Source organism: Variovorax sp. YR750, from assembly GCF_900109805.1.
GTDB classification, from domain to species: domain Bacteria; phylum Pseudomonadota; class Gammaproteobacteria; order Burkholderiales; family Burkholderiaceae_C; genus Variovorax; species Variovorax gossypii.
In genome coordinates, this window is the sequence record NZ_FOBJ01000001.1 from 285891 (window position 1) to 398887 (window position 112997).

Sequence of the window (112997 nt, forward strand, 5' to 3'; positions counted from 1 at the left end):
TGAGCGCCTCGCCGCGCAGCACGCCGACTTTCACCACGCGGTCCTGCAGCGCCTTGATCTCGCCGAACGAGCCGTTCGGCACCGAGCCGCTGGGCCAGTCGACCGTGGTGAGCATCTGCGCGTTGACGCGGCTGCCCAGTTCGATGTCGACCGCCGCCACCACGACCTTGTTGGACGCGATGCCGCCTTGCCTGGAGATCCAGCCGGCCGCGTAGACGGCTGCCGCCAGGCCCGTAAGCAGGGCCAGAAGGATCAGCCCGATCGCCTTGATGTTCTTCATGTGAACCTCCGTCGCAGGTAAGAGATGAGAGGGCTAGACGTAGCCCAGCTGGTGCGCGAGCACTTCGATCGCGGTGCCCACTGCGATGCAGATGCCGTAGGGCAGCTTCCCCACGGACTGGCTGGCATCGATGCGCCCCGAGGGGCGAATTCCGGCGATGCTGGAGAACATCACGCCCTGTGCGGCGTCCTTGACGTTGGCCAGCATGTGTCCGACGCGGCGGCGGTGGATGGCGAAGCCCATGGCCGCCACGCCGCCCGCAATGAATGTGAAGAGCACGGCCATCAGCGTCTGCTCGGGCCCGATGAAGGCGCCCGACATCGCCATCAGCTTGACGTCGCCTGCCCCCATGACCCCGATGACGTAGAACGGCACCATCGCCGCGAAGCCGACGCCCAGTCCGCCGAAGGCGCTCGCCGCCCCGGCCATGGGCGTGCGCGCGGCCAGCGTGCCGTAGACCAGTGCGAAGAGCGCGCCGCCGAAGGTCAGCCAGTTGGGAATACGGTAGAAGCGCCAGTCGCTGACCGCGGCCACGGCGAGCAGCGCGAGCAGAGCGACGGTGCGAACGTCGGTGACCAGCATCGCCAGCAGTTCGAGAACGGCGTCGAGTTCCTGCATGATGGGCTCCACGGGTTCAGGCGCTGCGCCGGATGGCGAGCAGCAGCAGGAAGCACACGACCATCACCAGCGCTCCGATCAGCGCGAACTCCATGAACGACATTCCTGCGTCTTCGCGCAGAAGGTTCATGAAGGTCGTCGGCAGCAGTGCGAGCGGTTCCATGCAAATCCCCCAGTTGTCGTTGCCGGCCTGGAGCACCTGTTGCCCGGCATGGGCAGAGGCGTTGGGCCTTGGGGATGACTGTAGGAATCGCGGCGTTTCCGCACATGAGCGGAGCGCCCCTTTTTGAGGGAGTCAAATCCCCCGTGGGCGCGGGCTTGCGGGCATGACAAAGCACCCGGAACGCGGCGTGACAAGCGGCCGATGGCCGAATGGCCTATCGCCGCCCGCCGCGCCGCAGGAGGGAATTCAGGGAATGCTGCGCGCGACCACGCCGAGATCGCGCCATGCCTCGGGGTGGCAGCTGAAGACCAGTATCTGGTGGCGGGCCGCCGCGTCGTACAGCACCCGCTTCATCTGCCGCAGGCGCTCCTCGTCGGTGTTCACCAGTGCGTCGTCGAGGATGAGCAGGGTCGGCTTGCGCGCTTCTCTCAGCAGGTCCGCGTAGGCCAGCCGGGCGACGACGCCCATCTGCTCGCGAGCGCCCACGCTGAGCTCTTCGAAGGCGCCGCTTTGGGCGCCGCGCAGCCCTTGCCGCGTGATGCGGCCCGGCGAGAGATCGTCGCCGACCTCCACCTGCGCGCCGGGGAAAAGAATCTGCAGGTAGTGGTCGAGATGCTTCTGCAGCGGCGCGCGCAGGCGCTGCGCCAGCGCCGAGCGCTTCTCGCGCAACAGCTTCAGCAGACGGTCGAGCGCCCTCGCCCGCCGTTCGAGTTCCGCGCAGCGCCGCGTGGCGTGCTCGAGCTCGCGCTGCGTCTCCGAGGCTGCCTCCTCGTGGCCCAGTGCGCCCAGAGTCACCAGTTCGACCTCCAGCTTGGTGATCTCGGTGGCGCGCTGGTTGTGCGCGGCTTCGGCCTGCCTGACGCTGCGGTCCAGCCGTTCAACGTCCTGCGCGAGCACCGGCAGGTTGATGGTCCGCAGCCGTTGGGCCAGCTCGGCCACTTTGTCCTGAATGGCCGACTGCTGCGCCAGCGCATCGGTCAGCGCGCCGCCGGCTTCCGTCTTCCTGCCGGCCCGTGCGGGGTCGTCCAGCGTGGCCTTGACCGCCGCGAGTTCGTCCTCGGCGGCCTTGACCTGTTCGCGTGCGTTCCCGGCCGCCACCTTCGCGTCGTTGAGCGCGGCGGAGGCCGTTTCCAGCGCGGCGCGCGCGGCGACCTCCTGCGACTCGGCCTGAGCGCTCGAGAGCGGCACCGCATCGTTCGCGGGTGCGGGCGGCATGTCCTGCAGCACCTTCCTGGCTTCCGCGAGCCGGGCCTCGCGCGTCGCCATGTCCGCGGCGAGCGCGCCCAGCCCCTTGGGCGCCAGCGCAGCCAGCACGGCTTCGGCCGCGGCGGCTTCGCTCTTGCGCAGAGCCTGCTGCCGCACGCGCTCCTCGACAGCGGCGACGCTTTCGGCGCGCAGGCCCTGGAGCAGCGCAGCGAGTTCGTCGCGTGCCTGGTCACGTTCGATGGCGAGGCTTTCGAGATCCGCGCCGCCCGGCAACACGGTGATGCGGCCTACGCCTTCGATCTCGATGTCGGTTCGCGCGATGACGGTCCGCCGCGTCGAGCCGGACAGCTCCTCGCCGGCCACGCGCACTCCGGCCGAAGGCTGAAGTTCGAACTCCAGGGCCGTAGCCACTGCGTCCAACCTGGCCTGCGCCGTGCGGAGCGCGTCCGCGCAATGCCGCAAACGCCTGAGTTCGCCTTCCGGCACTGCGAGCGCCTGCGCCTCGGCCTGCAGGCGCGTGACCTTCTCCTGCTCGGCCTTCGCCTTCTCGTGGCTCTGCGAGAGAACGGCGAACTGCTCGGCCAGGCTCTCGACGGTTTTCTCCTGCGCAACGCGTGACGCGGCCTGCCGCGCAAGGCGAAGGGCTTCACGCGCCGCGGCATCGGCCTTCGCCGCCGCCGCATGACGGGGTTCCCAAGCCTGGAGTTCGCCGATCGCCCTGGCGAGACCTTCCTGCGTCGCCTGCAGGTTCTTCTCCCGCTGGCCGAGCGTCGCTTCCTCGCGCTCCATCGCCTGGAGCTGGGTGCGCCATGAGCTCACCTGTGCGCCGATCTGCTTCAGCGCGGCCTCCTGCGCGGTCTTCTTCTGGTCCAGTCCCTTGGCCTCGTCCAGCCGCTGCTGCGCGACGACCAGCTGCTCGCGCAATGCCGTCCATGGCTTGGCCGCCTCGTCGCGCTGATGGTCGCGGCGCAGGCCGGAAAGGCGGTCCACGCCGGAGCGGTAGGCCTCGACGTCGGCAAGCAGTTCTTCCAGCCTCTCTTCGAGTTCCCCCCGCAGCTTGTTGGCGTCCGCGTAGGCACCGCGCGGCGTGCCGGTGGAGGGTGTGAGCAACTCGTTGCGCTCGGCCTCCACTGCCTTCAGCACCGCGTCGCCGTTGCTGGCGGCCAGTTCGCCCAGCGACTCGCCGAGCGCGTTGCGCAGGTGGTCGCTGGCGAAGCCCACCGCGCTGGCGATGTCGTGTGAAGTGCCCTGCCTGATCCATAGCAGGCCCGGAATGCCCATGTGCTCGGGCGTGCTGGCGCCCTTGCCCGGAAAGCGGAAGCCCAGCAGCGCCGCCAGGTGGTCTTCGGCCACCGCGCCGTCCATCGGCCTGCCGTCGATCACCAGCTCGCAGCGCTTCTTGCCGAGGAAGGCCTTGGTGAGCCGGCAGGGCTTGCCGTCGAGTTCGAAATCGACTTCCACCATGGGCGTGGCCGAGCTCTCGCCCCATGGCCGCATGTGCTCGACGGCGCTCGACCGGTGCCGCTCGAAGAAGGCGGCGCGTATCGCCTCGGCGACGGTGGACTTGCCCGATTCGTTGGGGGCCGCGAAGAGGTTCAGCCCGTCCGTGAGGCCGTCGATCTCGAACGGCGCGCGAAACAGCTTGAAGTTCTCGATGCGAAGCCGCTGCAGCTTCATGCTCATGCGCCGGCTCCCGCGTGCGAGGAGCCCTGCTGCGCGCCGAGGATGCGCGCCAGCGTGAGCAGCGCGTCGCGGGCCAGTTCCGCGTCTGCGTCGCCCTGTTGCTCGCGCAGTGCCTGCAGCGCCTCGCCCACGAAGCCGTCGGCGTGCAGCGCCTGGATGTCCTCCTCGGTCGGTTCCAGCCGCAGCGCCTCGCCTTCCCACACCAGCGCCCGGGCCCGGGCGCGGGCCGCATCGAGCGCGACGCCCAGCCGGTTATGGCCGGCGAGGTCGCATGTGCCCTGGGCGCGCAGCTGCAGCACGTCGGCGCTGCCGATCTGCTCGAGCTTTCGCACCAGTTCGTCGATGTCGGAGGGCACGGCGAGCCGCGGTTCCCATTGCTGCCAGTCGAACTGGCCGACACGCACGGGCTCGACCGCCGGCACCGCGCCTGCGCCGTCGATGGCGACGAGCAGCGCCTGGCCCGAATCGTTGGCGCGGAAGCGATCGGTCTCGGGCGTGCCCGCGTACCAGGTGCGATCGTCGATCTGCCGCGTGCCGTGCCAGTCGCCGAGCGCGAGGTAGTCGAGCCGGGCCTGTGCCGCGCGTCCGGCGGCGATGGGGTTGGCCGAGTCGATGTCTTCCGACAGGATGCCCTGCACGCAGCCATGCGCCAGTCCGATGCGGGGCAGGCCCTCCTCGTCCGGTTCGGCGGCGAACCAGTCGGTGAGGTCGCCATAGGTGTGGCGCTGCGTGAGGGGCGCGGGCAACAGCGTGAACTTGCCCGCCACCTTGTGGGGCCTGGGCTCCAGGCAGCAGACGATGTTCGGCGCGACGGCGCCCAGCCGCTGCGCGCGGCTCCAGACGGATTCGCTCAGCGCCGAGTCGTGATTGCCCGGGATCAGCAGCCAGGGCCCCTCGAAGCCCTGCATGGCGTTGAACATGCGCCGGATGGTCTTGTCCGACACGGTCTGCAGGTCGAACACGTCGCCCGCGACCAGCACTGCGTCGACCTTGCGCTCGGCCGCGATGGCGGCCAGCCGCTCCACCGCCTTGAAGCGCGCCTCGAACAGCGCAGCGGCGTCGTCGGGTTCGAACTGGGAGAAAACGCGGCCGATCTGCCAGTCCGCGGTGTGGAGCAAAGAAATCATGCGTCGTGGCCCCCTTTGCCTACCGCGTCTGCATACGTCATTCCAGAAGAGTGCGCATCTTAGATGGCGCGCGCTCCGGTCCGACGTCGACCGCCGCCCCGTGCGGGGCGCGGACGGCTAGGCGGTCGAGTCGGCCGTGGCGGCGCACTCTTCGAGCAGCGCGGCCGCCTGCGTGACCTGCACGACGATCTGCGCGCGCAGCGGTCGCCAGTCCAGGCTGAACGGGGCGATCAGGAACCACTGCGTGGTCAGAGCCAGCGCGCTGCCGAGAATGAGGAACACCCAATGCACGACTTCCATCTACGCCCCCTTGTACAGAATCAGGAGCGGAAGTCTGCGTACTTCGCAGGCGTTGCGGTATCGCCAATTCGGGGGATGTCGTTCGCCAGAGAGAAAGAACAGAACGCGCGGGGACGCGTCCTGCCCCGGCCGTGGCCTTGCCTACCGTGCCGGCAGGTACTGGCGTGGATCGACGGCATTGCCGCGGTAGCGGATCTCGAAGTGCAGCTTGGCGCGTCCGCCGTCCGGGCTGCCGATCTCGGCGAGCTTCTGCCCCTGCTTCACCTGCTGGCCCTGCTTGACCTGCACCGAGCGCAGGTTGGTGTAGACCGACATGTAGGAGCCGCCGTGGTCGACCATCACCACGCTGCCGTAGCCGCGCAGCGTTTCCGTCACCGCCACCTTGCCCGCGCCGATGGAGGCCACCGCATCGCCGGTGTTGCCGCCGATGTCGACGCCCTTGCTGCTGGTGCCGTTGAAGCCCGCGATCACCTGGCCCGGCGCAGGCCAGGCCCAGTCGCTGCGCCTCGACGCGGGCGGCGCGGCCGGCTCCGGCGCCGCGGACCTGGGCGGCCTCGCGCGCTCCGGGCGTTCGGGACGCTCCGCGCCGGGGCTCCTGCCCGGGGACGGCTCGGGCGATGCGCCGGAAGAAGCGCCGCCGCCCGGCGGCACCACGCGCAGCACCTGTCCTGCTTCCAGCTTGTCCGGATCCTGCAGGTTGTTCCAGCGTGCGATGTCGCCCGGCGAACGGCCGGCCTTCGACGCGATGCGGTAGAGCGTGTCGCCCGGCTGGACGACGTATTCGCCCGGCCCCGCCACCGGTGCCTTGGGAGAGGTGGAGCACGCCGCCACCATCAATGCCGCGGCCAGCACCATGCCGGCACGCCAGTTCCTTCCTGTCACAACAACCACTACCGGATTCCTTCCTGGATGACCTGAATCTCGCGCGCCCCGGTTTCCGGGACCGCGCTCGAAGAATCCGGGAGGCTACCAGCAGTGGCCGGGCGTTCAGCCGACCGCGGGGTTTTTCGCGCCCGTTCGCCTCGCGATGCACATCAGAGAAAGCGCACTCGAGGGCGCGCCGGGGTCGCGGCCCGACAGCAGGCTGCCCATGCGGTACTTCCATTGCATGGGGCCGGCTTCCCCGCGGAGGACGCGGGCTCCTGCCTGGTGGTTGTGCGGATGCACGCGGACCTCGAAGCCCAGCGGCATCAGCGTGGATTCGAAGAGTTCCCTCGTCACGCCGTCGCCGGGCCGGTGATGTATTTCGGTCCGCAGCCCCCACGACTGCTGGCTGCCGGTCTTGTGGAAGCCGCGCCCCATCACGCGGTAGACCCACAGACGCGTGTTCCACAGCATGCGGGCCAGTCCCCGGTAGTCCCACGCCGTCAGCTGCGGATCGTGGTCGGTGATCAGCAGGCCGTCGGGCTTCACCAGGCGGGCGCCCTCCTCCAGCACCGCCTTCATGTCGTCGCAGTGGTGCAGCGTGGCATTGATGGCCACGATGTCCGCCACCTGCGAGCGGAACGGCGTGTGCGCGGCGTCCGCCAGCACCGCGATGTAGCCCTCGATCGCGGCCAGCTCCAGGGAGCCCGCGGCCACGTCGACGCCGACGAGCAATTTCGGCCTGCCGCCCAGCGTTGCAAATACATTGCCCGGCCCGCAACCCAGGTCGATGACGACCTTGTCCGTCCAGTCACCGCCGGCGGCCAGCCAGCGGTCTCGGAAGTGCCCGTCGCGGTGGCAGGAAGCCAGATATTCCCTCGCCCAGGCCTCATTGCCGAAGTAGATCGCGTTGGCGGTCAATGCATCTGAATTACCGGGAAGAATTGATTCCAGATAGTTGCCGCGGCGCTCCAGAACTACATCGGGTAATAGGATGTCGCTGAGCATTTACGGGTTCCGGTGAATTGGATTTTGCGCAATCGGCGCGCTCTCACCAGTTTTTTCGATTTCTTGATTTTGTACAGATATTTCTTATACGGTTACAGGCATCGGCAATTCATAACAGTCGGCTCCGGGAGGATGTTTCATTTTTCGACACACTTCCTCGTGCACTTTCCGCATGGCCCACAGGCGAAGCGAGGCCCGCACCCGAAGCAGTGGTGCGGTGACCGGTCGATGCGGTTTCCCCCTTGTTCCCCCTGAGTTCTCCCCAGGAGTACCCCTCCTCGAACGGGCCTTTCGGCCATCCGGAGCGGGCCGCCGGGCCGCTTTTCCTCCTCCGATCGCTCATCAGTTACCTCGTACTGGACGATTCGGGTAGTACGTTTCAGAAATAACCTTATCCAGTTGTAACCGGGGCCTAAAGTACACACATCGGCTGCGGGAAACACCCTAGGATGAAGACACGAAAAAACAGCTTTCTGCTTCTTCATTCTTAATTGAGCGAATGGATTTTCCATTCGCCCAATTACTTTTGGCGTATTTCTTTTGGGATACTTACGTGGAAATTCAAACTGTTTCGCAGGCAGGCCAAGGCGATCCGGAGCTCTCTCTGGAAGACCTGTTCGTGTCGCGATCCAATTCGAAAGGATCGGCCAGCCGCCACGTCGCCTCCACCACGCTCTCGCCCCATTTCGCCCGCAAGCTGGCCGGCTCGCCGGCCGTCGGCGGCCAGTTGCCCGACACCCTCTTCGCCGGCGCATGGCTGCTTCTGCAGGCTCGCTGGCTCGGAAGCCTCTGGCCCGTGCTGGATGAAGCAGGCACCGGGCAGGAGCCGCCTGCGTGCTTCTCGACCACCGTCGCGTTCGACACCACCATGGCCGCGGGCCCCTGGCTCGCGGAGCTGGACCTCGGCCGCCGCGGCGCGCCGAAGACCGCGCATGCCGCCCCGTCGCCCGCCTCGCTCTGGCTGCGCGGGGAAGCAGGCATCGAAAGCGCCGACGCCCCGCTGCGGCTGCGCTTCGACGCCGCCTCTGCATCGCTGCACGCCGACGCGGCGCCCGGCCTGATGGACCCCGCCGCAGTCGACGCGCTGCTCGCAACGCTCGCCGACACCGCCGAAGACCTGCTCGACCGCCCCGATGCAGCACTCGGCGACATCCGCACGCTGCCTCGAGCCGACAGCGCCGACCAGCTCGGTGCCTGGAACATCGCCCTCTCCCCGATCGACTCCGCCCTCACGGTGCCGGCCGTGTTCGCCCTGCAGGCCGCTGCAACGCCCGACGCCATCGCCCTCGCCCAAGGCGAGGCGCAGATGAGCTACAGCGACCTCGACCAGCGATCCGACGATCTCGCACGGCGCCTCCAGACCCTGGGCGTCCACGCTGGCGACGGCGTCGGCATGCTGCTCGACCGCTCGATGGCGGCCATCGTCGCCCAGCTCGGCATCCTCAAGGCCGGCGCCGCCTATGTGCCCGTGCCCACGGACTACCCGCCCGAACGTATCGCCTACATGCTCGACGAGGCCGGCGCGCACCACGTGCTGACCGCGCAGGAGCACCGCCACCTCATCCCCCCCCATCACGGCGTTTTTCTGGTCGACGAGCACCAAGACAACGAAAACCGTGGTTCATGGAATTTCCCGGCCATCGACGCGGAATCGGTGGCATACGTCATGTACACCTCGGGCTCGACGGGCACGCCCAAGGGCATCGAGATCTGCCATCGCTCGATCCTGCGGCTCGTCGTGGGCGTGGACTACGTTTCGCTCGCCCCCGGCCTGGCCATGCTGCATGCGGCCCCGCTGGGCTTCGACGCGGCCACGCTGGAAATCTGGGGCCCGCTGCTCAACGGCGGCCGCTGCGTGATCCATGACGAGCGCGTGCCCACCGGTGCCGGGCTCGCCCGCACCATCGCGCGCCACGGCGTGCACACGGCCTGGCTCACGGCCGCGCTCTTCAACGCCGTCGTCGACGACGACCCGGCCCATCTTTCGGGTTTGCTGCATCTCTTCACCGGCGGCGAGGCGCTCTCCGTGCCGCACGTGCGCCGCGCGCTGGCCGCACTGCCCGGCCTCGCGCTGAGCAACGGCTACGGCCCGACCGAATGCACCACCTTCGCGGCCACGCACCGCATCGCGTCGCCGCTCCCGGAAGACCTGCGCTCGGTTCCGCTCGGCCGCCCGATCAAGGACACCGTGCTGCGCGTGCTCAGCCCCTCGATGGCGTTGCTGCCGACCGGCTTCGTCGGCGAGCTCTGCATCGGCGGCCACGGGCTGGCCCGCGGCTATCTGCGGCAGCCCGCGCTCAGCGCCGAGCGCTTCGTGGCCGACCCCTTCGGCGGCCCCGGCGACCGGCTCTACCGCACCGGCGACCTCGCGCGCTGGCTGCCGGACGGCACCATCGAATTCATCGGCCGTCGCGACGGCCAGGTGAAGATCCACGGCCACCGCATCGAGACCGGCGAGGTGGAGGCGGCGATCCTCGCGCATCCCGGCGTGCAGTCGTGCGCGGTGGTAGCCCGGCCCGACGGCAGCGGGCAGCTGCGCCTCGTGGCCTATCTGGTTTCGCACTCTGGAGAAGAGAAGCTCTCCTGGGAGGCCCTGCGCGCTCATCTCGGCGAGCGCCTGCCCGCGGCCATGGTGCCGGCCGCCCAGGTGTGGCTCGAACGGCTTCCCGTCACGCCCAACGGCAAGCTCGACCGCAAGGCGCTGCCCGAGCCGGCCGGCGAGCGCCCCGAGCTCGCGCAGCCTTTCGAGGAAGCGCGCGGCGCCATCGAGCAGCAGGTGTGCGACGCCTTCGCGCGCGCGCTGCGCATCTCGAAGGTCGGCCGCAACGACAACTTCTTCGACCTCGGCGGCGATTCGCTGCTGGTGCTCCAGGTGCTGGCCGATCTCCGGCGCGGCAGCGGCACGCCGCTGTCGACCAATCTTTTCTTCCGCAATCCCACGCCAAAAGCAATGGGTGCGCGGATGCAGCCGGCGGGTGATCAGCCCGCCACGGCCGCTGCGGCCGATTTCAAGGATCGATCGACCGCAGCGGCCACCCTTCCCCACGACGCGCTTCATGACGCCGTCGCCCTGATCGGCACCGCCGGCCGCTTCCCCGGCGCGGCCGACGTCGAGCAGTTCTGGGACAACCTCGTCGCGGGCCGCGACACCATCAGCTTCTTCGACGACGCCACGCTGGACGCCGGAATCGGCGAAGCCCTGCGCAACGATCCGGCCTACGTGCGCGCACGCGGCGTGATCGACGGCATCGAGAACTTCGACGCCGCCTTCTTCGGCATCGGCCCGAAGGAAGCGCAGCTCATGGATCCGCAGCAGCGCGTGTTCCTCGAGATCTGCTGGGAATGCCTGGAGCGCGCCGGCTACGTGCCGGACGCCGCGCCGGGCCCGGTGGGCGTGTACGCCGGCATGTACAACGCCACCTACCACCAGCGCCACGTGAGCACCCGGCCCGACCTGGTGGAGCCGGTGGGCGAGTTCCAGGTGATGCTGGCCAACGAGAAGGACTACATCACCACGCGGGTGGCGAACCGGCTCAACCTCACGGGCCCGGCCGTCAGCGTGCACACCGCCTGCTCGACCTCGCTGGTGGCCGTGGCCCACGCCTTCCATGCGCTGCGCACCGACCAGTGCTACATGGCGCTGGCGGGCGGCGCTTCCGTCACCTGCCCGCCGCGCAGCGGCTATCTCTACAACGAGGGCTCGATGCTCTCGCCCGACGGCCACACGCGCAGCTTCGACGCGCAGGCCCGGGGCACCGTCTTCAGCGACGGCGCGGCCGTGGTGCTGCTCAAGCGGCTGGCCGACGCGCAGGCCGACGGCGACACCATCTACGCCGTGCTGCGCAGCGCCTGCGTCAACAACGACGGCGGCGCCAAGGCCAGCTTCACCGCGCCCAGCGTCGACGGACAAGCCGCGGTGATCCGCGCCGCGCTGGCGGCGGCCGACGTGGACGCGCGCAGCATCTCCTACGTCGAGGCGCACGGCACCGCCACGCCGATGGGCGACCCGATCGAGGTCGAGGCGCTGGCCGTCGCCTATGCCGAGCACACCGACGCGCTCGGCTACTGCACGCTGGGCTCGGTCAAGAGCAACGTAGGCCACATGGTCACGGCGGCGGGCGCGGCCGGGCTCATCAAGACGGCACTGGCGCTGCACCACGAGCAGATTCCGCCGACCGTGCATTTCAGCGCGCCGAACCCGTCGATCGACTTCGCGCGCACGCCTTTCCACGTGACCTCGAGCCTGCAGCAGTGGCCCCGCGCCGCCCAGCCGCGCCGCGCGGGCGTCAGCTCCTTCGGCGTCGGCGGCACCAATGCGCACGTCATCGTCGAGGAGGCGCCGCCCCGGCCGGCCTCGCCGCCCGCCACGGGCGAGCAGGTGCTGCTGCTTTCGGCGCGCTCCGAGACCGCGCTCGCCGCGGCCGCCGGGCAGCTCGCATCGCACCTCGAAGGCCATCCGGAGCTTCCGCTCGCCGACGTGGCCCACACCCTCGCGGTCGGCCGCAAGGCACACGCCTTCCGCCGCGCGGTTGTGGCCGGCAGCACGGCCGATGCCGTGGCCTCCCTGCGCGACACCGGTTCGACCGGCACCGTCAGCGGCCGCGCGGCCTCGAGCGAACCCCAGCTCGTGCTCATGTTCCCCGGACAGGGCGCGCAGTACGCCGGCATGGGCCGCAACCTGCGTGCGAACGACCCGGTGTTCGCCGCCGCCTTCGACGACTGCATGGCCGCCCTCGAGGGCGTGACGGATTTCGACCTGCGCGAGCGCATGTTCTCGGACGACCCGCAGGCGCTGTCGCCCACCGCCGCCACGCAGCCAGCGATCTTCGCGCTCGAATACGCGCTCGCCCGGCGGCTGCTGGCGCTGGGCGCGCGGCCGCATGCGCTGATCGGCCACAGCGTCGGCGAATTCGTCGCGGCGGTGATCGCGGGCGTGATGCGCCTCGAAGACGCCGCCCGGCTCGTGGCTCGCCGCGGTGCCCTCATGCAGGCGCAGCCGGCCGGCGCAATGCTGTCGGTGCGCCTTGGCGCGGCCCAGCTCATCGAGAGGCTGGGCCCGCAGCTTTCGCTGGCCTCCGAGAACGGCCCCACGGCCTGTGTCGCGGCCGGCCCCTTCGATGCCATCGCGGCGCTGCAGTCCGCGCTGGAAGCGGACGGCATTCCGAGCCGCCCGCTGCAGACCTCGCACGCCTTCCACTCGGCCATGATGGACGCGGCCGTCGCGCCCTTCGAAGCCCTGGTGGCCAAGGTGGCGCTGAGCGCGCCGCAGACCCGGATCTATTCCACGCTCACCGGCAAGCCGCTCGGGGATGCCGAGGCCACGAGCCCGTCCTACTGGGCCAGGCACCTGCGCGGCACCGTGCGCTTCTCGCCGGCCGTGCGCTGCGCGATGGCGCAGACGGCGAACCCGCTGTTCGTCGAGGCCGGTCCGCGCAACACGCTTTCCACGCTGGTGCGCCAGCACGGCGCGAGCAACGCATTCGCACTGCTGCACGTGGAGCCCGGCGGCATGGCCGACGAGGCCCGCACCCTGCGCCTGGCCCTCGGCCGTCTCTGGACCTGCGGCGCGGAAATCGAACTCTCGCGCCTGACGGCCCGCGCCGGCGCCCAGCGCGTACGCCTGCCCACCACGCCCTTCGAACGCAAGCGCTGCTGGGTCGACATCGCTGCTGCCGTTACCTCTTCCCCCGACGTTTCCGTCGCCGCCGCGCCCGCCGCCGCGGCGACGCCATCGCCCTTCGTCCCACCCGTTTCCCTGGAGCCGATCGTGACCGCTGCAACGCCCTCGCCTCTTCCTCCTCCCTCCGCCGGTTCGTCCGTCGACACGCGCCTGCGTGCGCTGTTCGAGGACATCTCGGGCCTCGACATGGCGCAGGCCGAGGGCCAGGCGCCCTTCGGCGAGCTCGGCCTTGACTCCCTCACGCTGACGCAGGCGGCCACGCAGATCAAGAAGCACTTCAAGGTGAACGTCAGCTTCCGCCAGCTGATGGAGAACTATCGCGGCTTCGACGCGCTCTCGGCCTTCCTGCGGGAAAGCCTGCCGCCTGAAGCTGCTCCGGCGCCGGTCGCCGCACCGACGACCTCGATGACTGCTGCGATGACCGCTGCAACGGCAGCTCCGGTGGAAAGCGCAGTCGCCATGCCGCTGCGCATGCCGCAGGCGCTGCCCGTGTACATGCCCGCACAAGGCGTCGTCGCGGGCGAAGGACAGCTGTCTCAGCTGATTTCGCAGCAGATGGAATTGATGCGCCAGCAACTCGCATTGCTGTCCGGCGCGGTTCCCGCGGCGCCGCTCGCGACGCTGCAGGCCGTGCCGGTGCAGGCGGTCCCGGCAGTGGCCGCGACCCCGGTTGCAGCCACCGCGCCCATGTCCAAGTCCGCCGAAGAGCCCGCGCAGCCCGTGCGCTACGACGTGAGCAAGGCCTTCGGCGCCATCGCCCGCATCCACACGCAGCGCACCGCCGAGCCCAGCGGCCGGCAGAAGGCGCGGCTCGCGGCCTTCGTCCGCCGCTACGTGGAGCGCACGCGCAAGAGCAAGGAATTCACCGAGGCCAACCGTCCGCACATGGCCGACCCGCGCGTGGTCAACGGCTTCAGGCCGATCACGAAGGAGATCACCTACCAGATCGTCATCGAGCGCTCCAAGGGCTCGCGGATGTGGGACCTCGACGGCAACGAATACGTCGACGCGCTCAACGGCTTCGGCATGAACATGTTCGGCTGGCAGCCCGACTTCGTGCTCGAAGCGGTGCGCCGGCAGCTCGACGCCGGCTACGAGATCGGCCCGCAGCACCCGCTGGCGGCCGAGGTCACGGCACTGGTCTGCGAGCTCACCGGCAACGACCGCGCGGGCCTTTGCAACACCGGCTCCGAGGCCGTGATGGCCGCGCTGCGCATCGCGCGCACCGTCACCGGCCGCAGCACGGTGGTGGTGTTCACCGGCTCGTATCACGGCACCTTCGACGAGGTGCTGGTGCGCGCCGGCAAGGGCGGCAAGGGTCTTTCGGCCGCGCCGGGCGTGATGAGCGGCATGTTCGGCGACATCCGCGTGCTCGACTACGGCACGCCCGAGGCGCTGGACTTCATCCGCGACAACGCGGGCGACCTCGCCGCCGTGCTGGCAGAGCCGGTGCAGAGCCGCCGCCCCGACTTCCAGCCGCGCGAGTTCCTGCACGAGCTGCGCGAGATCACCGAGAAGAACGGCTGCTGCCTGATCTTCGACGAGGTCATCACCGGCTTTCGCACCGCCCTGGGCGGCGCGCAGGAGCTGTTCGGCGTGCGCGCCGACCTCGCCACCTACGGCAAGGTGATCGGCGGCGGCTTCCCGGTTGGCGTGATCGCCGGCAAGCGCGAGTTCATGGATGCGCTCGACGGCGGCGCCTGGCAATACGGCGACGACTCGATCCCCGGCGTGGGCGTGACCTACTTCGCGGGCACCTTCGTGCGCCACCCGCTCGCGCTCGCGGCGGCGAAGGCCTCGCTCATGCACCTGAAGGAAGCCGGGCCGGCGCTGCAGGCCGGGCTCAACGCCAGCACCACGGCCATGGCCGCGGAACTCTCGGGCTGGTGCAGGGAAGTCGGCGCGCCCATCGAGGTCCGCCACTTCGCCTCGCTGTGGCGCGTGAGCTGGCTCGAAGACCACCCGCTGCAGGACCTGCTCTTCGCCATGATGCGCAGCCGCGGGGTCCACATCCTGGACAACTTCCCGTGCTTCCTCACCAGCGCGCACAGCGCCGAGGACATCGCCTTCATCCAGCGCGCTTTCAAGGAATCGGTCGCGGAGATGCAGGAGTCCGGCTTCCTGCCGCGCCGCGCGATTCCCGTCACCGGCTTCGACATCCACAAGCCAGCCGAGGAAGGCTCCGTGCTGGCCCGCGACATCGACGGCCAGCCCTTCTGGTACGTGCCCGACGCGGCACCCGCCAGTCACTCCCTCGTCAATGGAAAGGCCGCAGCATGAACGCCGTTCTCAAGCCCACCGCGAGCGGTGGGGTCGTCGAATCCATCATTGCGACCACGGAATCGCAACGCGAAGTCTGGCTCGGCGCCACGCTGGGCACCGAGGCCTCGATGGCCTACAACGAATCGGTGGTGCTGCGCCTGCGCGGGGAACTCGACCAGACGGCCCTCTCGCGCGCCATGGACCGGCTGCTCGCGCGCCACCAGGCACTGCGCTCCACCATCTCGCCCGACGGCACCTGCATGCTGGTGAGCCAGCCTCGCGCGAACGTCATGGTCGGGCACGACCTGGCCGCGCTGGAGCCCGAAGCCCGTGTCCAGGCGCTGCGCGACGCGCACGAGGACGCGGTCTGCACGCCCTTCTCGCTGGAGCACGGCCCGCTGTTCAGGGCGGTGCTCTACCGGCTCGGCAGGGCCGAGCACGAACTGGTGATGTCCGCGCACCACGTGGTGTGCGACGGCTGGTCGTGGGCGGTCATCACCGAACAGCTGGGCCACCTGTATGCCGAGGAAACCGGCACCGGGCTGAAGCTCAAGGCGGCGCCGCTCTTCGCCGACTTCGCCGCCGAGGAAGCCGCCGCCGCGGCGCACCCTGACATGCAGGCGCACGTCGACTACTGGCTGGGCCGCTTCCCCGGCAGCACGCTGCCGGTGCTCGACCTCCCGCTGGACCGCCCGCGCCCGGCCGCGCGCACCTTCAATTCGCTTCGCGCCGAGCGTCTGCTCGACAAGCGCCTGGTCGGCGCGGTGCGCACGACGAGCACCAAGGCCGGCGTCAGCCTCTTCACCGGCCTGCTCAGCGGCTTCGTCGCCACGCTGCACCGCCTCACGGGGCAGGAAGACATCGTGGTCGGCATTCCCGCCTCGGGCCAGCTCGCGCACGACATGCCCGGCCTGGTCGGCCACTGCGTGAACCTGCTGCCGCTGCGCCTGGCCGCGCGCGCCGGCATGCGCTTCGATGCGCTGATGGACGAATGCAGCACCGCCGTGCTCGACGCCTTCGACCACCAGGCGCTCACCTACGGCGCGCTGCTGGGCCAGCTCTCCCTGGAGCGCGACCCGAGCCGTCTGCCGCTGGTGAGCGTGGCCTTCAACGTCGACCCCGACGTGGCCAGCAGCGCGCAGGCCTTCACCACGCTCGACGTGGTGCAGGACACCATCGCCCGCCGCTACGAGAACTTCGAGCTGTTCGTGAACCTGCGCCCGCTCGACGGCGGCCTGATGGTGGAGGCGCAGTACAACACCGACCTCTTCGACGAGGTCAGCGTGCAACGCTGGCTCGACATGTTCGCGTGCGTGCTGCAGTCGGCATCGCACGAGCCCGACGAAACGGTCGGCAGGCTAGAAGTGCTGTCGGCCGACGCCGTGCATGCGCTGCTCGCCTTGCAGCCCGCGCGGGTGCCGCTGGTCGGCGCGCCGCTGGCGCATGCCGGCTTCGTCGCGCGCGCGCCGCTGCAGCCCGACCGCCCCGCGGTGCGCGACGGCGCCCGCAGCTGCAGCTACGGCGAGCTCGAGTCGCTCTCCAACCGCCTCGCCCGTGCGCTGCGTGCGCGCGGCGTGGGCCGCGGCCAGCGCGTGGGGCTGTGCCTGGAGCGCAGCCTCGAGATGGTCGTCGCCATGCTCGGCGTGCTGAAGGCCGGCGCGTCCTACGTGCCGCTCGACACCGCCTTCCCGCAGGCGCGGCTGGACCACTACGCCAGCGACGCGAAGCTCGCGCTGATGCTGACCTCGTCGGACATCGCGGTCGCGCCCCGCGACTGGCGCGGCGACGCGAGCCAGCGCATCTTCGAGATCGACCGCGACACCGAATGGCGGCGGCTCTCCGGCGAGGCCCTGCCTCCCAGCGCCGACGACCCGCAGTCGGAAGACGCCGCCTACGTGATCTACACCTCCGGCTCGACCGGTCTGCCCAAGGGCGTGATCGCGCATCACCGCGGCGTGGCGCACCTGCTGCAGTGGATGCAGCGCGAGTCGGGCATCGGCCCGGCCGACCGTATCGCCGCCGTGACGACGCTGTCCTTCGACATGGCCGTGCCCGACCTGCTGCTGCCGCTGGCCGCCGGCGCCGAGCTGGTCATGGTGAAGCGCGAGGTCGCGATGGACGGCAACCGCCTGTCGCGTGCGCTCGACGAGGAACAGATCACCCTTCTGCAGGCCACCCCCGGCATGTGGCAGCTGCTGCTCGACGCCCAGTGGGCCGGCGGCGCCCCGGGCTTCCGCGGCTGGACCGGCGGCGAAGCGCTGCGCCCGAGCATGGCGCTGGCGCTGTGCGAGCGCATGGAAGGCCTGTGGAACGGTTATGGACCGACCGAGACCACCGTGTACTCCACGGCCTGGCACGTGCGCCCGAACGAGATCGCCTCGCGCGGTGTGTCCATCGGCAGGCCCGTGGACAACACCGAGATCTGGATCCTCGATGCCGACCTGCAGCCCTGCCCCATCGGCGTGCCCGGCGAGATCTGCATCGCGGGCGAAGGCGTCTCGCTGGGTTACCTCGACCGGCCCGAGCTGACCGCCGAGCGCTTCGTCACGGTGCGCATCTTCGGCACGCCGAAGAAGATGTACCGCTCCGGCGACCGCGGCCGCTGGCGCAACGACGGGCTCCTCGACCACCTCGGGCGGCTCGACTTCCAGGTGAAGGTGCGCGGCTACCGCATCGAGCCCGGCGAGATCGAGGTGCGCTGCTGCGAGGTGGAGGGCGTCTCGCGTGCGGTGGTGATCGCCCGGGAGGACAACCCCGGCGACGTGCGCCTGGTCGCGTACCTCGCGCTCAAGCACGACACCGGCTTCGACCTCGAGACCCTGATGGTGCACCTGCGCAAGCACCTGCCCGCCTTCATGCTGCCGCAGCACGTGGTGACGCTCGACATGCTGCCCAAGCTGGCCAACGGCAAGATCGACCGCGTCGCGCTCCCGCCCCCGCAGGCGGTGGCACGCGACGAGATGCGCCGCGGCGCGGGCCCGCGCAACGAGCACGAGCGCAAGGTGCTCGCGCTCATGGAGAAGGTGCTGAGCCTGCCCGGCCTCGACATGCACGACGACTTCTTCACCATGGGAGGCCATTCGCTGCTGGCGGCGCGCCTCACCACGCTGCTGAGCCGGGAGTTCCAGGTCACGCTGCCGCTGCGCTCGCTGTTCGAGTCGCCCACCGCCGAAAAGCTGGCCGCGGCCATCCAGGCCCTGCAGGGCGCGGGCGTCGGGCTGCAGGCGCCGATCGGGCGCAGCGCCGGGCGCACCACCGCACCGCTGACGATGGCGCAGGAGCGCATCCGCTTCATGGAGCAGCTGCATCCGGGCCGCTCGGTCTACAACGCGCCCTCGGCGCAGCGGCTCACGGGGCAGCTCGACGCGGCGCGCTTCGAGGAAGCGCTGCGCCAGATCATCCGCCGCCAGCCCTCGCTGCGCACCCGCATCGACATCGACGCCGACAGCGGAAAGCCGATGCAGGCGATAGCGGAGTCTGCGGAATTCACGCTGCCGCTGGTCGACCTGTGCGACCTGCCCGCCGACCAGCGCGAGGCCGAGCTGGCAGAGCGCATGCAGGAGCTGGCTGACCGGCCCATCGACATCCACGCCGCGCCGATGATGCACGCGACGCTTTTCCGGCTGGACGACAACGAGCACGTGTTCCAGTTCGTGCCGCACCACCTGATCTGGGACGGCTGGTCCTTCGACCTGATGCAGCGCGAACTGGCCGCGTTCTACGACGCAGCCGAACGCGGCCGCCCGCACAACCTGCCCGCGCTCATGACCACCCAGGGCGACTACGCCCAGTGGCTGGAGAAGTGGCTGACCGAGCCCGCCTGCGAGGAGCAGCTCGCCTTCTGGCGCGGCCGCCTCGAAGGCGCCAGGGCCGTGCGGCCGCCGGTGACCGACATGCCCCGGCGCGCCGGCAAGAGCGGCCAGGGCGGCGCGCACTGGATCCACATCGACCTGCAGAGCACGCAGCGGCTGCGCGAGATCGCCCGCGACATGGACGTGACGCTGAGCATGCTCACCTTCGGCGTCTACGCGCTGACCATGGCCCAGGTGACCGGCAACGAGGCGATCGTCATCGCCAACCCGGTGCGCGGACGCCAGCAGGCCGAGACCGAGGACGTGATGGGCTTCTTCAACAACGTGCTGCCGGTCTCGCTCACGGTCGACCGCTCGCTGGCGCTGCCCGCCTTCATGCGCTACGTGAAGCAGGAACTGCTGTCGATGATGAACAACCAGCAGGTGCCGTTCGAGCGCCTGATGGCCGAGCCGGGCTACGCGGGGCAGATCAAGACCTCGGGCCCCTACCAGTCGATGTTCTCGTTCCAGGACGCGCGCGAACGCACGCGCTCCATCGGCAGCCTGCAGACCCGGCAGATACACGTGATGCAGCACGGCGCCACCGACGACATCGGCGTGTGGCTGATGGACAAGCCGCACGGCCTGGAAGGCGCGCTCATCTACAACGCCGACGTGTACCTGCGCGAGACCGGCGCCCAGCTGCGCGAGCGGTACCTGGAGGTGCTGCGCCGCGTGGCCGAGGAACCCGGCGCCACGCTCGAGCGGATCGCCGACGCCGAGGGCTCGACCAGCGCGGCCTACCTGCGCAAGCTGGCCGCGAGCGACACGGGCAGGAGTGCCGCGGCCGGCGCCGCCAACGGCGAAGCGCCCAAGGCGAAGCAGAGCCAGCTCGAGCCCGAGCAGGCGCAGCTCGCACTCATCTGGGCCGGCGTGATCGGCATCGACGTCAACGAGATCCGCGCCAGCGACAACTTCTTCGACCTCGGCGGCGATTCGCTGCTGGTGCTGCGCGCGGTGCAGCAGGCCGCCCAGACGCTGGGGCACCGCGTGGAGCCGCGCCGCTACCTGTTCGAGAACCTCGGGCAGATCGCCTCGTCGCCGCGCGACGCCGGCGAAGGCGTGCCTTCGGATCTCGCCGAGCTGGCCGCCGGCTCCGCTGCGCATGCGCCGCGCGGCGGACTGCTCGGCGCCCTCGGCGGCTGGCTGCGCAAGGGGTGACCAGCATGACCGCCAGCTCCCTCTACGCGCTTTCCATCGACGCACCGGTCTGCCGGTACGTCGACCTGGACAGCTTCACCGACCTCCCGTCCGAAGACCTTCTCTCGGAGGAGGAACGCGCCCGCGCCGACGGCTTCCGCTTCGAGCTGGACCGGCAGCGCTACGTGGCCTCGCATGTCGCGCTGCGGCAGGCCCTGAGCGAGTACACCGGCCTGCATCACGCCGAGCTGCACCTGTCCAAGGGCTCCTTCGGCAAGCCGTCGCTCACGGGCCATGCGCGTACGCAGTTCTCGCTGAGCCACAGCCAGGGACTGGCGTTGATCGCCATCGGCGGACGCGGCCCGCTGGGTGCCGACATCGAGCTGCTGCGCCCGGTGCCGGACGCGGCGATCCTCGCGGCCGAGCATTTCACGCGGCGCGAGCAGGAAGCGCTGGCCGCCCTGCCCGCGCAGGAGCGCGACCGCGCCTTCCTGACCTGCTGGACCCGCAAGGAGGCCTGCCTGAAGGCCATCGGCGTGGGGCTGCTGGTGTCGTCGCAGAGCTTCGAGGTGGGGCTGGAAGCCGACTGCCGCAGCGTCGAACTCTCGGTGGCCGGCCGCATCCTGTGGCTGGTGCTCGGGCCCGCGCCCGCGCGGCTGGACTGCGTGGGCGCGATCGCCGAGTGGCGCCAGACGGAGGCGCGGGCGAACCGGCTCGGCGCGGCCGGTTCGGGCGACGCGGGCGATACGGGCGGGTATGCGAACGGCCAGTCTCTCCCGCCTAAAGCGGGCGCCCCGGCGCGCAGCATGGAGATCGCCCCATGACCCGCTTCGAGCCGATCATGTTCGGGCCGGCCTCGCGGCAGGTCTTCGGCGTGTTCCATCCGGCCGAGGAAGACCGCGGCGGGAACGACACCGCCGTGCTGCTGTGCCCGCCCTTCGGCCAGGAAGGGCTGCGCACGCACCGCTTCTTCAAGGTGCTGGCCGAACGGCTCTCGCGCTCGGGCATCGCCACGCTGCGCTTCGACTTCTACGGCTCGGGCGATTCGCCCGGCGAGGAGGTCGAGGGCGAACTCGACGGCTGGCGCCGCGACCTGTGTTCGGCGCACGAGGAGCTGCGGCGGCGTGTGCCCGCAGCCTCCATCGTGTGGATCGGCGCGCGGCTCGGCGCCACCGTGGCCGTGCTGGCCGCGCGCGGCGGCCGCTGCGATCCGGTGCGGCTGGTGCTGTGGGAGCCGGTGATCGACGGGCGCCGCTATGCGCGGCTGCTGCGCGAGCAGCACGTGGCGGCGATCGACACCACCTTCTGCATCCCCGACCTGGCCTGGCGCCGCGACCTCGTGCAGGAGCCCGAGGCCATCCCCCATGAAGCCCTGGGCACCCTGCTCTCGCCCGCGCTGCGCGCGCAGCTGGCGGCGCTGGTGCCCGAGTCGCTGCCGCTCACTGCGCTGCACGACACGCTGGTGCTGGCCGGTCCCGACGACGAGCGCACCGCCCAGTGGGCCGCCGACCAGCAGTCGCGCCACATGCCGGTGCGCCTCGCGTACTTCAGCCACCAGCTCGACTGGACCTCCGACCCCTATCCCAACAGCGCAATGGTCCCAGCCGACGCGCTCAACCGCCTCCAGGGGGCGCTTCATGAATGACGCGAAATACGACGTGAAGGCGGCCGCGAAGCAGACGCCGCTGCTGTTCGGCCCGGGCGATGCGCTGATGGGCATGCTCACGGCGCCCGCGCGGCCGGCGCCGGGCGGCGTTGCCTGCCTGATGTTCAACATGGGCGCCAACCACCGCGTGGGGCCGCGCCGCATCAACGTGAAGCTGGCGCACCTGCTGGCCGAACGCGGCGTGGGCAGCCTGCGCTTCGATCTCGGCGGCATCGGCGACAGCGACGCGCTGGACACGTCGCCCGACCTGCAGATCCGCGCCGTGCACAGCCTGAAGGCGGCCATGGACGCCGCAGAGCGCATGCTGGGCGCACGCCAGTTCGTGATCGTAGGCATGTGCTCGGGCGTGCAGCACGCGATGTCGGCGGCCCTGGCCGACAAGCGCGTGGTGGCGGTGTCTCTGTTCGACGGCTTCGCCTTCCCAGAGCTGCGCGCGCGCCTGGAGCGCAACCTGCGCCGCGCGATGGCCGCGCCCGCGCATCCCTCGTTTCCGGGCAAGGCCCGGCGCTGGCTGCAGCGCCGCTTCCTGCGCAGCCACTCGACGGTGCCGCTGCCGGGCTTCTTCGCCGAAAGGCGCGCACCCGAGGCGAACGCGATCTGGTTCGGCGCGGCGCTGGAGCGGCTCGTCGAACGCAACGTGGCGGTGCAGCTGCTGTATTCGGGCTCGCTGCATGTCTGCGACCGCGGCCGTGACCAGCTCGGCGCCTTCGCCCGCAAGCCCTTCGCGCAGGGAGTTCAGTACGAGTTCATCGGCGAGGTCGACCACACCGTCTGCACCGAGAAGGGACAGCAGCTGTTCCTGCGCTCGGTGGGCGACTGGGTCACCGAGCGCTGTTTCGGCGCCAGCACGGAACGGCGCAGCCAGGGCAGCCGGGCGCCGTCCGGCGCGGAGCAGTCCATGCCCACCACCTGGGCCGCGCCCTGAGGCGAGGCCTTCACCCATTGCAACCACTGTCGACAAGCCAACAACCAGCCCATCACCAGCCAACGACCAACCGTCAAGGAGCCCACCATGCAACGCCACGATCCAGCGACGCAATCACGCGGAACGCGCACTCTCGCAGTCCTGTCCCGGACGGAGGCCGAGTCCCGCCTGCGATGGCTCGGCCTGGCCCTGCTGCTGTCGCTCGGGCTGGTGGCGCTGTCGGGCTGCGCGCCGGGTTTCGGCTCGGTGGGACCGCTCGGCTACGGCAAGACCAACGGCGACAGCACGGCCTCGGCGGACAGCGGAAAGATCATCCCGATCACGCCCGACCTGATCCGCACGCAGCTCGCGCAGAAGCCCAAGGGCCCGCCGGAGAACATCAAGCGCCTCTTCGCGACGGCGCCGGTCTACACCATCGGGCCGGGGGACGTGGTCGGCATCATCGTGTACGACCATCCGGAGCTGCTGCCGAATGCCGGCGCGGTGATCGCGCAGCAGTCCGATCCGACCGGCGTGACGGTGGCGCCCGGCTTCATCGTCGACGCCAAGGGCGAGATCTTCTTTCCCTACATCGGGCGCACCAAGGTGCAGGGCCTGACCGAGAGCGGCGCCTCGGAGCTGATCGCGCGGCGCATCAAGGCCTTCATCAAGGACCCGCAGGTGACGGTGCGCATCCAGTCGTTCCGCAGCCAGCGTGCCTACGTGCAGGGCGAGGTGCGCACGCCGGGCCTGCAGATCTTCACCGACGTGCCGATGACGCTGTCGGAGGCCATCAGCCGCGCCGGCAGCTTCACCCAGGCCGGTGACCGCGCGCGCATCACGCTGACGCGCGGCGGCGTCTCCACGGAGATCAACCTGCCGATGCTGCAGTCGCTGGGCGTGGACGGCAACGGCATCCCGCTGCGCAACGGCGACGTGGTGAACGTCGGCACCCGCGAGGACAGCCGGGTCTACGTGATGGGCGAAGTGCGGGCACCTTCCGCGCTGCAGATGCGCAACAACGGCCGGCTGAGCCTGAACGAGGCGCTGGGCGACGCGGGCGGCCCCGACCTGGCGACCTCCGACCCCGGCCAGATCTACGTGGTGCGCAACGCGCCCGACAACCTCGACGTGCAGCAGGTCTTCGCCCTCAACGCGAAGAACCCGGTGGCGCTCGCGCTGGCCGACCGCTTCGAGCTGCAGCCGCGCGACGTGGTCTACGTGGACCGCGTGCCGCTGGTGAGCTGGAGCCGCGTGTTCAGCCTGATCCTGCCGGCCGCCCAGGTCGTCAACCTCGCCCGCGACACCGCCCGCCGCTAGGCGCCCGCGTATCCGGACCAGGAAAGCAACAGCAAAAGGTGACACACATGAACGCGCGCTGGCAACCTACGCTTCCCGCCCCCGCGGCGGCTCCCGTGACGGTGCTCGAAACCACCGCCTGGACCCGGGAATCCCGGTTCCACGAGTACCTCGACATCCTGATCGACAGCCGCTGGCTGATTGCCGGCATCGCCGCGCTGGCGCTGCTGGCCGGCGTGGGCTATGCGCTGTTCGGCACCCGCGTGTACGAGGCCAACATCCTGATCCAGGTCGAGGACCCGGACCGCTCGGGCGGCAACTTTCCCGGCGACGCTAACGGAGGCGGCGGCATCAACGTGAAGACGCCGACCGCCGGCGAGACAGAGATCCTGCGCTCGCGCATGGTGCTGGGCCAGGCGATGGAGAACACCCTGCTCTACATCGACGCGAAGCCGCGCTACATCCCAGTGGTGGGCGAGTTCCTCTCGCGGCATTCGAGCCAGCTTTCCTCTCCCGGCATCTTCGGCTACGGCAACTACGTCTCGGGCACCGAGAGCATCGCCGTCGCACGGATGGACGTGCCCCAGGCGCTCGAGGGCAAGAAGTTCACGCTGGTCGCCGGCGCCGACGGCAACTACGCGCTGACCAACCCGGCCATCGAGTCCCCGCTGCACGGCAAGGTCGGCGTGCCGCTGGACGCCACCGTGCCCGGCGGCTCGCTGCACCTGCTGGTGGGCTCGATCGACGCCCGCCCCGGCGGCGCCTTCGAGCTGGTGCGCCATTCGAAGCAGCTCACGCTGCTGGGCCTGCAGAAGGACCTGCGCGTGGTCGAGAGAGGCAAGCAGTCGGGCGTGATGGACGTCAGCCTCCAGTCGGGCAACCGCAACCAGCTCGCGGCCGTGCTCAACGAGATCGCGGGCCTGTACGTGCGGCAGAACATCGACCAGAAGACGGTGCAGGCCGAGCGCGGCCTGGCCTTCCTGGGCACCGAGCTGCCGAAGTTCAAGCAGCAGCTGGAGCAGTCCGAGGACGCCTACAACCAGTACCGCAACCAGAACGGCACCGTCAACCTGGACGACGAGGCCCGCAATGCGCTGTCGCAGAACGTGGACCTGCAGGCCAAGCTGTTCGACGCGAAGCAGAAGCGGCTGGACCTGGTGGGCCGCTTCACCTCCGAGCACCCGATGGTGAAGACGCTGGACGCGCAGATCGCCTCGCTCAAGAGGGAGCTGGGCACGGTCGACGGCCGCATCCGCCGCATGCCGATGCTGCAGCAGAACGCCCTGCGCATGCAGCGCGACATCAAGGTCAACACCGAGCTCTACGCGACGCTGCTGAACAGCTCGCTGCAGATGCGGCTGGCCAAGGAAGGCAAGGTGGCCAACGTGCGCGTGCTCGACCAGGCGCTGGTGGCCGAGAAGCCGGTACGGCCAAAGGCGCTGATCGTGGTCGCGCTGGCGCTGGCCGGCGGCCTGTTCGCCGGCGGCGCGGCGGCGATGGCGCGCAAGAACCTGAAGCGCTCCATCGGCAACCCCGAATCCATCGAGGCCGTCATCGGGCTGAACGTGTACACCACCATTCCGCTGAGCACGCAGCAGCGCGTGCTCGACCGCGCCGTGCGCGACGGCAAGCCCGGCATCAAGGTGCTGGCGGCGCTGCACGTGGAAGACCCGGCGCTCGAGGGCCTGCGGCGGCTGCGCACCGCGCTGAAGTTCGTGATGATGGGCGCGCCCAACAATCGCGTGCTGATCTCCAGCGCCACGGCCGGCGCTGGCAAGACCTTCGTGTCGTCGAACTTCGCGACGCTGCTGGCGGCATCGGGCAAGCGCGTGCTGCTGATCGACGCCGACCTGCGCCGCGGCAGCCTGAGCGAGGAGTTCGGGCTGCAGCGCAAGGACGGGCTGTCCGACGCCATCGCCGGCGGCGTGCCGCTGGAGCAGGCCATCCACCACCACGTGCTGCCCTACCTGGACGTGATGTCCGCGGGCACCCTGCACCCGGACCCGGCCGGCCTGATGACCAACGACGCCTTCGCGCATGCGCTGTCGACGCTGTCGACGCGCTACGACGTGGTGGTGGTCGACGCGCCTCCCACGCTGCTGGCCTCCGAGACCGCCGCGATGGCGCCGAGCATGGGCACCCTGCTGCTGGTGGCCCGTGCCGACAACAGCGAGATGGGCGAGCTGCTGGAAAGCACCAAGCGCCTGGCCCACGTGGGCGCGGCCTTCCACGGCGTGGTGTTCAACGCGGTCGACACCTCCCGCCGGCGCAACCGCAGCTACGGCTACGGCTACTACGGCTACGCCCCGGTGGCGCGCCGCGATCCTCCATTCGCGCTGGACACGGCCGACACCGTCATGCCCAAGCGAATCCTGCCGGAGCACGCCGAATCATGAACACGCTGCGATCCACCTCTTCCACGGGAACGGGGCGGGGCCCCGGCAACTCGGGCATCGGCGCCGCCGCCAACACGGCCCCGTACATGCCGATGGGCGGCGCGCCCTGGCTGCGCCGCGCCAAGCGCGCGGCCGACATCCTGATGGCCGGCTCGTTCTTCGTCTTCTTCGGTTGGGCCTACCTGCTGATCTGGCTGGGCGTGCTCTACACCTCGGGCGGCCCGGCCATCTACATGCAGCCGCGCTACGGCCGCAACGGCCGCGTCTTCAAGTTCTACAAGTTCCGCTCGATGGTGGCCGATGCCGACGCCGTGCTGGCGCGCCACCTGCGCCAGAACGAGGCCGCGCGGCGCGAGTGGGCCGTCTACCAGAAGCTGGAGCACGACCCGCGCATCACCCGCTTCGGCGCCTTCCTGCGCAAGTACAGCATCGACGAGTTCCCGCAGTTCTGGAACGTGCTCAAGGGCGACATGAGCATGGTCGGCCCGCGCCCCTGCATGTTCGCGCAGAAGGAGCTGTACGGCGACTACTGGGGCCACTACTGCGCCGTGCGCCCGGGCATCACCGGCTTGTGGCAGATCAGCGGCCGCAACGAGATCAGCTACCGCCGCCGCGCCGCGATGGACGCGGAGTACGTGGCCCACCTGTCGCTGTGGCGGGACTTCGTGATCCTGCTGAAGACCTTCGGGGTGGTGACCGGGGCGCGCGGGTCGCGCTAGCCGGGGCCCCGATACCTGCTCCCCTCTTTTCCGACGACTCAACCACATCAACCACTTCACCGAAAGCTCATATGCGAATCTTTGTTGCAGGTCATCGCGGCATGGTGGGTCAGGCGACGGCACGGCGCCTGCGCGAACTGGGTCACGACGTGGTGACGCGAACCCATGCCGAACTCGATCTTCTCGACCAGGCGGCCGTGGCCCGCTTCTTCGCGACGGAGCAGATCGACCAGGTCTACCTGGCGGCGGCCAGGGTCGGCGGCATCCACGCCAACATGACCTATCCGGCGCAGTTCATCTACGAGAACCTGGCCATCGCCACCAACGTGACGCACCAGGCCTTCGTCTCGGGCGTGAAGCGGTTGCTGTTCCTCGGTTCCAGCTGCATCTACCCGCGCATGGCCGAGCAGCCGATCCGCGAGGAATACCTTCTCAACGGCAAGCTAGAGCCCACCAACGAGCCCTATGCCATCGCCAAGATCGCCGGGCTCAAGCTGTGCGAGAGCTACAACCGCCAGTACGGCGCCACGCACGGCATCGACTACCGCAGCGTGATGCCGACCAACCTGTACGGCCCGGGCGACAACTATCACATCGAGAACAGCCATGTGGTGCCAGCGCTGATCCAGCGCTTCCACCTGGCCAAGATCAGCAATTCCCCGAGCGTGCTGATCTGGGGCAGCGGCCGCGCGCGGCGCGAGTTCCTGTATGTCGACGACATGGTCGAAGGCTGCCTCGCGGTAATGAACCTGTCGCGCGCCGAGTACGACCGCCAGACCGATGCGATGCGCGGCCACATCAACCTCGGCACCGGCGAGGACGTGTCCATCGCCGAGCTCACCGAGCTGATCCGCGACGTGGTGGGCTACACCGGCACCATCCGCTACGACCTCGCCCAGCCCGACGGTGCTCCCCGGAAGCTGCTGGACGTCTCGCGCGCCAACAGCCTCGGCTGGCATGCGACTGTGCCGCTGGCCGAAGGGCTGCGCCGCACCTACGCCGACTACCAGGAGGCGATCCGCCCGGTAGAGGAAACCGAGCCGGTCCAGGCACACGCCCACGCCTGAAACAGCCACTCACGGCAGACCCGCCATGCGCCCCCTCTCCTTCTGGTCCGGCATCGTCTGCGCCATGCTCTGCGGCCTGGTCGATCCGGCCTGGGGCTACGCGGCGGTGGCGGTGCTGTCGCTGGTCCAGCTGGCGATGCTGGGCGGCTCCGGCGGCAGCGTGTTCCTGCTGATCCACTACACGGCGATCCTCACCTACTTCTCGATCGCGCCGGCGATGCAGATCTCGCACGACCTGGAGTTCTGGGACGCGGGCGTCATGCGCACGGAGTCGCACACGCTGGCGCTGACGCTGCTGGTGCTGTACATGGCGGGCGTGGAGGCGGCGCGGCTGGGCGTTCCCGACGGGCCCGTTCACCAACCGGGGCGCCACGACAGGCAGCTGGTCGGCGTGGCCCACCCGCTGCTCCTGCTGCTGAGTTGCTCGCTCGCGGCCTTCGCCTCGCTGTTCATCAAGCCCGAGCTCAACTTCGTGGCGCGCGGCATCGTGGGCGTGGGCGGCGAGGACAACGTGCCGATCGACTTCATCTTCTATTCCACGCTGCCCAAGCTGGTGGTTCTGCTGTGCTTCGTGGCGCTGGCCATCCATGCGATGCGCCGCAGGACGCTGTGGTCCTGGTGCGCGGCGGGCATGGCTTTCGCGCTGGCGCTGGCGGCAGCCAACCCGGTGAACACGGCGCGGCAGGTTTTGCTGATCGGACTGCTGCCGCTGCTCATCCATGCACTGGGGCGCGGCCGGCGCTGGCTGCTCGCGGGCACGATCTTCGGCGCCATCGCGGGCCTTGGGCCGATGCTGAACCTGATCTCGCGCGGCAGCATGTGGGGCGAGGAGCTGCGGACCTTTCCCTTCAGCCAGGACTTCGACGCCATGTTCGTGGTGGCCGGCATCCTGGAGCGCGCGCCCATTCCGGACCTCGGCTGGGGCCGCTACCTGCTGTCGGCGTTCTCGTTCTTCCTGCCGCGCGACCTGAAGATGTTTCCCGATTTCGACCCGCTCGGCTGGTCGGCCATCCTCGGCAACTTCTCGCAGAGCAACCTGTCGCTGCCGCCCTTCACTACCGCCTACTTCGACTTCGGACTGGCCGGGCCCGCGCTCTTCGGCTTCGCGATCTCGGCCGCGTTCCGGGCGATCGACCGCGCCGTCGATCCGAACCGCCCGGTGTCGAGCACCTACCTGGCGGCGCTGGTGCTGCTGGCGGCTTATGTGCCGTTCATGCGCGGGCCGATCCTGGGCTGGGGGCCTTTCATGGTCTCGGGCCTGATCGCCGCCGCCATCGCAGGCGCACTCAGCTCCCGCGCGCGCCGCATGCCCGCGCGCACCCTGCGGCACGGCCTGCCGGGCGCCTGAAGGGCCCGCAAGGAAAGAAAAGAACATGGCCACGTTCCTCTACTACGACACCATCCGCTTCAACAAGGCGGCCGGCGGCGTGCTCAACGTGTCGGAGGTGCTTCTGCGCCACATGCGCCTGTCGCCGGAGGACCGGGTCGAGCCGGTGAGCGAGCGACATCCGCGCCTCTTCGCGCTGGCGCAGCGCCTGAAGATCAGCCGCTTCGTGCTCGACACGCTGCTCTACAACTTCCATCGCCTGCGCGTGCTGCTCACGGGCGAGCAGCTGTTCTCGGTCTTCCCCAACTACTACCTGCCGCTCACGCCGCTGGGCCGGCACCGCGACTCGATCGTCGTCGTCCACGACCTGCAGTACAAGGCCTATCCCCAGTACTTCGGGCGCGGCAAGCGCCTGTTCCTGGACTGGAACCTGTGGCGCGCCGCGCGCAGTGCCGCGGACGTGGTCTTCATCAGCCGCAGCAGCCAGCGGGACTTCGAGCGCCACTTCGGCCGCTGCGGACACTCGACGGTGATCTTCAATCCGGTCGATGCGCCCCGGCCCGCTGCGGCCCCGGCCGCCACGGCAGCCGGCGAGCGCTACCTCATCGCGGCCTACCACTACTACCCGCACAAGAACTTCGACGGCATCCTCGCTCTCTTCGAGCGCATGAAGACCGCCGGCCTGGTCGACTACCTCGACATCACGGGCAACGGCGCTGACGCGGTCGGACGTATGGTGTCCGTGCTCGCGCCGGAGGTGCGCTGCTGCGTGCGGCACCGGGGACTGGTGTCGCGCGACGAGCTGCTGCGGCTGTACCAGGGCGCGACCGCGTTCATCTCGCTGTCCACCTTCGAGGGTTTCAATCTCTCGGCGGCCGAGGCGGCGACGCTGGGCGTGCCGCTGCTGCTGTCGGACATCCCGGTGCATCGCGAGCTCTTCACCGACTACGCCTTCTTCGTGGGCGCCGACGACGGCGATCCGCAGCCGTTCGCCCGGTATCTCGCGCACCACGAGCACACGCGCCCGGCGTGGGTGCATGCCGCCACCTGCGCGCCCGCCAACGTCGCGGGACGCTATCTCATGCTCAAGCGCGGCGCGCTGTCGCTCGCGGGGGCCATGTCATGACGGGGCGCCTGCTTTCCGCCGTGCGCCTTCTCGCGGCGCTGCCATTGCTGGCGGCGCTGCCGCTGGCAGGCCACGCGCAGCCCTCGGCCCTTCCGGTGCCGGGCTTCGGCGTGATGGTGCACTACCTGCCCGACAAGCAGTCGATCGGCGAGATCAGGCGCTTCGACGTGGAGGCCTTCGCGTCTTCGCTGGCGGAAATGCGCGCCTCGCACCTGATCCTGACGCTCGGGCAGAACAACGGCCAGTACATCGCGCCCAATGCCGCGCTCGAAGTGCTCTGCCCGTCCAGCGCCGCCAACCGCCCGCCGCGCGATCTTCCGCTGGAGATCGGCCGGGCACTGCGCAGCCGGGGCATCACGCTGATCCTGTACCTGCCGTTCCGCGCGCCGCAGGGCGACCGCGCGCTGATGGATTGCCTGGGCGACGTGTCGGAGCAGGAGCCGCCGCCCGCCCGCTTCATCGCCGCGTGGTCGAGCGTGATCCGCGACTGGTCGGAACGCTACGGCGTGCTCGCCAGCGGCTGGTGGTTCGACGGCACCTACAACACCAGGGGCATCACGCCCGCCGGCTGGGAAATGCTCTGCGGCGCGGCGCGCACCGGGGCGGCCAGCCGGCTGCTGGCCTTCAACGCGGGCGAAGGCGCGGAGCGCTTCAGCGCCAAGTCGGCACCCTGCCAGAACCTGATGGCCGGCGAATACATGCAGCCGCCCGCGCACCTGACCAGCCCGCCGTCGGAGCTGACCTTCCACGTGCTGACGCCGCTCGGCGCCTCGTGGGGCCGCGAATCGCCGGCGCGCTTCACCGCCGCGCAGCTGCGCGACTGGATCTCGGAAGCCGCCGCCGCGAACGGTCTGTTCACACTGGACATGCCCATCGACGCCACGGGCCGTTTTCTTCCCGCGCACGTGGCGCTCATGAAGAGCGTCACGGCGCGCAGCAAGCCCTGAAGTCCGCATCAACGAATCGCTGTCACATCCCGTCAACCCTTCATCAAGCGCCATGAAATCTTCCTTGCCCTTCATCGTCGTCGAAGACCGCCAGAACAAGACCCTCGCGCTGTGCCGCGAGTCGGCCGAGCTGGCCGGCGAGTCGCTCTTCGTGCTGTCGGACACCGACGCGGGCCCGGCCTACGAGCGCTTCTGCCGCTCGTACGTGCACCTGTCGAGCAATCCTCCGGAGTTCGAGAAGATCTGTTTCCGCCGCTACTTTCTCCTAGCGCGGTTTCTGGAATCCCACCCGGAAGTGCAAGATTTCGTGCTGGTCGACAGCGACGTGCTGCTCTTCCAGGGCGCAGGGGCCCACATCAGGCGCCTCGCGGGCAAGGCCGATTTCTCGGGCTCGCGCATGCAGTCGGCCGACGGCTGGAACCCCTGCCAGATCTCGCCGCACGTGAGCTACTGGACCTCGAACGGCCTGCGCCGCTTCGTGGCCTACGTGCTCGACAGCTACTCCACGCCCTCGGGCCGCAGGAAGCTGCGCGAGATCGCGGCGCGCTTCGCCGCGCGGGGCGTGCGCGGCGGCGTGTCCGACATGACGCTGCTGTACCTCTGGGCACACGCCACGGGCAACGACGACCCGATCAACCGGGTGCTCGACGGCACGGTCGTCGACCACAACATCAACGGCATGCACAACCTGCACCGCGGGGAGTTCAAGGTGCTGGGCGGCGCCAAGCGCATCGCCTGGCGCGAAGGCAAGGCCTGGCTGACGAGCACCACCGGCGACATGACGCGCGTGGTGGCACTGCACTTCCAGGGCAGCGCCAAGATGGCCATGCCCTATGCGCTGCGCGGCCACATGCTCACCGTGGCGGCCGTCACCTACGCGCTGCAGATGGCGCGCCGCGCGAAGAACAACGCCTTCCGCGCCGGTGCGTTCGCGCGCCGGGTGATCGACACGCGCCGCGTGCACCGCGTGCCGGCCGGCAAATAGCCGAACGAGAAGCGAGCCCGCGCCATGAAGCACTTCAGCCTGCCACTCACGCCGCCCGGCGCGCGCATGGCCTGGCTGTCCGGGCTGGGCGCGCTCGCCTCGCGGCTCTATGTGTACCTGTCGGGCTTCCTGGCCATCTTCCTGATGGCGGCGAGCATCCCGCCTGCGCGCTTCGGCGAGTACTCGATCTACCAGTCGGTCATGGAGGTGGCGCTGGTGGTCGGCACGCTGGGCAGTTCGCTGCTCTTCTCGCGCCACGCGGCCACGGTGCCGCCGGGCGTGACGCGCGGCGACGTGGTGCGCACGCTGGCCATCGGCCTGCCGCTGGCCACGGTGCTGGTGACGGTGATCCTCACGGTGCAGCGCATGCCCGTGGGCGACGCGCCCTTCGCCATCCTGGTGGCGACGCTGGCCGTGTTCGCCTTCAACAGCCTGCGCCTTTCCTTCAGCCGCGGCCTCGGGCACGCGGGGCTGCTCAACCTGGAGGCCGGCATCCGAGCGACCGTCCTGGTCGCGGGCGTGAGCCTGTGCGTGGCGGTGCGCTTCGATCTCGGCGTGGCGCACCTGCTGCTCATCAACCTGATCGCCGTCGTGATGGTGTGCCTGGCGGTGGGACTGCCGGCCAACGGTGCCGCGCCGCCCATCGGCCGTGCCGCGCTGCAACTGGGCTCGCAGGCCAGCGCGACGGTGTATTCGCTGCTCATGTTCCTGCTGCGCAAGTCGGACCTGCTCATCGTGGCGTACTTCATGCCGCTGAGCTACGTGGGCGCCTTCAAGCTCGCCTTCCTGCTGGCGGAGGCGCCGTCGCAGTTCGTGCAGTCCTTCCTCTTCACGAAGACGCCGGCCATGCTGGAGACCGAGGCCGGCAACTTCACGGCGGCGAAGCTGCGCCTGGCGAAGCACTCCTTCCTGCTGGGCTGCGCGCTCTTCGTCGGGCTGGCGGCCCTCATCACGGCCGCGGCGCCGCTGCTCAAGCTGGGCAACGAGGCACGCTCCATCTTCCTGTGCATCGCGCCGTACTTCCTGCTGCGCACCTACACGATCCACCACGAGATGGTGCTGTCGCTGAAGACCTCGATGGGCTCGCTCGGCCGGTGGGCGCTGCTCGAAGTGGCGCTGCGGCTGGCGTCCTACGGCGCGGTGGCGGTGCTCTTTCCGGGCAAGCCGCACTACGTCTTCTTCATTGCCTGCGTGACCGACTTCGTGCTGTGCGAGACGCGCATGCGCCTGCACTTCGGCTTCTTCCCCATCTTGCGCCTGCTGGCGCGGGGACGGTCGTCATGAAGATCCTCGTCTATTCGATGAACTTCGCGCCCGAGCTGGCCGGCATCGGCAAGTACTCGGGCGAGATGGCCGAATGGCTGCAGGCGCGCGGGCACGAGGTGCGGGTGATCGCGTCGCCGCCCTTCTTTCCGCAATGGGCCGTGTCCGAGGGCTACTCGGCATGGGCCTACCGCAAGGACGACTGGAACGGCGTCAAGGTCTGGCGCGCGCCCACCTGGGTGCCGCGGAAGCCGCGCGCACTGGGGCGGATCGGGCACCTGCTGTCCTTCACGCTGTCGAGCATTCCGCTGCTGCTGGCGCAGCTGCGCTGGCGGCCGGACGTGGTGTTCGTGGTGGAGCCGCCCGTCTCCTGCGCGCCGGCCGCGCTGTGCCTGGCGAAGCTGCTGCGCGCCAGTTCGTGGCTGCACATCCAGGACTACGAGGTGGACGCTGCCTTCGGCCTGGGCTGGGTGCGCGGCGAACGGGTGCGCCGCTTCGCGCTGGCGGCCGAGCGCTGGCTGATGCGCAAGTTCGACCGCGTCTCGACCATTTCGTCCACGATGCTCGCCAAGGCCAGGGAGAAAGGCGTGGACGAGTCCAGGCTGGTGCTGTTCCCGAACTGGGTCGACGTGGAAGCCATCCGCCCCGTCGAGCGCCCCGCGCTGGCCACGGGCGCATTCGCGCAGGGCTATCGGGCCGAGCTGGGCATCCCGGCCGAGGCGGTGGTGGTGCTCTATGCCGGCAGCCTGGGCAGCAAGCAGGGCATCGAGCTGCTGGCCGATGCGGCGCGGCTGCTGGTGTGCTCGCACGACATCCATTTCGTGTTCTGCGGCAACGGCCCGAGTCGCGCCTCGCTGATGGATGCCTGCGTGCGGCTGGGCAATGCGCACTTTCTCGACCTGCAGCCGGCAGAGCGGCTCAACGAGCTGCTGGGCATGGCCGACATCCACGTGCTGCCGCAGCGCGCCGACGCAGCCGACCTGGTCATGCCATCGAAGCTGGGCGGCATGCTCGCCAGCGGCCGCGCCGTGATCGTGACCGCGCACGCCGGCACCGCGCTCAGCGAAGCCGTGTGGGGCCGCGGCGTGGTGGTCGAGCCCGGCGACCCCGCCGCGCTGGCCGATGCCATCGAACAGCTCTCGATGTCGCCCGCCACGCGCGAGCTGATGGGCGCGATCGGCCGGCGCTTCGCCGAAGCCGAGCTGGACCGCAACGTGATCCTGCAGCGCCTCGAAGAGGAACTGCAGCGCAGCATCGCCGCGTGAGGCGAAACCGTCGCGAGGACAAGCCACCATGCCAGCCCCCGGAATCCTCGTCACAGGCGGCGCCGGCTTCATCGGCAGCCACACCTGCGTGGCGCTGATCGCGGCGGGCTACCGGCCGGTGGTGCTCGACACGCTGGTCAACAGCGACGCGCGCTCGCTGAAGCGGGTGGCGTGCATCACCGGCATCGAGCCCGTGCTCGTGCGCGCCGACGTGCGCGACGCGGCGGCGCTCGACCGCGCGTTCGCGGCGCACCCGGTGCGGGCGGTGGTGCACCTGGCGGGGCTGAAGGCGGTCGGCGAGTCGGTGGCCGATCCGCTGGGCTACTACGACGTCAACCTGGCCGGCACGCTCTCGCTGGTGCAGGCCATGGGCCGCGCCGGGGTGCGCACGCTGGTGTTTTCCTCGTCGGCCACGGTGTACGGCGACTCGCATCCCTCGCCCATACCGGAGTCCGCGGCCTGCAACGCGGTCAATCCCTACGGCCGCACCAAGGCCATGGTGGAGAGCGTGCTGGCCGACCTCTCGCGCTCCGACGGGCGCTGGGGCATCGCCTGCCTGCGCTACTTCAACCCGGTGGGCGCGCACGAGAGCGGCCTGCTCGGCGAGCTGCCGCACGGTCCGCCCAACAACCTCATGCCCTACGTCGCGCAGGTCGCGGCCGGCGAGCGCGACTGCCTGGTGGTGCATGGAGCCGACTACGATACCGCCGACGGCACGGGCGTTCGCGACTACGTGCACGTGATGGACGTGGCCGAGGGCCATGTGGCGGCGCTGCGTCATGCGGCGTGCCGGCCGGGCGTTCTGATGACCAACCTCGGCACCGGACACGGCGCCTCGGTGCTTGACGTGGTGTCGGCCTTCGAGCGCGCGAGCGGCCGCCGCATCGCGCTGCGCATCGGGCCGCGCCGACCCGGCGATGCCCCCGCCTACTGGGCCGATGCGCGCGGCGCATTCCTCGCCCTCGGCTGGCGCGCGCGCCGCGACCTCGACCAGATGTGCGCCGACAGCTGGCGCTGGCAAGCCGCCAACCCGCACGGCTTCGACGACCCGGCACCGGCCTTCGCCGCGAATCTTCCGCGCTTCCAGGACAACAGCGGTGCCGACACCGACGCCAATATCAACTCCAACGTGGGACATAGCCATGCCTGACAACGCTTCTCCCCCGCCCGGCGAGCAGGGCACCGGCCGACCGGGATATCCACCACCGGGCGTCTGCGCGCCCGCCGCGCCCCTGTGGCCCGGCTTCCTGACCGGGCAGGAAGACTCGCCCGTGCGCGTGCTGCTCGTCGAGGACGACGAGTTCATGCGCCGCGTGATCGCCCAGGAGCTGCTGTCGGACCTGCGCATACAGCTCGAAGGCCAGGCCGGCAGCCTGCGCGACGGCCGGCGGCTGCTGGCCACGCACGAGTTCGACGTGCTGATGGTCGACCTGCGGCTGGGCGACGGCACCGGCTTCGACCTGATCCAGGAAGCGCGCGAGCACCATCGCGCCGGCGAGATCATCGTGATCTCCGCGCTGGAAGACGAATCGCACGTGCTGCGCGCCTTCGAACTCGGGGCCACCGGTTACCTGCTGAAGGACGCATGGCTGCAGAGCTTTGCGCAGGCCGTGCTGCAGGTGGTGAACGGTGGCGCGGCCATCACGCCACGGCTGGCGCGCAGGCTGCTTTCGAGGCTGAGCTACCGGCCTCCCGGCGCGCTGCCGCCCGCGGAGCCGCTGCAGCGCGAGGCGACGCTGACGGCGCGCGAGTGCGAGATCCTGCGCTTCGTGGCGCGCGGCCATGTCACCGAAGAGATCGGCAACAAGCTGGGCATCTCGGGGCAGACCGTCAACGCGCACATCAAGAACATCTACAAGAAGCTGCACGTGCATTCGCGTGCGCAGGCCGTGAGCTACGCGGCCTATACGGGGCTGATCTGAGCACCCCGATCCACCCGGTTTCAACACACCCGACGCTGGCGATCATGAACACCCTCCTTCCCATCCATCCCGTGGTTCTTTGCGGCGGCAGCGGCACCAGGCTGTGGCCGCTGTCGCGCAAGGCGCTGCCCAAGCAGTTCGCGCCATTGGTCGGCGGCAAGAGCCTGCTGCACCTCACGCTCGAACGGCTGGCGCTGCTGAACTCCGCGATCACCTGCGTCACGTCGGAAGACCACCGCTTCCTGGTGAAGGAGACCATGGACAACGCCTGCGCCACGGGCCGGCAGATCCTGGAGCCGGTGGCGCGCAACACGGCGGCCGCCATGGCTTCGGCCGCGCTGGTGGCCGAAGCCGACGACCTGCTGCTGTTCGCGCCTTCCGACCATCACATTCCCGATGCCCCGCTGTTCGCCCGCACGGTGCGCTCCGGCATCGAGGCCGCGCTGTCCGGAAAGATCGTCACCTTCGGCGTGGCGCCGAGCTTTCCGAGCACGGCCTACGGCTACATCGAGGCCGGGGCGCCGCTTCCGGACGGGCACAGCCAGGCGGTAGCGCGCTTCGTGGAAAAGCCGACGGCGCCCGTGGCCGAAATGCTGATCCTGCAGGGCGGCTACAGCTGGAACGCCGGCATCTTCCTCGTGCAGGCTCGCACGCTGATCGCCGCGCTGCGCGAGCACGCCCCCGAAATCCTGCAGGCCTGCGAGCGGGCCACCGCCGGCGCGACGCGCGACGGCAGCTTCATGCGGCTGGAAAGCGCGGCCTTCTCCGAATGCCGCGCCGAGAGCATCGACTACGCCGTGCTCGAGAAGCACCGGCACATCGCGGTCGTGAAGTTCGAGGGCATGTGGAGCGACGTCGGCAGCTGGAACGCGGTGGCCAGCCTGCACCCGGCGGACGACGCCGGCAACCGGCTCAGCGGCAAGGCCAGCGCGCTGAATTCGCGCAACACCTTCATCCACGCACCGCACCGGCCGGTGGTGGCGCTGGGCACCGAGAACCTCATCATCGTGGACACGCCCGACGCTGTGCTGGTGGCCGGCGTGGGTTGCGCCGAGCAGGTGGCCGACGTGGTGCGCAAGCTGTCGCAGGAGGGCTGCGCCGAGGCCACCGAGCACCGCCGCGTGGTGCGGCCATGGGGCGCCTACGACAGCATCGACCTCGGCGAGCGCTTCCAGGTGAAGCGACTGACCGTGAAACCCGGCGCCAAGCTGTCGCTGCAGATGCATCATCACCGCGCCGAGCACTGGGTGGTGGTGAAAGGCACGGCGCGCGCCACCTGCAACGGCGAGGTCACGCTGGTGCACGAGAACGAATCGATCTACCTGCCCTCGGGCGCCATCCACCGCCTGGAGAACCCCGGCCGGACGGTGCTCGAAGTGATCGAGGTGCAGACCGGCGGCTACCTGGGCGAGGACGACATCGTGCGCTTCGACGACACCTACGGCCGATGCGCGCCGGTCGAGCAACAGGTCATTGCGGCAGATACGGCTTGATGTTCTTCAGCGCGTTGGCCACGTAGGCCTCCTTCTCGCCCACCGGCGCCACGTAGTGCAGCGCCGCCTCCGCGGCCTCGATGCCCTCGGTGCGCGCGATGATCCAGCCGGCGAGGTACGGCGAGGCGAAGCAGCCGCCCGCCGTGGCGACGTTGCCGCGCGCGAAGAAGGGCTGGTTCAGCACCTCGACGCCGGCCTCCTGCACCCAGGGCTTGGTGGTGAGGTCGGTGCAGGCCGGAACGCCTTCGACGAGGCCGAGCTTTGCCAGCACCAGCGTGCCGGAGCATTGCGCCGCGATCAGCTGCCGTGCCGGGTCGAGCGACAGACGCCCCATCAGCTCCGGGCTGGCGACCACCTCCCGCGTCTTCACTCCGCTGCCGACGACCACCGCGTCGGCGGAGCGCGCCTCTTCCAGCAGCGACTGCGCGCGAATGGTCACGCCGTTCATCGACGTGACTTCCGGCGTCGGGCAGCAGATGCTCACGCGCCAGTCAGGCTTCTTGATGCGGTTGAGCACGCCCAGCGCGATGAGCGAGTCGAGTTCGTTGAAGCCGTCGAAGGTGAGGATGGCGATGTGCATGGTGTCGGTTCGTGGGGATGCGAAAGGGACGCGGGAGGGATGCACCCATCGTAGTGACGACGATCAATACAATCAAAAAATTGTCATGGATACATCCGACGCACGATGGCCGAAGCCCGATACAAGCAACTGGTGGATGAACTCGCCACCCAGATCCGCACCGGGCAGCTGAAGCCCGGCACCCGCCTGCCGACGCACCGCCGGCTGGCCGAGCGCCACGGGCTGGCCCTGGTCACGGCCTCGCGCGTCTACGCGGAGCTGGAGGCCATGGGCCTGGTCAGCGGCGAAGTCGGCCGCGGCACCTTCGTACGCGAGACCGCCATGCCCGGCGGCACCGAAGCCGACCAGCGAGCGCTGCCCGCCGACATGCTCGACCTGAACTTCAACTACCCGGCCCTGCCCGGACAGGCCGAACTGCTGCGCGGCGCGCTGCGCCAGCTCGCCACCGGCGGCGAGCTGGAGGCGATGCTGCGCTACGCGCCGCATGGCGGGCGCATGCACGAACGCGCCTGCTTCGCCCGGCACCTCCTCGAGTCGCGAGGGCTGGCCGCGGAACCGTCGAGGGTGCTGCTGGTCGACGGCGCGCAGCACGGCCTCGCGGTGACGGTGATGGCGCTGCTGCAGCCCGGCGACGTGGTCGCGATCGACGCCCTCACCTACCCCGGCTTCAAGGTATTGGCCGAGGCGCACCGGCTCGAAATGGCGCCCCTACCGGCCTCGGGCCAGGGCCCCGACCTCGACGCGCTGGAGCGCCTGTGCACGCGGCGCCGCGTGCGCGCCGTCTACGCCATGCCGACGATGCACAACCCGCTGGGCTGGGTGATGAGCGCGAGCCGCCGCCGTCGCCTCGCGGCCATCGCAAGAAGGCACGGCCTGCTCGTCATCGAGGACGCGGCCTACGCCTTCCTGGCCGAAGACCCGCCGCCGCCGCTGGCAACGCTGGCCCCCGAAACCACGGTGTATGTCTCCGGCCTTTCCAAGAGCGTGGCGACCGGCCTGCGCGTGGGCTTCATCGCCGCGCCGGAAGCCTTCGTGCCGAAGCTCGAACGCGCGATACGCGCCACCACCTGGTGCACGCCGGGCGTGACCACGGCCATCGCCTGCGGGTGGCTGGAAGACGGCACGGTCGATCGCCTCGAGTCGCAGAAGCGGCAGGATGCGGCGGCGCGGCAGATCATCGTCGGCGAAGAGCTCGCGGGGCTGAAGTGCGTGCGGCATCCGTCGTCGTACTTCGCCTGGCTGCCTCTGCCCGAGGAAACGCGTGCCGACCGCGTTGCGACGGCGCTCATGCGCGAAGGCGTCTCGGTATCCACCGCCGAGCCATTCGCCACGTCGAAACATGTGCCGCACGCGCTGCGGCTGGCGCTGGGGTCCGTGGGGCTGGATGGGTTGCGCGGTGCGCTGCGGACGGTGCGGCGGGTGGTTGGGGAGCAGGCGTTCTGAAAGCGCCCGCGCGGGCGACCATCCCGGCCTCGAAAAGGATGCTCCACTGCGAGGCACGTCCCATGCCCGCACCACGGCGCAACGAGTCGCAACATAAAAGCCGTCGCGGCGCGCCCGTGTGCGTCAGAATTGCCGATCGGTGTGGGCGTGCCCGTGACGTGGCCGCCCGGCGAGGAGGTTGCCATGCCGTACGACCGCGACTTACTGCTCTTTGGCGCCAAGCGGCACGCAGTGCTCGGACTGGATGAGATCCAGCAGTACGGCATCGACAGCTATCAGGATCAAGACTACGTCTCCATTTACGGGCTACGCCCTCCGCAGGCTCATGCGATGGGAGTTCGCATGCTCGGGCGCACGGCAGTCGAATGCACGCGTGACGACCTGGCCGAGGCCATTGCCAGCGATGTCGCAGCCTTGGCGAACCGGTGCGCTTCGACATCTCGACTCGTCGTCGACCCTTTTGCCGGCTCAGGCAATACGATCTTCTGGTTGCTGCGCAAGCTCGAGGGGGCACGCGCGGTCGCATTCGAGAACGACCCCCTGGTCTACGACGTCAGTTCGAAGAACCTCGCGCTCCTGAATCTGCCTTTGCGCCTCGAGTGCATCGATTTCCCGCTCGGCCTCGAGCATGTGCGCGCAGCGCCGGGCGAACTGGTGGTGGCCTTCATCGCGCCCCCATGGGGCCGTGCTCTGGATGTTCGGCTGGGTCTGGACCTGAGACGCACCGAACCACCCGTCGTGAGCATCGTGAAGGAGTTCGTTCGTCGATTTGACGGGAACCCCATGCTCTTTGCGATCCAGGTCCACGAACGGGTGGAACCCGAGTCACTGACGGACCTCGTTTCACACTTCGATGCTTTCGAACACAAGGTCTACGAGTTGAACCGCGCAGGACAGAACCACGGGGCCCTGATCGGCTGTGTCGGTTGGTCGCCTTGACCGACCTGCGGTGAACAACTGAAAGAAGGCGCCAGTGCTCCGGAGCCGATCTCCGCTCAGCCCGGTTCCACGATGACGTTGCCAATCAATTTTCCGGCTTCGACCGCTTCGTGCGCCGCCGCGATCTCGTCGATCCCGAACTTCGCTCCGATCGTGTGCGACAGGACTTTCCCGGCCGTGATCCGACTTATCCGGTCGATGGCGATGCGCCGGTCTTGCGGAGCAAGGTCATAGACGAGAAAGAAGTGCAGGCTGAACGAGTTCCACAGTAGCGCGCGATAAGGAACGGCAATGTCCTCATACACGTTCGAGCCATATGAAACCAATGCGCCATGCGGGGCCAACCCTCCGCCGGCAAGCAGCTGGACCGTGGTTGAAAAGTCCATGTCGATGATGGCATCCACTCCGCGGCCTGCCGTAAGTTGCTTGACGCGCTCTGCTACCGGCTCGGTCTTGTAGTCGATCGTCGCGTCGACACCGGCAACAAGCGCGTGTTGGGCCTTGCTTTCGGAACCGACTGTCCCGATTACGCGCGCGCCGCCGATGACCGCGAGCTGTGCGGCGTAGTGGCCGACAGCCGATGAAGCTCCTATCACGAGGACCGATTTGCCTGCGATGTCGCCGAGGCGCTGGACGGCGTGAACGGCCGTCATGAGCGGAATTCCGAAGCACGCTGCCACCGCGAAATCCATCGACTCGTGGAGTCGCACCGCCTGCACCTCCGGCAGGACGATGAATTCGGCAGCGGTACCCATCGGGCGCTGCCACTGCCCGTTCCAGATCCATACGCGTTCGCCCAAACGCCCGGGTGACACGCCGTCGCCAACTGCGTCGATCACGCCGGCACCATCGCTGTGCGGTACCACGCGTTCCGCTCCGAGCGGGCGGGCACCTCTTGCCTTTACATCGGATGGATTGACGCCTGAGGCCGCGACCTTTACCCGGACTTCCCCAGGCCCTGGTGTCGGCACGGGCAATTCACCGACAACAAGAACGTCCCGGGCATCCCCGTTTTTCGAGTACCAGGCTGCACGCATGCCGACCTCGCTTTTTTCCGAGAGAGATTTGGATCGATGGCGAGAAATGCAGAGGCTACGCCTGCGCGGGAGATACGGCAACGGCCATGCGCGCCACGTACGTCATTCGTCCAAAGTGTCTCGTTCGGGTGTCCAATCGGACTGCGACGAAGAGCGATTCATCGAACCCGGGTGGAGCCGTGTCATTCGCGCAGCTTCGTCCGCCTGCGTCGCCGTGAACCGGAGATTCAAGATGCCAGACGTGATTTCCGATGGGGTATCGATCCACTACGAGGTCAGGGGGCATGGCTCGCCCGTGCTTCTCTTGGCGGGACTGGCGGGAGTGGGCTCATCCTGGGGGCCACAGATCGATCTTTTCGCAAAGTGTCATCAGGTGATCGTTCCCGATCATCGGGGCACCGGCGCCTCCGAGCACACCGCACGCGCGATGACGATTGCGCAACACGCGCGGGACATGGCGCGAGTGGTCGAAGTGGTCGGGAGCGGGGCGGTCCATGTGGTCGGCTCGTCGACAGGAGGCGCCATCGCGCAATTGATGGCGATCCGTCATCGAGACCTGCTGCGCAGCGCAACGATCGTCTCGTCCATCGCACGCGCGGACGCGTACTACCGCCGCCAGTTCGAGATGCGCAGGCGCATGCTGACCGACTCCGGCCTGCGCGCATCCACGGAAGCCAATGCCCTGTTCCTCTTCGCCCCCGGATTCCAGCGTGAGCATCCGCAGCGGGTGCAGGCATGGGTGAACGCCACGTCGGCCGGCGCGTTCGAACCCGAGATCGGCTTTGCCAGGATCGACATGATCGTGGGGCACGACGCATTCGATGAACTGCCGTCGATCTCCACACCGACGCTGGTGCTGGTGGGAGATTGCGACTCCTGCGCGCCGCCGTACTTCTCCGCAGAACTGGCCACGCGGATTCCCGGCGCCGAGCTGGCCATCCTGGAGGGTGGTCACTTCATCTTCCTGGAGAAGCCGGAGCTGCTGCACGCCACAGTCGAGGCATTCATCGCGAAGCATGAGTAGGCAGTCTTGAACGCGCGGCAAATGGAACCCTGGCGTCCGTCCCAAAGCCGCTGGCACACCGCGCCGCGATGCACCAGCCCGCCACTCCCGGCCTATCGATCCGGCGCCATCCACGAGCCTTGACGTACATTGGCGCCGCCCCCTCAAAACGCCCGCCGTTCCACAAGGAGATTCGATGAACATGAGACCGTCAAAGTCCGTCCGCGCGTCGCCAGCCACCGCAACCGGCGCACACGCCATCGGTACAGCCGCAATGGGCTCCATCGTGATCGGCGCCGCAGCCCTCGGTGCCCTGGCCATCGGGGCCCTGTCTATCGGTCGACTTTTTGTGGGCCGGGCTCGGATTCGCCGGCTGGAGATTGATGAGCTCGTTGTTCGTCGCATTCGAGTCATTGAACAGCTGACGCCGCCGGCAGCGTCGATGCCCGGTAGCGTTCTTGGCGATTCGGAGCCCGGTGTCGAAGCGGTGAAGACGCGGGTTGAGATGTCAAAGTCGTTGTGACGGCTATCGGCCACAAGCAGCCGATTACCGCTGACAGCTTTCAGGTAGCCTAGTCAACCATGGGAATCTATGCACAGTTTTGGCACTGCCATCCGGCGGGCTTGGCAGAAGAGTTTCTCTCTGGGCCTCTCGAAGAATTCGATTCTTGGCTCCTTGAGACTATCGCGGAATTTCCAGACGATATAGACACATCCGTCTACCCGCTTTTGCAGATCGTTCGAGCCAACGGTCGCGCTGCGTTGCACGCGTTGTCGGCATCCGAGGCTGCTTCGGTTGACCGGTTGATGGACGCGTATTTCGGCATGTTCTGCGACATGAAGCGCAGGGACCTTAAGCAAGCGGCGGATCAGTCGCTGCTACGCGCCTCCCACTACCGAGGCATGTTTGGCTCTGACAACGATTCCACGGCTCGTGGTGTCGCCTTTGTACTTTGGAACTTCATGTTCTCGGGTCGCTCCGTTGCCCGCGGTTCGAGTGTTTTCCCTTACGCGTCGGAGGATGGGGTGTATCACCTCTCGTATTGGTCTTCGGACGAGGTAAGCCTTCGAAATGAAGCTCTCACAGTCGCGCCATCACCGAAAGACGTTGATTCGCGAGCTCTCGCTGCAGCGAAGAATGCGCTGGCGAGCGCACACACGCGGCGGTCAGGACTCATCATCGAGATTGGCTAGTGTGTGTGCAGGAGGTGCCTTTTGTGCGCCTGAATGTCCGGTTTTTCGCCACGCTTCGGCCTATGCCAACTACCGCAAAGGGCCCGAAGCCGAAGTTCAATTCGCTCCTAAGCAGACATTCCACTTGTGTTGGGAAAAAGTTCGGGTCGCACCGCAAAGTGTTGAAGCACATCACTGAGCTCGCGCCACCCCTCATCGGGACTACCGCCGTAACCCATCTCGAACAAATTGATGGTGTCTTCTAATCGATTGAAGGTGAACTGAAGATCTTCGTCTAGTGCTGTGGACTGGGCGACTTGGAAGGCCCGCCGCGCGGCGGTACCTTGAGCTTCGGGCACAGTGCTTCCGGCCAACTCGCAACTCAGGTCCCATAGGAGCTACCGCCCGGCAAGCTCCAGGTTTCCTTCGCCGGGAATCTCCTTCAAACACTGATGCAAATGAGAGGTGCTTCTGCTGGTCAGGACTTCGACTATTTCCACGGGTGGGGTGTCGAATGCATCAACAATCTTTAGCGCCCAATCACGCGCTTGAGCGTCCGTCAAAATGCCAGCTTCCATGCCGAACCGGAAATACAAAGCTGCGGTCGCGAAGTTCGATTCATTCATGCTTGTATGCTCCTCCAACCGCTGGAATCAACGTCGGCTCTTGGTCGCTTACTGCCACACTCCGAGCGGCGCGAGGCCCAACGCGTCCAGGGTTCTCATGTGGATATGACGGACCACACCTTGTGCATGTTCTTAGACACTCGGAATTGCGCCTCCGGTTCAGTTCCACGAAGGCAAGCCCAGTACGCGACCGTAGACCGGTGAAGGTCTGGCCTTGACAGCAAGAGCGGCTCTATCGTCGACCACGCGGCGGTGTAATTGGATTGAAGCTCCATGTCTTCAGCGCATTGAATCAGCATCTCCATGAGAGAGAAGCGCTCATCGTCATTGAGGTTTGCCGAGCAATAGACGCTGATAAGTTCGTCAAAGCGAGCCGCGTCAGCAACCTCCCACTCCCAATCCTGCATATCTTCGGCGAATGGCAGAGCGAACCGCGCCGCGAGCTCTCTGCGTGCGGCGCAAGTGGGCGAGCGAACTGGCCAGTCGAGGTGCTCATTGGTCATAGTGGGTCTCGGGTCGAACGACTGGTATTGGCCGCATTGTGCCGGCCGGGCGAACGGCCGGTTCTGGCCGATGGAAACCTGTCGCAGTCAGGCGCGCGCACTCAGGCCCTCTTTCCCGCGAAAGATTGCGGCCAGTGCTTCTTCAACGGTTTGTCGATTCCATGCTCCCGGCAGAAACTCGATGTCATATTCGGAGTGACCGTCTAGCAGCGAAGCCGCGTCCATGCTCAGTGTTGCCCTGAAGCCGGATGCCTGAAGTGCAACCTCCAACTGGTCGACGCGATGTACTACTTGGTCGAAGACCATGACCTCAATGTCGTCGGACCCGACTGCACGGGTGAGCGAGAAGCAATAGTTCTGCCTTGGGTCGTGGCAGTAGATGTATGTCATTCCGTCGTAGGCATCGCTGTTCGCCGAGGCGCTCACGGTTGCACGTAGCTTCATCTATTTCGTCGGTCGAAGTGTCGAAGTTGGCCGGCAGTATCGCCCAGCGGCCTGTGCCGAACGGCAGCTTCTCGGCGAAATGGTCGGTGGGCTCGAGTGGCTGGTCTTGGCCGATAGTACCCATTCGCATGAAGCCGAGGGATGCTGCTCAACACTTTTCAAAGGAGCCGGCACACCGCAACGCGATGCACCAGCCCTCCCCTCGCCGCCTACCGATCCGGCGCCACCCACTGCTTGCCCAGCGCCCCCGCGCATTCCTGAAGCAACGCAGTCGCATCCCGCGCCATTTCCCACGCGAGCCAGAAAACGTTGTCGAGGTTCTGCAGACCCTCGTCCTCGCTCCATCGGGCGCCGTCGCCGTGGCATGCCCATAGCAGCGACTTCAGTTGCTCCAGCTTGTTTTCGAGCAGGTCCTGGGCTGCGGGTGCCGTGGCAGCCGCGGCTTCGGGTGATGCCGGCGTTTTGGGCCGGGCCATAATTCGATCAGCCATTTTGTTGTGCGTCCTTTCCGAGGTAGAGCACTTCACTTGGTTAGACGGCTGGGGTGTTTGCGCGCCCCGGCCGTCGCCTTTTGTGCCTCACGTTCGCATCGATGTATTTGCGTCGATGGCTCGCCGCGAGGCGTGCGGTCTGTTCGCTTCTGGTTGCTGCTTGCTGGTGTTGCCGTCCTTGCCCACTAGGTGGGGCGTTGAGTGACAGGGGCATCCACTGTAGAGAGGAGCGGCGCGGTGCGGGGTGCGATGCACGAGGAAGTCTCGATTCGTGCGAACAAATGCAGCATTCGGCACTTGCGGGCCGGTGAGTCGAAGCGCCGGTGTTCCGAGGCGCACCCGGCAAGGCCCGGGGACTCCGACATTTCTTCAGTAGGACCCCGGCGGCGGCGTGTGCTTGAAGCGCTGCGACGAGGTCATGCTTCTGAACTTGGCGCGCGCGGCACCCAACCGGGCACGCCCCGCGCCAACCAGGCCACCCACGGCCGACTTGACCGCATCGGCGGTGCGCGACTCCCTCGGGTACCTGGGTGAGAGGCCACACTTTCGCATCACCCGGTTCACCTGATGGATGCGGGCCACCTCGCGCGTGGCGGCGGTGTAGAAGGTCACGCCGATCGAGATCGACAGGCGGCTCTCCGGCGTGGCGGCCGCGTCGACCCTGGATCTCGTCATGTGCGGCGAGGTGCTCGGGAAGTAGATGGCATCTCCCGGCTGCGCGTTGAACTCCAGCCCGCGCGACAGGAACGCTTCGTCGAAGCGCACCTTCTTGAGCGACTGCGTGACGATGAAATCTTCCACGGCATCGGCCGACACGATGCTGCGGTCGCGGTGGTCCCAGACGTTGAGCGTCTTGCGCCCGTGCAGCTGCAGCCAGAAGTTGTTCTCGCGATCGATGTGGAAGGGCGTGACGGAAGGCGGGGCCGAGAAGAAGACGAATCCGTTCACCAAAAAAATGTCGGGCTGCTCGCGTTCGACCAGGGAGCGCATCGAGTCGACCACCGACATCAGCAAGGCCCCGTAGCGCGGGATGACTTCGATGTTGTAGAAGGCGACCGAGGAACCCGGCTCCTCCATGCGCTCGAAGAACTCCTCGATGCTGCCCCCGCCGGGAGGCCGTCCGTCGTGCGCAAGCGAAGACGAGATCGTCCTCTTCGGGTCCATGAACCTGCACTGGTCGAGCTTGGAAAGCTCCAGCCCGAGCTTCACGAGTTCGGGCACCTGGAACAGCGGATGCTCGTGGAAGTTGTGGTGCATCGGCGTGATCCGGAGGGTCGAGAAGCCGCCGGGATCGTCAGTCCAAACCCGATACGTCGTTTTCGAAGATCCGACGGAACTCAAGCTGGTTGCTCGCATGGCACCCTCCAGATCGCTTTCGGACTGGCACCGGCGCGAGGTCGGGGCCAAGCCCACGAACAGAAGTAATACTTAGAGAGTAAATTTAGGCCGGAGTTCTGAACCGAACCTGACCGTGGAAGGCCTGCGCGATGGCACTTCACCAGCCGTGGAAACGGCTCCAGGTCTTCAGCTCGCCCTCTTCCGACAACGCCTGGTATTCGGGAAACTGCGCGCCCGTCGCACAGGCGTGGTTCGGCAGGATGCGCAGCCGCGTCCCGATGGGAAAGCGCGCCACGATGCCCGCATCAGGCTCGCCTTCGCGCGAGAGGATGCCGTGCTCCTGGTTCGCACCGCCGAGCACGTAGCCGCCGAGTACCCGGCCGTCGAGATCGCAGACCTGCCCGTAGCCGAAGTCGCGCTTCTGCTTCTGCGTGCCGCGGTCGCGGCTCATCGCCATCCAGCCCGCATCGACGATGGCCCAGCCCTTTTCCGCCTGGTGGCCGATCACCGTGGTGAGGACGCTCAGGGCGATGTCGTCCTCCGTGCACACGCCGATGTTGCGCATCACGAGGTCGAAGAACACGTACACGCCGGCGCGCACTTCGGTGACGCCCTCCAGCGCCCCGGCCATCAGCGCCGTGGGCGTGGAGCCCACGCTGACCACGGGGCACGGCAGGCCAGCCTCGCGCAGCCGCTGCGCGGCGTGCACGCAGCCCGAGCGCTCCTGCTCGGCCATGGCGCGCAGGGCTTCGGGGGTGTCGAGCTCGTAGCTGGAGCCGGCATGCGTCATCACGCCGCCCAGGCGCATGCCGCCTTCGTGCAGCACGCGGGCCACTTCGAGCAGGCTGTCTTCCTCGGGCCGGATGCCGCTGCGGTGGCCGTCGGTGTCGACCTCGATCAGCACGTCGAACGCTTCTCCGTTCGCGCGGCCGAACGCGGCAATCGCGCGCGCCGATTCGACGCTGTCGGTGAGGATGCCCAGCTCGCAGCCACGCCGGCGCAGCTCCAATGCGTGCGGCAGCCGGTGCGGCGCCATGCCGACGGCGTAGAGGATGTCGGTGAAACCTTCGGCGAAGAACTGCTCGGCTTCCCTCAGCGTGGAGACGGTGATGCCCTGGGCGCCCGCCTCGCGCTGCGCCTTCGCGACTTCGATGCACTTGCTGGTCTTCACGTGCGGGCGAAAGCGCACGCCGAGCTCGTTCATGTGCCGCTGCATGCGCTCGATGTTGCGCTGCATGCGCGTGCGTTCGATCAGGGCCGCGGGCGTGTCGATGGTGTCAAGGGTGTGGGTCATGAGCGGGCTTTCATTTGGAGAAGGATTGCAGCCATGGCAGCGCGGGCTCGAGCGTCGCCGCCTGCAGCTCGGGCAACGGCGCGCCCTGCGGCAGCCCGAGGCCGACGCGGTTGTGCCAGAACGTGCGCAGCCCGACCGCCGAGGTGCCGAACATGTCGTAGCCCGAGCCGGCGACGAAGGCCGCGTCTTCCGCCTTCACGCCCAGCCGGTCGAGCGCCATGCGGTAGGGGCGCGGGTCGGGCTTGTAGAAGCCGGCCTCCTCCGAGGTGACGACCACGTCCCAGTCGATGCCCAGCCTCGCCGCCGCGCGATGGCCGAGGCGGCTGGAGCAGTTGGTGACCACGGCCAGCCCGCAGTGCGGCTTCAGCGCGAGCAGCAGTTCGCGGGCGCCGCTCCACACGGGCAGCGTGTCCCACTGCGCCTCGAGCGAATCTGGGGCGGAGTCGTCCATGCCGGTGTTGCGCGCGGCGTCTTTCACCAGCTGTTCGTAGGGCTCGTAGGCGCCGCAGCCGTAGGTGAGGCGCAGGTACTCGGCGCGCCAGGCGCGGCCTTTCTGCTCGGAGCCGGCGGCGGAATTCCAGACGGTCCAGGAGTCGAGCAGCGCCGTGAGCAGATCGAACAGCACGGCGCGCGGATAGGAGGCGTTCGGGGATTGCATGGACAGCGACTGTACGTTCCGAAGCCATGCTTGTGCTTCAATGCGGCGTCATCAATCGTTAAGCACAAGTTAATGACGACGATCCAGATCGAAGACATGCAGTTCGCGGCCGCCCTGCTGCGCGAGCCCTCGCTGAGCGCGGCGGCGCGGGCGCTCGACGTGACGCCGCCCGCGCTTTCCATGCGGCTGCGCAAGCTCGAAGCCGCGCTGGGCCTGTCGCTCGCCACCCGCACCGCGCGCAAGCTGAGCCTCACGCCCGAGGGCGAGCGCTTCGCGCGCGAGGCGGCCGCGCTGCTGAGCCAGATCGAGGGGTTGCGCGAATCGATGCAGCGCGACGACCGGCGCCTCACCGGCACGCTACGCATCGCCGCGCCCTTCGGCTTCGGCCGGCAGTACATCGCGCCGATGCTGGCGCGCTTCGCCCGGCTGCATCCGGGGCTGGGCGTGCAGCTCGACCTGCGCGAGACCCCGTGGCCCGACCGGCACGACGCCGACGCGGTGATCCACATCGGCACGGTGCGCGACTCCTCCTGGGTGGCGCGCACGCTGAGCGCCAACGAGCGCTGGCTGTGCGCCAGCCCGGACTACCTGCGCCAGCGCGGCGCCCCCCGCGTGCCGCGCGACGTGATGCAGCACGACTGCATCTGCATCCGCGAGAACGACGAGGACGTGACGCTGTGGCACCTGCGCCCGGCCGGCCGCGCGGCTACCGCCAAGGCCAGGCGGGAGACCCTGCGCATCTCTCCCGCCTACGTCACCAACGACGGCGGCGTGGCCCGCCAGTGGGCCGAACAGGGCCTGGGCCTCGTGCTGCGCTCCGAATGGGACGCTGCCGACGCGGTGGCGCGCGGCACGCTGGTGCGCGTGCTGGCCGACTGGCAGTTCGACAGCGCCCCGGTCACGCTGCTGGTGCCCAGCCGCAAGGGCCGCACGGCGCGGGTGCAGGCCGTCGTGGAGTTCCTCGTCGAGAGCTTCGGCCCCAAGGTAGCCAAGGGCGCAACGGGAGCAAAAGGAGCAAGGGGAAAGTAGCTGCGCGCATATCCATAGCCGCATTCATTCGTTGGCCGCGCGCGCGTCGCGAGCCAACACTCGCAGCTTCCAAATTTCCGGTGGAGAAGCCTGCGATGACCGTTCCCCTCGATCTCTTACCGCCCTCGCGCCGCAGCGTGCTGCAGGCCGGAGCGGCAGCCGCCCTGGTCGGCTCCGCGGGCCTGCTGGGGGCCTCGGCGTGGTCCCAGCCACGCAAGCTGACCTTCGCGTGGAGCCAGGCGGGCTTCTGCCTCGCGCCGGTGCCGGTGGCGCTGGAGCGCGGCTTCTTCGAGAAGAACGGGCTCGACGTCGAACTGCTCAACTGGGCCGGCTCGTCCGACCAGATGCTGGAGGCGCTGGCCACCGGCAAGGCCGACCTGGGCGTGGGCCTGATCCACCGCTGGGTGAAGCCGCTCGAAGCTGGCTTCGACGTCAAGGTGGTGGGCAGCGTGCACGGCGGCTGCCTGCGGCTGGTGGGCGCCAAGGCCGCGGGCGTGACGACCGACCTGGCCAGCCTCAAGGGCAAGACCATCGGCGTTTCGGACCAGAACAGCCCGGCCCGGCAGTTCTACGCCATCCACCTCGCCAAGAAGGGCATCGACATCGAGAAGGACGTCGACTGGCGCGTCTACCCAGCCGACCTGCTCGACGTGGCGGTGAAGAAGGGCGAGATCCAGGTGATCGCCGACGGCGATCCGAACGTGTTCCTCATCGAGAAGCGCAACCCCGGCGTCTTCACCGAGATCGCCAACAGCGCCAAGGGCGAGTACGCCGAGCGCCTGTGCTGCATCGTCGGCGCGCGCGGCGAGCTGGCGCGCAACGACAAGCCGCGCGCCGCCGCCGTGGTGCGCGCGCTGGCGCAGGCCTCCGACTACGTGGCCGAGAACCCCAACGAGGCCGGCAAGATCTATTCGAAGTACGCGCCCAAGGTGCCGCTCGAAGACCTGCAGAGGCTGCTGGCCGAGCTCACCTACAAGCACCACCCGGCCGGCAAGGCGCTGCGCAACGAGGTCGAGGCCTTCGCCACCGACTTCCGCAACGCGGGCATCCTGAAGAAGAGCACCGACGTGGTCCGCTTCGCCAACCACGTGTCGCTGGACGTCCTGGCATGAGCACGGCTGAACAGATCCTCGACGCGCCGCTCGGATTGCAGGGCAGCGCGCACGCGCCGGCCTCCGCCGCGCCCCGGGCACCCAAGGCGCCGCCCGCACCGCAGGCGACGACGCTGCGGCCCGCCTCTCCCACGGGCATCTGGCCCACGGGCCTGCTTGCCTCGGCCGCATGGCTCGCGCTGGGCCTGCTCACGTTGCTGTGGCCGAACAAGGAAGTCGGCTTCAGCGACTGGGCCTTCACCCGCGAGTTCGGCATTGCCACGCTGGTGGTCGCCGCCCTGCTCTTCGCCGTCGCGCTGCTGGGCAGCCGTGCCGGCAGGCTGGCACGTACCCTGCGCCCGGCCGGGCAATGGCTGGTGGCGCTGGCCGTGGGCCTTGCGCTGTGGGAGATCGCCACCGCCAAGCTCGGCGTGCTGCCCTCGCCCTTCTTCGCGCCGCCGCAGAGCCTGATCGACGTGGTGCACGAAGACTGGCAGCGCCTGGGCCTCTCGACCGCGCATTCGTTGCGCCTGCTGGCCAACGGCTTCGTGCTGGGCGCGCTGGTCGGCTTCCTAACAGGCGTTGCCATCGGCTGGTCGCGCATCGCGGGGTACTGGGTGCATCCGCTGCTGCGCTTCCTGGGGCCGGTGCCCGCGTCGGCGCTGCTGCCGCTGGCCTTCTTCTTCGCGCCTTCGAGCTATTCGGCCGCCGTGTTCCTCGTGGGCCTGGCCACCTTCTTCCCGGTGGCGGTGCTCACCTGGTCGGGCGTGGCTTCGGTGCACAAGAGCTACTACGACGTGGCGCGCACGCTGGGTGCGTCGGAGCGCTTCCTGGTGCTGCGGGTGGCGATTCCGGCGGCGCTGCCGCAGGTCTTCGTCGGCCTGTTCATGGGCCTGGGCGCCTCGTTCTCGGTGCTCATCACCGCCGAGATGATGGGCGTGAAGGCCGGGCTGGGCTGGTATCTGCAATGGGCCCAGGGCTGGGCTGCCTACGCCAACATGTACGCGGCGCTGCTCGTGATGGCGGCGCTGTGCTCGGGCCTCATCACACTGCTTTTCAAGGTGCGCGACCGCGTGCTGTCGTGGCAGAAAGGAACCGTGAAATGGTGACGAATACCGAGCTTCCTCCCGCGCCCCCACCCACTGCCAAAGCCGGCGGCGCCCACATCGACATCCGCGGCGTCAGCCACTGGTTCGAGGTGTCCGGCGGCGTGCTGCAGGTGCTCGACGGCGTCGACCTGCAGGTGCGCCCCGGCGAATTCGTCGCGCTGCTGGGGCCCAGCGGCTGCGGCAAGTCGACCCTGCTGCGGCTGGTGGCCGGCCTCGAGCCCGCGACCACCGGCGCCATCACGCAGAACGGCGAAGCCATCACCCGCCCCGACCCGTCGCGCATCGTCGTGTTCCAGGACCCGACGCTCTACCCGTGGCGCAGCGTGTGGGACAACGTGGCGCTGGGCCTGCAGGCGCGCGGCGTGCTGAAGGAACAGCGCGCGCGCGTGGACGAGGCGCTCAGGCTCGTTGGCCTCACCGAGTTCGCGAAGGCCTTTCCGCATCATCTTTCCGGCGGCATGGCGCAGCGCGTGGCACTGGCGCGCGCGCTGGTCAACGACCCGCAGCTGCTGGTGCTCGACGAGCCGCTGGGCAAACTCGATTCGCTCACGCGCATCGCGATGCAGAGCGAGCTGGTCAACCTGTGGCAGCGCGCCGGCTTCTCGGCGCTGCTGGTGACGCACGACGTGGAAGAGGCGCTCTTCCTGGCCAACCGCGTGATCGTGCTGAGCGATCGCCCGGCGCGCATCGCGGCGGAGCTGGTGGTCGACCTGCCCTATCCGCGTCATCGCGGCGATCCGAAGCTGGCCGAGCTGCGGCACGAGGCGCTCAAGCACCTGGGCCTCGACGCCACGTGGTGAGGAGGTAGATGAGCGATCTGCCCGAGGCCGGTTGGCTCAACCTGCTGATCGGCCTGCTGCAAGGCGCTCAACTGCAGCTGCTGCGCCTGCTCGACGCGCTGGGGCTGGCCGGGCACGCGCACGGCCAGCCGGCGTGGCCCTGGCCGCTGCGGCTGTCTGGAGAGAACCTGCTGATCGATCTCGGGCAGGCGCGAAGGCTCGGGCTCACGGTGGTCCTGCTGGCGGCGGTGCTGCTGGTGCTGCTGCTCGCCCTGCTCTGGCGCCGCCGTCGCGCGTGGCTGGTGGTGCTGGCCGCGCTGCTCGTGGTGGCGACGCCCTGGCCCGAAGCCAACGTGGTGCTGGTGCCGGCGTATCCGACGAGCTTCCAGGCATCGCGCACGGGCTTCACGGCCGACAGCATCGAGCGCGGGCGCGTGCTCTTCGCGACGCAGTGCGTGGCCTGCCACGGCACCGACGGGCGCGGCCAAGGACCGCTGGCTTCGTCGCAGCCGGTGTGGCCGCCCAACCTCTCCGGCCCGCTGCTGTGGCGCCGCGCCGATGGCGACCTGCTCTGGCATGTGCTGGACGGCATGCGCGACCAGCGCGGCAACACGACGATGCCCGGCTTCGGCACCAAGCTGAGCGACGCGGACGCCTGGGCGCTGATCGATTTCATGAAGGCCCAGGGCGCGGGCGAGAGCCTGCGCGCGGCCGGACTGTGGGCACAGCCGATCGCGCCACCCGACGTGACCGTGCAATGCGGCAACAAGCCGCCGCGCAGGCTGGCCAGCTGGCGCGGGCAGCGCGTGCGGGTCGTGGCGGCGGGTGACGGTGCGTCGCCGCTCGACGATCCGCGCCTCGTCACCGTATTCCTCGCACCCGACGCCGGAGCAGCCGCGCGGCACGCCGGCGACTGCGTCTCGACCTCGCCCGCCGCATGGGCCGCCTTCTCGCTCGTCGCCGCGACCACGCAGCTCGCGGGCACCCAGTTCATCGTGGACCGCGACGGCTGGCTGCGCGCACGCGGAGAGCCCGGCAAGGGCGCGTGGAGCGACGACGACCTGCTGTGCCGCACCGAACAGCCCCCATCGTCCGGCGTCCGTCCGCTGGCGGCGGACGGCCTCGGCGCCCTCATCGCCCGCATGGACGCCGAGCCGGTGCGCTTCGTCAAGGGCGGGTACGTCCACTGACATCGCAGGCCGTAACGGGACTACGATGTTTTTCCGGGACTCCTGCCATCCATCGACTCAGTTCATCAACCCTGAAGGAGACAGACACCATGTCCAGCCACGTCTACAAGACACTAGAACTCACGGGCTCTTCGCCGACCGGCATCGAGGACGCGGTGCAGACCGCCATCGCCAAGGCGCACGAGACGGTGCGCAACATCCAGTGGTTCAACATCACCGAGACGCGCGGACACGTGGTCGACGGCAAGGTGGCGCACTGGCAGGTGACGTTGAAGATCGGGTTCACGCTGGAGTAGGCACGCTTGCAGCCGGCGCCTCAGCAATTGATGCTGTGGCGTGCCCAGTAGGCGACGTGCGTGCCTTCGGTGGTCATGTAGTCCACGCACATGTCGACGAACCGGTCGGCACCGTGGTTCTTGTCCGACCACAGGCGCTTGGCTTCCAGGTCATGGTTCAGCGCTGCCAACGCATGCGCGTAGCACAGGGACGTCCAGACAATCAGCTGTACCTGGGCCCTGCTCAGGCCCAGCACGTTGCCGGCGCGGGTGCGCAGCTTGACGATCAGCGCCACGGCGACGTTGGCCGCGAACTGCGGCAAGTCGGTAACGCTGGCGAGAAATGCCGCGAGCTGGGTCCGGTTGCTGGTGTTGAAGTTGATGGTCCATACGAACGCGAGGTCATGAAAAGCCAGGCCCTGCCCGTGCGGCCTTCTGTAGACGGCGATAGCGCCTCCAGTGGATCGCACGGGCATGAAGTCGTTCAAGGCTTCGATGCCGGCCATGATCATGCCGATGCCTTCGGGCGGCCGTGCGGCCGGCGGCAGCGTATTGCTGATGTCCGTGTAGCGGGCCAGCGTGGCGAGCGTCCTTTCGGGATCGCCCTGGAGCTTCATGTCGGTGCCGAAACCGGCCGTGCTGCACATGGCCGAACCAACGATCATCAATGAACCATCGCCGGTGCCCACAGCCAGCAATGAAGGCCGGGAGCTGATGGCGAGGTTGCGGTCGTAGTAGGCCACCAGCTGCGCCTGCGTATCGCGGTCCAGCATTGCACGAATGCCGGTGTCCCTGGTGTGTGCGGCCCCGAGCGCGTAGACCAGCAGATCCACCGGGAGCCTGATGACCTGCTCCATCTGATCGACGAACTCGAGCCCCAGGAACGGCGAGCCGACATGCGGCCGAATGATCTTGATGTTCGTCAGCTTCAGTACCGCGCGCTGGTCGCGGGTGCTCTCCCTGACCTCGGTGTTCCTCGAACCCGCCGGGAAAGCCGCCTCGAAGCGGACGTCGACGTTCCAGGCGTCCCCGCCGTTGCCGGGGCGAGTGAACCAGCGCACCACATTCATCCCGCGCATCTTCGCCAGCTCGACGACCCATGCCGCGGTAGCGGAGCCGCCATACACGGCGATTGTCTTGCCGCGCGTGTCCTCGTCCCGCGGCATCTTCCAGTGGGGCGACATGAATTCCGTGCCGCCGACCACATACCCGTCGAGATTCCGCACGTCCACGCCGATGTCACCGTTTTCACCGACCATCAGCGGACGCGCGGGGCCGGGTCCGACAGCAATGATCACGTTGTCGCAGAAAATGGGCAGCTTCGCGCTCCACACCCTCCCGCAAACCTCATACTGCCCGTTCGGCAGGCGCCTGATGCTGTCCACCAGCGAGCCCGGAAACTGGAAGTGGGTGTTGCTTCTGAAGTGATATTCCACCAAGTCTGCAAAATTGCCCGCCAGCATGAAGGGCGTCGCGCCCGGCTGCGGTGGCGCATTGAAGCCCCGCGGCCCGCTCAGCAGGTTGCCCGTCAGCAGCGGAGCAGGCTGCCCCATCTTGTGCGTAGGGGCGATCTGTTTCCATAGATCCGGCCCGCCGACACCGATCACGGTGCCCAGAGTGCGGCTGGCCGACATCAGGTACGCGGCAGCGGAAATTCCACAACCGATGACGACAGTACGAGGCATGTGTTTCCAGTTCGAGGAAGTGAGAAATCTCCAGCCTTCACCTGGGTTGCTGCTTCATTCCCCTCTTTGGAGCGCCCACCGATGTCGTCGGGTATCGATGCGACTTGTGGGTATCAAAGACCGAAGAAGTCCCGAGTCCGATTCTTCTGACGCCCCGATTCGCGGCGCGCATCGAATTCTTCGATTGGCTGAGAGTTCGTAGTTTTCTGCGACTCGTCCGAACTGCACATCCCCGGAACGGGTGAACTCAAAAGTTCCTGTGCTGCTGCGCGCAGTGGTTCAGATGATGTTCGGCCTGGCTTGATGCCGCGAACGCGCGCGTGTCAGCCCTTGCGGGAAATCCGCGATATGCCGTCGTTCGAAAGAATCCCGAGCGGACGCTCGAAGCGCGCATCGGCGATACCAAAAGGCAGCGAATGGACGAGACGCTCGGCGCCTGTCGATCCCGCCGCGCTCTCTTGGGAAAAGCCGTCGCCAGTCGCTAGCGCAGATACCCCAGGTCGCGCACATCGGACCGCACGGCCGACCGGTCCGCGCCCTGCATCGGCAGGCTCACCAGCAACTCGAGCCTGCGGCGCAGCGAGAACAGCGTCTGAACCGCGTCGTGCGCGACCTTGTCGGGATCGGCGCCGCCGGCCACGTCGGGGTATTCCCACAGCGCCGCATCAGGCTGGCCGGGCCAGCGCGGCTGGCGCAGTTCGGTGGCGGCATCCAACGTGATGACGAAATCGGCTACCGGGGCATTCGACCGCGCCAGCTCGTCCCAGTTGCGCGGCAAGCGGTTGGGAACGGGAATGCTCGCGCTCTTCAGCGCGGCGACGGCGGCGGGATGGAATTCGCGGGCGACCTGTCCGGGCTGGCCGCAGGAAGACGCCGAGAACCGCTTCGGGTCCAGGTGCGCGAGGCACGCTTCGGCCAGGATGCTGCGCAATGAATTTCGTCGCGAGACGAATATCACGCCGATACGTTTTTGCATGGAAGCTTGAATATAGCCATGCGCGCTGACCACGTCATGACTTAGGTCAACACTCCCTCGACACTGCGTCTTGCCGTCGCCGAAAGGCGCGGAACGGTGCAGACTCGGGGGTCATGGACAAGCATTTCCTGACCCCGCTCTTCGCGCCCGCCTCCATCGTGGCATTCGTCGGCAATGCCGACGACCCGGGCGGCCAGACGCCGGCCGGCCGCACGCTGCGCGAGGCCTTCCGCGCCGACCGCTTCGACGGCACCCTGCGCTTCCTGGACGTGCGCACCAAGGGCACGCTCGAGGAGCTTGCGCAGACCCATGCCGACCTCGCCCTGATCGCGCTGGCGCCGCGCGACGTTGCGGCCGCACTTGAAATCGCCGGACGCATCGGTTGCAAGGCGGCGGTGGTTCTTTCAAGTGGTATCGGGGCCGACGAGGCGGCGCAGTGGCGCAAGATCGCGCGCCGCGAGGGCGTTCACCTGCTGGGGCCGAATTCGCTGGGCTTCCAGCGCCCGCTGCTGCATCTGAACGCCAGCGTGGCCGGCCCGCTGGCCCGGAGCGGGCCGCTCGCGCTGGTGGCGCAGTCCGGCGCGCTCACGGCCTCGATGCTCGACTGGGCGCGTCAGAACGGCGTGGGCTTTTCCAGCGTGGTGTCGCTGGGCCCGCACACCTCGGTCGACATTCCGCAGGTGCTCGACTTCCTGGCCAACGACCAGGCCACGCACAGCATCATCGTGTACCTCGAGGGCATCGCCGACGCGCGCCGCTTCATGAGCGCGCTGCGCTCGGCCTCGCATGCCAAGCCGGTGGTGGTGCTCAAGGCCGGGCGCAAGCCGGCGGGCAACGAGGCGGCTCAGACGCACAGCGCGGCCATCGTGGGCAGCGACGACGTGTTCGACGCCGCGCTGCGCCGCGCGGGCGCGGTTCGCGTGCGTTCCTTCGTCGAGCTGTTCTCCGCCGCCAAGTGCCTTGCCTCGCGCTACCGCCCCGTGGGCAAGCGACTTGCCGTGGTCACCAACGGCGGCGGGCCCGGCGTGCTGGCGGCGGACTGGATCAACGAGATCGGGCTGCACCTGGGCAAGCTCTCGGCGCCCGCGCAGAAGGTGCTGCAGCCCGCCCTGCCCCCGCTCGCTTCGCTGGCCGACCTGGTCGACCTGTCGGAAGAGGCGCAGCCGGCGCACTACCGCGCCGCCATCGACGCCGCCTCGGCCGACAGCCAGGTCGACGGCGTGCTCGCCATCTTCTCGCCCAAGGCGGGCGCCGATGCCGCAGCCACGGCCAAGGCGCTTGCGGACATTCCGAGGCCGATGAACAAGCCGCTGCTGGCCTGCTGGATGGGCGATTCGTCGGTAGGCAAGGCGCGCACGGTGTTGGCCGACGCGACCATTCCGAGCTTTCGCACGCCCGAGGCCGCGGTGGGCGCCTTCGGCAACATCGCGGCCTTCTACCAGAACCAGCAACTGCTGCAGCAGACGCCGCCGCCGCTGTCGGCGCTGGCCAAGCCCGACATCGAGGGCGCGCGGCTGCTCATCGAGAGCGTGCTGGCCGAGCGGCGCCATGTGCTGACGGAGATGGAATCGAAGTCGCTGCTGTCGTCCTTCCACATACCGATCACGCGCACGCTGCTCGCTCGCAGCGCCAGCGAGGCGATGATGATCGCGACGCAACTGGGCTTTCCGGTGGCGCTGAAGATCGACTCGCCCGACATCCCGCACAAGTCGGACGTGGAAGGCGTGGCGCTCAACGTGCTCAACGGCACCGCCGCGCGCGACACCTACGTCGAGATGATGGAGCGCGTCGCCCGCCTGGCGCCCGAGGCGCGCATCAACGGCGTGACGGTGCAGAAGATGGTGCGCGCGCGGCGCGGCCGCGAGATCTACGTGGGCATGGTCACCGACGAGCCCTTCGGGCCCGTCATCGTGTTCGGCGCGGGCGGCACCATGATCGAGCTGATGAACGACCGCGCCATGGAGCTGCCGCCGCTCAACCAGTTCCTGGCGCACCGGCTCATCGAGCGTTCGCGCGTGGCCGAGACGCTGGGCGAATGGCGCGGCGCGAACGCCGTGGACATGGAGGCGCTGGAAGACCTGCTGCTGCGCGTGTCGGAAATGGTGTGCGAGCTGCCCGAGCTGCGCGAGATGGACATCAACCCCATCATCGTGGACGAGAACGGCGCCATCTCGGTCGATGCGCGCATCGTGGTGGGCAGCAGCACGCAGGCGGTGGCGGCCCACGTGGGCAACGCGGTCAACGGCTACCAGCACCTGGCCATCATGCCGTACCCCGCGCGCTACCGGCGCGAATGGCCGCTGCCCGGTGGCGGCACCTACATCGTGCGGCCGGTGCATCCCAACGACGCGCAGATGCTGCAGGCACTGGTGCAGGGCCTGTCGCCCGAGAGCCGCTGGTTCCGCTTCGTCTCGCGCTTCCACGAACTACCGCCGTCGATGCTCTCGCGCTTCACGCTGATCGACTACGACCGCGAGATGGCGCTGGTGGCGGTGGTGATGGAGCGCAGCGTGTCGCCCGAAGGCACCGTGCTCGAGAGCGAGCGCATCGTGGGCGTGTCGCGCTACGTCACCAACCCCGACCAGACCAGCTGCGAGTTCTCGCTGGTGGTGGCCGACGAGTTCAGCGGCAAGGGCATCGGCTCGCGGCTGATGGAAAGCATCATCGACGTGGCGCGGGACAAGGGCCTTGCCGAGATCGATGGCCTCGTGCTGGCCAACAACCCCGACATGCTGAAGCTGGTGCGCCGGCTCGGGTTCACGGTGAAGTCCTTCCCGGAGGATCCGGACTTCAAGCTCGTGACCTACATGCTCTGAAAAGAAGCCTGATCGGGCTTTTCAGGCCTTCGGCATCCCGTCGCTGCCGCTGCCGCACAGCACCACGGCGATCTTCTCGTCGTCGCGCCGCTCGAAGCAACGGTGACTCACGGCCGCCAGCGCGGTGGCCGCGCCGAGCTCGATGGCCAGGCCGGCATGCTGCCAGGCCGAGCGCGCCGAGTCCTCGATGACCTCCTCGTCGACCAGCACGATCTCGTCGACGTACTTCTCGATCAGCTCGAAGTTCAAGGGTTCGGTCGACCGCGCGGCCAGGATAGGCACGCGCGTCTTCACGTTCTCCAGCTTCACGATGCGGCCTTCCTTGCGGCAGGTGTACAGCGTGGGGCAACCCGTGGCCTCGACGCCGATCACGCGGATCGACGGCTTGAGCAGCTTGGCCGCCTGCGCGATGCCCGCGAGCAGTCCGCCGCCGCCGATGGAAACCACCAGCGTCTCGACCTCGGGCCACTCGTCGATGATCTCCAGCGCTGTCGTGCCCTGCCCGATCACCACGTCGCGGTCGGCATAGGGATGCAGCAGCGCGCCGCCGTGCTCGGCCACGTTGGCGCCGGCTGCGTCCCAGCTCTGGTCCCAGAAGTCGCCGTGCACCGTGAGCTTCGCGCCATGGCTTTCGATGCGGGCGCGGGTGATCGGCGTGCTGGTGTTCATCACGAACACGTTGGCCGGCAGGCCCAGCGTCTTGCCTACGTAGGCCACCGCCGCGCCGAAATTGCCGCCCGAGGCGGTGGCCAGCCCCTGGCGTCGCACTTCCTCTGGCAGGTTCAGCACGCGATTGAAGGCGCCTCGCGCCTTGAAGGAGCCTGTGACCTGCTGGCACTCGGCCTTGAAGCGCACCTGCGCCGCGCCGCCGGGCACCCACGGGTGGGCCTCCACCAGCGGCGTACGACGGATGTAGGGCTTCACGCGCTCATGCGCCGCGCGGTAGTCGTCGAGGCCGATGGGTTGCATCGCGTCTTGTCCGCTCATGCCTCGTCCTCGACCAGCACGCAGAGGTTGTTGCCCTGCTTCACTACGCCGAAGGTGCGCTGCGAATACACCGTTCCGCCCTTGGCGAAGCGCACCTCGCGCGGCACCTGTGCCGGTTCGTGCAGAAGATGCAGGTAGCCGGCCAGTTCGCCGGCCTTCACCGTATCGCCCAGCTCGTGCAGCGGCTCGAAGTAGCCGTCGCCCGACGACAGCAGGTTGCCGCCGTTCGGCACGATGCGCACGCGACGGCTGGCCGGCGGCGCATCGGGCAGCGTGCCCGGCACCACGCCCAGCCGCGCCAGCACGCGCGACAGGCATTCACGCGTGCGCCTCACGCCCTTGGGCGAAACGCTGCCGTTCTCGCCCATCTCGGCCGCAATCGCCGCCAGCCCGAGATGTGCCGCCGCGCCGCAGCTGGTGCGCGGGTCGCCCATGTTGTCGGTAATGACGGTGAACTTCGCGCCGAACCAGCGCGCCATGTCTTCCGCGCGCTCGCGCACTTGGGGCGCCAGCGTCGGCGTGACGACGACCTGCGCGCTCTCCTCGATGAAGAGCGAGCTGCCGCCCGCGTGAAGGTCGACGTAGGCATCGCACTTCGGAAACAGCACGTCGTGGATGAAAGCCGCGATCTGCTCCGTCGGCGTGCCGAAGGGGTTGCCCGGGAACACGCGCGCCAGGTTCTTGCCGTCGAGCGGGCTCACGCGCGAGGCCGCGCGCATCGCCGGAGCGTTGGCCGCGGGCATCAGGATCAGGCAGCCCTTCACCTGCGAGGCGTCGAGCGTGCGGATCAGCTCGTTGATGACGATCGGGCCTTCGTACTCGTCGCCGTGGATAGCCCCGGTGACCAGCACCGTCGGGCCGTCGCCGTTGCCGATGACCGCCAGGGGCAGCGCCACCGCGCCCCAGGCGTCGTCATGCCCCGAATACGGCAGCCATGCATGGCCGACCTGCTTGCCGGGTTTCGCCCAGTCGATGTCCATGAAAACGGTGGAGGGACGCGGTTCGCTCACTTCACTTCTTTCTGCTCGTCCTTGAACCACTTCAGGCGCAGCGCCGCGAGGCTGCCGTCGGCGGACTTGGCGTCGATGATCTTGTTCATCTCGGCCAGCAGCGCGGTCTCGCCGGGCTGCACGGCCATGTAGGCGGGGCTGATGCGGATCAGCGACTTCATCTCGATGCCCTTGACCGGGTTCTCGTCGGCCACCTTCTGCGCGATGAAGTTGTTCTCGGCGAACAGCGGCGCCTGGCCCGACAGGAAGGCCGAGATGGTGGAGGCCGTGTCTTCCAGGCGAATCAGCTTGGCGCCGGGAGCGAGCTCGCTCAGCGACAGGTCGGGCGTGGAGCCCTTGGGCACCGCCACGGTCTGGCCCGCGAGGTCGGCCACCTTGGCGAACTTCGGGGTGCCCTTGCCACCGTACACGCCGAGGTACACGGCCGCATACGGCTTCGAGAAGGCGACCTGCTTGGCGCGCGCGGGCGAGCTGCCCAGCGCGGCGATCACCACGTCGACCTTGTTCGACAGCAGGTACGGAATGCGGTTGGCGCCGGTCACCTGCTGCAGCTCGAGCTTCACGCCCATGGCCTTGGCCACGTTCTCGGCCAGCTCCACGTCGAGGCCGGTGGGCTTGCCTGCCGAGTCGGTGAAGCCCCAGGGCGCGGCGTCGATGGTGGTGGCGATGCGGATCGCGCCCTTGGCCTTGATGTCGGCGAGCTTGTCGGCGTGCGCGAGCAGAGGTGCTGCGCAGACCAGCGCGGCGGCGAACAGGGTTTTCAGTTTGAACATGGAAGCTCCTTGGAAGACAAGAACGACAAAAACGAAGGCGTGAGGATCAGACGACGGACTGGACGAACTGCTGGAACTCGGGGGTCTGGGGGCTGCCGAACATGCGCTCGGGCGTGCCGCGCTCCCAGATGCGCCCCTGGTTCATGAAGAGCACCTCGGAGGCCACGCGGCGCGCGAAGGCCATCTCGTGCGTGACGACCATCATGGTCATGCCGTCGCGGGCGAGGTCTTCCATCACGCGCAGCACTTCGCCGACCAGTTCGGGGTCGAGCGCGGAGGTGGCCTCGTCGAACAGCATGAGCTGCGGCGACATCGCCAGCGCCCGCGCGATGGCCACGCGCTGCTGCTGGCCGCCCGAGAGCTGCGAGGGCATGGCGTCGAGCTTGTGGCCGAGGCCCACGCGCTCCAGCATGCGGCTGGCGAGCTCGCGGGCTTCGTCCTTGGCGATCTTCTTCGTGAGCACGGGCGCCAGCGTCACGTTGGCCGCGGCCGACAGGTGCGGGAACAGGTTGAAGCTCTGGAACACCATGCCCACGCGGCGGCGCAGCAGGGCCAGATCGGTGTCGGGCGATTGCACGTCGACGCCGTCGACCACGATGCGGCCGGCGCTGATGGTCTCCAGCCCGTTCACGCAGCGCAGCAGCGTGCTCTTGCCCGAGCCGCTGCGCCCGACGAGCGCCACGATGTCGCCCTTGGCGACCTCGGTGGACACGCCACGCAGCACATGGTTGTCGCCGAAGTGCTTTTCGACCGAATCAATGAGCACGAGCGGCATTCATGCGTCCTTCCAGATTGAGTGCCAGGCGAGCCAGCGGATAGCAGATGGCGAAGTAGCACAGGGCCACGCCGCAGAAGACAGGCAGGTGCGCCAGCGTCGATCCCGCCACGATCTGGCCCGAACGCGTGAGTTCGACCAGCCCGACAAGCGCCGCGAGCGAGGTGTTCTTGATGAGCTGCACCAGGTAGCTCACCGTGGGGCCAAGTGCCACGCGAAATGCCTGCGGCCACACCACGTGCCGCATGACGTGCCAGCGGCGCAGGCCCACGCAGGAGGCGGCCTCCCACTGGCCCTTGGGCACCGACTCGATGGCCCCGCGCCAGATGTCGCCGAGGAAGGCACCCGCCGACAGCGAGAACGCGGCGGCCGCGGCCGTGAAGGCGTTGATCTCGATGCCTAGCAGCATCGGCACGCCGAAATACAGCAGGAACAGTACGCCCAGCAGCGGCGTGCCCTGCACCAGCTCGACATAGATGCGAGCCAGAACGCGCAGCCACGTCAGCCGCGAGGTGCGCGCCACCGCCACGCCGAGGCCGATGACGGCACCGATGACAAAGGCCGTGACGGCGAGCGCGGCCGTCCAGCGGATGGCGCCGAGGATGAGCCAGAGGTCTGCAATGGAAAGTCCGCGCATCTCAGCGGCCCTCCTTGCCGAACAGCCTGCGCTGCACGAAGCCCAGCAGCACGCGCAGCGCCTGCACCGTGACGAAGTACATCGCGCAGATCACCACGTACACCTCGAAGCTGCGGAAGGTGCGCGAGTCGATGAAGCTGCCGGCATGGAAGATGTCTTCCACGCCGATCTGCGAGATGAGGCTGGTGCCGATGAGCGTGAGCACCATCTGGCTGGCCAGCGACGGAAACACGTTGCGCAGCGCGGGCACGAACAGCACGTGCACCAGCACCTGGCGCGGGCGCAGCCCGAGCGCGGCGCCGGCTTCCGAAAGACCGCGCGGCACCGACATCAGCCCCGAGCGGAACACCTCGACCATGTACGCGCCGCAGTACAGCGCGAGCGAGACCACGCCGGCCACGGGCGCCTCCAGCCGGATGCCCAGGTTGGGCAGGCCGAAATAGATGAGGAAGAGCTGCACCAATGCCGGCGTGTTGCGGAAGAACTCCACGTACACCCGCGTCGCGCCGCGCAAGGGCTTGTTGCCGTAGACCAGCGCCAGCGAGCCCGCCACGCCGATCGCCATGCCCAGCACGATGCTCGATGCGGCATAGCCCAGCGTGTGCAGCAGGCCTTCGGCCAGTTGCCCGGCATAGGGCGCGAGCGCCTCGAACTGGAACTGGTAGGCCATCGCTCAGTCCACTTCCAGGATGGCCTCGACCTCGACGGTCTGGTGCCCCGGCAGCGAACCCGCGCCGATGGCCGAGCGCGCGCCGCGCCCCACTTCGTCGCCGAACACCTCGACGAACAGGTCGGAGCAGCCGTTGATGACCTTCGGGTGCTGCGCGAAACCGGGCGCGCCGTTCACGAAGGCCAGCAGCTTCACCACGCTGCGCACGCGCCGCAGGTCGCCCAGCGCCGACTTGGCCACGGCCAGCAGGTTCAGGCCGGTCAGGCGGGCGTGCTCGTAGGCCGCCTCGACACTCACTTCCTCTCCGACGCGACCCACGTGCAGGCGGCCATCGGCTTCGAGAGGACCCTGCCCCGAGAGGTACAGCAAGGGGCCGCTGCGGCGCCAGGGCACGAAGTTGGCGACGGGCGCCGGCGGCGGCGGGAGCTTCAGGCCGAGCGCGGCAAGCCGTTCTTCGGGGCCGGGGCCCGTGGCGGCCGCTGCCGTGTTGGAATCCAGGGTCATTGAGAACACATCACCGTTGCGCAGCGAGGGGCGGCGCCCGGTCAACCTTTCGACGAAAATCAACGGATTCGGAAGGATTGGTCAACCAATCCACGACCACGCAGAACAGGCTTATGTGACTGCGTAATGAATTCATTCTAAGAATGTTAATTGAGATTGGTCAACCATTTTGGCGAGCTATCCAACCATGAATGCAAAGCCCGTGCCGCAGCCGCTCCAGCCGCTGATCGAGGTCACGGATCTTTCGGGCCGCATCGCCGCGCAGGACAAGGCGACCGCCTCCAAGGTCTACCGGGCCATCCTCCAGTCGATACGCGACGGCGTGCTCAAGCCCGGCGACAAGCTGCCCAACGAGCGTGACCTGTCGGAGCAGTTCAAGACATCGCGCAGCACCGTGCGCCATGCGCTGGCCATGATGAGCGCGCAGGGCCTGCTGGAGCGCAAGGTCGGCAGCGGCACCTTCCTCGCCGAAGGGCTGATGCAGCTGCTGAGCGAGTCCGACCTGCCCGTGGCCGCGCACCACCGCGACGTGCCGACCTACACCGAGATCCTCGAAGGCCGGCTGCTGTTCGAGCCGGCCATGATGGCGCTGTCGGCCCAGCGCGCCGACGCCGAAGACTTCGCCCTCATGCGCCACCACCTCGCCGTGGTGCGCGACGCCGACCAGTGGCTGCAGTTCAAGGAAGGCATCTACGGCGTGCACCAGGCGATCTTCCGCGCCACGCGCAACCGCTTCCTGATGCAGGTGTTCGATGCCGTGGTGGCAGACCGCCGCGCCGTGCAGTACGACGGCCGCTCCAACCTCAACGGCCCCGTCGGCGCCGTGGTGCGCGAGCAGACGCTGCGCGAGCTCACCGCCATCGTCGATGCGCTGGAGGCGCGCGACGCCAAGGCCGCCACCAGCCTGGCCGATGCGTACTTCACGCGCATCCTGGCCTCGCTGAGCGTGTACGGCTAGAAGAGAAGATCTGGAAGCGCCGCACCGATGATCCGGGCCATTTTTCGTTTCCTGGGCCGCTTCGCGCTGACGCTGGCGGTACTGCTGAGCTCCCTGTGGGCCTGCCTCGCGCTCTGGTACCAGTTCCCCGGGCCGGCGGCCGTGAAGGTCGGCGCGGGCGTGCTGTGGGCCGCCTTCGGCCTTGCGGCCCTCGCGCTGCTGTGGCGCGGGAGGCTCGCGCGCGCCCTGCTCTCTTATGTGATCGGCTTCGCGCTGCTGCTCGGCTGGTGGAGCACCGTCCTGCCGTCGCAGAACCGCGTGTGGGCCGACGACGTGTCGCGCCAGCTGCACGCCCATATCGACGGCAGCATCGTCACGCTGGACAACGTGCGCAACTTCGAATGGCGCAGCGACACCGACTACACCCAGCGCTGGGAAACGCGGCAGTACGACCTCGACCGCCTGCGCTGGGTCGACGTGTCGCTCTCGTACTGGACCGGCCCCGCCATCGCGCACACGCTGGTGTCCTTCGGCTTCGACGACGGCCAGTTCGTCACCTTCTCCATCGAGATCCGCAAGGAGCGCGGCGAGAGCTTCTCGTCGGTGGGCGGCTTCTTCAAGCAGTTCGAGACCAGCCTGATCGCGGCCGACGAGCACGACATCCTGCGCGTGCGCACCAACGTGCGCGGGGAAGACGTCTACATGTACCGCGTGCGCCTGCCGCAGCCCGAGATGCGCTCGCTGTTCCTCGCCTACCTCGGCGAAGGCGCGGCGCTGGTGCGCGAGCCGAGCTTCTACAACACGCTCACCGCCAACTGCACCACCATCGTGTACGCGCTGGCCAAGCGCATCGTGCCCGGCCTGCCGATGGACTGGCGGCTGCTCGCCTCGGGCTACCTGCCCGACTATCTGTTCGACGTGGGCGGCCTCACGCCCGGCTACAGCATGGAAGCGCTGCGCGCCGCGGGCCGCATCACCGACCGCGCCATCGCCACCGACAAGGCGGCACCCGGCACGAACTTCCCGAAGGCGATCCGGCAGGGCCTGCCGGGCGTCGAGGCAACAACCCAGGCACCCACGGCGGCAAAGTGATGCGCGCGCGTCTTCTCGTTTCCCTCTCCTCGCTGCTGTGCGCAGCGGCGCTGCTGGCCGGCTGCGCGGGTGTGAAGGTCGGCTCGATCTCGCCGGCCGAATACCTCGCGCAGCGCCGCGGCGACGTGCTCACCACCGGCCGGCTCAGCACCTCGGCCGAAGAAGTGCTGCGCGTGATCGGCTCCGACGCCGACCTGTGCCGCAAGGACGGCCAGGCCTGCCGCAACGCGCTGGCCGACTCCTCGGGCCTGAGCGACGAGCAGCGGCTCTCCGCGCTGTCGGAAGTCTGGCTGCAGGTGGCGCTGGCGGCGGAGAAAGGCGGCACCGCCACGGATGCCACCGCCATCGAAGCCTGGTTCGAGACGGCGCGCCATGCCTACGCCTACCTGTTCTTCACCGCCCGCAAGCCGCGCGACCGCGCCTTCGAAGACCGGCAGACGCAGGTGCGCGACTACTACAACTACGCGGTGCAGCAGGCCATCACCGGCCTGTACCACGGCATCCGGCGCAACGGCTCGCGCAGCGCCGCGCAGCCCGAAGTGCCGAAGATCGGCGATTGGCGCATCGAGACCGACGTCTCGGGCCTGCGCCTGCCGGCCGACACGCCCCTGCCCGACGAGCTGATCCCCGCCGCCTCGCTGACCTTCTCGGGCCTGCGCAACACCTACCGGCGGGACGGCTTCGGCGCCGAGCTGGTGGCGGCCGACAACAAGCGCACGGACGACGAGGCGCCGCGGATCGATACGGCCAATCCGACCGGCAGGAACCCGCCCCGGCCGCCCTATCGCGAGATGCCCTTTCCCGCAGTCACCGCCCTGCTGCTGTTCGACGGCACCAGCCTCGCCGAGGTGCTGGGCACGCGCACGCTGCGCATCGCGGCCTACGACCCGTACCGCACGGCCAACGTGCGGCTCGCCGGCCAGGAAGTGCCGCTGGCCGCCAACTTCACCTCCGGCTACGGCCTGTGGCTCGCGCGCTCCGACTTCGCGCTGCAGGCCTTGCGCAGCCTCTTCGGCGGGCGCGACGGGCTCACCGAGCCGCGCATCTACCTGATGCAGCCCTACGACCCGAACCGCCGCACGGTCATCATGCTGCACGGCCTTGCGAGCAGCCCCGAGGCGTGGATCAACGTGGCCAACGAGGTGCTGGGCGACGAGACGCTGCGCCGCCGCTACCAGATCTGGCAGGTCTACTACCCGACCAACGCGCCGCTGCCGATCAACAACTTCGCCATCCGCGAAGCCGTCACGCAGACGCTGACGCACTTCGATCCCACGGGCAAGGCCCCCGCCTCGAACAACATCACGCTGATCGGCCACAGCATGGGCGGCGTGCTGTCGCGGCTGATGGTTTCGTCGTCGGAAGACAAGCTCTGGGACGCATTGCTCGCCAGCTACCCGATGCAGGGCGCGCAGCAGCGGCGCATGGAGGAAAAGCTCGCGCCCTACCTGCGCTTCGAGCCGCTGCCGCAGGTGAGCGACGCGATCTTCATCGCCTCGCCGCACCGCGGCACCGACTTCGCCAACAACCGCATCTCGCGCTGGGTGGCCAACCTCATCACGCTGCCGGTGGCGATGCTCGGGCAGCTGAGCGACATCTCGCGCGAGCTGGTCCGCATCGCGCCCACGCGCCAGGACCAGGGCACGCTGCGCATTCCGAACAGCATCGACAACCTGAGCGACCGCGACCCGTTCGTGCGGCTGTCGTCGGGCCTGCCGATGAATCCGCGCGTGCGCTTCCACTCGATCATCGGCAACGACACGCCCGGCGTGGCGCAGGCGCTGTCGAGCGACGGCATCGTGCCCTATGCCAGCGCGCACCTGGACGGCGCGGCGTCGGAGCTGGTGATTCCGTCCGCGCACAGCGTGCAGGAGAACCCGCTGGCCATCCTGGAGATACGGCGCATCCTCAGGGAACAGCTGCGCGCCGAGCCTGGGCCCGCGCGCTGACAGCAAGCTGATTGCGCGCGGATGTGAAGCAGAACACATCCGCGCCTCGAAACAGGCTGCGCGCGGCGGTCGCAATTAATACGATTGGCTTCGCTTTGATCGGTGCGTGCACCGGCTCCCCGATTGCCACCTGCATCGAAGCACCCTTGCTTCAAGATGCCCACCTCTCTTTACTTCGAAAACCCCGCCGCGCACAGGCCGCTGCCACCCGAACTCCATCTGGTGGCGGAACACGACGAACCCGATGCGCGCGCAACCAGCGCCGCTGCCGTCGCGAGCGCGTTGTGCCATCTGTTCACAAAGGCCAGCGAGCCTGAGCTCGCGTCGCTGCTGCGCTCCATCGAACAGGGCAATGCATCGGCAGCCGCGCGGCTGGCGCACGAGATCCTCAGGCCCATCGCCTTTCCCGCACAGGCGACGGCTACAGCACCCGCCACGGTGGATGCCGACGTCGAGGCCATGCAGCACTTCGCGCCAGCAGAGGCCAACGCACTGCTGTCCGCACGCGAACTCAAGGTGCTGTGGCTCATCTCGCGCGGCTGGAGCAACCGCGAGATCGCCGAGGCCACGCACCGCTCCATCAACACCATCGAGGCGCAGCTCAAGAGCCTGTACCGCAAGCTGGGCGTGAAGTCGCGCACCCAGGCGATCCGCGAAGCGATGAAGCACGGCTTGCTGAACTGGCGCCCGAACGGCGGCGCCACGTCGGCGATGGCGATGAACCACGCGGTCGCGAAGGACACGGACGCTAGCCTAATCGGACTACAAGCCTGAAGTCCGCCGGTCGACGGCGGCGACCGGTTTGGCTGCGCCGATGCGCTGCTTGCGCACGACAACGACCTACCCACAGCAAGCCCAGACCCGGCAGGCACGAGAAGTGTGCTGATCGGTGCGGCGCTGCCAGTTCTCCGAGGAAGGAGGCCTCGGACTTCCTGCTTGGTACGTCCGGTTAGCGATAGACGCTCTTGATCAGGGCTTGATCCTTCGGCGCGTCGTCGCTGTGGGCAGACCTGTTTTGGGCGAGGTGCTGTACCAGTGCTTTCGGCTGACTACCTTCCACGCTCAGACGGCCGAGCCACCGGTTGTGCAGCGCAGCCTCGATCAATGCCGCGCGGCCGCGCGCCGTAATGCCGTTGCGCGTGAGATCCAACGCGTGCAACGTGGGCGAAGTCGCGATCAGTTTCGCCGCGCAAGCTGCGCCCTCATCGCCCATTTCGTTGGTACGCGCGCCGAGTGCTTTGCCCGACACCGCGTAGCCCAGATTGAGGTTGCGCAAGCCTGAATCCCCGGCCGCCTCGAAAAGTGCCCTGGCCCCTTTGCTCCCGATACCGTTGCTCGCGAGTTCCAGTGTTTGCAACGTCCCGTTGTAACGCAAGGCTTCCGCCAGTTCGATCGCACCCTCATCACCGAGGTGATTCGCGCTCACGTACAGCGCCGATATCTGCGGCGCTTCGCGCAATAGTCGAGCAAGGTCTGGAACGACCGAAGGCCCCAGGCCGTTGCCACTCAGGTAGAGGCTTCGCAGGCCGCTATTGCCGGCACACAGCGCATCGGTCACTGCGCGCACGCCCGCGCCGCGCAGGTCAGTGTTGACAAGATCGAGCACCTGCAGGTGCTTGTTGTCGCGCAGCATGCGCGCGATGCTTTCCGCCCCATCAGGCCCCAAGGGGTTGCGCTTGAGCCAGAGGCCGGTGATCTGCGGCGCATGCTTAACCACGGCGGCCAGCTCACGCGCGCCCCCAGGACCGATGTTGTTGCAGCCGAGATAGAGCACCTGGAGGTGTGCATTTCCCGCCACCAACTTGGCGACAGCTCTCGCTCCGACATCGCCAATGGCGTCGGTGCCCAGCATGAGACTGCGCACCCTCGTGTTGTGCTGAAGCGCCGCTACGAGCTGCAGGCAGTTTTCGGTACCCAGACTTTGCTTGCACAGGTCCAGGCGGCCATCGTCCAGCATCGTGCCACGCGGAAAACGTTGGTCGCCCTGGACAGCAAGATCTGCGCGCAGGTGGGCCAGCAAGGGCGCAAGCTCTTGCGCGCCGCACGGCGTGACAGCAACGCGGTGAACCGGGCAATGCACCGAGCTCTCGTCCGTCGGCAACTCACCATGCATAGGGTTCGAAATCCTTGAGAAAGTGTCCGAACAGCGGCGTCCCCGGCTCGTTGATACCGCGTGCGATAGGGTCAAACAACCGGGCCATGCCATCGATCGCATCCAGCGGCGTATAGAAGTTCTGCGTCTGTCGCGCGCGCATGGCCTGGGGGTAAGGCTTCTCGTCCGTCACCCAGCCAGTGTCTACCGCGTTCATGTAGATTCCGTCACGGGCCCACTCTTGGGCGCTGGTGCGCACCAGCATGTTCATCGCGGCCTTGGCCATATTGGTGTGCGGATGGAACTCCGTCTTTTCGCTGCGGTTGAACTGCCCTTCCATTGCGGAGACCTGCACCACAAAACGGCGTGAATGCGGGGAACGCAACAATGCTGGCCTGAGTCTGCCCGTAAGCACGAAGGGGCCCACGGCGTTTACGAGCTGCACCTCCAGCAGTTCCAGCGTGGACACTTCATGCAGTCGCTGTGACCACGAATTGTTCGGTCGCTTGTCGAGGATCTGGCCATAGCTGTCCAGTTCCTGCCGCACGAAGTAATCGCCGTAGCCCGGCAACTGCCCCAGGTAGTGGTTCCTGGCTTCCAACAACCATGGCGTGGGCTCGGCGGCCATTAGCGCGGCGTAGAACTCGCGTGGGCGTTTGATCGTCTGGGCCGCGTTGTTGATCAGGATGTCAAGGTGCGGCAACCGCTCGCAAAGAGCGTCAGCGAACGCCTCCACCGAAGGGATGTTGCGTAGATCCAGCGCTTCCAGCGTCAGGCGGTCGCGCCAAGAGTCAGCATCGGGCATAGCGAGGAATCGCTGCTGCGCATCCTTCGGGAAACGGGTGGTGACGACGACATCGGCGCCATCGCGCAGCAGGCGCAACGCAGTCTGGAACCCGATCTTTATGCGTCCGCCGGTCACCAACGCAACACGCCCGTGCAGGTCGGCGCGCTGGGCCCGTTTGGCCCAGTTTTTCTCCGCACAGGCAGGGCACAGCAAATGGTAGAAATGGTGCAGTTCTCCGTATGGCTGCTTGCAGACGTAGCAGCGCTGGAGCCTTAGCAGCGCGCCAGTCGAGTTGAAAGGGGCAGAAGAAACCGGCAACGCGGGCACATCCTGTTGCGCACGCACCAGGCCCGCCTGCAGGCGGGCCTCCTGCAACTGCGCCGCGGCCACGGCTTGGCGTACATGGCGCTGGTCGCGCTTGGCCTTCTTCTGGATTTTCGCGATCAGCGTCTTGAAGCGTGGATGCTGGTCTATGCGGGAAGGGTCGTCCGAGATGGCTTGCAACACTTGCAAGGCAATCGCCAACTCTTCGTCCGTGAAGCTCACCGCAGGCAGCCCATCGATCAAAAATCACTCTCCCGCATGCATGCCGGCCATTTCCACGCCGAGTTCGTATGGGGAGAACGAGCTGGACTTGAACCAGCGCTGCCCCCGTGGCGGGAGGCGTGCTTCCGCTACACCATCGTTCTCCGACCGCGATTCTAAGAACGAAATGCCGGGATCGCGGCCATTGCCCAACGCAAAAAGCCGGCCGGCCCGCAGGCCTGATGGCCGCGTCCTCGCGCTAAGATGCGGCCCGCGGTTGCAAGCCGCGCCCGGACCCGCGGGAAGGGTTGAACCCACTTGCCTTCATTTGACGATCCACACGCCTTTTGTGCAGCCGGATTTGCGGGTCATCGGCGTCTGATGCACGGAGGTTCACATGAAGCGCATGCCCGCCCGGCCCGACCAGGGCCATCTGAAGAAGCAAGCCAAGGAACTGCTTGCTCTCTACCGAAGCAACGACCCCGCCGCCACCGCGCGATTCCGCGATGCCCTGCCGGCTGCCGCCGGCAAGACCGATGCCGAGATCGCCGCGCTCGAACTGCGCCTGCACGACGCCCAGTCGTGCATTGCACGCGAATACGGCTTCGCATCCTGGGCCGACCTGCAGGGCTTCGTTCTCGCGCGACGGTCGCAGGCCGAAGACCCGGCGAAGGCAGTCCTCTACTGGCTGCGCCTCGTCTACGCGGGCGACATAGCCGGCGGCAACAATCGCGCCCGGCCCGCGGCGGCCCTGCGCCTGCTCGAGGAAAGCCCGGGCCTGCTCGGCGACGACCCGAGCCTTGCCTGCGCGATCGGCAACGAAGCATCGCTGCGCCGCGCCATCGCGCATGACCCCGCCTGGGTGAACCGGCCGGGCGGCCCGCTGGCCTTGCCGCCGCTCGTGGCCGTGGCCCATTCCGGGCTGATGCAGGTGCCCTCATTTCGCGAACGCCTGCTCGCCTGCGCAAGGCTGCTGCTCGAGGCGGGCGCGGACCAGAACCAATCCGTCGGCAACCGCTGGCCTCCCGCATCCGTCGAGGCTCCCGCCGAAAACGAACGGCTCTCCGCGCTCTACGGTGCCGCCGGCCCGAACCACGACGCCGCGCTCACCAGGCTGCTGCTGGATGCTGGCGCCGACCCCAACGACGGCGAATCGCTCTATCACTCGCTGGAGAACCCGGCCTGCACGAAGCTCCTGCTCGAGGCCGGTGCTCGCATCGAAGGCACGAACGCGCTCTATCGCGTGCTCGATCTCGACGACGTCGAAACGCTTCGGCTGCTGCTCTCGCACGGCGGCAATGCCAACGAACCGCCCATGGGTTCGCCCACCGCCGACTGGGGTTCGCTGCTCCTGTGGGCGATCCGGCGGCGCAGGTCTCCCGCGCACATCGAAGCCCTGCTGGCGGCCGGCGCGGACGCTTCCGCCACGACGAGCGACGGCACGAGCGCCTACACCGCGGCCCTGCGCTTCGGGCTGCCGGAAGTCGCGCGCCTTCTCCAGCAAGCCGGCGGTGCTGCCACGCTTCCGGCGGACGAAGCCTTCGTCGCAGCCTGCGCACAGGGCGACGAAGCCGCCGCGCGCCGCATCCAGGCGGCCCACCCGGGCATCGTCGGAACGCTTTCCGAAGCGCAGCTGCGCCAGTTGCCGGAACTCGCGGCCCAAGGCTGCGCCGACGCCGTGAAGCTGATGGTCGAGCTCGGCTGGCCCATCGCAACTCGCGGCGGCGACTGGGACGCCTCGGCGCTCAACAAGGCCGTGTTCCGCGGCGACGCCGGACTCGTCCGGTTCCTGCTGGAGCACGGTGCAAGCTGGCAGGAACAGCACGGCTTCGGTGACAACGCCTGCGGCGGCCTTTCATGGGCCTCGTGCAACGAACCACCGGACGGCGAAGGCGACTGGCTCGGCTGCGCCCAGGCGCTGGTCGCCCACGGCATGCCCGCCGCGCGGCCCGATCCCACGAGTCCTGACTGGGTGCTCGTCGGCGGGCGCCGGTACGTGTTCTCGGACGAGGTGACGGACTACCTGCTCGGCGCCTCCGCCGCGCAGGGCTGAAAAAAAGCGGGCCCGAGGGCCCGCCAAAAGCCGTCCATCGGGTTGCGAGAAGCACGCAACCCGACTCCGACTCACCTCGAACTCAACTCCTTGCTCCTGCTTCCTCTCACTTCCTTCTCCGATCAGGTCAAGACGCGCGCCAACCGAGCTCCGGCGCGATGCGGCGGGACAGGTCGATCAATATCTGCTCGTATTCCTCGCTGCTGAAGTTGTAGGGCAACTCCACCCTCAGCTCGCTCACGTGCGGCAGCACGGGGTCGCCGTGCAGCCGGTCGAGGATTTCGCCGGAGGTGCCGACGAGATCGCCCGCGAACAGCGTGCGCCGCTCGCCCTGCGGAGCCAGCGTGCGCTCGACGCGGCCGGCCGCGAACTCGCGGTAGCGCTTGCGCGTGGCCGTATCGGCGCTGTCGAGCGGAACGATCACGCGGCCGAGCGCCACCCTGCCCTTGCGCCCCTCGGTCTCGCTGGCCCGGTAGCGTTCGATCAGGCCCAGTTGAGCCTGCAGGAAGTCGTCGGTGGTCTCGCCCGAAAGCACGTTGCCCAGCAGCAGGTTGAATCCGTTGCGCCCGGCCCATTCGACCGAACGCAGCGAGCCGCCGCCGTACCAGAGCCGGTCGACCAGGCCCGGCGCGTAGGGCTGCACGCGCGGCCGCACGCGTCCGCCGGCTGACTCGACGAAGGTCTCTTCGTCGCCCAGCAGCACGTCTTCGAGGTTGGCCTTGAGCCGGCCCACGCGCTTGTGCGTGAAGTCGACGGTGTTCGGCGCCGCGTCGTGGAAGCGGTTGCCCAGCAACGCACCGTGCAGCGGCGCGCCCGCGCTCAGACCGACCTGCAGCCTGCCGCGCGAAAGCACGTCGACCGTGGCCAGGTCCTCGGCAAGGCGGAACGGGTTCTCGTAGCCCATCTGGATCACCGCCGCGCCCAGCTCGATGCGGCGTGTGCGCTGAGTCACCGCGGCCAGGAAGGTCGCGGCCGAGGACACGCCGCGCTCCAGGTGGCGCTGGCGCACCCAGGCCCCGTCGAAGCCCAGCTTCTCGCCGAACTCGAAGAGCTTCAGCGCGGCCTCGATGCCGGCCAGCGGATCGCCCTCGGCGTAGTTGCCCGGCGTCAGGAACGCGAGATGACGGATGCCGGTGCTGCTCATGGAGCGAACTTCGGCAGGCCTGGCGGATTGACCTCCGACTTCGGCAATGCCTCTTCCGTCAGGCTCCAGCGCGCGAGCGCCTTGGCGTAGGTTCCGTTGCGGATCAGGTTGTTGGCCGCGGTGGTCAGCGCCACCGCGAGGCCGCTGCCCTTGCGCGTGGCGATGGCCACGTCCGACTTCAGCGGCCAGCCTGCGTTGACCGTGCCGACCAGCCTGATCTGCCCGTTCTTCGCGGCCTCGTAGGCCTGCGGCGCGTTCGGGTTGAAGTTGGCGTCGACCCGCCTGGTGACCACGGCCAGCGTGCGCGTCACGTCATCGTCGTAGTACTGGATCTCGACGGGCTTCAGGCCCGCGGCAACGTTCTGCCGGTTCCACTCCAGCAGGATGCGCTCCTGGTTGGTGCCGGCGCCGGTCGTCAGCTTCAGGCCCGCCACGTCCTTCGGCTCGCGGATCGACTTGATGGCGCTGTCGGTGCGCACGTAGAAGCCGTGCAGGCCGAGGCGATAGGTCGAGAAGTCGAACTTCTCCTTGCGCTGCTCGGTCACGCCCACGTTGGAGATCACCGCGTCGTACTTGCCCGAGCTCAGGCCCAGCGGCCAGTCGGCCCAGGCGATGGGCTGCAGGTCGAGCTTGAGGCCCAGCGCGTCGGCGATGAGCAACGCGAAGTCGGGATCGAAGCCGACGACCGTCTTCGCGTCGGAGGCGTAGGTCGAGATGGGCGGCGCGAACGGCGCGATGGCGACCGTCAGCACGCCTTCCTTCACGAACTTGAAGTTCGGCGGAATCGCGTTGACCGCCTCGGCGTCCTTGCCTGCGCGCAGGCGGCCGCGCTGCTCGGGGCCGAAGTCGAACTTGTCGGCCGCATGGGCCGCGCCGGCCACTAGCGTGAGCGCGACGAGGCCGCGGGCGATCCAGGTGCTTTTGAAGAGATTCATGGCCATCGTCAGTTCTTCGGCAGGCCCGGCGGGTTGGTGCGCGAGGTCTCGATGGCCTCCGACTCCAGGTTCCAGCGCGACAGCGCCTTGGCGTAGTTGCCGTTCCTGATCTGCGTGTTCAGCGCCAGCGTGACGGCCTCGGCGAGGCCCGAGCCCTTGCGCGAGGTGACCGCGATCTCGGCGTTCAGCGGCCAGCCGCCCGAGAACAGGCCCGCGAGCTTCGTCTTGCCGTCGCGCGCCTCGTAGGCCGCGATGGCGTTCGGGCCCAGGTACGCATCGGCACGGCCCGACTGGAGCGCCAGGCGCTGCACCACATCGTCGTCGTAGTACTGGATCTCCACCGGCTTCAGGCCGGCAGCCACGTTCTGCTTGTTCCAGCGCAACAGGATCTGCTCCTGGTTGGTGCTGGCGGACACGATCACCTTCAGGCCCGCGATGTCCTTCGGCTCCTTGATGGCTCCGAGCTTGCTGTCCGACTTGACGTAGATGCCGAGCTGGTCGTTGCGGTAGGTCGAGAAGTCGAACTTCTCCTTGCGCTCCTCGGTCACGGTCACGTTCGAGACCACCACGTCGAACTTGCCCGACTGCAGGCCCAGCGGCCAGTCGGCCCAGGCGGTGGACACCAGCTCCAGCTTGCGGCCGAGGCTGTCGGCCACCAACTGCGCGATGTCGGGGGCGTTGCCCACGGGCGTCTTGGTGTCGGTGGCGTAGGCGGCGAACGGCAGGCGACCGGTGGTGGTACCGACGACGAGCACACCCTCCTTCTGGAACTTGAAATCCTTCGCGAGCCGGACGGCCTCGTCGATCTTCTGCGCGCGGGGGCGGCCGGGCTGCTCGGGGCTCAAGTCGGGCGCGGGCTGTGCCGATGCGGCGAGCGGCATCAGCAACGCGACCAGGAAGGCGGACAGGATGTTTCGGCGATGGTTCATGTGGGATGCAATGCAGTGGACGGAAAGAAGATCGATCAGAGAACCTTGGCGAGGAACTCGGCGGTGCGCGGGTGCTCCGGCGCGTTGAACACCTTGTCGGGCGAGCCGGTTTCAAGGATGCGGCCGCGCTCCATGAAGACGATGGTGTCGGCCACCTCGCGGGCAAAGCCGATCTCGTGCGTGACGATGACCAGCGTGGTGCCCGAGCGCGCCAGCTCCTTGATGACGGCCAGCACCTCGCCCACCAGCTCGGGGTCGAGCGCCGAGGTGGGCTCGTCGAACAGCAGCACCTTGGGCTTGAGAGCCAGCGCGCGGGCGATGGCCACGCGCTGCTGCTGGCCGCCGGAGAGCTGTCGCGGATAGGCGTGCGTCTTGTCGCCCAGGCCCACGCGCACCAGCAACTCCGAAGCCAGCGCCTCGGCCTCGGCGCGCGGCAGGCCGCGCACGGAGATCGGCGCCTCGACGATGTTCTCCAGCACCGTGAGATGCGGGAACAGGTTGAAGTTCTGGAACACCATGCCCACGTCCACGCGGCGCTTGAGAATTTCCTTCTCGTGCAGCTCGTAGAGCGTGTCCGCGTCGCGGCGGTAGCCGATGAGTTCGCCGTCGATGGCGATGAAGCCGTCGTCCACGCGCTCCAGGTGGTTGATGGCGCGCAGCAGCGTCGATTTGCCGGAGCCCGACTGGCCGAGGATCACCGTCACGCTGCCGCGCGGCACGCCCAGCGTCACGTCGTCGAGCACCTTGAGCGCGCCGAAGCTCTTCGAGACGCCGTGGATCGTGACCTCGCCGCCCTGCGCGAGCTTCTCGGTCCAGCGCGGCACCTGCGCGGGAGCGTCGGCAACGGGCGCTTCTACAGCCGCGGGAGCGGCCGGCGCCTTCGCGCGCCGCAGCCCCCGCAGCAGGCCCGCCAGCCGCGAGCCCGGCGGATGATTGCGCAGCGCGCCGCGCGAGAAGTGCCGCTCCACGTAGTGCTGCACCACCGACAGCACCGTGAGGATGATGAGGTACCACACCGTCGCCACCATCAGCAGCGGAATCACTTCCAGGTTGCGCCGGTAGATGATCTGGATCGTGTAGAACAGTTCGGGCAGCGCCAGGATGTAGAGGTTCGACGTGCCCTTGGCCAGCCCGATGATGTCGTTGAAGGCCGTCGGCAATATGGTGCGCATCGCCTGCGGCAGCACGATGCGGAACGACTGCCGCCCGCGCGACAGCCCCAGCGCCGCGGCCGCCTCGAGCTGCCCCTGCTCCACCGAGAGAATGCCGCCGCGCACGATCTCCGAGGCGAATGCCGCCTGGTTCAGCGTGAGGCCAAGCAGCGCCGCCACGAAGGGGCTGATGAGCTGCGTGGTCGGGTACGAGAAGAAGGTGACGTCGGTGCCCGGGATGCCCAGCGTCACCGTCTCGTACAGATAGCCGAGGTTGTTGATGATCAGCAGCAGCACGATCACCGGCACCGAGCGGAAGAGCCAGGTGAACACCCATGCGAGCCGCGCCAGCAGCGGCGAACGCGACACCCGCGCCAGTGCCAGCGCGGTGCCGAAGAAGAAGCCCAGCAGCGCGCCCAACGCCGTGAGCAGCAGCGTGCGGCCCAGGCCCTGCAGCACCGGCTCGGCGAAGAACCACTGCGCGAACACGCCCCAGCCCCAGCGCGGGTTGGTGAGCGTCGAGTGCAGCACGATGCCGATGACCAGCACCGCGAAGATGGTGCCTGCCGTGCGCGCCGGGTAGCGGGCGGGCACGACACGGAAGTGCGAGTAGTCGCCGTTGGCGGGTGCCGGCGCGGGCGCGGCGCGCTGCGGGTGCGGCTGCGGTGCGCGAACCGGCGCGGGGCTTCGCGGCTCGGTGCCGGCGTCGAGGACGGTCGTGTTCATCGCTGCACCGCCTCGATCTGCTGCGCCACGGGACGGACGTGACCGTGGGCACGGCCGGTGTCCAGGTATTTCTCGAAGGGCAGCTTGCGCGGCGTCTCGGGATCGATGGGCGGATCGAACAGCGCGGTGTAGCCGTGGCCCAGGTACAGGCCCACGGCTTCGGGCTGGCGGAAGCCCGTGGTCAGGTAGATGCGCTCGTAGCCTTGGCGGCGTACCTGCGCCTCCAGTTCCGCGAGCACCTTGCTGGCCAGCCCCTGCCGGCGCAGGTCCGCGTGCGTCCATACGCGCTTGAGTTCGGCCGTGCGCTCGTCGTGGCGCATGAACGCGCCGCCGCCGATGGCCACGCCGTCGCGCAGCAGCAGCACGAAATTGCCGCCGTGAGACGGAGCGAACGCCTCGGCCGGATAGCGCTCCATCTCGCGCGGCTGGCCCGGCTCGCGCATCACGTCGCCGTAGCGGCTGTCGTACTCGAAGGTCAGGCCCTCGATCAGCGGCTTCGCTCGCGGATCGAGCGGCGTGGTGTAGAGGAACTGTTCGCTCATCAGGCGGCCTTCTGCACTGCGGGCGTGACTTCCTGCGCCGCGTAGCGGCTCGCCTTGCGCGGCAGTCCCAGGTGGTCGCGCAGCGTCCGGCCTGGCAGCTCGCGCTGGTAGCGCTCGCGCGCCTCCAGCACCGGGATCACGAACTCGATGAAGTCGTCCAGGCCCTGCCCCAGCACCGGGAAGCCGAGGATGAAGCCGTCGGCCGCGCCCTCGTCCACCCAGCGGATGATCTCGTCGGCGATGCGCTCGCCGGTGCCCACGAACTGCGTGCGCGGCGTAGCCACCTCGAGCGCCACCTCGCGCAGCGTCTGGCCATTGGCCTTGGCGTTCGCCTTGATGCGGTCGGTGGTCGATCGGAAGCTGTTGCGGCCGAGTTCGCCCAGCTCGGGAAACGGCGCGTCCAGCGGGTACTGGCTGAAATCATGGTGGTCGAAGAAGCGGCCGAGATAGGCCAGCGCCTCCTCCACCGTCAACAGCTCGCGGATGGCGCGGTACTTGGCCTCCGCTTCCTCCTCGGTGGCCGCGACCACTGGGCCGATGCCGGGAAAGATCTTCACGTCACCGGCCTGGCGGCCCTGCGCGACGGCGCTGGCCTTCACCTGCCGCAGGAAGCTGCGCGTGTCCTCCAGCGAAGGCGAATGCGTGAACACCGCGTCCGCGTACTTGCCGGCCAGACCGATGCCCGCATCCGACGAGCCGGCCTGGAAGATCACCGGCTGGCCCTGGGGCGAGCGCTGGATGTTCAACGGACCCGACACCTGGAAGAAGCGCCCCTTGTGGTCGAGCGTGTGCAGCTTGTCGCGGTCGAAGAAGCGGCCGCTCTCGCGGTCGCGCACGAAGGCATCGTCGTCCCAACTGTCCCACAGGCCCTGCGTCACGGCCAGGTATTCGTCGGCGATCTCGTAGCGCAGCGCGTGCTCGGGGTGCGCACGGCTGTAGTTCCTGGCGCTGCCTTCGAGCGGCGTGGTCACCACGTTCCAGCCCGCGCGACCGCCGCTGATGAGATCGAGCGAGCCGAACTGGCGCGCCACCGTGAACGGGTCGCTGTACGAGCTGGAGACCGTGCCCGCGAGGCCGATCTTCGAAGTCACCGTGGCCAGCGCCGACAGGATCGAGATCGGCTCGAAGCGATTGAGGAAGTGCGGGATCGACTTCTCGTTGATATAGAGCCCGTCCGCCACGAACGCGAAGGCGATGCCCGCGGCCTCGGCCTTCTGCGCGGTGCGGATGAAGAAGTCGAGGTTGACGCTGGCGTCGGCCGGTCCGCCTGGATGCTTCCAGGAGTTCATGTGGCTGCCGGCTCCCTGCAGCATGACTCCGAACCTGATGTTGTTGTTGCTCATGACGGTCGCTCGCTCGATGGAGAGAAGAGAAGGAAAGAAAGGAAGGCTCAGGCCGGCAGCGCGGCCGGTTCGCGCGCCCTGGCCAGCAGCTCGACGGACGCATGGCGCTCCGCGAAGCCGGCCACGGGGATGTCGATGACGAACTCCTCGATGCCGTACTGCTCGCTCAGCGCATCGAGCGCATCGCGCACCTCTTCGCCGGTGCCGGCGATCACGTGGGGGCGGCGTTCTTCGGTCCGGTAGTCGCTCGCGCCGGCCTGCCGCGCGAACTCGGCCGCGGCTTCGAGGCTGGGCAGGTTCACGCTCTGGCCGGTAGGCAGGTGCACGCGGAAGCTGCGCAGTGCGCCCACGAGTTCTGCGGCCTTCTCATGCGTTTCCGCCGCGAAGGCGAAGAGCGCGAGCAAGGGCGCGCGCCCTGTCTCCGCGCGATAGGCCTCGATGGATCGTGCGAGGTTCACCGGGTCGCCGTTGAAATGACCCGCATAGGCGAACTGCCAGCCCAGCCGGGCCGCGAGCACCGCGCTCTCGGGGCTGCCGCCTAGCAGCACGCGCTGCGGCAACTGCGGCGGATTGGGCGTTGCGACCGCTCCGGCCAGCGCATGCCCCGAGGCGATGCCCTCGTGCAGGAAGGCGTCGAGCTCGGACAGTCGGACGCCGAAGTCCTCGCCCTTCGTCTTCGCCGGATCGTGCAGCCATTGCAGCGCCTTGCTGGTCAGCGGCAGGCCACCGGGCGCCTTGCCGATGCCCAGGTCCACGCGCCCCGGCGCCAGCGAGGCCAGCACGCGGAAGGCCTCCGCCACCTTGAACGGGCTGTAGTGCTGCAGCATGACGCCGCCGGTGCCCACGCGGATGCGCGATGTCTTCGCGAGCACGTGCGCGGCCAGCACCTCGGGCGCCGATCCTGCGTAGTTCCGGTTGCCATGGTGCTCGGCGAGCCAGTAGCGCCGGTAGCCCAGCCGCTCGGCGCTCTGTGCGAGCGAGACGGTGTGCTGGAACGCCTGTGCGGCGTCGGCGCCTTCGGGGATCAGGCTCTTGTCGAGCAGGGACAGCGAATACGACACGATGTGCGGCGGGACATGCCCTTGAAAGAATTGCGTCAAATTCTCTTGGGCATCGCGCGCATCGTTTGCGCCGAATTTCTATATCGATATCTGCTGAATGCTCAGTCGCGTGCGTGCGAAAGAATCAATTTCGCGGCCTCGTGCGCACCGAGGGCAGCCGTGTCGACGACGAGATGCGGCGTGCCCCACGGCACGTAGTCGTGCCGCTGCACGGCCTCCCAGGTCGGCGGCACGAGGCCCGGCACGTCGATGCTGCGCTGCTCGACGCGGCGACGGTGCTCGGCAGTATCGGAGCACACGATCTCGACCTCGACGATGCGCGAGCCGGTGTCCACTGCAACCGCGCGCCATGCCTCGCGGGTGACCGGCAGTGGATTGACGCAATCGGCCAGGACCGTCTGCCCGAGCGAGAGATTTGAGCGGGCCAGCGCATAGGCCGCGACGTAGCCGGCCGGCCCTACGTCCGCGCCGGTCGAGCGCAGCGCCTGCTCGATGGTGTCGATGCGCAGATACGCGCAAGGAATGAGCGCGGCGATTTCCCGCGCGATGGTGGTCTTGCCGCTGCCCGGCAAGCCGCCCAGGACGATCAGCATGGCCTCGCCTCCATCCGGGCCCGACGGCCCGGCATGGCGCTCACCACGAATGCGGCAGCAGGGTCAGCATCGTGGCCGCGCGCAGCCGGCGCAGCGCCCTCAACGGCACATAGCCGTGCGGTGCGCGGCGCGCCAGCGCATGCGGTGAACTCGGGGGAATGCGCCATGCCTTCGCCGTCAGGTCGATCACATGGCGAGCCTGGGCGGCCGGGGAAACATAGTGGGTGCGCAGTTGCATGGCAGTGAATCGCGAAATGCTTTCTTGCGCCGATTCTGCTGGGCACCACCGCTCCTGCCAAAGACGGATTCCAAGTTTCCTGATTCGATTCGTGAATCGTGACGCGCACATTCAGGCGAAGTCGGTCGAAGGCTTCTCCCACAGATTGACGCCGCCTTCCACCGCGTACTTGTCGATCTCGGCGAGCTCCTCGGCGCTCAGCGGCGCGTGCGAGAGCGCGGCCACGTTGTCGACGATCTGCTCGGGCCGGCTCGCGCCGATCAGCGCCGAGCTCACGCGCGGATCGCGCAGCGTCCAGGTCAGCGCGAGCTGCGCGAGCGTCTGGCCGCGGCGTCTTGCGATCTCGTTGAGCGCGCGGGCACGCTCGACGTTGGCCTCCGACAGGTGCTCCTGCTTCAGCGATCCGCCGCCGGGCCGGTTGATGCGTGCGTCGGGCGGGATGCCGTTGAGGTACTTGTCGGTGAGCAGGCCCTGCGCGAGCGGCGTGAAGGCGATGACGCCGGCGCCCAGTTCGTCGGTGGCGTTGAGCAGGTCTTTCTCGATCCAGCGGTTGAACAGGTTGTAGGCCGGCTGGTGGATGAGCAGCGGCACCTTCCACTCGCGCAGCAGCGCGGCGATCTCGCGCGTCTTGCCGGCCGAGTAAGAAGAAATGCCGATGTAGAGCGCCTTGCCCTGCTGCACGGCCTGGGCCAGCGCCGAGGCGGTTTCCTCCAGCGGCGTGTGCGGATCGAAGCGGTGCGAATAGAAGATGTCGACGTAGTCCACGCCCAGCCGCTTCAGGCTCTGGTCGAGGCTCGCGAGCACGTATTTGCGCGAACCGCCGCCCTGGCCGTAGGGGCCGGGCCACATGTCCCAGCCGGCCTTGCTCGAGATGATGAGCTCGTCGCGGTACGGCTTGAAGTCTTCGCGCAGCAGCCGGCCGAAATTGGTCTCGGCGCTGCCGTAGGGCGGGCCGTAGTTGTTGGCCAGGTCGAAGTGGTTGATGCCGAGGTCGAAGGCGGTGCGCAGCAGCTGGCGCTGCGTGGCGATGGAGGTGGTGTCCCCGAAGTTGTGCCAGAGCCCGAGCGAAATGGCGGGCAGCACGAGCCCGCTGCGCCCGACGCGGCGGTAGGGAATGGCGTCGTAGCGCTTGGAGTCGGCGTGGTAGGTCATGGGCGTGTCTTGTCCTGACGATGGATGAGGATGGAAAGGAGCCGTCGAGGATGCCCCCGCAGGCCCGGCGCGGCAAGCATTTCCACGCCGCTGTCGCACTTATCCGTCGCCGCATATGCATAGGCGGTTTTCTTCGTTGGCCCGACGCGGAGCGCTTCCTAGCATCGGCGCTCCGCCAACTTGCAGAAAGAGCGCTCCCCCGCGCGAGCGTGCCGCCATGCCCATCGAGACCCCCGCCCTTCCTTCGCGTCCTTCGCGCCGCCACGCGCTCAAGACCTTCGCCTCGCTCGCCGCCGCCGGAGGCCTCGGCGGCGCCCTGCTCGCGGGCTGCTCGCGCGAGGAAGGCGGCAAGACCGCATCGGCCGGCGGCGCCCCGGCCGTGGTGAAGAAGACCGGCGACAAGGTCGCCTTCAAATACCCGAACAACCCCTCGTTCGATCTGATCTATCTGGCCGACGAGCTGGGCTACTTCGAGGGCACGAACACCCGCCCCGACTACGTCGGCAAGATCGCCGCGCCGCAGATCATTCCGCTGGTGGGCACGGGCGAGATCGACTTCGGCAGCCGCATGGTGCCGCTGGTGATCTCCGCCATCGCCTCGGGCGCCGACCTGAAGGTGGTGGCCGCCGGCGGCAAGACGCTGCAGGAAGCGCCGCACATGAAGTACTTCGTACGCAAGGACTCGGGCATCCGCGAACCGAAGGACCTCGAAGGCAAGACCATCGGTTTCAACAGCTTCGGCGCATGCGCCGAGTTCGTCACCAAGAAGTACCTGCGCCAGCACGGCGTGGACGTGAACAAGATCAACTTCGTCGTCATTCCCGACGAGCAGGCCGAGCAGACACTGGTGACGCGCAACACCGACCTGGCGATCATCCACGCGCCCTTCTCCGGCCGCGCCGACAACGCCGACCAGCTGGTGCGCCTGTGGAGCGACTACGACCTGGACGGCGGCCTCGGCGGCATGGCGCCCTACAGCGCGCACGGCCAGTTCATCCGCCAGCACCCCGAGGCCGTGCGCGACGTGGTCGCGGCGCTGGCCAAGGCCGGCAACTGGGTCAACGCCAACACCGAGGAAGCGCGCAAGCTGGTGGCCAAGCGCATCAACATGGACCTGAAGAACGTCGACCGCTATGCCTACGTCGACGACCTGGTGGTGACCGAGCCGCCGATCCAGTACTACATCGACATCCTGCAGTCCGAGGGCAAACTGGCCGCCGGCAAGGTGTCGGTGAAGGACGTGTACACGAACGAGTTCAACCCGTTCGCCACCAAGACCTGAGCACCCGCCGATGAGCATCAAGATCTCTGCCCGCGACGTGCGGATGGACTACGCGGCGCGCGGCGCGAGCGATCGCGTTCGCGTGCTCGAAGGCTTCGACCTCGACGTGCGCGAGGGCGAGTTCCTCTCGGTGCTCGGGCCCTCGGGCTGCGGCAAGTCGACCTTTCTCGGCATCCTGGCCGGGCTCACCGAGCGCACCGGCGGGCGCATCGCCATCAACGGCCAGCCGCTTTCGGGCATCAACCGCAACCAGGGCGTGGTGTTCCAGGGCTATGCGCTCTTTCCCTGGCTTTCGGTGCTGGACAACATCGCGGTCGGGCTGGAGATACGCGGCATCGGCAAGGCCGAGCGCCGCCGCACCGCGCACGAATACCTGGAGCTGGTCGGCCTGCACGGCTTCGCCGACCGCTACCCGCACGAGATCTCGGGCGGCATGAAGCAGCGCGTGGCCATCGCGCGCTCGCTGGCCTACAAGCCCGACGTGCTGCTGATGGACGAGCCCTTCGCGGCGCTCGACGCGCAGACGCGCGAGATCCTGCAGGGCGAGCTGCTGCGCATCTGGGAGCAGTACCGCAAGACCATCGTCTTCATCACGCACAGCCTGGAAGAAGCCGTGTACCTGTCGGACCGCGTCGCGGTGATGACGCAGCGGCCCGGGCGCATCAAGGACATCATCGACATCCCGCTCGCGCGGCCCCGTTCGGCGGAGTTGCGCCACACGGCCGAGTTCGCGGCGCTGCGCCAGCGCGCGTGGGAGGTGCTGAAGGACGAAGTGCAGATAGGCCTGCGGCCCAGGTCGCTCGAAGGAGTCGTGTCGTGAGCGCGGTGCTCGACGCGCCGGTGGTCCGGTCGCCGAACCGGCTCCTGAAGCTCGCGCGCGGCTTCGGCCGGGTGGCCGAGCGCGGCATCGGCATCGTGATCTTCCTGGCGCTGTGGGAGGCCTTGCCGCGCCTGGGCATCGTGAGCGACGCCTACCTGAGCCCGCCCTCCGCCGTGATCGCGAGCATTGCGCAGCTCGTCGACACGGGCCAGCTCTGGAAGCACCTGGCGGCCAGCCTGCAGCGCTCGCTGTGGGGGCTGGTGCTGGCGAGTTTTTCGGGCGTAGTGCTGGGCCTGCTGATCGGCAACTCGAAGCGGCTGGCGGCCATCGTCGATCCTGTGCTGCAACTCTTTCGCCAGACCTCGGCCTTCGCGCTGTTCCCGGTGTTCATCCTGTTCCTGGGCATCGGCGAGCTGTCGAAGGTGGCGATCATCTTCTGGGCCTCGTTCTGGCCGGTGCTGCTGAGCACGGTGGGCGGCGTGAAGCAGGTCGACCGGCTGCTGGTGAACTCGGCGCTGTCGATGGGCGCGTCGCGGCGCTTCATCTTCTTCAAGGTGGTGCTGCCGGCCTCGCTGCCGTCCATCTTCACCGGCGTGAGGCTGGCGGGCGCCTACAGCATCACGGCACTGGTGGCGGCCGAGATGATCGGTGCGCACTCGGGGCTGGGCTTTCTCACGCTGAACTCGCAGGAGACCTTCCAGATACCGACCATGTACGCGGGCATCCTGCTGCTGGCTGTGGTGGGGCTGGTGCTCAACTACCTGCTCGCGCTGCTGGAGCGGCGGCTGCTGCGCTGGCGGCGGGGGCTGAGCCTCGATGAGTGAAGCCGCCGCCCCCGCCGCCCCTTCCTCCCCTTTCGCCCCCGCCTCGCGTCGTCGCCGGCTCGCGCTGGCCGGCGTGTCGCTGGTCGCGGCCGCCGCGCTTGCGGGTCTGGGTGCTTCCTGGGCCTCGGGCAGCCGGCTGAGCGAACTCCCCAAGGGTCCGGTGCTGGCCAAGGCCATCGAACGCGGCACGCTGGTCGTCGGCGTGCGCCGCTACCCACGGCCCGCGCCTCCCGATGCACCAACACCGCCGGAGCCCGATGGCTTCGACGCCACGCTGGCGCGCGAGCTGGCCCGCTCGCTGAACCTGAAGCTCGAGCTCGTGGGGCTGGACGCCGCCGCGCAGGAAGCCGCATTGCGCGAGGGCCGCGTCGACCTGCTGGTCGCCGGCGTGCCGACGACAGCCGCGCCCAAGGGCATCGACGCGGCACCCGGCAGCTACGACACCGGCAGCGGCCTGGTGGTCGCGCTGCGCAAGGGCCGCGTGCAGGATGCCGAAGCGCTGCGCGGCGCATCGGTCTGCGTGGGCGAAGGCTCGGGCTATGCCGGCGCGGTGTCGCTGCGCTTCGGGGCCGAGCCGCACAGCTACCCCTCTTCCGTGCACGCGGTGTCGGCCTTCATGGCCGGCGAATGCACGGCGCTGGCCGAAGACGCGGAAGTGCTGGAGCGCCTGCTCAAGAACGACGAGTGGCGCTTCTACAAGCCGCTGGCAAGCGGCCTGCGTCCGCCGTCGGATGCGGCCATCCGCCTGCCGCAGGGCGACGCCGCCTCGCGCGACTACCTGGCCGCCGCGCTGCGCCAGTGGCGCGCCGACGGCACGCTGGCCCAGGCGCGCGGCGCGCGGGCGGGCAACCTGCAGTTCGAGATCACGCTACTCAAGGACGGCTTCATCTGCCACTCCTGAGCAGCCGGGGAGCGCCTCAGGCCTGCGGGGCGCGCCATTCGGCCAGCGCGAAGTCGCGGTTCACGAGGTTCTCGGCCAGCAGGAACTTCTTCACCTCGTCGAGCAGCGCCAGCCCTTCGGGCGGATACGCAGCTTCGGGAAAGTGCGACAGCGGATGCGAGATCTTCACGATCTCCAGCGGAAAGCCGCTCACCTCCGAGTGGAAGGCGTAATAGTCGGCGCTGTTGCGGTGGATCTCCCGCAGGGCAGTCCGCCGGGCGCGCGTCCAGGCTGCGGGCAGCCCCGGAGAGGCGGCCAGCAACTTGCCTGAAGCGACGATCACCGATGTGCCGCGCAGCGTCGGATGCTTCTCGGCCTCATCGATCACCGGATAACCGCGCGAGGCCAGCAGCGGCCCCACGTCGATCTGCGCCGCGAAGGCCGCGATCGAGCCCTGGTCGAGCGCAGCCTCGCCGTCGCGCGGGAACATGTGGATCACCTTCACGGACTTCTGCAGCCCGTTTTCGCGAAGCAGGCCCAGCACGTAGCGATGCATGTAGGAGCCGCGCGCCACGCCGATGGACTGGCCCTCGAGTTCCTTCACGCTGCGCACGCCATTGCGCGGCGTGAGCAGCCAGACGTTCATGCCCACCGCGTCGAAGCCGATGAGTTGCCCGTCGAGCCCGCGCGAGCGCGCCACCACGGCGGGCGTGTCGCCGTAGATGCCGACGTCGAGCGCACCCGAGAGAAACGCCTCGTTGAGATCGGGCCCGTTCGGGAAATTGCGCGTCGTCACTTCCCTGAAGCCCAGCGGCGCCAGCTCGCGCAGCAGGTGTCCTTGCCGCAGCGCCCAGCCGGTGGCGTTCGCGGGCTTCTTGCCGGGGCCGATGTAGCCCAGGCGCAGCATCTGGCCGCTGCCTTGTTGCTGCTGCGCGATGGAGAAGACTGGCAATGCGCTCGCGGCGGCAGCGGCAGTCGCAGCGACGGCGCCGCGCAGCACGCGGCGGCGGCTTGGAAGATCGGACATCGAAAAGACTCTGGAGAAGAAAAACAGATTCAGTGCGCGCGTCGCAGCAGCTCGAAGCTCGCATCGGCCGATGCGGTCGATTGCCGGCCGCGGCCCCAGCCGACGGCGCTGCGGTAGCTGCCCATCAGGGCCGCGGCGGCGGCATCGCGCTCCTCGGCCGTGGCGCTGCGGTCGGCGATGGGCGCCACGTAGAGCGCGTCTTCCGGGCAGTACAGCTCGCACATGAAGCAGGTCTGGCAGTCGTCCTGCCGTGCAATGCGCGGCGGGCCGCCCTCCACCGTCTCGAACACATTGGTCGGGCAGGCGTTCACGCAGATGTTGCAGGCGGTGCAGCGTTCGGCGCTGATGACTTCGATCATGCGGCCACCTCTTCCTTTACCTCATGCCGCTGCACCCAGACCTCGTCGAGCCCGCCGCTGAGCAGCCGGTGGCGCTGCGACGGATCGAGCTTGCCGTGCTCGCGCCGGCGGTGCATGCCGCGCGTCTCGGTGCGTTGCAAGGCGCTGCGGTACATCCAGCGCGAGGTGGCGAGCATGGCTGCGGCTTCGCGGGCGCGCACGGCTTCTGTCGCGGTTGCAGCGGGCGCGCTGGTGCGCAGGCGCTCCCAGAGGGCATCGAGCCGCGAGAGCGAATCGCGCAACGCGTCGCCTTCGCGGAACCAGTTGCGCTCGTAGGGGAAGACTTCGGCCTGCACGGCGCGCACCACTTCCTGGCTGTCGAAAGCCGTGGCCCCGCGCGACGAGAGCGCTACGCCGCCAGCTCGCAAGACGGTGCGCTGCGATGACCGGGCACGAGCATCGCGCCCGAAGGCCGCCGCGCCCGCACCGGCCCAGAAGCCCGAGGACAGCGCCCAGGCCGCGTTGTGGCTGCCGCCGCCCGTGAAGCCGCCGCAGATCAGCTCGCGCGTCGCGGCGTCGCCCGCCGCGTAGAGGCCGGGCACTGAGGTGGCGCAGCTGTCGTCCACCAGGTGCAGGCCGCCGGTGCCGCGCACCGTGCCTTCGAGCCGCAGCGTCACCGGGAAGTGCTGCGTGAATGGGTCGATGCCCTGCCGGTCGAAGGAGACGAAGAAGTTGGGCTGCGCGGTGCGCATCCACGCGCGGATCTGCGCGTCGGCGCGGTCGAGGCATGCGAACACGGGCTGCGACTGCAGCGTCTGCGCGATCACGCCGCGCCCTTTCGAAGAGCCCGCGCCCTCGATCGCCACGCCGTCGGCCGTGTAGAAGGTCGCCCAGTTGTAGAACAGCGATTTGGTGACCGAAGAGAACGCAGGCCCGAGCCCATAGGCGTTCGAGAACTCCATGCCAGAGAGCGCCGCGCCCACTTCGGCCGCCATCAGCTGGCCGTCGCCCGTGAGCACGTTGCAGCCCAGTGCGCGGCTCAGGAAGGCGCAGCCGCCGGTGGCGATGACCACGGCGCCGGTGCGCGCCACCCAGCTCTCGCCCGTCTGGCGGTTCACGCCGGTGGCGCCGCAGACGGTGCCGTGCTCGTCCACCAGCAGCTCGAGCGCGGGGCTGTGGTCGAGGATGCGCGCGCCCGATTCCTTCACCCGCTTGCGCATCAGGCGCATGTATTCGGGGCCTTGCAGCGAGGTGCAGCGCAGCGCGCCCTGGTCGTCGGCGGGAAAGGGATAGCCCCAGTCCTTGAGCCGTTCTACGTTGGCCCATGTCTGCTCGAGCACGCGGTCCATCCATGCGTGCTCGGCGAGATGGCCGCCCATCGCGAGCCGGCTGGCCTTGGCCTCCTCGCGCGCCTTGCCTTCGGGCGACACGTGCCACAGCCCCGTGCCCGAAGGTGCGGTCGCGCCCGAGGTGCCGCAGAAACCTTTGTCGGCGAGCAGCACTCGCGCGCCCTGCGCGGCGGCGCTCACGGCGGCCCATGCGCCGGCCGGGCCGCCGCCGATCACCAGAACGTCGGCCTCGTGCCGCGCGGAGCCGTCCGCCCCGGAAAGAAGATGCCGCTCGAAATCCCTCGCGCCCATGGTCGATCGCCTCGCAGTGCAAAGACCGAGACCGTATCAACGGGCGCCGCCGCGCACAAAGAAGGAAAGCGCGCATCGATATGCGGCTTGTGCGGGCGCGGGCAGAATGCCGCCTCCGCAAGACCGAGGCAGCGACCGCCATGAACATCACCATCTCGCCCGCCACCGACGAGGAACTCCGCTCCGGCGAGCTAGGCCGCAAGCTGCGCCACTACAACTACGGCTTCGTCGGCGAGTATCCCGAGCAGAAGTACATCCGCCTCAACGCGAAGGACGAAAACGGCCGCCTGCTGGGCGGGCTGCGCGGCTTCGTCTTCCTGTACTGGCTCAACATCGAAGTGCTTTTCGTGGAGGAAGACACCCGGGGCACGGGCCTCGGCAGCCGCCTTCTGGCCGAGGCCGAGCGGCAGGCCGTCGCGCTGGGCGCGACGAATGCGAAGCTCGACACCTTCGAATGGCAGGCGCGCGGCTTCTACCTGAAGCAGGGCTACGAGGAATACGCCCGCATCGACGACTACGCGCCTGGCTTCTACCTGGCGCTCATGAAGAAGTCGCTGCAGGCGCCCTGAAGCGGACTACTTCGGCGCGGCGCCTCCCGCCCCGACCGCACGGTTCTCCACCAGCCCTTCCCTGGGCAGCAGCAGGGCCAGCGCGATCACGCCCAGGCTCACGACCAGCATCATCACGAAGGTGAGATGCAGCGAGCCGCCCAGCGCGAGCCGGATGCCCGCGTCGCCCGCGACCGAGCCGTGCACGCCCTGCAGCAGCATGCGCAGCTGCTCGTCGCTGAACATCGGCCGCCCATCGCCGTGTGTAAGCCCGAAGTTGAAGACCGCGCCGAAGAAGGCCGCCCCCAGCGCGCTGCCGAGGTTGCGCGAGAACACGTTCGAGGCCGTGGCGACGCCGCGCTGCGCGAGATCGACGCCCTCCTGGATAAGGATGAGCGAACTCAGGCTCATCACGCCCATGCCCAGTCCGATGATGAAGGAGCCGACCGCGGGCAGCACCGGTGAGCTCCCCGTCCCCAGCAGCACGAACGTCGAAGTGCCCACCGGGATCAGCGCCGCGCCGGCGACCACCATGCGCCACAGGCCGATGCGATGGAAGGTGCGCGAGGTCAGCGTCGCGCCGATGGGCCAGCCCAGCATCACCATCGTGAGCGTGAGGCCGGCCGTGACCGAGGAGCGCTCCAGCACCACCTGCACGTACATCGGCAGGAAGGTGGTGATGCCGATCAGCACCATGCCGGCGAGCATGGCCGCGCCGTTGACGGTGGCGATCATGCGTGCGCCCCACAGGCGCAGCGACACCATCGGGTCGGCCGCGCGACGCTCCTGCGCGATGAAGAGCACCAGCGTGACCACGAAGAGCCCCGCCCACGCGAGCGCCACGCCCGAGTTGCCCACGCCGAATTCGGTGAGCGAGATCATCAGCGCCGCGATGCCGATGGTGAAGAGCACCGCGCCCACCATGTCGATGGACGAGCGCCGCACCGTCGGCGCCTCGTGCAGGAAGAGCCAGAAGCCCGCCGCGGCGGCCAGCCCGATAGGCACGTTGACCCAGAAGATCCACGCCCACGAGAGCTTCTGCACGATGAGCGCGCCGATCATCGGCCCCACCACCGCCGACACCGCCCACACACTCGCGAGCCAGCCCTGCACCTTGCCGCGCTCGCGCACCGGATAGAGATCGCCCACGATGGTGAGCGACACCGGCTGGATCGCGCCCGCACCGATGCCCTGGATGAGCCGGAAGCAGATCATGGCCGGCATCGACCACGAGAAGCCCGCCAGCACCGAGCCGATGACGAAGACCGCGATGCCCACGAACATGATGGGCTTGCGGCCGTACAGGTCGGAGAGCTTGCCGAACACCACCGTCATCGCGGTCTGCGCCAGCAGGAAGGAGGCGAACACCCAGCTGTAGAGATGCAGACCTCCCAGCTCGGAGGCGATCTGCGGCATCACGGTGGAGACGATGGTGGCTTCTATGGCCACCATCGCCATGGAGGCCATGATCGAGGCGATGACCAGTGGGCGGCTTGTTGTTCTTTGGGGCGTGGAGGTCATGAGCCATGCATGCTATAGACGGCATGAGCCCCTGTCCCCCGCTCGGGCTCTCGGGCGTGGCCCGTTCCTCAGGCTGGGCTAAGACTGGCCTCCGGCAGACTCTTCGCTTCAGCCTTCGCGGCATCGCGATAGCGCTTGGGCGACACGCCCACGCTGCGCTTGAAGGCGTTGCTGAACGCGCTTTCCGAGGTGTAGCCGAGCGACAGGCCCAATGCGAGCAGCGACGTTGTGCCCTCGCGCAGGCCCTGCTCGGCCAGGCGCATGCGCCAGTTGTGCAGGTAGGTCAGCGGCGGCACGCCGGCCGCGGCCTTGAAGCGCGTGGCGAAGGTGGTGCGCGACATGGCCACAGCATGCGCCAGCTCTTCCAGCTGCCAGGCCCTGGCCGGATCGCCGTGCATCAGCCGCAGCGCGGGCGCGATGCGCGGATCGCCGAGCGCGCGCAGCCAGCCGGCGGGCAGCGCATCGGGTTGCGATTGCGCCATGTGCGCGCGCAGCAGCTGCACGAACATCAGTTGCGCGAGCTGGGCCGAGGCGACGCCTGCGCCGGGCAGTTCGCCTTCGCGCTCGCGCACGATCTGGTCGAGCAGCCATTGCAGCACCGGGGCCTGCGGCGACGAGGCCCTGGCGTGGATCCATGGCGGCAGCATGTCCGCCAGCAGCGCGCCGGCGTGCGGGTCGAGCCTGATCTTGCCGCTGATCTGTACGTGGTCCTCGCCTTCCCCGAAACGCGCGATGCCGCTGAAGCCGCCGGTCAGCAGGCTGGCCGCCTCCACCGGTGGTAGGGCCGGATCGCTCGCCACCACGAAGGGCCTGCACTGCGAGAACAGCACCACGTCGCCGGCCTCCACCCGCAAGGGCTCCTGCTCGCCCTCGGCCGTGAACCAGCACACGCCCTTCACCACCGCGAAGAACTTGATGTAGTCGAAGGCCGGGAAGCGCACCGACCACGGGCCGCCCATCGAGAACACGGCCGAGACGACGGTCTGCGCCTTGGTCAGCCGGATGATTTCGGAGAAGGGGTCTGCGCTCATTTCCGGACTATCGCGCAAAAAAAGCGCACTGGAGCGCATTCATCGTTTGATTCCTCGAGCCTAGAGTCGGGGCCAAGGAAGAACACGACTCATGAATCCATCGTCTCTCGCACCTTCATCGACCGTTCTCGTCACCGGCGGAACCGGCTTCGTCGCCGGCTGGTGCATCGCCGAGCTCCTGCGGCGCGGCTACACGGTACGCACCACCGTTCGCAGCCTTTCGAAGGAAACCGGCGTGCGCGCCAGCGTCGCATCCGTCGTTGCCGGCGCCGACGACCGCCTGAGCTTCCACGTTGCCGATCTCACCAGCGACAGCGGCTGGGACGCGGCCGTCTCCGGCTGCGACTACGTGCTGCACGTGGCCTCGCCGCTGGGCAACGACTCGCCTTCGGGCACCGATGCGCTGCTGGCGCCCGCCCGCGACGGCACCCTGCGCGTGCTGCGCGCCGCGACCCGTGCCGGCGTGAAGCGCGTGGTGATGACCTCGTCGCTCGCGGCGGCCACGCCTTCGCGCAGCGACGAAGGCAATGTCGCCGACGAGAACGTCTGGACCGACCTGAACGACACCGTCAAGACCAACGCCTACCGGATGTCCAAGGCCATCGCCGAGCGCGCGGCGTGGGACTTCATGAAGGACCATGGCGGCGAGACGACGTTATCCACCGTGCTGCCCGGCGCGGTGTTCGGCCCGGTGATGGGCTCGCAGAACCTCGGCTCGGTGCTGGTGATCGGCCGCATCCTCGGCGGCAAGCTGCCGGGCAACCCGCGCATCGGCTTCAGCATCGTCGATGTGCGCGACCTCGCCGACCTACACGTCCGCGCCATGACCGCGCCCGAGGCAGCGGGCCAGCGCTTCATAGCCATCCGCGACTTCATGTGGATGGCCGACATCGCGGGCGAACTGCGCGCCCGGCTCGGCGAGCAGGCCCGCAAGGTGCCGACGCGCACGCTGCCCGACTTCGTGCTGCGCCTTGCCGCGGTGTTCGACAAGGCGCTGCACAACGTCACGCCGCTGCTGGGCCGCAAGCTGAGCTTCAGCTCGGCGAAGGCGCAGCAGGTGCTCGGCTGGGCGCCGCGCCCCGCGAAGGCCACGGTGGTCGACTGCGCGCGCAGCCTGATCGAGGCCGGCGTCGTCGCCTGAAGCTCAGGCCAGCGCCGAAGTGCCGTCGTAGATGTAGCGGCGCGACCAGGGCAGCGTCTTCGCCGCCCTGCCCGCCTTGCGCCCGACGATCTGGTAGATCGCCACGTCGTCGTTCTCGAAGGCATAGGCGCAGCCCGCGAGGTACACGCGCCAGATGCGGAACTTCTCTTCGTCGACGAGCGCGCGCGCCTTGTCGCTGTTGGCCTCGTAGGAATCGCTCCAGCAGCGCAGAGTCTGCGCGTAGTGGCGACGCAGGTTCTCCACGTCGAAGGCTTCGAGCCCGCCCTGCTGCATGGCCTGCAGCGCGAGGCTGATGTGCGGCAGCTCGCCGTTGGGGAACACGTAGCGGTCGATGAAGTCGCCGCCGCCGTACGACACGCCGCCGCCCTCGGGGTCGGACGAGGTGATGCCGTGGTTCATCACCACGCCGTCGTCGGCCAGGAGCTCCTGCACGTGCCTGAAGTACGTCTGCAGGTTCTTGCGCCCCACGTGCTCGAACATGCCGACGCTGGTGATGCGGTCGAACTGGCCGGTCACGTCTCGGTAGTCCTGCAGGCGGATCTCGATGCGGTCTTCCAGGCCCGCGGCGCGCACACGCTCGGTCGCGAGGTCGAACTGGTTCTGCGACAGCGTCACGCCCACGCAGCGCGCGCCGAACTTCTGCGCCGCGCGGATCACCAGCGCACCCCAGCCGCAGCCGATGTCGAGCAGGGTCTGGCCCGGCTTCAGCTCGATCTTGGTGAGGATGTGGTCGATCTTCTTCAGCTGCGCGGTGGCGAGGTCTTCGTCGCCGTTCTCGAAGTAGGCGCACGAGTACACCATGTTCGGGTCGAGCCAGAGCTGGTAGAACTCGTTGGAAACGTCGTAGTGGTACTGGATGGACTTCTTGTCCGAGGACTTGGTGTGCGTGAAGTAGCGCGCCATGTTCTGCAGCGCGCCGCCGGGCTTTTCCATCGACGTCCTGGCCAGGCCGTAGGCGATGTCGATCACGTCGCTGAGCTTGCCCTCGATGTCGATCTTGCTCTTGACGTAGGCCTCGCCCAGGTTGTCGAGCGTGGGCTGCAGCATCAGCGACAGCGCCGCGGGCGACTTCACGTGCAGCGTGACGGAAGGTCCGCTGAAGTTGCCGAAGTCGAAGGACTGGCCATCCCACAGGGTGAGCCGCGCCGGCAGGTTGGCGCGTTCGCGCACGCCGGCGCTCCACTGCGCCAGCTTCTTTTCCCAAAGCATGCATTTCTCCGTGTTGTTGAGTTCTCCCGTCCGGACGGGTGCGTCGCTGCAGCGGGCAAAACAATAACGAAGTTCCGCCGAACGTGCATGGTCACGTCAGCGCAAGAAATCGCAGCAAGTGCTAGAAGGGGGCGGCGCGCAATGCCCGAATTTCAGGCGGCTTCCATCGACGCCGCGCCCATCGCGTCGTTGCCCGCCTCACCCAGCCAGCGGCGCTTGTCGCGCAGCGGCGGCGCACCGAACATGCGGCCGTACTCGCGCGCGAACTGCGAGGTGCTTTCGTAGCCCACGCTGTGCGCGGCGCTCGCCACGTCGGCGCCGGCGATCAGCATCTGGCGCCGCGCCTCCTGCAGCCGCAGCTGCTTCTGGTACTGCAGCGGGCTCATCGCGGTGACGGCCTTGAAGTGATGGTGGAACGACGACACGCTCATGTGCACCGCCCGCGCCATGTCTTCCACCCGCAGCGACTGGGCGTAGTTCATGCGCAGCGCGCTGATGGCCTTGGTGATGCGCTGCGTGTGGCTGTCCTGCAGCGCGATCTGCCGCAGCCGCGCGCCCTCTCCGTTGACCAGCAGGCGATACATGATCTCGCGCTTGATGAGCGGCGCCACGATGGGCACGTCCTCCGGCGTGTCGAGCAGCCGCAGCAGGCGCAGCACCGGCTCCAGCACGGGCATGGCGATGCGGTTGACGTACATGCCGCGCGAGGCCGGCGCGTTGGCCTTGGCGGGCAGCTTCTCGTCGCCGATGAGGTCGCCGATCTCGTCGAGGGCCAGTTCCAGCCTCACGCCCAGGTAGGGCTCGCTCTCGCTCGTCACGCAGACCTGGCCGCACACCGGCAGGTCGACCGAGGTGACGAGGTAGTGCATCGGGTCGTACACGTAGATGTCGTCGCCCACGATGATGCGCTTGGAGCCTTGCGCGATGAGGCCCAGCGCCGGGGACGCGAAGCCGTGCTTGGGCCCTTCGGGCTTGCGGATGCAGAACACCTGCAGGCCGGGCACGGCCGTGACGACCGTGCCCTCCTGGCCTCGGGTGATGTGCTCGATGAGCGCCACCAGTTCCTTGCGGGCGTCGTCGAGTTCGGGTTCCAGCGGCATCGGCTGGGCGATGGCGGCTGCGATTTCGGGTGTTTCGTCGGACATGTTCGGGCACCTTGTCACGATGGGGCCGGCAGGAACCGGCAGGCAGGGGCGGATTGCCCCCTGGAGGAATGAGCGGATCGGAGCTTAGCGCCGCTCTCCCCGCTTCGCACGCGCCGCGGGGGAGGTCTGGAGAAATAGGCAAGACCTTTGCAGGAACGCGCGCGCCGGCGGCCGGGCCGCGGCGGGATACTTTTTCAGGCCTTCCGTGCTCCTGCGGCATCTACCGGACCGGGCACGGACGCCTCCATCGCAAAGGAACATTTCTCCATGCAGTACCGCAAATTCGGCCGCACCGGCCTTTTCGTTTCCGAACTGTGCCTCGGCACCATGACTTTCGGCGGCTCCTCCGGCATCTGGGGCCAGATCGGCAACCTCCAGCAGTCAGAAGCCGAGGGGCTGATCGGCCGCTCGCTGGACGCCGGTATCAACTTCATCGACACGGCGGACGTGTATTCCGAAGGCCAGTCCGAAGTCATCACCGGCCAGGCGCTGAAGAACCTCAAGGTGCCGCGCGACAGCTTCGTGCTGGCCACCAAGGTGCTGGGCGAAACCGGCAGCAAGGGCGTCAACTCCGCCGGCGCCTCGCGTTTTCACATCATGGACGGCGTGAAAGCCAGCCTGCAGCGCCTGCAGCTGGACCACATCGACCTGTACCAGATCCACGGCTTCGACCCCGTCACGCCCATCGAGGAAACCGTGCACGCGCTCGACAACCTGGTTCGCCAGGGCCACGTGCGCTACGTGGGCGTCTCGAACTGGGCGGCCTGGCAGATCGCCAAGGCGCTGGGCATCGCCGAGCGCGACCGGCTGGCGCGCTTCGAGTCGCTGCAGGCCTACTACACCATCGCCGGGCGCGACCTGGAGCGCGAGCTGGTGCCGCTGCTGCGCAGCGAGAACGTCGGCCTGATGGTGTGGAGCCCGCTGGCGGGCGGCCTGCTGAGCGGCAAGTACGGCCGCGACACCGAAGCGGAGAAAGGCAGCCGCCGCACCACCTTCGACTTTCCGCCGGTGAACGTCGAACGCGCCTACGACTGCATCGACGTGATGCGCCAGCTTGCCGAAGCACGCGGCGTGTCGGTCGCGCAGATCGCGCTGGCATGGCTGCTGCACCAGCAGGTGGTGACCAGCGTGATCATCGGCGCCAAGCGCGCCGAGCAGCTGGACGACAACATCGCGGCCACCGCCATCAAGCTCACGGCCGACGAGCTCGCCACGCTGGACAAGGTGAGCGCGCTGCCGGCCGAATACCCCGGCTGGATGCTCGAGCGCCAGGGCGGCGTGCGCGGCAAGCGGCTGGAAGAGTCAGGCCGCCGCGGCTGAGGCCGTCATCTCCGGCGTCTCCGGCGTCTCCGGCATCGGGCGACGCGCGGCATGGGCCGCCGTCGCCCGCAGCGCGCGCAGGTCGATGTGGCGGGCGGCGCCGGCCGCGTCGGGCCGCTCCAGGTGCGGCACGATGCCGAGCAAGGGCGCGCCGAGCCGCGCGCGCAGGGTCTGCAGGTTGGCCTGCGGCGCGAGCATCGACGGATCGACCATGCTCGCCACCCAGCCCGCCAGCACCAGCCCTCGGGCGCGGATGGCCTCGGCGCTCAGCAGCGCATGGTTGAGGCAGCCCAGCCGCAGGCCGACCACCAGGATCACCGGCAGGCCCAGCGCAACCGCCAGGTCGGCACTGTCGAGGTCGTCGCCAAACGGCACGCAGAAGCCGCCCACGCCTTCCACCACCACGGCATCGGCACGCGCCGAAAGCTCGTCGAACGCCGAGAGCATCGGCTGCAGCTCGATGCGCAGGTCTTCCTGCCGCGCCGCGAGGTGCGGCGACATCGGCGCGCGCAGCAGGTACTGGCAACGCAGCGCCAGCGGGGCATCGACGTTGCCGGCGGCGCGCAGCTGTTCCACGTCTTCGTTGCGCCATTCACCGTCGATTTCTTCCAGCCCCGCCGCCACCGGCTTCATGCCGACCGCGCGCAGGCCCGAGCCGGCCAGCAGGCTCAGCATGGCGCTGCTGACGAGCGTCTTGCCGATGCCGGTGTCGGTGCCGGTCACGAACCACGCCCGGTGCGTCATGCGGCTTCCTTCGCAGGCCGGAACAGGGCCTCGCCCAATGCATCGACCAGCCGCGCGACATCGCCTTCGCCGTGGCTGGCCGACAGCGCGATGCGCAGCCGCGCGGTGCCTGCCGGCACGGTGGGCGGGCGGATCGCTCCGACGCGCAGGCCGTGGCCGTCGAGCTGCGCCATGATCCGCATCGCGCGTGCGTTGTCGCCCACGATCAGCGGTTGGATCGCAGTGGGCGACTCGGCCAGCCATGCGCTGCCGTCCGCCGGCAGCACCGCCTTCAGGCCGCTGCGCAACTGCGCGATGCGCGCCAGCAGCCGGGCGCGACGCTCAGCGCCCTCCTCGCCCTCGATGAGCGCCAGGCTCGCAAGCAGCGCATGCGCAACCGCCGGCGGCGCGGCCGTGGTGAAGATGTACGGTCGCGCGCGCTGCACCAGGTAGTCGACGACGGTGCGGTGCGCCGCCACGAAGGCACCCGACACGCCCGCCGCCTTGCCCAGCGTGCCGACCAGCACCAGCCGCTCGGAGCGCAGGCCCAGGGCTTCGGGCACGCCGCGCCCCGTGGCGCCGAGCACGCCGAAGCCGTGCGCGTCGTCGATCACCAGCCATGCGTCGTGCCGCTTGGCCAGCGCAAGCAGTTCGGCCACCGGCGCGATGTTGCCGTCCATGCTGAACACCGCGTCGCTCACGATGATCTTCACCGGCGCGTCGCAGCTGGCGAGCTGCGCGTCGAGCGCGGCCACGTCGCAATGCGGGTAGCGCTCGACGCGCGCCTTGGCGAGCCGCGCGCCGTCGATCAGCGAAGCGTGGTTGAGCGATTCCGAGAAGATGACCGCATCCGCCCCGCCCAGCGCCGACAGCACCGCGAGGTTGGCCATGTAGCCGGTGCAGAAGAACAGGCTTCGCGCCTGCGGGATGAAGGGCGACATCCAGTCCGCGAGCCTTTCCTCGAGCTGCGCGTGGGCGCGCGAGTGGCCGAGGATCAGGTGCGAGCCGCCGCTGCCCGTGCCGTAGAGCGCGGCGCCTTCGGCCCACGCCTTGGCGAGCGCCGGATGCGCCGCGAGGCCGAGGTAGTCGTTGCTGCTGAAGCCGAGCATGGTGCGTGGCGCGGCGACGCCCGCCAGCGTGAGGGTCTGCTCCGGCGCGCAGGCTGTTTCGGCAATCTGCCTCCTGCGGCGCAGCGACAAGGCATCGAGCGCGTCGATCTCTTCCTGCAGGCGGTCAAGCAAGCGCGACATCGTGGGTTCCTTCCTTCGGGTTGGTTTCCATGGTGGCCTTCAGCGTGGCCAGCGTGCCGTCGACCAGCCGGTCGATCTCGCCGTCGCCTATCGCGTAGGGCGGCATCAGGTACACGGTGTTGCCGATCGGCCGCATCAGCAGCCCCTGCGCGCGCGCTGCCAGGTGGAAGCGCTCGGCGAAGCGCGCACCCGGCTCGCGCACGTCGAAGGCGGTGATCATTCCGCGCTGCCGCAGGTGGTCTACAGGCTGGCCTTCGAGTCCGTCGCGCAGCCGCTGCAGCAGCCGCGCCGCGCGGTCACGGTTGCGTCGCAGCGCGTCTTCCGAGTCGAAAAGGTCGAGCGTGGCCAGCGCAGCACGGCAGGCCAGCGCGTTGCCGGTGTATGAATGCGAATGCAGGAAGCTGCGCGCCGCGTCGTCGTCGACGAAGGCGTCGTGGATGGCGTCGCGCGTCATCACCAGCGCCAGCGGCAGGTAGCCGCCGCTGATGCCTTTCGACAGGCACAGGAAGTCGGGCCAGATGCCGGCCTGCTCGCAGGCGAAGAAGCTGCCGGTGCGCCCGCAACCCACCGCGATCTCGTCGGCGATGAGGTGGACTTCGTAACGGTCGCAGAGAGCCCGCGCAAGCCGCAGGTACTCGGGATCGTGCATCGCCATGCCGGTAGCGCACTGCACCAGCGGCTCGACGATCACGGCGGCGATGGTGCCGTGCTGTTCGGCCAGCAGCGCCTCGAGTTCGGCGGCCGCTCGGCGTGCGACATCGGCCGCGCCCTCGCCCGCACGTGCGTTACGCGCGTCGGGCGAGGCGACCAGGTGCGCGTTCGCGAGCAAGGGCGCATAGGCGTCGCGGAACACCGGTACGTCGGTCACGTGCAGCGCGCCCAGCGTTTCGCCGTGATAGCCCTGCTTCAGCGCGACGAAGCGCCGCTTGCCGCTCCGGCCGGCATTGCGCCAGAAGTGGAAGCTCATCTTCAGCGCGATCTCCACCGCCGAAGCGCCGTCTGACGCATAGAAGCAGTGGCCCAGCGCCAGCCCCGTGAGCGCGGAGAGCCGCTCGGCCAGTTCCACCGCGGGCGCGTGCGTGCAGCCGGCGAGCATCACGTGCGACAGCGTGTCGAGCTGCTGCTTCAGTGCGTCGTTGATCGCGGGATGTGCGTGCCCGAAGAGATTGACCCACCACGAACTGGTGGCGTCCATGTAGCGCCGGCCCTCCTGGTCGAAGAGCCACACGCCCTCGCCGCGCGCGATGGGCAGCGGCGGCACCGCTTCGAGCCGGATGCTCTGCGTGCACGGATGCCAGACGTGGAGCCGGCTGCGCCGCTGCAGATCGGCATTGGAGGATGAGGAGAAAGCAGTCTTCGGAGGCACCCGCGCAGTCCTTTCGTGAGGGCAAGGCGCGGGATCGTATAGACGCGTTCACGGGGCGGCAAACCACCGCGCCGCGCGTGAAATGACGGGCCGATCAGCGACGTTCAGCGGCGTAGCGCCCGCGTTGGGAGCAACGTCGCGGAACAAGCCGGCTTCCGGCGTTCGCGGCTGCGTGGCGGGAAAACACAAGTTGTCCGGCTGGCGCCAGAAACAGGTCATGAATGTCCGGTTTCCGGGGCTTCACGGCGAAGCAAGCGGATTTCGGACATGCACGATGGCTGGTTTCAGCAGCCCGCGCCAGGCAGCTCAGCCCGAGCTCTTTCTCACCAGTGCCACGATGTAGTCGCGCAGCGGAATCTCGCCTCGCACGGGCTTCACGGGCGGCTCGTAGTGCTCGTCCAGCGTGGCGCGCGTCATGGCGGCGTACGACCTGGCGGCGGCACCGGAGAAACCCAGCGACTCGAACGCCTGCTCCAGTTGCGCACGCGGCGTCTCGACCAGTTCCACCGGCTTTCCCAGCGCCTCCGAAAAAGCCCGCGCCACGTCGCCCGGCGAATAGCGCTGCGGCCCTTCCACATGGTGCGGCCCCGAGGATTCGGCCGGGCCGAGCATCAGCTTCGCGGCGAACTGGCCGAGATCGTGCGACGCCACCATCGGCAGCCTGAAGTCCGAAGGGAACATGCTGTAGACCTTGCCCTCCTTGCGCGCGGTGTCCAGCGAGGCGTCCCAGTTGCTCATGTAGTAGGCAGCGCGGATGGCGCTGAACGGCACCGGCCCGGCGCCCAGTGCCTGTTCCATGTCGTACAGCACGCCGAGGTCGCCAAGGCCTTCGCCGGGCTGCGCTCCGTACGTCGATTCGGCAACGATCTTCTCGAGCCTGCAGCCTTCGAGCGCCGAAAGAATGGCGCGCAGGCTCCTGTGCTCCTCGGCCACCGTGTCGGTGGACGGCGCCGCAGGCGGGTTCAGCACGAAGACGCGATGTCCGCCCATGAAGATGCGGTGCAGCGCGTGCGTGTCGAACACGTCGGCCTGCACCACGTGCGCGCCCTTGGTACGCAGGGCCTCCGCCTTGTGCGCGTCGCGCGTGACCACCGTTACCGGTTCGCTGCGCTCGAGCAGGGCCTGAGCCAGCGCCGAGCCGACGTGGCCGGTCGCTCCGAGGATGATGTGCATCGGCGGCTCCCGTCGGTTCAGCCGCGCTTCTCGGCGTTGCGTTTGCGCGTGGCGGCGGCCTTCTTCGCCGAGGCCGACCGCTCGGCCGCCGTGCGGTGCGCCGCTGCCGCGCCGCCCAGCCTTCCGCCCTTGCGCGAAGGCCCGTGGTTTTCGGCCTTGCCTCGGCCGGAGCCGCTCTTCTTGCCGCCGCCGGTCTCGGCATTCACCGTGGCCCAGGCGCGGCGCTCGGCCTCGCCCTTGCCCACGCCGCGATGCTCGTAGCCTTTCTCGATGTGTTCGGCCTGTCGCTTCTGCTTGTCCGTGTAGGACGACTTGTCGCCTCTGGGCATGCCTTGCTCCTGCGGTTGGTTGAGGAGCCTCCATGCTGGGCGCGCCGCGCGCGCCGTGGGTAAGAAGACGCGCGCGCCGGGCGTCAGCGTTGTCCGGCGTTCCCCTGCACTCAGGAGCCCGGCTTCATGCGCCGCAGGTGCGCCAGCATCTCCTCGCGGACCACGCCGGTGATGTGGCTGCGCCGCCCGTTCTCCAGCATGCCGACGCGACGCGCCACCGGCCTGCCGGGCAGCTGCAGCACGCTCAGCGCCGGATCGCTCTCCCAGTCGAAGTTCTTCAGCAGCGGCACCATGCTGAAGCCGACGTTCTTGCGTACCAGCTCGGCAATGGCCAGCAGCGAGTTGAGCTCCAGGAACTCCTTGGGCACCAGTTGCAGGCGCCGCAGGATGCGGTCGATGCGCGCGCCGGTGGGCGTGCGCCGGTCGAAGCGGATGAAGGGCTGGGTCGCGAACAGGGTCGCGATGCTCGCGTCCGGCGAGGCGATGCTCGAGTTGGCGAGCACCGTGAGCGTCTCGTCGTAACACGGCGTCCACAGCAGGCCCGGCGCTTCGGGCCATTGCCGCTCGACGACCACGGCCGCATCGAGCTCGCCGCTCACCACGTCCTGCATCAGCTGGGTCTGCTCCCGCACGCGCAGCTCGACTTCGAGGTTCGGATGCAGCGACTTGAGCTGCGCCAGCGTGCTCGACAGAAGGCCCATGGCGGTGATGAGCGAGCCGAGCTTGATGGTGCCCGCGATCTGCCGCTGGTCCTGCAGGTCGCGGCGCATGGACTCGTACTGCGCGAGCAGCTCCTCGGCGCGCGGCAGCAGCAGGTGCCCCGCGGGGCTCAGCACCATGGTGCGGCCTGTCTTGTCGAACAGCGTCTTCTTCAGCTCGGCCTCGAGCGCGCGCATCTGCTGGCCCACGGCCGCCTGGGTGAGCGCGACCTGGTCGGCCGCCGCCGCGAAGGAGCCGCCGCGGGCCGCGGCGACGAAAGTGCGAAGAAATCGGATGCTGCTCATGCCCGGCCACGCATTGGCGAATAAGAAAGAATTTGTTTATTAATTCTAAATATTTTTTAAATTTATTTTTTCCTGTGCTTGCAAAACAATGCGGGCCAAGGTCGTCGCTTTAGCGCCTTCAGGCGGCAGGCAGATGACAGGATCACCCCGAAAAGCAAGCACTCCATGACCGCCCCCCAATACTTTCCTCTTGTCGATGTTTCCGGTGCGCCACGCGAGCGCGGCCTGCAGCACGGCCGTGCCGTGCCCGAGCGCGTGGCCGGCGGCGTCGCGCTCTACCGCGCGCAACTCGGCCGCCGCGGCCTGGACGACGCCACCATCCGCCACCTGGCGCAATCGATGCTCCCGCTGATCGAGGCCTACGACGCGAGCTACCTCGAGGAAATGCGCGGCATCGCCGAAGGCGCGGGCGTGCCGCTCGAAGACATCGTGATGATCAACTGCCGCACCGAGATGCTCTTCGGCTATGCCGACATGAAGCGCTCCCCCGAGCCCGCTGCGGATGCGGCCCCGTCGGAGGACGGCGACTGCACCGGCCTCGTCGTGCTGCCCGCGCGCTCGGCCACCGGCCGACTGATGCACGCCCACAACTGGGACTGGCGCCAGGAATGCGTGGACACCGGCATCGTGCTGCGCATCCGCAACGCCGGCGGCCCCGACATGCTCACCTTCACCGAGGCCGGCGCGCTCGCGCGGCACGGCTTCAACAGCAACGGCGTGTCGCTCACCGGCAATTCGCTGACCTGCCATGAAGACTTCCAGAAAGGCGCCGGCGTGCCGCTCGTGCTGCTGCGCCGCCGCGTACTGGAAGCCGCCAACCTCGCGCAGGCGATGAAGACCATCTGGGCTTCCAAGCGCTACTGCGCCAACAACATGATCCTGGCCCAGTCCACCGGCAACGACGGCTCGGGCATCAGCCTCGAGACCTCGCCCGGCGAGATCTTCTGGACCCTGCCCGAGAACGACCTGCTGGTGCACGCCAACCACTGGATGTCGCCCGCCGCCGTCGTGAAGCTGCGCGACCCCGGCCTGCCGCAGCGGCCCGACAGCATCTACCGCCAGCACCGCGTGGAGAACGCCCTGCGCCGCGCCGGAGACCGCATCGACTGGAGCCACGTCAAGGCCGCGCTGGCCGACGAGTTCGGCAAGCCCGACGGCGTGCTGCGCACACCGAAGCCGGCCGACTTCAGCAGCATCTCGGCCACCGTCGCCACCACGCTCATGGACGCAGCCAACCGCGTCATGTGGGTGGCGCGCAAGCCCTACGAAGCCCGCAATTTCCAGGAATACACGCTCTGATCGCCCCGCACTCCATGAACACCAGCACTCCCGCCGAAGCACCCACGGCCTTTGCCGACCAGCGCGCCCGCGCCATCTACGACCTGGGCCCCAGCACCATCTACGCCTCGCGCAGCGACCCGCGCTTTTCCTACTGCACCTACGTGCCCGAGCACGTCGGCAAGCCCGGCACGCGGCCGATGCAGCTGGTGGTGGTGGTGCACGGCACCGGCCGCGCCTTCGTCAACTACCGCGAGGCCTTCAGCGGCTTCGCCAGGTGGAACGACTGCATCGTGCTGTGCCCGCTGTTCCCGGCCGGCGTGCGCGGCGACGGCAACCGCGACGGCTTCAAGCACCTGATCGAAGCCGACATCCACTACGACCGCATCCTGCTGGACATGGTCGAAGAAGTGGCGGAGAAGTTCGGCTGCGACTTCAGCCGCTTCGCCCTCTTCGGCTATTCGGGCGGCGGCCAGTTCGCCAACCGCTTCGCGATGCTGCACCCCGAGCGCCTGTGGGCCGTGTCGATCGGCGCGCCGGGCTCGGTCACGCTGATCGACCCGGAGCAAGGCTGGTGGGTGGGCACGAAGGATTTCGCGGACCGCTTCGGCAAGCCGATGAACCTCGAGGCCCTGCGCCGCGTGCCGGTCCACATGATCGCCGGCAAGGCCGACATCGAGACCTGGGAGATCACGCACCGCGAGGGCGGCAAGTACTACATGCCCGGTGCCAACGATGCCGGCCGCACCCGGCCCGAGCGGCTGGAAACGCTGCGCCGCTCCTTCGAGGCGGCGGGCGTCAAGGTGAGCTTCGACCTGCTGGACAACGTGCCGCACAACGGCCTGGCCTGCGTGGACCACGTGCAGGACTTCTTCGCCCAGGCGCTGCAGGCGGTGCGCGCAGCGCCGTCCCCGGCCTGAGGCCACCGCAGGCAACGACCAAGGAAGACTGCACATGTTCCGCTTCGCAGCCTCCCGCATCGCGATGGCGATCCCTACACTGCTGATCGTGGCGGTGTCGGTGTTCGTGCTGATACGGCTGATTCCCGGCGACCCCGCGCAGCTGCTGCTGGGCGACCTCGCCACGCCCGCCAGCCTGGCCGAGCTGCGCGAGCGCCTCGGCCTCGACCGCTCCGTGCCGGCGCAGTTCGGCATCTGGTTCGGCCACGTGCTGCAGGGTGACCTGGGCACGTCCATCAACACCGGGCAGGACGTGCTCTCGCTCGTGACCGACCGCTTTCTCATCAGCGGCCGCATCGTGCTGGTGGCCGTGGCGCTGGCCGCGATGGTGGCTGTGCCCGCCGGCATGATCGCCGCGTGGAAGCAGAACCGCTCGCCCGACCTGCTGCTGGTGGGCGCGGCGACGCTGCTGGTGTCCATTCCGACCTTCTGGCTCGGCCTGCTGCTGCTCCTGCTGTTCGGCCTGAAGCTGGGCTGGCTTCCGGTGGTGGGATACGTGGGCATTTCCGAAGACTGGAAGAACGGCCTGCTCTACCTGGTGCTGCCGATACTCACGCTCTTCCTGCACGAGATCGGCGTGCTGATGCGCATGGCGCGCGCCAGCACGCTCGAGGTGCTGCGGCTGGACTACATCACCCATGCGCGCGCCAAGGGCCTGTCGGAGCGCGCGGTGCTTATGCGCCATGCCTTCCGCAACGCCTTCGGCCCGACCTGGACGCTGATCGGCCTGGTGCTGGGCAACCTGCTCGGCGGCATCGCGGTTGTGGAGACGGTGTTCACCATTCCGGGCCTGGGCCGGCTGCTGGTCGACGCGATCTTCGCTCGCGACTACCCGGTGATCCAGGGCTGCCTGCTCTTCGTGGCGGTGATCTACGTGGTGGTCAACCTCGTCATCGACCTTTGCTACCCCTTCTTCGACCCTCGAGTGGCCGTCGAATGACAACGATGAAACGCAAGAAGCGCATTCCCCTCAACGCACTGATCGGCATCGCCATCGTCGGCCTGATCGTGGCCGCGGCGCTCGTCAGCCTCGTGTGGACGCCGCACGATCCGCTGCGCATCAACTTCGGCTCGCGCCTGAAGCTGCCCGGCGGCGCCTTCCCGCTGGGCACCGACGAATTCGGCCGCGACGAGCTCTCGCGACTCATGGCCGGCGCCGCCACCAGCGTGTGGATCGCGACGCTGACGGTCGGCTTCTCGATCGTGATGGGCAGCATCGTCGGCGTGCTGACGGGCTTCCTGCGCGGCTGGACCGACCGCATCGTGATGGCCTTCAACAACGCGCTGCTGGCCTTCCCGGGCCTGCTGCTGGCGCTGGGGCTGCTCGCGGTGGTGGGCGCGAACCAGTACGGCATCGTGCTGGCGCTCGGGCTGGCCTACACGCCCTCGGTGACGCGCATCGTGCGCGGCACTGTGCTGTCGCTGCGCGAGAAGGAGTTCATCGAATCCTCGCGCATGCTGGGCAACTCCGAGCTCTACACCATGGTGCGCCACGTGCTGCCCAACTGCACCGCGCCGCTCACCGTGCTGGCCACGTCGATGTTCGGCTGGGTGATATTGGCCGAGAGCGCGCTGTCCTTCCTCGGTCTGGGCGTGCCGCCGCCGGCACCCACCTGGGGCAACATGCTGGCGTCGGCCCGCCCGTTCATGGCGCAGGCCAGCTATCTCTCGATTCTTCCGGGCCTGTGCATCGCGCTGACGCTGCTGGGCATCAACCTGCTGGGCGACGCGGTGCGCGACTGGCTCGATCCGCGCATGAAGGGCGTCCAATGAGTTCACAGGCAACCCCACTGGTCAGCGTGGAAGGGCTGACGATCACCGTCGCCGCCGGCGGGCGAGAGATCGTGCGCAACGTGTCCTTCGACATCGCGCCGGGCGAGATGGTCGGCATCGTCGGCGAATCGGGCAGCGGCAAGACGCAGGCCGCGCGCGCCATCATGGGCCTCACGCCGCCGCCGCTGGTGCGCGCCGCCGGGCGCATCCTGTTCGAGGGCGAAGACCTGGCACAGGCGAAGCCGGCGCGGCTGCGCGAACTGCGCGGCGCGCGCGTGGGCATGGTGTTCCAGGAGCCGATGACCTCGCTGAACCCGTCGATGACCATCGGCAAGCAGCTCGGCGAAGCGCTCGCGCTGCACCGGCGCAACCTGTCGCCGGCAGCACGGCAAGAGCGCATCCTCGACATGCTGGCGCGCGTCGGCATCCGCGACCCCAAGGGCGCGCTCGACGCGTGGCCGCACGAGTTCTCGGGCGGCATGCGGCAACGGATGATGCTGGCTTCGGTGATGCTGCTGGAGCCCGCGCTGCTCATTGCCGACGAGCCCACCACTGCGCTCGACGCCGTGGTGCAGCGCGACGTGCTGGAGCTCATGGTCGGCCTCACGCGCGAGCACAGCACCGCCGTGCTGATGATCAGCCACGACCTGCCGATGGTGGCCCGCTTCACCCAGCGCATGGTCGTGATGCGCCACGGCGAAGTGAAGGAAACCGGCCGCACCGACGAGATGCTCGAACACCCGAAGCACGAATACACCCGCGAGCTGCTGCAGGCCATGCCCCGCCGCCTGCCCGCGCGGCAGGTGACCGACCAGGCACCGGTGGTCGAGGTGCGCAACCTGGTGGTCGACTACGCGGGGCATCGCCGCCTGTTCGCCAAGGCCACGCCCAAGCGCGCGCTGCACGGCATCGACCTCGTCGTGCGGCCGCGCGAGGTGGTCGCGGTGGTCGGCGGCTCGGGTTCCGGCAAGACCACGCTGGGCCGCACCATCGCCGGGCTGCTCAAGCCCAGCGGCGGCGAGATCCTCTTCAACGGCCGGCCCATCCTGCGCTCCGACGCCGGCTGGTCCGACTACCGGCTGCAGTGCCAGATGGTGTTCCAGGACCCGTACGCCTCGCTCGATCCGCGCATGACCATCGGCCAGCTCGTGGGCGAAGGCCTGCGACTGGTCAAGGGCATGTCGGCGCCCGACAAGGCCCGCCGCGTGCAGGAGGTGCTCGACGAAGTGGGCCTGGGCACGGGCTTCGCGCAGCGCTACGCGCACGAGCTCTCGGGCGGCCAGCGCCAGCGCGTGGCCATCGCGCGCGCCATCGTGCGGCGGCCGAGCTTCGTCATTGCCGACGAGCCGGTGTCGGCACTCGACGTGACGGTGCGCGCGCAGGTGCTGGAGCTGTTCGCCGAGCTGCAGAAGCGCCATGGCTTCTCGTGCCTCTTCATCAGCCACGATCTCGGCGTGGTCGAGCAGGTGGCCGACCGCGTGATCGTGATGCAGGACGGCCGCATCGTCGAGCAGGGCTCGCGCGACACCGTGTTCGACGCGCCGCAGCAGGACTACACGCGCAAGCTGCTGTCCGCCATTCCGGCGCTGGAGCCGACAACCGGCGGCGGCGTGCGGCTGCGCTGGCGCTTCGGGGCCGAGTCCCCTGCCCCGGCCACGACCGCTGCCTCTCCGTCCGCGCCGGCCTTCGCCTGATTTCCTTTCTTGTCATCGCACCGCAGGAGTTCCCCATGTCCCGCTTCTTCAACTTCCGCCACGCCGCCATCGCGGCAGCCTGCCTTGCCGCATCGGGCGCCTTCGCGCAGACCAGCATCACCGTGGCCCAGCCGGCCGACATCCGTTCCACCAACCCCGGCGTGAACCGCGACAACACCACCGACGGCGTGGTGCTCAACATCGTCGAGGGGCTGGTCGGCTATCGCATGGACGGCAGCGTGGGCCCGCTGCTGGCGCAGTCGGTCGACATGTCGAAGGACGGCCTGACCTACACCTTCAAGCTGCGCAAGGGAGTGAAGTTCCACAACGACGCCCCGCTGACCTCGGCCGACGTGGCCTGGAACTGGAAGCGCTACATGGACCCGAAGACCGACTGGCGCTGCACCGCCGAGTACGACGGCCGCAACGGCCTGAAGGTGGTGGAAACCACCACGCCCGACGACAGCACCTTCGTGATGAAGATCAACAAGCCCTCGGCCGTGTTCCTCGACACGCTCGCGCGCACCGACTGTGGCATGACGGCCATCCTGCACAAGAGCTCGGTGAAGGCCGACGGCAGCTGGGACAAGCCCGTGGGCACCGGCCCCTTCAAGTTCGTCGAGTGGAAGCGCGGCGAATACGTCACGCTGGCGGCCTTCAAGGGCTACACCTCGACGCCCGGCGCCACCAAGTCCGACGGATACGTCGGCCTGAAGGCGCCGCTGGTGGACTCGGTGAAATTTCTCGTCGTGCCCGACGCGGCCACTGCGGCGGCGGGCCTGAAGTCCGGCGCCATCGACGCCGGCCAGATCACGGCGAGCGACGCGCAGGAGCTCAAGAACGACCGCAATCTCACGGTGCAGGCGCCGCCCCAGGCCGTCAAGAACGTGCTGCTGATCCAGACGCGCGACCCGCTGCTGAAGAACCAGAAGCTGCGCCAGGCGATCGCGGCCTCGCTCGACATCGAACAGATCGCGGCGGCCGCTTCCGAGGGGCTGGGCTCGGTCAACAACTCGGCCATCCACAAGGGCTCGGCCTTCTACAGCGCCGCCCAGA

99 protein-coding genes and 1 tRNA gene (2 of these 100 cut by a window edge) are annotated in these 112997 nt (G+C 68.5%); 48 read left to right on the top strand and 52 right to left on the bottom strand.

Annotation, left to right across the window (positions count from 1 at the left end; all coding sequences use genetic code 11):
• The 8 genes from cpaB to BMY35_RS01275 all read right to left on the bottom strand — a co-directional run.
• A protein-coding gene (gene cpaB / locus BMY35_RS01245) for a Flp pilus assembly protein CpaB (RefSeq protein ID WP_093195177.1) crosses the window boundary here: on the bottom strand, positions 1 to 280 show its 5' portion. Its footprint begins 563 nt before the window's first position; the window shows 280 of its 843 coding nt (coding positions 1-280); the start codon lies at positions 278 to 280; the stop codon falls past the left edge of the window.
• 33 nt (positions 281 to 313) lie between these two features.
• Positions 314 to 898, bottom strand: coding sequence for an A24 family peptidase (locus tag BMY35_RS01250; RefSeq protein ID WP_093195178.1), 585 nt, complete (start codon positions 896 to 898; stop codon positions 314 to 316).
• 16 nt (positions 899 to 914) lie between these two features.
• Positions 915 to 1061, bottom strand: a complete 147-nt coding sequence (locus tag BMY35_RS38230) for a hypothetical protein (RefSeq protein WP_177213553.1) — start codon at positions 1059 to 1061, stop codon at positions 915 to 917.
• Between the two features lie 246 nt (positions 1062 to 1307).
• A complete protein-coding gene (locus BMY35_RS01255; protein WP_256227947.1) occupies positions 1308 to 3950 on the bottom strand; it encodes an AAA family ATPase in 2643 nt (880 codons plus the stop codon).
• Entirely contained in the window at positions 3947 to 5077 is a 1131-nt protein-coding gene (locus BMY35_RS01260; RefSeq protein WP_093195180.1) for a metallophosphoesterase family protein, read from the bottom strand. Before BMY35_RS01260 ends, BMY35_RS01255 begins: the two co-directional genes overlap by 4 nt.
• A 117-nt stretch (positions 5078 to 5194) precedes the next feature.
• Positions 5195 to 5377, bottom strand: coding sequence for a hypothetical protein (locus BMY35_RS01265; RefSeq protein WP_093195181.1), 183 nt, complete (start codon positions 5375 to 5377; stop codon positions 5195 to 5197).
• Between the two features lie 141 nt (positions 5378 to 5518).
• Complete coding sequence (locus BMY35_RS01270; RefSeq protein WP_256227952.1) at positions 5519 to 6268, bottom strand: peptidoglycan DD-metalloendopeptidase family protein; 750 nt, start codon at positions 6266 to 6268, stop codon at positions 5519 to 5521.
• Between the two features lie 96 nt (positions 6269 to 6364).
• On the bottom strand, positions 6365 to 7249 hold the full coding sequence (locus BMY35_RS01275; RefSeq protein WP_093195182.1) for a class I SAM-dependent methyltransferase: 885 nt from the start codon (positions 7247 to 7249) through the stop codon (positions 6365 to 6367).
• Positions 7250 to 7748: 499 nt separating this feature from the next.
• Between BMY35_RS01275 and BMY35_RS01280 the strand changes: the two genes are divergently transcribed.
• From BMY35_RS01280 to BMY35_RS01365, 18 genes are all read left to right on the top strand, one after another.
• A complete protein-coding gene (locus BMY35_RS01280) occupies positions 7749 to 15209 on the top strand; it encodes a type I polyketide synthase (protein ID WP_093195183.1) in 7461 nt (2486 codons plus the stop codon).
• Positions 15206 to 20203, top strand: coding sequence for a non-ribosomal peptide synthetase (locus BMY35_RS01285; protein WP_093195184.1), 4998 nt, complete (start codon positions 15206 to 15208; stop codon positions 20201 to 20203). Before BMY35_RS01280 ends, BMY35_RS01285 begins: the two co-directional genes overlap by 4 nt.
• 5 nt (positions 20204 to 20208) lie before the next feature.
• A complete protein-coding gene (locus BMY35_RS01290) occupies positions 20209 to 21006 on the top strand; it encodes a 4'-phosphopantetheinyl transferase family protein (RefSeq protein WP_093195591.1) in 798 nt (265 codons plus the stop codon).
• Complete coding sequence (locus BMY35_RS01295; protein ID WP_093195185.1) at positions 21003 to 21827, top strand: serine aminopeptidase domain-containing protein; 825 nt, start codon at positions 21003 to 21005, stop codon at positions 21825 to 21827. Before BMY35_RS01290 ends, BMY35_RS01295 begins: the two co-directional genes overlap by 4 nt.
• Positions 21820 to 22773 carry an alpha/beta hydrolase family protein gene (locus tag BMY35_RS01300; RefSeq protein ID WP_256227960.1) on the top strand — a complete coding sequence of 318 codons (954 nt, stop codon included), beginning with the start codon at positions 21820 to 21822 and terminating at the stop codon, positions 22771 to 22773. The genes BMY35_RS01295 and BMY35_RS01300 overlap by 8 nt, the downstream gene beginning before the upstream one ends.
• Positions 22774 to 22860: 87 nt before the next feature.
• A complete protein-coding gene (locus BMY35_RS01305; protein WP_093195186.1) occupies positions 22861 to 24072 on the top strand; it encodes a polysaccharide biosynthesis/export family protein in 1212 nt (403 codons plus the stop codon).
• A gap of 47 nt (positions 24073 to 24119) precedes the next feature.
• Positions 24120 to 26447, top strand: coding sequence for a polysaccharide biosynthesis tyrosine autokinase (locus BMY35_RS01310; protein WP_093195187.1), 2328 nt, complete (start codon positions 24120 to 24122; stop codon positions 26445 to 26447).
• The gene (locus BMY35_RS01315; RefSeq protein ID WP_093195188.1) at positions 26444 to 27166 is read left to right on the top strand and encodes a sugar transferase; all 723 of its coding nucleotides are present in this window, start codon (positions 26444 to 26446) and stop codon (positions 27164 to 27166) included. The genes BMY35_RS01310 and BMY35_RS01315 overlap by 4 nt, the downstream gene beginning before the upstream one ends.
• A 71-nt stretch (positions 27167 to 27237) precedes the next feature.
• Positions 27238 to 28233: a GDP-L-fucose synthase family protein gene (locus BMY35_RS01320; RefSeq protein ID WP_093195189.1), complete on the top strand. Its 996-nt coding sequence runs from the start codon at positions 27238 to 27240 to the stop codon at positions 28231 to 28233.
• Positions 28234 to 28258: 25 nt separating this feature from the next.
• A complete protein-coding gene (locus tag BMY35_RS01325; protein WP_093195190.1) occupies positions 28259 to 29581 on the top strand; it encodes a hypothetical protein in 1323 nt (440 codons plus the stop codon).
• A 25-nt stretch (positions 29582 to 29606) separates the two neighbouring features.
• A complete protein-coding gene (locus BMY35_RS01330; RefSeq protein ID WP_093195191.1) occupies positions 29607 to 30686 on the top strand; it encodes a glycosyltransferase in 1080 nt (359 codons plus the stop codon).
• Entirely contained in the window at positions 30683 to 31633 is a 951-nt protein-coding gene (locus BMY35_RS01335) for a hypothetical protein (RefSeq protein WP_093195192.1), read from the top strand. The genes BMY35_RS01330 and BMY35_RS01335 overlap by 4 nt, the downstream gene beginning before the upstream one ends.
• A gap of 52 nt (positions 31634 to 31685) precedes the next feature.
• Positions 31686 to 32618, top strand: coding sequence for a hypothetical protein (locus BMY35_RS01340; RefSeq protein ID WP_093195193.1), 933 nt, complete (start codon positions 31686 to 31688; stop codon positions 32616 to 32618).
• A 24-nt stretch (positions 32619 to 32642) separates the two neighbouring features.
• Entirely contained in the window at positions 32643 to 33902 is a 1260-nt protein-coding gene (locus tag BMY35_RS01345) for an MATE family efflux transporter (RefSeq protein WP_093195194.1), read from the top strand.
• Entirely contained in the window at positions 33899 to 35146 is a 1248-nt protein-coding gene (locus tag BMY35_RS01350) for a glycosyltransferase WbuB (RefSeq protein WP_093195195.1), read from the top strand. Before BMY35_RS01345 ends, BMY35_RS01350 begins: the two co-directional genes overlap by 4 nt.
• 28 nt (positions 35147 to 35174) lie before the next feature.
• Positions 35175 to 36296, top strand: coding sequence for a UDP-glucose 4-epimerase GalE (gene galE / locus BMY35_RS01355; RefSeq protein ID WP_093195196.1), 1122 nt, complete (start codon positions 35175 to 35177; stop codon positions 36294 to 36296).
• On the top strand, positions 36289 to 37068 hold the full coding sequence (locus BMY35_RS01360; protein ID WP_093195197.1) for a LuxR C-terminal-related transcriptional regulator: 780 nt from the start codon (positions 36289 to 36291) through the stop codon (positions 37066 to 37068). The genes galE and BMY35_RS01360 overlap by 8 nt, the downstream gene beginning before the upstream one ends.
• A gap of 44 nt (positions 37069 to 37112) precedes the next feature.
• Positions 37113 to 38561 (top strand): mannose-1-phosphate guanylyltransferase/mannose-6-phosphate isomerase, encoded by a 1449-nt coding sequence (locus BMY35_RS01365; protein WP_093195198.1) that lies wholly within the window; start codon positions 37113 to 37115, stop codon positions 38559 to 38561.
• Here BMY35_RS01365 and BMY35_RS01370 read toward each other — a convergent pair.
• Positions 38539 to 39141, bottom strand: coding sequence for a DJ-1/PfpI family protein (locus BMY35_RS01370; protein WP_093195199.1), 603 nt, complete (start codon positions 39139 to 39141; stop codon positions 38539 to 38541). The genes BMY35_RS01365 and BMY35_RS01370 overlap by 23 nt on opposite strands.
• Positions 39142 to 39246: 105 nt before the next feature.
• Between BMY35_RS01370 and BMY35_RS01375 the strand changes: the two genes are divergently transcribed.
• Together BMY35_RS01375 and BMY35_RS01380 are read left to right on the top strand one after the other, a co-directional pair.
• Entirely contained in the window at positions 39247 to 40584 is a 1338-nt protein-coding gene (locus BMY35_RS01375) for an aminotransferase-like domain-containing protein (protein WP_093195200.1), read from the top strand.
• 183 nt (positions 40585 to 40767) lie between these two features.
• On the top strand, positions 40768 to 41523 hold the full coding sequence (locus tag BMY35_RS01380; RefSeq protein ID WP_093195201.1) for a hypothetical protein: 756 nt from the start codon (positions 40768 to 40770) through the stop codon (positions 41521 to 41523).
• Positions 41524 to 41579: 56 nt separating this feature from the next.
• Here the strand turns inward: BMY35_RS01380 and BMY35_RS01385 are convergent, their stop codons facing one another.
• Positions 41580 to 42560, bottom strand: a complete 981-nt coding sequence (locus tag BMY35_RS01385; protein ID WP_093195202.1) for an NADPH:quinone reductase — start codon at positions 42558 to 42560, stop codon at positions 41580 to 41582.
• Positions 42561 to 42792: 232 nt separating this feature from the next.
• On the opposite strand from BMY35_RS01385, the gene BMY35_RS01390 reads away from it, so the two are divergent.
• The 3 genes from BMY35_RS01390 to BMY35_RS01400 all read left to right on the top strand — a co-directional run bounded on the left by BMY35_RS01390 (position 42793) and on the right by BMY35_RS01400 (position 44757).
• Positions 42793 to 43584, top strand: a complete 792-nt coding sequence (locus BMY35_RS01390) for an alpha/beta fold hydrolase (RefSeq protein ID WP_093195203.1) — start codon at positions 42793 to 42795, stop codon at positions 43582 to 43584.
• Between the two features lie 175 nt (positions 43585 to 43759).
• Entirely contained in the window at positions 43760 to 44086 is a 327-nt protein-coding gene (locus tag BMY35_RS38520) for a hypothetical protein (RefSeq protein WP_218152966.1), read from the top strand.
• A gap of 59 nt (positions 44087 to 44145) precedes the next feature.
• Positions 44146 to 44757, top strand: coding sequence for a hypothetical protein (locus tag BMY35_RS01400; RefSeq protein WP_093195204.1), 612 nt, complete (start codon positions 44146 to 44148; stop codon positions 44755 to 44757).
• Between the two features lie 377 nt (positions 44758 to 45134).
• Here the strand turns inward: BMY35_RS01400 and BMY35_RS01405 are convergent, their stop codons facing one another.
• The 7 genes from BMY35_RS01405 to BMY35_RS01435 all read right to left on the bottom strand — a co-directional run bounded on the left by BMY35_RS01405 (position 45135) and on the right by BMY35_RS01435 (position 50090).
• Positions 45135 to 45362, bottom strand: coding sequence for a hypothetical protein (locus BMY35_RS01405; protein WP_093195205.1), 228 nt, complete (start codon positions 45360 to 45362; stop codon positions 45135 to 45137).
• A gap of 95 nt (positions 45363 to 45457) precedes the next feature.
• Positions 45458 to 45865 (bottom strand): hypothetical protein, encoded by a 408-nt coding sequence (locus BMY35_RS01410; RefSeq protein WP_093195206.1) that lies wholly within the window; start codon positions 45863 to 45865, stop codon positions 45458 to 45460.
• A gap of 87 nt (positions 45866 to 45952) precedes the next feature.
• Positions 45953 to 46291, bottom strand: coding sequence for a hypothetical protein (locus BMY35_RS01415; protein ID WP_143080637.1), 339 nt, complete (start codon positions 46289 to 46291; stop codon positions 45953 to 45955).
• A gap of 227 nt (positions 46292 to 46518) precedes the next feature.
• The gene (locus BMY35_RS01420) at positions 46519 to 46800 is read right to left on the bottom strand and encodes a hypothetical protein (protein ID WP_176947503.1); all 282 of its coding nucleotides are present in this window, start codon (positions 46798 to 46800) and stop codon (positions 46519 to 46521) included.
• 369 nt (positions 46801 to 47169) lie between these two features.
• Complete coding sequence (locus tag BMY35_RS01425) at positions 47170 to 48057, bottom strand: JmjC domain-containing protein (RefSeq protein ID WP_256227971.1); 888 nt, start codon at positions 48055 to 48057, stop codon at positions 47170 to 47172.
• A 238-nt stretch (positions 48058 to 48295) separates the two neighbouring features.
• Positions 48296 to 49432, bottom strand: a complete 1137-nt coding sequence (locus BMY35_RS01430) for a DSD1 family PLP-dependent enzyme (RefSeq protein ID WP_093195209.1) — start codon at positions 49430 to 49432, stop codon at positions 48296 to 48298.
• 10 nt (positions 49433 to 49442) lie between these two features.
• Complete coding sequence (locus tag BMY35_RS01435; RefSeq protein WP_093195210.1) at positions 49443 to 50090, bottom strand: HAD family hydrolase; 648 nt, start codon at positions 50088 to 50090, stop codon at positions 49443 to 49445.
• Positions 50091 to 50162: 72 nt separating this feature from the next.
• On the opposite strand from BMY35_RS01435, the gene BMY35_RS01440 reads away from it, so the two are divergent.
• From BMY35_RS01440 to BMY35_RS01465, 6 genes are all read left to right on the top strand, one after another.
• The gene (locus BMY35_RS01440; protein ID WP_093195211.1) at positions 50163 to 51119 is read left to right on the top strand and encodes a LysR family transcriptional regulator; all 957 of its coding nucleotides are present in this window, start codon (positions 50163 to 50165) and stop codon (positions 51117 to 51119) included.
• Between the two features lie 95 nt (positions 51120 to 51214).
• A complete protein-coding gene (locus BMY35_RS01445; protein ID WP_093195212.1) occupies positions 51215 to 52231 on the top strand; it encodes an ABC transporter substrate-binding protein in 1017 nt (338 codons plus the stop codon).
• Entirely contained in the window at positions 52228 to 53319 is a 1092-nt protein-coding gene (locus BMY35_RS01450; RefSeq protein ID WP_093195213.1) for an ABC transporter permease, read from the top strand. The genes BMY35_RS01445 and BMY35_RS01450 overlap by 4 nt, the downstream gene beginning before the upstream one ends.
• Positions 53313 to 54119, top strand: coding sequence for an ABC transporter ATP-binding protein (locus BMY35_RS01455; protein ID WP_093195214.1), 807 nt, complete (start codon positions 53313 to 53315; stop codon positions 54117 to 54119). The genes BMY35_RS01450 and BMY35_RS01455 overlap by 7 nt, the downstream gene beginning before the upstream one ends.
• Positions 54120 to 54127: 8 nt before the next feature.
• Complete coding sequence (locus BMY35_RS01460) at positions 54128 to 55288, top strand: c-type cytochrome (RefSeq protein WP_093195215.1); 1161 nt, start codon at positions 54128 to 54130, stop codon at positions 55286 to 55288.
• Between the two features lie 89 nt (positions 55289 to 55377).
• Complete coding sequence (locus BMY35_RS01465) at positions 55378 to 55584, top strand: dodecin (RefSeq protein WP_093195216.1); 207 nt, start codon at positions 55378 to 55380, stop codon at positions 55582 to 55584.
• A gap of 20 nt (positions 55585 to 55604) precedes the next feature.
• On the opposite strand, the gene BMY35_RS01470 is transcribed toward BMY35_RS01465, so the two are convergent.
• Entirely contained in the window at positions 55605 to 57248 is a 1644-nt protein-coding gene (locus BMY35_RS01470; RefSeq protein ID WP_093195217.1) for a hypothetical protein, read from the bottom strand.
• A 481-nt stretch (positions 57249 to 57729) separates the two neighbouring features.
• Positions 57730 to 58224, bottom strand: a complete 495-nt coding sequence (locus tag BMY35_RS01475) for an arsenate-mycothiol transferase ArsC (protein WP_093195218.1) — start codon at positions 58222 to 58224, stop codon at positions 57730 to 57732.
• Between the two features lie 113 nt (positions 58225 to 58337).
• Here BMY35_RS01475 and BMY35_RS01480 point away from each other — a divergent pair, with 113 nt between their 5' ends.
• On the top strand, positions 58338 to 61040 hold the full coding sequence (locus BMY35_RS01480; RefSeq protein WP_093195219.1) for a bifunctional acetate--CoA ligase family protein/GNAT family N-acetyltransferase: 2703 nt from the start codon (positions 58338 to 58340) through the stop codon (positions 61038 to 61040).
• A 21-nt stretch (positions 61041 to 61061) separates the two neighbouring features.
• Here BMY35_RS01480 and BMY35_RS01485 read toward each other — a convergent pair whose 3' ends face one another.
• Genes BMY35_RS01485 through BMY35_RS01515 form a run of 7 tightly spaced genes read right to left on the bottom strand, consistent with a single transcriptional unit; the run spans position 61062 to position 66396 of the window.
• Positions 61062 to 62027 carry a threonine ammonia-lyase gene (locus tag BMY35_RS01485; protein WP_093195220.1) on the bottom strand — a complete coding sequence of 322 codons (966 nt, stop codon included), beginning with the start codon at positions 62025 to 62027 and terminating at the stop codon, positions 61062 to 61064.
• A complete protein-coding gene (locus BMY35_RS01490; RefSeq protein ID WP_093195221.1) occupies positions 62024 to 63037 on the bottom strand; it encodes a succinylglutamate desuccinylase/aspartoacylase family protein in 1014 nt (337 codons plus the stop codon). Before BMY35_RS01490 ends, BMY35_RS01485 begins: the two co-directional genes overlap by 4 nt.
• Positions 63034 to 63810: a transporter substrate-binding domain-containing protein gene (locus tag BMY35_RS01495; RefSeq protein WP_093195222.1), complete on the bottom strand. Its 777-nt coding sequence runs from the start codon at positions 63808 to 63810 to the stop codon at positions 63034 to 63036. Before BMY35_RS01495 ends, BMY35_RS01490 begins: the two co-directional genes overlap by 4 nt.
• Before the next feature lie 46 nt (positions 63811 to 63856).
• Positions 63857 to 64585 (bottom strand): amino acid ABC transporter ATP-binding protein, encoded by a 729-nt coding sequence (locus tag BMY35_RS01500; protein ID WP_093195223.1) that lies wholly within the window; start codon positions 64583 to 64585, stop codon positions 63857 to 63859.
• Positions 64566 to 65222: an amino acid ABC transporter permease gene (locus BMY35_RS01505; protein ID WP_093195224.1), complete on the bottom strand. Its 657-nt coding sequence runs from the start codon at positions 65220 to 65222 to the stop codon at positions 64566 to 64568. The genes BMY35_RS01500 and BMY35_RS01505 overlap by 20 nt, the downstream gene beginning before the upstream one ends.
• 1 nt (position 65223) lies before the next feature.
• The gene (locus tag BMY35_RS01510) at positions 65224 to 65892 is read right to left on the bottom strand and encodes an amino acid ABC transporter permease (RefSeq protein ID WP_093195225.1); all 669 of its coding nucleotides are present in this window, start codon (positions 65890 to 65892) and stop codon (positions 65224 to 65226) included.
• A 3-nt stretch (positions 65893 to 65895) separates the two neighbouring features.
• Complete coding sequence (locus BMY35_RS01515) at positions 65896 to 66396, bottom strand: RidA family protein (protein ID WP_093195226.1); 501 nt, start codon at positions 66394 to 66396, stop codon at positions 65896 to 65898.
• Positions 66397 to 66583: 187 nt separating this feature from the next.
• Between BMY35_RS01515 and BMY35_RS01520 the strand changes: the two genes are divergently transcribed.
• The 4 genes from BMY35_RS01520 (at position 66584) to BMY35_RS01535 (ending at position 71148) form a co-directional block, all read left to right on the top strand.
• Positions 66584 to 67354, top strand: coding sequence for a FadR/GntR family transcriptional regulator (locus tag BMY35_RS01520; protein WP_240652014.1), 771 nt, complete (start codon positions 66584 to 66586; stop codon positions 67352 to 67354).
• Between the two features lie 27 nt (positions 67355 to 67381).
• Entirely contained in the window at positions 67382 to 68425 is a 1044-nt protein-coding gene (locus tag BMY35_RS01525) for an Lnb N-terminal periplasmic domain-containing protein (protein ID WP_093195227.1), read from the top strand.
• Positions 68425 to 70374, top strand: coding sequence for an esterase/lipase family protein (locus BMY35_RS01530; protein WP_093195228.1), 1950 nt, complete (start codon positions 68425 to 68427; stop codon positions 70372 to 70374). Before BMY35_RS01525 ends, BMY35_RS01530 begins: the two co-directional genes overlap by 1 nt.
• Positions 70375 to 70530: 156 nt before the next feature.
• Entirely contained in the window at positions 70531 to 71148 is a 618-nt protein-coding gene (locus BMY35_RS01535) for a response regulator transcription factor (protein WP_093195229.1), read from the top strand.
• Between the two features lie 175 nt (positions 71149 to 71323).
• On the opposite strand, the gene BMY35_RS01540 is transcribed toward BMY35_RS01535, so the two are convergent.
• The 3 genes from BMY35_RS01540 to BMY35_RS01550 all read right to left on the bottom strand — a co-directional run bounded on the left by BMY35_RS01540 (position 71324) and on the right by BMY35_RS01550 (position 73943).
• The gene (locus tag BMY35_RS01540; RefSeq protein ID WP_177213554.1) at positions 71324 to 72394 is read right to left on the bottom strand and encodes a leucine-rich repeat domain-containing protein; all 1071 of its coding nucleotides are present in this window, start codon (positions 72392 to 72394) and stop codon (positions 71324 to 71326) included.
• 82 nt (positions 72395 to 72476) lie between these two features.
• A complete protein-coding gene (locus BMY35_RS01545; protein WP_093195594.1) occupies positions 72477 to 73799 on the bottom strand; it encodes an SDR family NAD(P)-dependent oxidoreductase in 1323 nt (440 codons plus the stop codon).
• A 69-nt stretch (positions 73800 to 73868) separates the two neighbouring features.
• A tRNA-OTHER gene (locus BMY35_RS01550) sits at positions 73869 to 73943 on the bottom strand.
• Positions 73944 to 74175: 232 nt separating this feature from the next.
• On the opposite strand from BMY35_RS01550, the gene BMY35_RS01555 reads away from it, so the two are divergent.
• Entirely contained in the window at positions 74176 to 75831 is a 1656-nt protein-coding gene (locus BMY35_RS01555) for an ankyrin repeat domain-containing protein (protein WP_093195231.1), read from the top strand.
• A gap of 127 nt (positions 75832 to 75958) precedes the next feature.
• Here the strand turns inward: BMY35_RS01555 and BMY35_RS01560 are convergent, their stop codons facing one another.
• From BMY35_RS01560 to mgrA, 10 genes are all read right to left on the bottom strand, one after another.
• A complete protein-coding gene (locus BMY35_RS01560; protein ID WP_093195232.1) occupies positions 75959 to 76975 on the bottom strand; it encodes an LLM class flavin-dependent oxidoreductase in 1017 nt (338 codons plus the stop codon).
• Positions 76972 to 77910, bottom strand: coding sequence for an ABC transporter substrate-binding protein (locus BMY35_RS01565; protein ID WP_371287120.1), 939 nt, complete (start codon positions 77908 to 77910; stop codon positions 76972 to 76974). The genes BMY35_RS01560 and BMY35_RS01565 overlap by 4 nt, the downstream gene beginning before the upstream one ends.
• Before the next feature lie 8 nt (positions 77911 to 77918).
• Positions 77919 to 78839, bottom strand: a complete 921-nt coding sequence (locus tag BMY35_RS01570; protein ID WP_093195234.1) for an ABC transporter substrate-binding protein — start codon at positions 78837 to 78839, stop codon at positions 77919 to 77921.
• A gap of 35 nt (positions 78840 to 78874) precedes the next feature.
• Positions 78875 to 80716, bottom strand: a complete 1842-nt coding sequence (locus BMY35_RS39040; RefSeq protein ID WP_093195235.1) for an amino acid ABC transporter permease/ATP-binding protein — start codon at positions 80714 to 80716, stop codon at positions 78875 to 78877.
• Complete coding sequence (locus BMY35_RS01580) at positions 80713 to 81258, bottom strand: GNAT family N-acetyltransferase (protein WP_093195236.1); 546 nt, start codon at positions 81256 to 81258, stop codon at positions 80713 to 80715. Before BMY35_RS01580 ends, BMY35_RS39040 begins: the two co-directional genes overlap by 4 nt.
• Positions 81258 to 82601, bottom strand: a complete 1344-nt coding sequence (locus tag BMY35_RS01585; RefSeq protein ID WP_093195237.1) for an LLM class flavin-dependent oxidoreductase — start codon at positions 82599 to 82601, stop codon at positions 81258 to 81260. The genes BMY35_RS01580 and BMY35_RS01585 overlap by 1 nt, the downstream gene beginning before the upstream one ends.
• A 47-nt stretch (positions 82602 to 82648) precedes the next feature.
• Complete coding sequence (locus tag BMY35_RS01590) at positions 82649 to 83662, bottom strand: LLM class flavin-dependent oxidoreductase (protein ID WP_093195595.1); 1014 nt, start codon at positions 83660 to 83662, stop codon at positions 82649 to 82651.
• 101 nt (positions 83663 to 83763) lie between these two features.
• The gene (locus BMY35_RS01595; protein WP_093195238.1) at positions 83764 to 84255 is read right to left on the bottom strand and encodes a P-loop nucleotide/nucleoside kinase family protein; all 492 of its coding nucleotides are present in this window, start codon (positions 84253 to 84255) and stop codon (positions 83764 to 83766) included.
• Between the two features lie 40 nt (positions 84256 to 84295).
• The gene (locus BMY35_RS01600; RefSeq protein ID WP_093195239.1) at positions 84296 to 84493 is read right to left on the bottom strand and encodes a hypothetical protein; all 198 of its coding nucleotides are present in this window, start codon (positions 84491 to 84493) and stop codon (positions 84296 to 84298) included.
• A 111-nt stretch (positions 84494 to 84604) separates the two neighbouring features.
• Complete coding sequence (gene mgrA / locus BMY35_RS01605; protein WP_093195240.1) at positions 84605 to 85645, bottom strand: L-glyceraldehyde 3-phosphate reductase; 1041 nt, start codon at positions 85643 to 85645, stop codon at positions 84605 to 84607.
• Between the two features lie 217 nt (positions 85646 to 85862).
• On the opposite strand from mgrA, the gene BMY35_RS01610 reads away from it, so the two are divergent.
• The 4 genes from BMY35_RS01610 to BMY35_RS01625 are packed head-to-tail and all read left to right on the top strand — an operon-like array spanning position 85863 to position 89472.
• Complete coding sequence (locus BMY35_RS01610; protein ID WP_093195241.1) at positions 85863 to 86927, top strand: ABC transporter substrate-binding protein; 1065 nt, start codon at positions 85863 to 85865, stop codon at positions 86925 to 86927.
• A 10-nt stretch (positions 86928 to 86937) separates the two neighbouring features.
• On the top strand, positions 86938 to 87747 hold the full coding sequence (locus BMY35_RS01615) for an ABC transporter ATP-binding protein (RefSeq protein ID WP_093195242.1): 810 nt from the start codon (positions 86938 to 86940) through the stop codon (positions 87745 to 87747).
• On the top strand, positions 87744 to 88571 hold the full coding sequence (locus BMY35_RS01620; RefSeq protein ID WP_093195243.1) for an ABC transporter permease: 828 nt from the start codon (positions 87744 to 87746) through the stop codon (positions 88569 to 88571). The genes BMY35_RS01615 and BMY35_RS01620 overlap by 4 nt, the downstream gene beginning before the upstream one ends.
• On the top strand, positions 88564 to 89472 hold the full coding sequence (locus tag BMY35_RS01625) for a substrate-binding periplasmic protein (RefSeq protein ID WP_256227982.1): 909 nt from the start codon (positions 88564 to 88566) through the stop codon (positions 89470 to 89472). The genes BMY35_RS01620 and BMY35_RS01625 overlap by 8 nt, the downstream gene beginning before the upstream one ends.
• A gap of 16 nt (positions 89473 to 89488) precedes the next feature.
• On the opposite strand, the gene BMY35_RS01630 is transcribed toward BMY35_RS01625, so the two are convergent.
• From BMY35_RS01630 to BMY35_RS01640, 3 genes are read right to left on the bottom strand one after another with little or no spacing between them, the layout of a single operon-like run.
• Complete coding sequence (locus BMY35_RS01630; protein ID WP_093195244.1) at positions 89489 to 90478, bottom strand: ABC transporter substrate-binding protein; 990 nt, start codon at positions 90476 to 90478, stop codon at positions 89489 to 89491.
• Positions 90479 to 90507: 29 nt separating this feature from the next.
• Positions 90508 to 90837 carry a 4Fe-4S dicluster domain-containing protein gene (locus BMY35_RS01635; protein WP_093195245.1) on the bottom strand — a complete coding sequence of 110 codons (330 nt, stop codon included), beginning with the start codon at positions 90835 to 90837 and terminating at the stop codon, positions 90508 to 90510.
• The gene (locus tag BMY35_RS01640) at positions 90834 to 92456 is read right to left on the bottom strand and encodes an FAD-dependent oxidoreductase (protein ID WP_093195246.1); all 1623 of its coding nucleotides are present in this window, start codon (positions 92454 to 92456) and stop codon (positions 90834 to 90836) included. Before BMY35_RS01640 ends, BMY35_RS01635 begins: the two co-directional genes overlap by 4 nt.
• 140 nt (positions 92457 to 92596) lie before the next feature.
• Between BMY35_RS01640 and BMY35_RS01645 the strand changes: the two genes are divergently transcribed.
• Positions 92597 to 93025 carry a GNAT family N-acetyltransferase gene (locus tag BMY35_RS01645; RefSeq protein ID WP_093195597.1) on the top strand — a complete coding sequence of 143 codons (429 nt, stop codon included), beginning with the start codon at positions 92597 to 92599 and terminating at the stop codon, positions 93023 to 93025.
• Positions 93026 to 93031: 6 nt separating this feature from the next.
• Here BMY35_RS01645 and BMY35_RS01650 read toward each other — a convergent pair whose 3' ends face one another.
• Together BMY35_RS01650 and BMY35_RS01655 are read right to left on the bottom strand one after the other, a co-directional pair.
• Entirely contained in the window at positions 93032 to 94525 is a 1494-nt protein-coding gene (locus tag BMY35_RS01650) for an MFS transporter (RefSeq protein WP_093195247.1), read from the bottom strand.
• Positions 94526 to 94593: 68 nt separating this feature from the next.
• On the bottom strand, positions 94594 to 95556 hold the full coding sequence (locus BMY35_RS01655) for an AraC family transcriptional regulator (protein WP_093195248.1): 963 nt from the start codon (positions 95554 to 95556) through the stop codon (positions 94594 to 94596).
• Between the two features lie 91 nt (positions 95557 to 95647).
• Here BMY35_RS01655 and BMY35_RS01660 point away from each other — a divergent pair, with 91 nt between their 5' ends.
• Positions 95648 to 96697: an SDR family oxidoreductase gene (locus tag BMY35_RS01660; RefSeq protein ID WP_093195249.1), complete on the top strand. Its 1050-nt coding sequence runs from the start codon at positions 95648 to 95650 to the stop codon at positions 96695 to 96697.
• A 3-nt stretch (positions 96698 to 96700) separates the two neighbouring features.
• Here BMY35_RS01660 and BMY35_RS01665 read toward each other — a convergent pair whose 3' ends face one another.
• Positions 96701 to 97927 carry an SAM-dependent methyltransferase gene (locus BMY35_RS01665; RefSeq protein WP_093195250.1) on the bottom strand — a complete coding sequence of 409 codons (1227 nt, stop codon included), beginning with the start codon at positions 97925 to 97927 and terminating at the stop codon, positions 96701 to 96703.
• 152 nt (positions 97928 to 98079) lie between these two features.
• Positions 98080 to 99072 carry an AraC family transcriptional regulator gene (locus BMY35_RS01670; protein ID WP_093195251.1) on the bottom strand — a complete coding sequence of 331 codons (993 nt, stop codon included), beginning with the start codon at positions 99070 to 99072 and terminating at the stop codon, positions 98080 to 98082.
• Between the two features lie 267 nt (positions 99073 to 99339).
• Between BMY35_RS01670 and BMY35_RS01675 the strand changes: the two genes are divergently transcribed.
• A complete protein-coding gene (locus BMY35_RS01675) occupies positions 99340 to 100392 on the top strand; it encodes an aldo/keto reductase (protein ID WP_093195252.1) in 1053 nt (350 codons plus the stop codon).
• Here BMY35_RS01675 and bioD read toward each other — a convergent pair.
• From bioD to BMY35_RS01705, 6 genes are all read right to left on the bottom strand, one after another.
• Positions 100375 to 101136 (bottom strand): dethiobiotin synthase, encoded by a 762-nt coding sequence (gene bioD, locus BMY35_RS01680; RefSeq protein ID WP_093195253.1) that lies wholly within the window; start codon positions 101134 to 101136, stop codon positions 100375 to 100377. The genes BMY35_RS01675 and bioD overlap by 18 nt on opposite strands.
• Positions 101133 to 102365 (bottom strand): 8-amino-7-oxononanoate synthase, encoded by a 1233-nt coding sequence (gene bioF, locus BMY35_RS01685; protein ID WP_093195254.1) that lies wholly within the window; start codon positions 102363 to 102365, stop codon positions 101133 to 101135. The genes bioD and bioF overlap by 4 nt, the downstream gene beginning before the upstream one ends.
• Positions 102349 to 103731: an adenosylmethionine--8-amino-7-oxononanoate transaminase gene (gene bioA, locus BMY35_RS01690; protein WP_093195255.1), complete on the bottom strand. Its 1383-nt coding sequence runs from the start codon at positions 103729 to 103731 to the stop codon at positions 102349 to 102351. The genes bioF and bioA overlap by 17 nt, the downstream gene beginning before the upstream one ends.
• Before the next feature lie 306 nt (positions 103732 to 104037).
• Entirely contained in the window at positions 104038 to 104904 is an 867-nt protein-coding gene (locus BMY35_RS01695) for an NmrA family NAD(P)-binding protein (protein WP_093195256.1), read from the bottom strand.
• Between the two features lie 17 nt (positions 104905 to 104921).
• The gene (locus BMY35_RS01700) at positions 104922 to 105233 is read right to left on the bottom strand and encodes a plasmid stabilization protein (RefSeq protein WP_093195257.1); all 312 of its coding nucleotides are present in this window, start codon (positions 105231 to 105233) and stop codon (positions 104922 to 104924) included.
• A 110-nt stretch (positions 105234 to 105343) separates the two neighbouring features.
• Positions 105344 to 106237, bottom strand: a complete 894-nt coding sequence (locus tag BMY35_RS01705) for a LysR substrate-binding domain-containing protein (RefSeq protein ID WP_093195258.1) — start codon at positions 106235 to 106237, stop codon at positions 105344 to 105346.
• Positions 106238 to 106402: 165 nt separating this feature from the next.
• On the opposite strand from BMY35_RS01705, the gene BMY35_RS01710 reads away from it, so the two are divergent.
• The 6 genes in view from BMY35_RS01710 to BMY35_RS01735 are tightly spaced (at most 35 nt apart) and all read left to right on the top strand, a layout consistent with a single transcriptional unit that may run on beyond the window.
• The gene (locus BMY35_RS01710) at positions 106403 to 107536 is read left to right on the top strand and encodes a C45 family autoproteolytic acyltransferase/hydrolase (RefSeq protein WP_093195259.1); all 1134 of its coding nucleotides are present in this window, start codon (positions 106403 to 106405) and stop codon (positions 107534 to 107536) included.
• Between the two features lie 14 nt (positions 107537 to 107550).
• Complete coding sequence (locus tag BMY35_RS01715) at positions 107551 to 108435, top strand: alpha/beta hydrolase family protein (RefSeq protein WP_093195260.1); 885 nt, start codon at positions 107551 to 107553, stop codon at positions 108433 to 108435.
• A 34-nt stretch (positions 108436 to 108469) separates the two neighbouring features.
• Positions 108470 to 109414, top strand: a complete 945-nt coding sequence (locus BMY35_RS01720; protein WP_093195261.1) for an ABC transporter permease — start codon at positions 108470 to 108472, stop codon at positions 109412 to 109414.
• Between the two features lie 5 nt (positions 109415 to 109419).
• The gene (locus tag BMY35_RS01725; RefSeq protein WP_093195262.1) at positions 109420 to 110247 is read left to right on the top strand and encodes an ABC transporter permease; all 828 of its coding nucleotides are present in this window, start codon (positions 109420 to 109422) and stop codon (positions 110245 to 110247) included.
• Positions 110244 to 111941 (top strand): ABC transporter ATP-binding protein, encoded by a 1698-nt coding sequence (locus BMY35_RS01730; RefSeq protein ID WP_093195263.1) that lies wholly within the window; start codon positions 110244 to 110246, stop codon positions 111939 to 111941. The genes BMY35_RS01725 and BMY35_RS01730 overlap by 4 nt, the downstream gene beginning before the upstream one ends.
• Before the next feature lie 35 nt (positions 111942 to 111976).
• Positions 111977 to 112997, top strand: the 5' portion of a protein-coding gene (locus BMY35_RS01735; RefSeq protein ID WP_093195264.1) for an ABC transporter substrate-binding protein. The gene runs 548 nt beyond the window's last position; the window shows 1021 of its 1569 coding nt (coding positions 1-1021); its start codon is at positions 111977 to 111979; its stop codon lies beyond the right edge, outside the window.

Bases quoted from the DNA above. Each gene is read 5' to 3' on its own strand.
- BMY35_RS01485 (WP_093195220.1), bottom strand. From the start codon at position 62,027: ATGAGCGGACAAGACGCGATGCAACCCATCGGCCTCGACGACTACCGC.
- BMY35_RS01500 (WP_093195223.1), bottom strand. From the start codon at position 64,585: ATGCCGCTCGTGCTCATTGATTCGGTCGAAAAGCACTTCGGCGACAAC.
- BMY35_RS01630 (WP_093195244.1), bottom strand. From the start codon at position 90,478: ATGTCCGATCTTCCAAGCCGCCGCCGCGTGCTGCGCGGCGCCGTCGCT.
- BMY35_RS01380 (WP_093195201.1), top strand. From the start codon at position 40,768: ATGCCGTACGACCGCGACTTACTGCTCTTTGGCGCCAAGCGGCACGCA.
- BMY35_RS01335 (WP_093195192.1), top strand. From the start codon at position 30,683: ATGACGGGGCGCCTGCTTTCCGCCGTGCGCCTTCTCGCGGCGCTGCCA.
- BMY35_RS01455 (WP_093195214.1), top strand. From the start codon at position 53,313: ATGGTGACGAATACCGAGCTTCCTCCCGCGCCCCCACCCACTGCCAAA.
- BMY35_RS01535 (WP_093195229.1), top strand. From the start codon at position 70,531: ATGCCCACCTCTCTTTACTTCGAAAACCCCGCCGCGCACAGGCCGCTG.
- BMY35_RS01255 (WP_256227947.1), bottom strand. From the start codon at position 3,950: ATGAGCATGAAGCTGCAGCGGCTTCGCATCGAGAACTTCAAGCTGTTT.
- BMY35_RS01660 (WP_093195249.1), top strand. From the start codon at position 95,648: ATGAATCCATCGTCTCTCGCACCTTCATCGACCGTTCTCGTCACCGGC.
- BMY35_RS38230 (WP_177213553.1), bottom strand. From the start codon at position 1,061: ATGGAACCGCTCGCACTGCTGCCGACGACCTTCATGAACCTTCTGCGC.
- BMY35_RS01360 (WP_093195197.1), top strand. From the start codon at position 36,289: ATGCCTGACAACGCTTCTCCCCCGCCCGGCGAGCAGGGCACCGGCCGA.
- BMY35_RS01430 (WP_093195209.1), bottom strand. From the start codon at position 49,432: ATGACCCACACCCTTGACACCATCGACACGCCCGCGGCCCTGATCGAA.
- BMY35_RS01465 (WP_093195216.1), top strand. From the start codon at position 55,378: ATGTCCAGCCACGTCTACAAGACACTAGAACTCACGGGCTCTTCGCCG.
- BMY35_RS01715 (WP_093195260.1), top strand. From the start codon at position 107,551: ATGAACACCAGCACTCCCGCCGAAGCACCCACGGCCTTTGCCGACCAG.
- BMY35_RS01595 (WP_093195238.1), bottom strand. From the start codon at position 84,255: ATGCTGATCGTCCTGGGCGGCTTGCCGGGCAGCGGCAAGACCACCATC.
- BMY35_RS01350 (WP_093195195.1), top strand. From the start codon at position 33,899: ATGAAGATCCTCGTCTATTCGATGAACTTCGCGCCCGAGCTGGCCGGC.
- BMY35_RS01530 (WP_093195228.1), top strand. From the start codon at position 68,425: ATGCGCGCGCGTCTTCTCGTTTCCCTCTCCTCGCTGCTGTGCGCAGCG.
- BMY35_RS39040 (WP_093195235.1), bottom strand. From the start codon at position 80,716: ATGAACACGACCGTCCTCGACGCCGGCACCGAGCCGCGAAGCCCCGCG.
- BMY35_RS01265 (WP_093195181.1), bottom strand. From the start codon at position 5,377: ATGGAAGTCGTGCATTGGGTGTTCCTCATTCTCGGCAGCGCGCTGGCT.
- BMY35_RS01445 (WP_093195212.1), top strand. From the start codon at position 51,215: ATGACCGTTCCCCTCGATCTCTTACCGCCCTCGCGCCGCAGCGTGCTG.
- BMY35_RS01555 (WP_093195231.1), top strand. From the start codon at position 74,176: ATGAAGCGCATGCCCGCCCGGCCCGACCAGGGCCATCTGAAGAAGCAA.
- BMY35_RS01515 (WP_093195226.1), bottom strand. From the start codon at position 66,396: ATGACCCTGGATTCCAACACGGCAGCGGCCGCCACGGGCCCCGGCCCC.
- BMY35_RS01325 (WP_093195190.1), top strand. From the start codon at position 28,259: ATGCGCCCCCTCTCCTTCTGGTCCGGCATCGTCTGCGCCATGCTCTGC.
- BMY35_RS01520 (WP_240652014.1), top strand. From the start codon at position 66,584: ATGAATGCAAAGCCCGTGCCGCAGCCGCTCCAGCCGCTGATCGAGGTC.
- BMY35_RS01695 (WP_093195256.1), bottom strand. From the start codon at position 104,904: ATGCACATCATCCTCGGAGCGACCGGCCACGTCGGCTCGGCGCTGGCT.
- BMY35_RS01365 (WP_093195198.1), top strand. From the start codon at position 37,113: ATGAACACCCTCCTTCCCATCCATCCCGTGGTTCTTTGCGGCGGCAGC.
- BMY35_RS01320 (WP_093195189.1), top strand. From the start codon at position 27,238: ATGCGAATCTTTGTTGCAGGTCATCGCGGCATGGTGGGTCAGGCGACG.
- BMY35_RS01650 (WP_093195247.1), bottom strand. From the start codon at position 94,525: ATGACCTCCACGCCCCAAAGAACAACAAGCCGCCCACTGGTCATCGCC.
- BMY35_RS01250 (WP_093195178.1), bottom strand. From the start codon at position 898: ATGCAGGAACTCGACGCCGTTCTCGAACTGCTGGCGATGCTGGTCACC.
- BMY35_RS01310 (WP_093195187.1), top strand. From the start codon at position 24,120: ATGAACGCGCGCTGGCAACCTACGCTTCCCGCCCCCGCGGCGGCTCCC.
- BMY35_RS01280 (WP_093195183.1), top strand. From the start codon at position 7,749: ATGGATTTTCCATTCGCCCAATTACTTTTGGCGTATTTCTTTTGGGAT.
- BMY35_RS01260 (WP_093195180.1), bottom strand. From the start codon at position 5,077: ATGATTTCTTTGCTCCACACCGCGGACTGGCAGATCGGCCGCGTTTTC.
- BMY35_RS01725 (WP_093195262.1), top strand. From the start codon at position 109,420: ATGAAACGCAAGAAGCGCATTCCCCTCAACGCACTGATCGGCATCGCC.
- bioD (WP_093195253.1), bottom strand. From the start codon at position 101,136: ATGACGCACCGGGCGTGGTTCGTGACCGGCACCGACACCGGCATCGGC.
- BMY35_RS38520 (WP_218152966.1), top strand. From the start codon at position 43,760: ATGAACATGAGACCGTCAAAGTCCGTCCGCGCGTCGCCAGCCACCGCA.
- BMY35_RS01435 (WP_093195210.1), bottom strand. From the start codon at position 50,090: ATGCAATCCCCGAACGCCTCCTATCCGCGCGCCGTGCTGTTCGATCTG.
- BMY35_RS01670 (WP_093195251.1), bottom strand. From the start codon at position 99,072: ATGTCCGACGAAACACCCGAAATCGCAGCCGCCATCGCCCAGCCGATG.
- galE (WP_093195196.1), top strand. From the start codon at position 35,175: ATGCCAGCCCCCGGAATCCTCGTCACAGGCGGCGCCGGCTTCATCGGC.
- BMY35_RS01385 (WP_093195202.1), bottom strand. From the start codon at position 42,560: ATGCGTGCAGCCTGGTACTCGAAAAACGGGGATGCCCGGGACGTTCTT.
- BMY35_RS01615 (WP_093195242.1), top strand. From the start codon at position 86,938: ATGAGCATCAAGATCTCTGCCCGCGACGTGCGGATGGACTACGCGGCG.
- BMY35_RS01580 (WP_093195236.1), bottom strand. From the start codon at position 81,258: ATGAGCGAACAGTTCCTCTACACCACGCCGCTCGATCCGCGAGCGAAG.
- BMY35_RS01625 (WP_256227982.1), top strand. From the start codon at position 88,564: ATGAGTGAAGCCGCCGCCCCCGCCGCCCCTTCCTCCCCTTTCGCCCCC.
- BMY35_RS01565 (WP_371287120.1), bottom strand. From the start codon at position 77,910: ATGAATCTCTTCAAAAGCACCTGGATCGCCCGCGGCCTCGTCGCGCTC.
- BMY35_RS01410 (WP_093195206.1), bottom strand. From the start codon at position 45,865: ATGACCAATGAGCACCTCGACTGGCCAGTTCGCTCGCCCACTTGCGCC.
- BMY35_RS01480 (WP_093195219.1), top strand. From the start codon at position 58,338: ATGGACAAGCATTTCCTGACCCCGCTCTTCGCGCCCGCCTCCATCGTG.
- mgrA (WP_093195240.1), bottom strand. From the start codon at position 85,645: ATGACCTACCACGCCGACTCCAAGCGCTACGACGCCATTCCCTACCGC.
- BMY35_RS01585 (WP_093195237.1), bottom strand. From the start codon at position 82,601: ATGAGCAACAACAACATCAGGTTCGGAGTCATGCTGCAGGGAGCCGGC.
- BMY35_RS01440 (WP_093195211.1), top strand. From the start codon at position 50,163: ATGACGACGATCCAGATCGAAGACATGCAGTTCGCGGCCGCCCTGCTG.
- BMY35_RS01510 (WP_093195225.1), bottom strand. From the start codon at position 65,892: ATGGCCTACCAGTTCCAGTTCGAGGCGCTCGCGCCCTATGCCGGGCAA.
- BMY35_RS01305 (WP_093195186.1), top strand. From the start codon at position 22,861: ATGCAACGCCACGATCCAGCGACGCAATCACGCGGAACGCGCACTCTC.
- BMY35_RS01290 (WP_093195591.1), top strand. From the start codon at position 20,209: ATGACCGCCAGCTCCCTCTACGCGCTTTCCATCGACGCACCGGTCTGC.
- BMY35_RS01525 (WP_093195227.1), top strand. From the start codon at position 67,382: ATGATCCGGGCCATTTTTCGTTTCCTGGGCCGCTTCGCGCTGACGCTG.
- BMY35_RS01300 (WP_256227960.1), top strand. From the start codon at position 21,820: ATGAATGACGCGAAATACGACGTGAAGGCGGCCGCGAAGCAGACGCCG.
- BMY35_RS01730 (WP_093195263.1), top strand. From the start codon at position 110,244: ATGAGTTCACAGGCAACCCCACTGGTCAGCGTGGAAGGGCTGACGATC.
- BMY35_RS01400 (WP_093195204.1), top strand. From the start codon at position 44,146: ATGGGAATCTATGCACAGTTTTGGCACTGCCATCCGGCGGGCTTGGCA.
- BMY35_RS01460 (WP_093195215.1), top strand. From the start codon at position 54,128: ATGAGCGATCTGCCCGAGGCCGGTTGGCTCAACCTGCTGATCGGCCTG.
- BMY35_RS01405 (WP_093195205.1), bottom strand. From the start codon at position 45,362: ATGAATGAATCGAACTTCGCGACCGCAGCTTTGTATTTCCGGTTCGGC.
- BMY35_RS01505 (WP_093195224.1), bottom strand. From the start codon at position 65,222: ATGCGCGGACTTTCCATTGCAGACCTCTGGCTCATCCTCGGCGCCATC.
- BMY35_RS01705 (WP_093195258.1), bottom strand. From the start codon at position 106,237: ATGAGCAGCATCCGATTTCTTCGCACTTTCGTCGCCGCGGCCCGCGGC.
- BMY35_RS01275 (WP_093195182.1), bottom strand. From the start codon at position 7,249: ATGCTCAGCGACATCCTATTACCCGATGTAGTTCTGGAGCGCCGCGGC.
- BMY35_RS01495 (WP_093195222.1), bottom strand. From the start codon at position 63,810: ATGTTCAAACTGAAAACCCTGTTCGCCGCCGCGCTGGTCTGCGCAGCA.
- BMY35_RS01425 (WP_256227971.1), bottom strand. From the start codon at position 48,057: ATGCACCACAACTTCCACGAGCATCCGCTGTTCCAGGTGCCCGAACTC.
- BMY35_RS01665 (WP_093195250.1), bottom strand. From the start codon at position 97,927: ATGCTTTGGGAAAAGAAGCTGGCGCAGTGGAGCGCCGGCGTGCGCGAA.
- BMY35_RS01375 (WP_093195200.1), top strand. From the start codon at position 39,247: ATGGCCGAAGCCCGATACAAGCAACTGGTGGATGAACTCGCCACCCAG.
- BMY35_RS01475 (WP_093195218.1), bottom strand. From the start codon at position 58,224: ATGCAAAAACGTATCGGCGTGATATTCGTCTCGCGACGAAATTCATTG.
- BMY35_RS01560 (WP_093195232.1), bottom strand. From the start codon at position 76,975: ATGAGCAGCACCGGCATCCGTCATCTCGCGTTCCTGACGCCGGGCAAC.
- BMY35_RS01345 (WP_093195194.1), top strand. From the start codon at position 32,643: ATGAAGCACTTCAGCCTGCCACTCACGCCGCCCGGCGCGCGCATGGCC.
- BMY35_RS01370 (WP_093195199.1), bottom strand. From the start codon at position 39,141: ATGCACATCGCCATCCTCACCTTCGACGGCTTCAACGAACTCGACTCG.
- BMY35_RS01640 (WP_093195246.1), bottom strand. From the start codon at position 92,456: ATGGGCGCGAGGGATTTCGAGCGGCATCTTCTTTCCGGGGCGGACGGC.
- BMY35_RS01390 (WP_093195203.1), top strand. From the start codon at position 42,793: ATGCCAGACGTGATTTCCGATGGGGTATCGATCCACTACGAGGTCAGG.
- BMY35_RS01635 (WP_093195245.1), bottom strand. From the start codon at position 90,837: ATGATCGAAGTCATCAGCGCCGAACGCTGCACCGCCTGCAACATCTGC.
- BMY35_RS01700 (WP_093195257.1), bottom strand. From the start codon at position 105,233: ATGCCCAGAGGCGACAAGTCGTCCTACACGGACAAGCAGAAGCGACAG.
- BMY35_RS01720 (WP_093195261.1), top strand. From the start codon at position 108,470: ATGTTCCGCTTCGCAGCCTCCCGCATCGCGATGGCGATCCCTACACTG.
- BMY35_RS01330 (WP_093195191.1), top strand. From the start codon at position 29,607: ATGGCCACGTTCCTCTACTACGACACCATCCGCTTCAACAAGGCGGCC.
- BMY35_RS01285 (WP_093195184.1), top strand. From the start codon at position 15,206: ATGAACGCCGTTCTCAAGCCCACCGCGAGCGGTGGGGTCGTCGAATCC.
- BMY35_RS01340 (WP_093195193.1), top strand. From the start codon at position 31,686: ATGAAATCTTCCTTGCCCTTCATCGTCGTCGAAGACCGCCAGAACAAG.
- BMY35_RS01710 (WP_093195259.1), top strand. From the start codon at position 106,403: ATGACCGCCCCCCAATACTTTCCTCTTGTCGATGTTTCCGGTGCGCCA.
- BMY35_RS01645 (WP_093195597.1), top strand. From the start codon at position 92,597: ATGAACATCACCATCTCGCCCGCCACCGACGAGGAACTCCGCTCCGGC.
- BMY35_RS01570 (WP_093195234.1), bottom strand. From the start codon at position 78,839: ATGAACCATCGCCGAAACATCCTGTCCGCCTTCCTGGTCGCGTTGCTG.
- bioF (WP_093195254.1), bottom strand. From the start codon at position 102,365: ATGTCGCGCTTGCTTGACCGCCTGCAGGAAGAGATCGACGCGCTCGAT.
- BMY35_RS01420 (WP_176947503.1), bottom strand. From the start codon at position 46,800: ATGGCTGATCGAATTATGGCCCGGCCCAAAACGCCGGCATCACCCGAA.
- BMY35_RS01295 (WP_093195185.1), top strand. From the start codon at position 21,003: ATGACCCGCTTCGAGCCGATCATGTTCGGGCCGGCCTCGCGGCAGGTC.
- BMY35_RS01470 (WP_093195217.1), bottom strand. From the start codon at position 57,248: ATGCCTCGTACTGTCGTCATCGGTTGTGGAATTTCCGCTGCCGCGTAC.
- BMY35_RS01315 (WP_093195188.1), top strand. From the start codon at position 26,444: ATGAACACGCTGCGATCCACCTCTTCCACGGGAACGGGGCGGGGCCCC.
- BMY35_RS01675 (WP_093195252.1), top strand. From the start codon at position 99,340: ATGCAGTACCGCAAATTCGGCCGCACCGGCCTTTTCGTTTCCGAACTG.
- BMY35_RS01600 (WP_093195239.1), bottom strand. From the start codon at position 84,493: ATGCAACTGCGCACCCACTATGTTTCCCCGGCCGCCCAGGCTCGCCAT.
- BMY35_RS01450 (WP_093195213.1), top strand. From the start codon at position 52,228: ATGAGCACGGCTGAACAGATCCTCGACGCGCCGCTCGGATTGCAGGGC.
- BMY35_RS01655 (WP_093195248.1), bottom strand. From the start codon at position 95,556: ATGAGCGCAGACCCCTTCTCCGAAATCATCCGGCTGACCAAGGCGCAG.
- BMY35_RS01610 (WP_093195241.1), top strand. From the start codon at position 85,863: ATGCCCATCGAGACCCCCGCCCTTCCTTCGCGTCCTTCGCGCCGCCAC.